This is a genomic window from Paenibacillus sp. GCM10027629 (genome assembly GCF_042676425.1).
GTDB classification, from domain to species: Bacteria; Bacillota; Bacilli; order Paenibacillales; family Paenibacillaceae; genus Paenibacillus_K; species Paenibacillus_K terrigena.
This window is the reverse complement of record NZ_JBHTGZ010000003.1, coordinates 508,513-623,855: the sequence shown is the minus strand read 5'-3', so window position 1 is coordinate 623,855 and position 115,343 is coordinate 508,513. Positions and strand designations below refer to the sequence as shown.

Genomic DNA, 115,343 nt, shown 5'->3' with positions numbered 1-115,343 from the left:
AAAGAGGAAAAAGACGTCCAGCGCATCCTTTATACATATATGGAAAATTGCAGAGCGTACGACCTCTACGATGGGATATCGATCAGCAGTATGTCTCGATTCGATGATATTGTTCAAGGTGAAATATTTAATTATGAATATGTCTACACCCAGCTAGATCAGGAATCCGATTATCCGCATATCTTCATCAAACCTGAAGGTCTTTATTTGACGGCCTATAACAAAGGCGGTTGGGACGCGTTAGACCGAACCTACTCAAAAATCATCACCTATGCGAAGCAAAATAATCTCTCATTAATCGGATATTCTTATGAACAAAGTATTATCGATGAGTCAACAACATCGGATGAAAATGACTATATCACCAAAATTTCCATACAGATATCAACCGAATCTATGACCAACACACAAAAAAGACGTTCAAATCAAAAGTGATTTGAACGTCTTTTTCTGTTGAAGTACGAGCTCCATGACAGAGATTACTTAACCGCACCTGCTACCATACCGCTCGTAATTTGTCGCTGGAATATGAAATAAACAACTAAAACTGGAATGATCGATAAGAGCAAGCCTGCGAACAACGGGCCCCATTCGGTCCGGTACTGCATCTCCGCCTGCATTACAGCAATGCCGATCGGCAGCGTGTACTTTGATGGATCGTTCACGAGGACCGTACCCATCACGTATTCATTCCAGATGTTCAGCACGTTCATAATTCCTACAGAGATTAAGCCTGGTCTCGCTAATGGCAACATGATTCGGAAGAATACCCCGTAGTCTGATGATCCGTCAATTGAAGCGGATTCATCTAACTCTTTAGGCAGCGTCTTGAAGAAACCTACGAGTACGAATACCCCGAAAGATACGTTCATCGCCGTGTAGACCAGAATCAGTCCGAATAACGTATTGCTTAGATGAAGATCAGTTAAAAGGAAAAATAAAGGGATTAACCCTAAAATCAACGGAATCATCATCGAAGCGAGATACAAATTATAAAGCGCCTGACTCCCCTTAAATCGGAAACGTGCAATGACATAAGCCGTGGTCGACGATAACAGCAAAGCTAGCACCGTACTCACAATCGTAACAATAAGCGAGTTCATGAAGTATGTTCCAACATTGTAATTGGTCCATACATTCGCGAAGTTCTCCCATAGCAAGGGCCATTCCGGTAGGCTCCAAGGCATCTTGAGTAAGAACTGCTGATTATCTTTGAGCGAGCCAAATACAGACCATACCAAAGGATACAATACGCAGAGCGCCCATAGAATCATGATCACATAGATGATTGCGCTAAGGATTGAAGAACCGAGCGTTTTTTTGTGCATAGGCGTCCTCCTAAAAGTTTTTCCAAAGGAAAAACTCACATCGTAAGCATAAGCTTAGTTTTCTCAGAGCGAAAACTCACATCGTAAGCATAAGCCGAGTTTTCGCAGAGCGAAAACTCACTTCGTAAGCATTAACTCCAATCATTTAACTCATCTCATGCGTGTCGCGGCGCATAATGCGCTGCAGAGCCAGTGTCGTAATCAGCGAAAGTATCAGGATTAGTGCGCCAATTGCCGATGCATAGCCCATATGGAACTGTCTGAAGCCCATCTGATACAAATAGGAACCCATAACTTGAGTCGCATTATCCGGACCGCCTTCTGTCATAATCCAGACAATAACGAAAGAACCATTCAAAGTCGTCATGACCACCCACAGAATGGACACTTTGATCTGTTCCCACGTTAGCGGCATTGTAATCCGCGTGAATTGCTGCCATTGGGAAGCACCATCCAAGTTCGCCGCCTCGTATAACTCAGTGGGAATGTTCAGAATGGATGCGACTATCAGAACCATAACAAATCCTACCCCTGCCCAAATCGCTGGCGGCAGCAAGGACCACATCGCATACGCTTCATCCCCAAGATAAGAAATCTCAACTTTATTCTCTGTAAATAAAGACAAGAATGAGTTCAGAAATCCGATACTCGGGTTATAAATATAATTCCACAGAACACCGATGACGACGACCGATAAGATATTCGGAATAAAGAATACTTGACGGAAGAAGCCCGCACCCTTCAAGCGCAATCTTGTTACAGCCACCGCAAAAAAGGTCCCTAAGCCAACGATTCCAATCACCTTCCAGAAGACGAGAAAGTAATCGTTATAGATTGCATGCCCTATGATCGGGTCATTCAGCATTTCCTTATAATTATCAAATCCAATGAAATCTTTGGTCTCCGAACCACCAGACCAGTCAAAGAAACTGACATATAAGCCTTGAATAATCGGATAGATCATAAATAAACAGAAGAACAATAGTGTAGGTACTGTGAATACGAAGATAAACAGCTTACGCTTTGTTTTCCAATTCATCCCCTTACCTGCTGCGGGCTTTCCCACGGCTTGGCCAATCGATGGAGCTTGATTCACGGTTATCACCCCATAGGTCTACTCTTAGTTAATAAACGTCATGAGGGGACTGCCCTCATGACGTTTGATGGATATTACTTCTTACCGCGGGATTTCTCTGCTGCAGCTTCCATCCGGTCCATCCACTCTTCTGGAGTGATTTTGCCGTTTGCAAGAGCTTGTGTAGAATCTTGTTTCACTTTATCTACGTCAGCATTCAATTCGATGTAAGGAGCAACGATCGTGTCTGGGGAGTTATAGAAGCTGCTCGCTTGTTTGGACAAGCTGCTAACATCTTTGGATTGGCTCAAGTCAGCTTTGATATTATCCAATGCGCCTGTAAGCTCAGCCCAACGTACTGCATATTTCTCTGTTAAGATAAATTGCATGAACGCTTTTGCTGCTTCAGGATTTTTTGCTTTCTTCGCAACACCGATTGTCGATGTGTATGGAATCGCTACAAATTTACCGCCAGCTGGTTGCGTAACCGATGGTATGAATCCGAACTCAAAACCTGCTGGTACGTCTTTTTTCATTTCGTTCTCTACCCATAGACCGTTCGGGATGAACGCATCTTTGTGCTGCAAGAACAAGGATTGGGAATCGGTGTGGTTAATCGCTGCCGAAGCAGGGTCGATGTATTTCGCGTCAACCAACTGCTTCACTTGATCCAATGCTTTCTTAACCGCATCGGATTTGAACACGCCTGCTTCAAGCGCCTGCATTTTGTCGAAGATGGACGTATCATAATTGTTATTCACGAGGATAGCTGTATCCACTAGACCACCGTTGATATAGTATGGATATTTACCCGTGTGAATGAACGGATACATTTTCTTGGATTCTTGAATTTGCTTGGATACAGCTAAGAACTCATCCCAGTTCTTCGGCTCATTCCAGCCATTTTTCTTAAATTCGGCTTTATCATAGAAAATGCCCCATGTTCCGAATACGAATGGAATTGGTGCAACTTTACCATCATATTTCACCGGTTGCATGATCAACAGATCCTTAATCAACTTGCCGTCTTCATTCTTTGCTGTCTCTAACCAATCCGTTAGGTCAAGCAACTGATCATCTTTCACCATTTGTGTCGCATTGGATCCTGCACCATCAATATATACGAAGTCTGGTGGACTTCCTTGAATCCAACGCGGTTTCATTTGATCGTTAATTTTCGGTCCTGCCGACTCTTTAATTTTTAACTTCGGATATTTCTTAGCGAACTCCGCAATGGCTTCTTTCCAGAACGCATCGCCATAGCCCCCGACAAAATATTGAAGCTCGAAGTCCCCTTCTAATTCAGGGCCAGCTGCCTCCGTTGTTGGTTCTGTTTTTGTTTCGGTAGTCGGTTCTGTCTTGGTCTCCGTCTTGGTCTCAGTCGTTGTCGTCGGCTCCGTTTTGGTCTCTTCCTTCTTCGCGCCGCATCCTGCTGCTAGCATGAGTAATAGTGCCGTGATGAGAAGTAATGTAATTGATTTGCCCCATTTCTTTTGCACTCGATAACCCCTCTCTTTTGCTAGTAATTACAAAATAATACAATCCAATCCGCACAAAAAAGGGCATACGTATAGAAGCATCTGACTTATCTGCTTCATAACGAATGCCCTTTATAGGTAACATGTTATGGTTGTAAATATTTTGTTATAAAAAATATATATCTTAGTTCATAAATTTGTCAATACAAAAATTTCTAATTAAGTCATTCGTTGCATTGACAAGTTAAATCATATTTAATCTTCGATCGTGGATAGATCACCTGTCGGCAAGTTCAACTCCCACGCCTTCAATACCCGACGCATAATTTTACCCGAACGCGTCTTCGGCAATTTATCCTTGAATTCGATCTCACGCGGTGCTGCATGCGCCGAAAGACCTTCTTTGACAAATTTCGCGATATCCGCCTTCAGCTCTTCCGATGGTTCGAAGCCTTCACGAAGCGAGATGAACGCCTTGATCACCTCACCACGCATTGGATCCGGCTTGCCGATAACCCCAGCCTCTGCGACCGCAGGATGTTCGACCAGCTTGCTCTCCACTTCGAAAGGCCCTACACGTTCCCCTGACGTATTAATCACGTCGTCGACGCGTCCTTGGAACCAGAAGTATCCGTCCTCATCCATATAGGCCGAATCCCCTGAGACATACCAGCCCTCAAGCCGGAAATACTCCGAATATTTCGCTGGGTTATTCCAGATCTGACGCATCATCGATGGCCATGGCGTCTTGATCGCCAAATTCCCCATACGATACGGAGGAAGCACATTCCCGCTATCATCAATAATCGCAGCGCCCACACCTGGAATTGGACGTCCCATCGAACCCGGCTTGATCGTCATCCCTGGATAGTTACAGATAAGCTGTCCACCGGTCTCGGTCATCCACCACGTATCATGAATCCGTTGGTTATACACTTTCATGCCCCAACGAACAACCTCGGGATTAAGCGGCTCACCAACCGACAGGACATGACGCAAGCTTGATAAATCAAATTGCGAAATGATGTCATCGCCTGCACCCATTAACATCCGGAACGCCGTCGGCGCACTGTACCAAACCGTAATTTTATATTTCTGAATCGTATTGTACCAATCCTGTGGACTGAAGCGGCCACCACGAATGACATTCGTCGCGCCATTCAACCATGGTGCAAAAATCCCGTAAGATGTTCCCGTTACCCACCCTGGGTCAGCGGTACACCAATATATATCATCGGCTTGGAGATCAAGCACGACTTTACCCGTGAAATAATGCTGCATCATCGCATTCTGTACATGGAATACACCCTTCGGTCTACCCGTAGAACCAGAGGTATAGTGAATAATCAGGCCGTCTTCACGTCCTAGCCATTCGATCTCTGCCTCATCCGAAGCCTCTGCCATTTCAGCATAGAAATCAATTTCGCCTTCCCCTGCTTGAACATCTGATCCTACCAGAATCACATGCTTCAGATCAGGTAGCTGCTCTCTTGGAACGCGTCCCAGAAGTGCTGGTGTCGTCACAACAGCTACCGCGCCGCTATCTTCGAGACGATCTTTGACTGCCGTCTCCATAAAGGCTTCGAACAGCGGCCCCACCACAGCGCCAACTTTGAGCGAACCAAGCAAACTGAAATACAGTTCAGGTGTACGCGGCATAAAGATAAACACGCGCTCCCCACGTTGAATTCCGTACTTACGGAGCACATTCGCGAATTGATTCGATTTCGTTTTCATATCTGCGAATGTATACTGCTCATCGCGCGTTGCATCGCTATAATAGAGCGCAACTTTGTCACCGAGACCTTGCTCGACGTGACGGTCGATTGCCTCATATGCCATATTTACTTGTCCTGTCGTGTACCAGGAGAAGTTCTTCTCGATCTCTTCCCACTTAAATTGACTGTACATGTCTTCATACTTGCCCATGTTCGATGTTGATGCTACAGCCTCGATAATTTCACCTTGCACGTTTCCCATTGTTTCATCCTCCCATAATATCTCAGTAAGAATAAATATAGTTTCTCTGCAATGTTAGCGACAGCGCTTACAAGTCTCATAAAATATGAGATGCGCTATACTCTGAGTACCAAAGGCTGCTAACTTGCGAGATGAACGATGTTACAACGTATGCAGTTCGTGATGTCAAGAAGATAAATTTGTATAATTTATGGCAAATCTCATTATAGCATACCTCTGTTCATTCGCCTATTCCTTTTCAAAGATTCGTTTCCATGATATAAGTGAGAGGAGATGAGGAAAGGAGTTGAATCCGTGGAACATCGGAAGATCTATCATGCACATATTCAGCAGCATCAAGAGCTGGTGCTTATTATTGAAGGCCCCGTTCGCCCTGAAGTGCTGCGAACGCTGGATATGCACCCGGATCTTGACGCCTTCCGAAGGCCGAAGGATCAACACGAAGCGCTGATCGAAATTGCGGATTTACCGGAAGGACGCATCATTATCGCACGGCATGAGAATACCATTGTGGGCTATGTCACGTTCCATTATGCTGATGAGATGGAGCGCTGGTCTCAGGGGAACATGCAGGATTTAGTCGAGCTTGGCGCCGTTGAAGTCGCGAATGATTACCGCTCTTATGGACTAGGCAAAAAGATGATTCAGACCGCATTTGAAGAAGATCAGATGGAAAATTATATTGTGTTCACAACCGAGTATTATTGGCACTGGGATCTGGAAGGCAGCAAACTCATTGTATGGGATTACCGCAAAATGATGGAGAAATTGATGGAATCTGTCGGCATGATCTGGTATGCGACTGACGATCCAGAAATTTGTTCCCATCCTGCCAACTGTCTCATGGTCCGTATCGGCAAAGACGTACCACTTCTCTCCGAGCAGCAGTTCGATCGTGTACGGTTTCAACAACGATTTATGTACTAATTCGCTAGTGGGCAAAGGTAGGAGGTACCACAATCGCATGTTAATCAATGCTATGTTCATCCATCATGAAGATGAATTAAAGTATCGTTTCAATGATGATCATCCGTTTAACCAGCAACGACTGGAACTCACCTATGACCTGCTGACCGAAATTAAAGCGCTCTCGCCAGAGCATATTATCGTACCGCGAACCGCAACGGAGGACGAGCTGCTCACGATTCATCAACCCGCATATCTTCATTCCGTCAAGGGATTAAGCAGTCCCAATCCCGAGCCGATGTGGCTTGCGCAAGCTAACCTCTTCGGGTTCACAAGCGAAGATACACCCTTTTTCCCGCTAATGCATGAAGTAACCTCAACCATCGTCGGAGGATCGATTACAGCGGTTGACCACGTCATGTCCGGTAAAAGCAGGCATACACTGCATCTGGGGGGCGGTCTGCATCATGCTCTATCGAACCGCGGTTCAGGCTTCTGTGTCTATAATGATGCTTCGGTTGCCATTGCTTATCTGCGTGAACATTATAATGCACGCGTCCTCTATATCGATACGGATGTACATCATGGGGACGGGGTGCAATGGTCGTTCTATACCGATCCGAATGTCTGTACATACTCAATTCATGAGACAGGCAAATATTTATTCCCTGGTACAGGCTTTGTTACGGAACGCGGCGAGTCCGATGGTTATGGAACGTGCTTCAATATTCCGCTGGAACCCTATACCGAAGATGAGTCGTGGCTCGATTGCTTCCGGGAGTCTATTTCGCGTGTAACCGCCATGTTCAAGCCTGACATCATTGTCAGCCAACATGGATGCGATGCGCATGCCTATGACCCCCTCTCGCATCAACACTGCAGCATGCGAATTTATCAGGAAATGCCTGCAATCATCCATCGATTGGCGCATCAATACTGCGACGGACGCTGGACGGCATTCGGCGGCGGTGGTTACGACATTTGGCGCGTTGTCCCACGGGCATGGAGTCTCTTATGGTTAGAAATGATCGACCATCCTCTCCTATCCCAATTACAGCAGGATCCATTGATGCCCCTACCAGAAAGTTGGGTGGCACGATGGCAGCAAAAAGCCCCGGTCCCGATTCCAACAACCTGGTTAGATGACCTAACCAAATGGGAACCGATGCCGAGGCGTTCGGAAATTTCAATTCAAAATCGTAAGACAAATGAGATCGCGCTGCAATATATCCCATAAATCGACATATGCACACCTATCCATCCTTACAGATGACTTAGAATATCATCAATGATCTGATACGAATGCTTCGCAGCTTGAATCGTAAATTCAGCGAAATTCACATGGGCTGAACCATCAGCCCGATCTGACATCGAGCGAATGACGACGAACGGAATGCGGTGCATATCGCACACTTGAGCCACGGCGGCGCCTTCCATCTCCGTACAAGCGCCGTCCATGGTCTCATACAGCTCTTGCACAAGCTCTCGGCTTGCCACGAATTGATCCCCGGATAATACCGCCCCTAGACGATACCGCCCTTGGAACAACCGCTCACATGCCTCTCTTGCCTTCTCGACCAAATCAGACGCAGCTTCGAATGTCGAACGCTCTTGATACGGAATAACGCCTCGCTCAAATCCAAGTGCTCGAACGTCCATATCATGCTGCTTGCATACGGTCGATACAACAATATCTCCGATATTCAGATCCGGGTGCAGCGCACCCGCAACCCCTGTAAACAAAATACTATCCACACCAAAGGTATCAATTAAAATTTGCGTCGTTACTGCAGCATTGACTTTACCAACGCCGGACTTACAGAGAACGACCTCTTTCCCATGAAAGACACCTTCATAAAATGTAATGCCTGCACGTTCCGAACGCTTACTCTGCTGCAAGTCGCCCAGCAGCAATTCGATCTCTTCGTTCATCGCGCCAATCAGGCCAATTTTGTGATAAGACATCGTTATGTTCCCCGTTCTATATCAATTCTTAGAGGTTGTTCAAAAAGCCAACTTTTGATCACGAAGTGTTGCAAGCAGTAGATTCGACATCGAATCTTGCGTTCATCCTCGAAGTCCGGTACTCATTTAGGTTTACCTAAACTCCGTTCCTCCTTCTTCGGATTCACCCAACCTGAGCATATGCTTACGATGTTAGTTTTCTTCGAAAACTCTTAGGTGCTGAAAAGCCGACTTTTTGAACTCGCATTTATTTGTTCACATGTGATACGGACAAGCGAAGAATCGTCTCATGCGGTAAAATAACGTTCGCATTATCGACATTCTCCTTCTTCATCAACTTCGTTAACAAACGCATCGCAACCGCACCAATATCATACATCGGCTGTGCAACCGTCGTTAACAAAGGACGAACCATCGAAGCCATCCGAATATTGTCAACGCTGATAACAGAGAAATCGTCAGGGACTTTAAGTCCTGAGTCTTGAATGCTATGTATAGCACCAATGGCCATTTCGTCTGTCGCAGCAAAAATCGCTGTCGGTTTGGTACGCAATCCAAGGAAATATTTCATCGCTTCAACACCAGACTCGTAACGATAGTTCCCGATGCGAACCAGATCCTCTTGATACGTAATTCCTGCATTCTCGAGCGCGCGCTTATACCCTTGGAACCGGGCAAATCCATTCGCTGGATCTTGCAACGTACCGCTAATCATGGCAATCTCACGATGTCCGTGACGAATCAATGTGTTCACAGCATCAAATGCTGCACCTTCATGATCAATATCAACGGATGGAATGACACCCTGCTCGTCCTTCGTTGCACAAAGAACGATCGGCACAGCCGCTGTCTGGAACGCTTGAATGTGCTCCTCTGTAATGGCTCCACCCATGAATAACAAGCCATCGACTTGTTTCTCTAGAAGCGTGTTAATAACGCGAATTTCCTTTTCCTTCTTTTTATCCGCATTACACAAAATAATATTATAGTGATACATGTTCGCGATATCTTCGATGCCGCGCGCAATTTCAGCAAAAATCGAATTCGAAATATCTGGAATGACTACGCCAACGGTTGTCGTCTTCTTGCTCGCAAGACCTCTTGCTACCGCGTTCGGACGATATCCTAAGCGTTCAATTGCCTCATATACTTTCTTACGTGTCTGTGGTTTAACGTTTGGGTTATTATTCACAACCCGTGATACCGTTGCCATCGATACGCCTGCTTCTCTTGCTACATCATAAATAGTTACAGTCACGTTCCTTCTCTCCAAACATTAATATTTTTCGTTCATATCCTACATATTAATGTAATGATACGACATATTCATACTTTGCGCAACGTGACCACGCTTTTAATCATGAATTCATGTTCATTCGGTAAGGGTTTGCAGTAAATTTTTTGAGTTGTTTCAATCTTTTCTGAATATCTTCCATCCATTCTTCATCGTTCATCGTCTTTGCCAGCAAATACACATCGAGCAGCTGATTGACACGTTCTTCACGCATTCGCTCAAACTCTGTGATATTTACGTACTTTCTTCCTTTCGAGAACATTTCGAAGAATACGTTTACAAGCTCATTAAATTCTTGAAATAATAACGTCTGCTTCCCTGTCGAAGTCTTGCCGTACTTGGCAATAAGATCCGTAAGATCTTTCTTCACATCTACATAGACTTCACTCTTGGCGCAACTCGAACACGTAAAGACGGGTACACTCTGAATCTCTGTCTGTTTTGCAAAAATGACCATTCTTAGTAACAAATTCATAACATGTCCACATTCACATTGCTTGTGCACATTGACCACCCCATTATAGTAAGTTATAAATTGCTTCGAATTGTTCGCAAAAAATAAAGACTATTATTCGACTATATTCGCAGATTCGTTCGGATTTGACTAGATGTAATTAATGACTTTTACGGAAATTAGATGGTTATTCTGGAAAAACGCCATGATATTTATCACACGCTTTGTTATACTGTTAAATACATATGCATGACAAATGGTTAAAAGACTCGTACTACAGCGTAATTAGGAGGTAAAACATGCGGTTATCAGGAAAAAAAGTTATCGCACTCGTCGACGAAGAATTTGAGGATTTGGAGCTATGGTATCCGATCTATCGGGTTCGTGAAGAAGGGGCGATCGTTCATTTGGTCGGACCTGAAAAAGGTAAAAAATATATTGGTAAATACGGCGTGCCTGCAGAAGCGGAATTTGCTTTTGACGAGGTGAATAGCGCCGATTATGACGGCATTCTCGTTCCTGGTGGATGGGCGCCGGACAAGCTGCGTCGTTATGAGAAAGTCATTACTCTCGTTCGTGAGATGGATGCAGCTGGTAAGCCGATCGGTCAAATCTGTCACGCGGGCTGGGTACTAATCTCGGCCAAAATCCTGCAAGGACGCACCGTCACCTCTACTCCAGGGATTCGTGATGATATGGAGAACGCAGGCTCCACTTGGGTGGATGAAGCTGTTGTTGTAGACGGACATATCGTCTCTGCGCGTCGTCCGCCAGATTTGCCGCCTTATGGTAAAGCTTTCTGTGATTTGCTCGCAGGAGTGTAAAGCTCAAGTTCACAAAAAAGAGGCCGTCGATTACTCGACAGCCTCTTTTCTCCTATTACAGATGAACCATATACCCGCGTGCCTCATAAATCTCCAGACGCAGCCTTACGATTTATTCCGCGTAAAATCATTTAGCAACTGCTCAATCTCACGATTCGTACGACACGAGAATAAGCGATCCTTTAATTCCACGCATTCCATCTCGCACATTTCAAGCACACGGCTCTTCAAGTGCAGAATCGAATGAGCCGACATGCTCAGATCGTGAACACCTAGAGCTACCCATAGCGCTAAGGCGCGTTCGTCTCCTGCCAATTCACCGCATACACTGACCGTGATCCCTTTGGCTTTCGCTGCATCGACGGTCATCTTCAGCATCCGCAGGATGGACGGATGGAACGGATTGTACATATGGGCAATCTTTTCATTCATCCGGTCGACTGCCAGCACATATTGCACTAGATCATTCGTCCCAATCGAGAAGAAATCCACCTCTTCTGCAAGGAGATCAGCGATCATGACTGCTGCAGGAACCTCCACCATAATGCCAATCTGAATATGCGAATTATACGGAATTCCTTCCTCATCCAGCTCACGCTTAGCTTCCTCCAACACACCATTCGCTTCACGAACCTCATCCAACGAAGAAATCATTGGATACATGATTTTCACATTCCCGAAATGACTCGCCCGCAGAATCGCACGTAGCTGGGTCTTGAATAATCCCTTCCGGTCTAGACAAATACGAATCGCTCGATAACCAAGGAATGGATTGTCCTCCTCCGGCAGCGCGAAATAATCTAAATGTTTATCTCCGCCAATATCCAACGTCCGGATCACGACCGTATTCGGCGATACCTTCTCAGCCACCTCGCGGTACACATCGAATTGCTCTTCTTCTTCCGGAAAATGCTGCCGATCCATATACAGGAACTCGGTTCGGAACAGCCCTACCCCCGAAGCTCCGTTCGACAGCGCGACGTTCAGTTCTTTTAGTGAGCTGATATTCGCAGCAAGACGCATTTCAATCCCGTCAAGCGTCACTGCCGGTACCGAAGCAAGCTGACGCAGCCTGTTCTTCTTCTCCATCTGCTCATCGCGAATCTGTGTATAGCGCTGAAGGATTTCTTCATCCGGATTAACGTAGACCGTACCTTCCCCGCCATCCACCACGAGCATATCACCTGTCTGAATCGGATCATCAAGCTTGCCTTCTAATCCGAGGACAAAAGGAATCCCGAGTGCACGCGCCATAATCGCGGAATGGGATGTGCGTCCGCCTTGTAATGTAGCAATTCCGAGCACGTAATTTTGATTCAAATTCGCGAGCTGTGAAGGCGACAATTCCTTCGCTACGAGCAGATACGGGTTTGTATCCGAGGGCAGCGTAATCTCAGGTGCGCCTAATAAATGCTTCAAGAGACGATTGCCAACATCCTTAATGTCTAGCGCACGTTCCTTCATATATTCGTCATCAAGTAAATCAAACATTTTGACAAAATGATCGATCGCTTCCTTTACCGCTACTTCCGCCGCCTTGTATTGACGTTCGATAATCGCTTGAATTTCACTCATAAACACAGGATCCTCAAGAATTGCGATATGTGCGTCAAAAATAGACGACTGATCCGGTCCCACCACTTCCCGGAACTCATTTTTCAAAAACTCGATCTCATTCTTGGAGGTACGAACCCCTTCATACAGTCTCTCAAATTCTTTCGCTAAATCGATGGAATCTATCCGCTGATCAGGCAAATCCCATTCCCATGTCGGGAGTACAAAGGCTTTTCCAATTGCGATTCCTGATGAAGCGCCGATACCCTGTATCATTCTGCATTCCCTCCAACATTCCTATCATTTAATACAACCGACATCACAGATGCTTGACCCTTCTTCACAGCTTTATACGGTGCAAAACTCCAAGACTGTACAATCTCCGAGTTCGTAATCACCATCGGTGTCACAATCGATGTCGCATGCTGCTTCACATAATCCAAATCGAACTTCATCAACGGTTGACCGGCTTCCACCTGGTCCCCTTCTTTCACGAGCACGGTCATGCCATATCCATTCAAACTTGAAGTATCAATCCCAAGATGGATCAATACATTCAGACCTTCTGATGTGACAATACCAATCGCGTGCTGCGTCGGGTAGATCGTCATAATCTCACCGGCAAGCGGCGCGACCATTTCACCCTTATCCGGAATAAAGGCAACCCCATTCCCTACAAGCTTCTTCGCAAAAATCTGATCCGGTACTTCGTCCAGCGGGATCATCTTGCCTTGCATCGGCGCATGGAAGAGCACTTGATTCAGGTCTTTATTGACGACCTTCATAATCTCAGCTCGGATCACGTCCGAATAGGTACCAAATACGACTTGTACGGCCCCTCCGCCTAAGCGGATCATACCTGCAGAGCCTAGAAGTCTCAGCGCCCTTCGATCGATCAATCGATCATTCACAACCGATAACCTAAGCCGCGTCACGCAAGCTTCCATCCGAATAATGTTGTCCTTGCCACCAAGCGCTTGGAGAATGAGCGGCGCACGATACGGCAGACTCCCTGCCCAGTCATCCACTTCAGAGCCCTCTTCACGACCCGGTGTCGGAATCCGATACTTATAGATAGCGAAGCGGAACAGATTATAGTAGATTAAACCAAGCGCGATCCCGATCGGGATCAGAAGCCACTGATTTGTCCCTAAATGGCTATTAATAACAAAATCAATCGCTCCAGCTGAGAATGAAACCCCAAGATGTATATTCAAATAACTGCATATCCACATCGTTAATCCAGAGATGATCGCATGAACAACGAATAAATACGGTGCGACGAATAGAAATGCGAATTCAATCGGCTCCGTAATCCCAGTTAAGAAGCAGACAAAGGCAGACATCAAGAACATTTTCTGCACCTTCGGTTTGAGATCCTCACGTGCCTCTTGAATGATCGCAAATGCAATGGCTGGGATGGCGAACATCGTCAGTGGGTAGAGTCCCGTCATAAATTGACCTGCTGTCGGGTCACCGGCAAAGAAACGCGGCAAATCCCCATACACCATTTGACCGCCCGCTGTCTCGAAAGTGCCCACATGAAAGAAGAAAACATTATTCAAGATATGATGCAGGCCAACTACGACAAGTACACGCTGCAGTACACCAAATAAAAACACGCCGAAGCCGCCTAAGGACAACAGGAAATTGCCTAGGGCAATAACCCCTTGCTGCAAAGGTTCTGAGATGAGGACCATCACCGAGGCGAATACCAGCATCACAAAGCTCATCACAAGCAGAACAAACCGCGGCCCCCCGAAAAATTGAATATACTCTGGGAGCTGAACGGTTTTATATCGATTCGTTATGTAGCCTGCAAGTATCCCTATCAAAATACCAACGAGAATACTCGGCTGGGATTCTGTAGCACCAAAATACGATGTCACTTGCTGTTCGATGAAAATCCCGAGCAGTGCCGCTAACGCCGCGGTACCATCGTTATTCCCGAGTCCAAGAGCGACACCCACTGCAAAAATATAAGGCAAATACATGAAAATTGTATTCCCAGCAACGTTCAGGACATGACCGATCGACCCAAGGCCGATCGGTTCCCAAGGCATGCTGCCGAGAAACAACATCAAGGCTGCAACAGGTAGCACAACGGTAGGAAGCATAATCGCTCGCCCGAACTGCTGCAACGCTCCGAGCCCATTCATGCGCTAACCTCCCTTCAAGCTACGGTCCCGATTCCGTTATTATTTGCCGCCGGGTAACAACACCGAGTCAGCGACTTTAATACAGACGTCCATAATGACCTTCAGGCCGCCCCCTGCAGCAATATTCGCTGCGCTAATATTGATAATCCCTTGTTGGAGCCAGAGCGTCTTTGCACCGATTGCTACAGCTTCTTCAGCAACTGGTTCACAGAATTCGCTCCTACGGAATACGTTTACGATATCCACCTTTTCCGGGATATCTTTCAAAGATGAATAACAGGGTTCACCTAAGATCTTCGTGCCTGCCACGACAGGGTTCACCGGAATGATCCGGTAACCTCTACGCTGCATGGCTTCAGCTACCATGTAGGAAGTTCGATCAGGCTTTTCTGATAATCCAACAACGGCTATGACATTCGAACTGCGTAGTATTTCACGAATTTCTTCTTGAGACGGGTTCTGATACGCCATTATTCCAAGCACCTCCGGTAATTAAATCAGTTATTAATTCCTATACCCACTCGATTTGTGCGCCGATAGATTGCATATGATCGAAGAAAATAGGATACGATTTCGCCACGTGATGCGCATCCTTGATCCGAAGCGGTACCTTGGCACGCAATCCAACGACAGACAACGCCATAATGACGCGATGGTCATAATGCGCATTAATCTCAACGCCGCCTTCAACACCCTCAGGTCTGCCATGAACGATGATCTCTGCTTGGCGCTCTTCAACATTCGCCCCCGCTTTGCGAAGCTCATTCAAATAATCGGTGATTCGATCACATTCCTTATAGCGTAGATTCTCTACGTTATAGAACCTTGATGTACCTTCGGCGAATACGGCTGCTGCGACCATCGCAAGCACCGCATCCGTTGCGGCATCCCCGTCGAACTCAAGTGCTTTTAACTGCTGATTCCCCTGCACATGAACAATTCCGTTCTCATGCGTAAGCGGCACTTCCATCATGCGGAGGACATCCACAATCGCACGTTCGCCCTGTTTACTATTCTCTGCCAAACGATGAATTTTTACATTGGAATTCGTCACAGCTGCAGCGGCAAGTACGGCGGCAGATCCTGGATAATCCCCTTGTACGATATATTCCTTCGCTAGATATTGCTGACGACCAGGCACTTTATAATGCATCAAATCATCGCTCGCATGAATGACAATGCCAGCTTGTTCCAACACTTCTAAAGTCTGACCAACAACAACCTTTGATTTCAGATCATGCAAGACTTCGATTTCACTGTCTTCTTCCAACATCGGTGTCAGGAACAACAATGCGCTTAGGAATTGCGAGCTAACATTCCCGGATACGGTAATTTTACCGCCTTTCGGATTTCCACCGCGAATCGTAATCGGAAGTTTGCCCTCTTGGTGATCGACTTCAACACCCATTTGCTGCAGCGAATCAATAAGATCATTATGCGGGCGTTTGCCGAGTGAATCCGGGTACGTATTGACAAATGTCACTTCTGGACATAATGCAGCAATAGCCATCAAGAAGCGCAATACTGCGCCAGCATTGCCAACATTCAGTTCACTCACATTCGCAGGACGATTACCAAAGCCAGTTATAACAATCTTGGTCTCATCCTCCTCAATGACAGCACCTAAATCACGAATACAACGACGCATCGCATCACTGTCTTCACTATGAGCTGGGAAATGAATTGTACTCGTCCCGTTCGCAAGAGCTGCAACGAGCAAATAACGCGTCGTATAGTTTTTGGAAGATAGGGCTTGAATCTCTCCTTCAAGCCTCGAAGTTGGGGTTACAATCACGTCCACCTTGATTCACTCCTTCAATAATGTATGTTAAAATAAGGTTCAGATATCATGAAAAGTAATGGGGGACTACCTAATGAACATTGTACAAATTCAACCCGAGGAAGTAAAAGCAAGACTTGAACGCGGTGAATCATTAAATCTGATAGATGTGCGTGAGCCCGAAGAGGTCGCTCAAGGCATGATTGCTGGTGCAGTGCACATCCCACTCGGTCAAATCCCTGATCGCATCGATGAAATTAAGCAGACGGGAGAAATTATTATGATCTGCCGCAGTGGATACCGAAGCGAGAGAGCTTGCGAGTATCTCACTGAACTTGGCCTTGAAGGGCTCAAGAATATGGAAGGCGGCATGCTTGCTTGGAGCCAGCTCTAAGCTTCGAATACCTTATCGATGATGGGCGAGAATGATCCCCACGATCGTATCCACAGACAAATCTGTTGTATCTATCGTCAAATCTGCAAATCGATACGCATCCTTGCGCTGTTCTAGCAGCGTATGTACACGTTCTTCCACACTTCCTTGCAATAACGGTCGATTCGGATCCTGCGACACGCGAGCAATAATGCTGTCTGCATCGGCCGTTAGCGCAATGACTTGTCCACCGGCAAGCATCGCAGTCCGATTCTCTTCACGTAGTACGGAGCCGCCACCTGTCGATACAACAAGACCGTCGCTATGCAATATTTCCTGAATCGCCTCTTGTTCCAATTGACGAAAAATATCCTCACCACGTGAAGCAAATAATTCAGGTATTGAACTTCCTGCCTTCGATTCGATATATGAATCCGTATCAACGAACTTATAGTTCATCATTTCAGCTAGCATTTTCCCTACCGATGACTTCCCAGTACCCATAAAGCCGATAAGAATAAGATTGCGTTTTTTGACATTTTCCAACAGTTTTTCACCTCTAACGCCGAATCTTCTGTGAGCGAAACCTCCCATATCATACCACACTTACGGAAAGATTACATTTGAAACCCAGAAAAGAATGTATAATAACCTTACAAAATGGTGCTTTGTCTTCGAGGTAATTCAGGTACTTTACGGGACCCCCGGAAATTATTAAATTCTAAACGTATAAAAAAGGGTTTTTAATCGTAAAGATGTTAATAGCCTTTTTTTTCCTAATTTTGAGATAGGAGTGAGCCTTCCCATGCAGCTGGAGACATCGAACAAACACAACGTAACGCAACGACTAGATCGAATCTTTGATCCTAATCACTCATTATGCAAGGATGACATTATTTATGTGCTGGAGTTCATTAAAAAAAGGGTGGCTGATAAAGATCCACGATTATTGGATCTATCACAACCACGCCTTTTAGAGAATTTCCAATATTTCGCTGAAGCTGCCACGCTGCTTATTCATCGCCGCACAGGACATGATCAGGAAATCAACCGACTCCGCCAGCTCTTAATGGAAGCCGTACACGGACTGTATCCTCAAGATCGAGAGAGTCGGTCCGAGATTAATCCATCCAGTTGAAGTGGAAAGTACCTTCCATATCAACACGTTTGAACGTGTGCGCACCAAAGTAGTCGCGTTGTGCTTGCAACAGGTTCGCTGGAAGTCTTTCTGTACGATAACTGTCGTAGTATGCTAGTGCGCTGGACATGCCTGGTACCGGAACGCCGTTTGCTACAGCTGCCGATACGACTTGTCTCCATGCATCCTGGTAGTTCTCAACGATATCCTTGAAGTACGAATCAAGAAGCAAGTTCGGAAGATTTGCATCGCGATCGTACGCATCTTTGATGTTCTGTAGGAAACGGGAACGAATAATGCATCCGCCACGGAAGATCATCGCAATGTTGCCGTATTTCAAATCCCAGCCATATTCATCAGAAGCCGCACGCATTTGAGCGAAGCCTTGTGCATACGATACGATTTTACTTGTGAATAATGCTTTGCGAACAGATTCGATAAACGCAGCGCGATCGCCGTCGAATGCCGATACTTTCGGACCATTAAGCACTTTGGAAGCTTGAACGCGTTCTTCTTTCATTGCAGACAAGAAACGGGAGAATACGGATTCCGTAATCATGGAGAGCGGAACGCCGAGATCAAGCGCGCTTTGGCTTGTCCATTTCCCTGTACCTTTTTGGCCTGCAGAGTCAAGAATCACATCTACCATAGGCTTTTTCGTTTCTGGATCATATTTGGAGAAGATATCTGCCGTAATCTCGATCAGATAGCTATCAAGTTCACCTTTGTTCCACTCTGTAAAGATTTCATGCAATTCTTCAGCGCTAACGTGAAGAACGTTCTTGAGAAGATCATATGCTTCACAGATCAATTGCATATCACCATACTCGATGCCGTTGTGCACCATTTTCACATAGTGTCCAGCACCGTCTGGTCCGATATACGTACAGCAAGGGTCGCCATTTACTTTCGCGGAGATCGCTGTAAGAATTGGCTCTACCAATTGATAAGCACTTTCTTGTCCGCCTGGCATAATCGAAGGACCTTTCAACGCGCCTTCCTCACCACCGGATACGCCTGTACCAATGAAGCGGAAACCTTTATCTTCCAATTCTTTGCTGCGACGAACGGTGTCAGGGAAGTAAGCATTTCCTCCATCAATGATGATGTCCCCTTGATCCAAATGTGGAAGAAGTTGTTCGATCGTAGCATCGGTTGCTTTACCTGCTTGTACCATGATCAGAATCTTACGAGGAGTTTCTAGCGATTGTACAAACTCTTCAACGGAATAGGTACCGAATAAGTTCTTGCCTTGCGCCTCTTGTACAAGATCGTCTGTTTTCTCTCTCGAACGATTGTACACGGAGACCGTGAATCCTCTGCTCTCAATGTTTAGCGCGAGGTTTTTCCCCATAACCGCCAAACCAATTACCCCGATTTGCTGTTTCGACATTTGGTTTTCCACCCTTTACCTTTTGTATATGTAGATTTTCTCAATATACCTATTTTACTCTTTTTATATGCAGAAGTGAACCCCTAACTCCATCCTCACACCAAAAACACCCCAACAGCCGTGAGGTGTCTGGATAGCATACAACCCCTACTAGCATTCAAGTTGCAGCATTTCACTGCGCAGGACAAGCAATTTTTCTTTGCACTGCTGTACACATTCATCATCTTCCCGCTCCAACGCTTCATACAAATTTGATAGCTCATAATCAAGCTCCATACGCAATACGCCGATTCGTTCTTCCGCGCGTGTCGATTGGAATGCACGAATCATTTCCTCTGTGGTGACGAGTGGCCGCTTCTGGAAAATAACCCGGTGATCCACACCCGATACTTCGACGAGCAGAATTAACTCCCCAAACAAAATACTCTCGATCAAAATTTGTCGATCCTTAAACCGCTTCACAACCGCATGCCCGCGAGTATCTCCGATCAGGCGCTCCATAAACTCTGACAGCTTCTCATCTTTAATCGTGTAGTTGCCTACAATTTTGTACCGATTCTGAATCCGCTGGAACCGTAGTTTGACCAATTTACGACCTGTACGCACGGAAATGATAAATAATGATTCATTCTCACTCCAATATAAGGAGTAGCCTTCATGAATCAAATCGCGAATCAAATTCTGGATTGTTCTTCGATCGAACCGCAGCTCCAAGTTGCAATATTCCACTTCGTAACTCTTGTTCATGGCAATTCCTCCCTTCATGTGATTGAATCCTCCAGCAAGTCTAGTCTCCATCAGAAAATGTTGACAACTTATGGTTTTACCATATCTTATACGTTATTTTATGTTTCGGTAACTTGGTTTATTGACTATTTTCAAGCCTGATTCTTCATAAAACGAAGAAAAAGCCCCCAAAGGGACTTTCTCAAATGATGTTTATAATGCTCTCTGGGCCGGTCTAAGAATCGATGCTCCGATCGATAGCAGCAGAACCGCGAACAGCAGCAGAATCCCTAGATTCGAGGCTACAGCCATGAGATGCTCCCCATCAGAAAGCTTCATCGCCGCGTCAATCGCCCATTTTTGAGGAACGAAATTAGCAATCTTCTGCATGAAATCCGGCATAATCGCGAGCGGCCAGAAGCAGCCCCCAAGCATGCATGTAGGTGTTACTAGAATATTGTTCACTTGCCCCAAACTCTTCGTATCCCGAACTGTTCCAGCTATCGCACTAGTCATTCCTATCGCTGCGAGCAAGAAACATTCGAGCACAAGGAATAGCGCCAATAATGGAATGCCATTGTAATCATACCCGATCACATAACGCGTGAAGAGCAAGATGACACTAATCTGAATCGAACCGATCGCCGCATTTCCAAGGAAATTCCCTAATGTTATCTCCCAAGCGCGAACCGGAGCACTATATACCCGCTGCATCGTTCGATTTACCCGGTCTTCCATAATAATATGGATACCGCCGCTGCTCATCATTAAGAGGAACATGAGCATGATCCCGATAATCGTATTAAAGTAAGGATTCAAATTATAGTGCCCTGGATCTACGTTCGTCTTAATCGCAGACTGTTCTTGCTGTGTTAGCAGGCGTTCGAGCAACGCTTGATGATCTTGCCCTATCGCAGCATCTGCTGCTCTCGTCTGAACGATAGCCTGCTGCACGCGAGAGATCTCAGCATCGCTATATTGGCGAAGCATGACGGTTGACTTGGTCTGCGTTAGTTCGAATAGCTCTACGTCAGGCAGCTTGCCTTCCCATAGGACTGCTGAGAAATCTCGTGGAATCACGAGAGCCCCACTCGCTTGATGCGCAATGATCTGACGCTTCACCTCCTCCATGCTGTCAACCGGTTCGACCGTGAAGCCCTGTTTGCCTTGCAATCCAGTCACCACATGCTTCCCGAGCTGACCTTGATCCGCATTGTAGTAGATAACTCGGATATTCTCAGCACCCATGGATGCGGTAATTCCAATGATGGCAGAGATGACAGCAACGGGGATGATAATCCGACTGAGTAATGCTTTTCGACTGCCGAGCATACGACGAATGAAGAATCCAGCTATGATTAGGCTATTATTCATAAATGCTCCCTACCCTTCTTGAGAATCGTACTGCCAGAAGAAGCAGCACACCGGCGATGCCCATCAATACGAATAATAAATGCCACGCCGTATTTACATCCACACCCATCATGAATCGAAAAACAGACCCATTTGCCCAATAATTCAAGGTGAACTTCCCTGCACTCTCTAGCTCTCCACCTACGAATACAACCATGCCGCCGCTTAGAAAGGTCATTACGAATACAATGGTTGAATATATCGATTCCACTGCTTTACTGCTCTTCAGAATGCCTGCTAAAGCCGCGGCTAGACTAATCGATGCAATAACCGTGAAGAATACCGTCAGACCAACCCCTAAGAGGTGCTCTCCCCAATCCACGCCATATACGATCCCCGTGAATCCAATAATAATAGCACCTTGCATGATCGACAGGATCGTTGCACCGAGTAATTTGCCCAAGATCACGTGAGAGACAGCTACTGGCGCGGCAATCATCCGTTGGAGCGTCTTGTTCTCTCGTTCCCGCAGCAAGCTAATCGCTGATGACATCCCCCCGAACAACAAGAACATAATGAGCATTGTGCAAGAATAATACTGGAAGGAGCTCGCTTCGTAGAGATTATCCTGCAGCTTGCCGATCTTCACCGCATTTATCGACTCCGCCTTCTGGTTAGAACTATTGGTCGGTGTTCCGTTCACGCCAAGGACTATGGCTGCAGCTTGCGATTGCGTCGTCTGATCTGTAAAAGCTTGCAGCATCATACGTGCCATATCATTCTTGCTCGTGCTCGGTCCTGCGACGTACGTCCACCCTGCTGTACGGCCACCCATGATCTCTGTGGAGAATGTAGCTGGAATGATAAGTCCGCCATCCACTTCACGTGCTTGAATACGATTCTTCAATTCCATCTCGGAATCCACATTCGTTACTTCTAGAATCTCTTGCGTCTTCGTTGATTGGAAGAATTGATGTAAGATCGACTTCATCATGCCTGTATCTTGGTTATATACCGCAAGTTTCACTTGCTCAGGTGTGTATTCATTCGCAGAGAATTGACTCGACAGCGCCGATCCTAATACGAAGATCAATAACAGAGGTAAGACGAACAAGATAAGAAGAACGCTTCGCATCCGTGAAATTTGAAGCAATTCCAGTTTCATGACATGTAGTATGTTACGCATATGATCCTCCCCTCCTAGTCACGCAAGGTACGTCCTGTTAATGATAAGAACAGCGTCTCCAAATTCGGTTCTTCACGCTTGAAAGATATCGGCTTAATCTGATGATTTGACAGAATGAATAGAATATCTTGAAATACCGTATCCGTTGGCTTCAGCATCATCTCTAGTTCATTCCCCAGAACCTCAACACTCAGAATATGCGGGTGCTGGCGAAGTTCAACGAGAACGGAATCTCGCAATGTATCCACGGTAATAAACATTTTCTCATCACGTCCAAGTTGTTCAAGCAGTTCTTCCTTCGTACCGCATGCAATCAGTTTGCCGTGGTCCATAATCCCGACCCGAGTACTGATCGCTTCAACCTCTTCCATATAATGACTCGTGTATATAATCGTAGATCCCATGGCATTGAGCTTCCGAATCGACTCCATGATGTGATTACGAGACTGTGGATCAATCCCTACAGTCGGTTCATCCATAATGATAAGCTCTGGATGATGCATGATGGCACAAGCGATATTCAATCTGCGCTTCATCCCACCCGAGTAGGCCCCCGGCTTATCTCCCGCACGATCTTTCAGCCCGACGAAATCGAGTGCTTCGTCTACCCGCTCACGCAGCAGCTTGCCGCTAAGACCATACAATCGGCCAAAGAATGTCACGTTCTCGCGTGCCGTTAAGGTCTCATAAATCGCTAAGTCTTGCGGCACTAGTCCGATCTTCTTTTTGATATCTATCGTATGCTTGTGGACTGATCGTCCATCGATAAGAATTTCACCTTGATCATAAGGCAAGAGGCCAGTCAGCATATGGATCGTCGTGCTCTTGCCCGCACCGTTCGGTCCTAATAAGCCGAATATTTCACCCTTCTCGATTTTGAGGCTTAAATGGTTCACCGTCACCTTCGTATCATAACGTTTCAACACTTGTTTCAATTCAACAAAACTCATCACCTTATATCCCCTTCCGTTCCATCTCCGTTATGTGGTATGTACTCATTGTAGGAGATATTTCTCGGTCACACACGTCCGATTCGTCATGAAGTTGAGGTGACTAAAGTCATCTCATGACCATGATGGCTTGGTATGGTATACTATTTTCATGATTTTGGACGAAGGGTGTGCCAATATGTTTGCCATTTTATCCTGGATGCGCCATCTCCTCCTCGTCATTCCGGCCATCGGAACGATCTGGTGGGGAGATATCGGATCCCCCGCTGTGTATGTCGCATTCACCCTCATGACGCTGCTGCTAGCTCGTGTGCGATTACTGAAGCTGCAACCATTTGCGTTTATCCTATTCGCAGCAGAAACGGCGCTCTGCACCTATATCAGTCTTCACTACCAAGGCATCACGTTCTTAATGCTGTTATCTCCGTTAGTCGCGTTGTTCGAGCAATCGACACCATGGAAAGATCTGAATCACCAGATCGCTGGTTGTCTTCTCCTGCTAATTGGGTATAACATCACACTAATCCATCAGTCTAGCATGATGGTGTTCGTCGCCAATGTGACATTCCTGCTTACCGCCCTGCTGCTGATCGGCATTCGCATGACTTCGGTTCAGAAGAATGAGGCGGAAACGCTGTACGATCAACTAAGCTTAAGCCATCTGGAGCTCAGCGATGCCCGAACACGACTTGTCCAATACGCGAAGCAGGTGGAGCAATTCGCTCAGCTCGAGGAACGGAATCGGATCTCGAAAGACATCCATGACGATCTTGGACATCGACTTATTCGGCAGAAGATGATGACGGAAGCCATTCTACAGATCTACAAGACGAAGCCCGATCAAGCGATCGCCATGCTCGAACAGGTTCGCGATCAAATGAGCGATTCCATGGAGACGCTTCGCCGGACCGTACGACGTATTGCGCCGCCAATTCAAGATTCCCAGCAATATTCGCTGGATCACTTGATTCAATCGACCCGTGAAACCTTCGGAATTGCCATGGAATACCACGTGGAAGGTCTGCCTTACGCGCTCTATCCTAGCATCGAATATGTACTCTACCGCAATGCGCAAGAAGCCATCACGAATGCGCTTCGCCATGGGGGAGCAACCGAGGTTCACATTCTATTACGTTACGAACCCGATCAGATCCACATGCGGATCAGCAATAATGGGAGCGTGCCAGATTCGGAGCAAATACGGAAAGGAATAGGCATGCGGGGCATGGAAGAACGTGTTCATCTAATCGGAGGACAGCTCCATTGGATTTGCGACGATCACTTCAGCATCATCACGCGTCTGCCGCATTATCCTAAAGAAAGTACCTTATCGGAAGGAGCAACACTATGATTCGAATCCTCCTCGTGGATGACGATGCATTCATCCGTGAGAGCTTGAAGATGATCCTTGATTTACAGCAGGATATTGAGGTCGTCGGTACCTGCGCGAATGGAAATGAGGCACTCGCCTTCATTCAGTCGCATCCCGAAGTCGAACTCGTGCTAATGGATATTCGGATGCCCGAATGCGATGGTGTGCAAGGAACGAAGCTAATCAAGGCACATGCGCCTCATATTGCCGTCCTCATCTTAACGACATTCGATGATGATGATTATATTGTGGAGGCAATTCGCAACGGTGCGGGTGGGTATCTGCTCAAGAACATCCCTCCAGAACGGATTATGGAAGGCATTCGAACTGTACATCGCGGCGACTTGCTCATTCATCCGGATATTGCGAGGAAGCTCGCGACCCTCGTCAGTGAACCTAGACCGAACCCAGCTTCATTGGATCGCAGCGCGAAGCTTGCCCAACACCAGCTATCGAAAGCAGAGCAACAGATCGTGGAACTCATCGCTGCGGGTAAATCCAATAAAGAAATTGCGCAGACGCTCTTCCTTAGCGAAGGTACGGTGAAAAATTATATTTCCGACATCCTTAGCAAATTATCATTAAGAGATCGAACGCAAATTGCAATCTTTTACCTTACATAGGAGGCCTAACCTCATCATGACAAACAATACACAAGCTATGAATACGAATTTTGTTGCAGCGGACTTCGATGTCTTCGCTATTCCTGGGCTAGAAGCGCGTATGAGCGCTTTAATCGAGCGAGTTCGTCCGAAGCTCACGGAGCTTGGCAACCAACTTGCACCCCACCTTACGGCACTCTGCGGAGAAGAGATGTTTCCCCACGTCGCGAAGCATGCAAGACGCACCATCAACCCGCCTAATGATACATGGGTCGCATGGGCGAATAACAAACGCGGCTACAAAGCTCATCCGCATTTTCAAGTCGGCATGTTCGAGTCGCATCTCTTCATTATTTTTGCTGTCATCTATGAGAGTGATAATAAGAAGGTATTCGCGAAGCATCTATCCGAACATCTGCAAGACGTACGTGCAGCAGTCCCGGCGAACTTCTTCTGGTCTCTCGATCATATGAAGCCAGAAGGAACATCGCATGCAGACATGAATGAGGAGGCTTTCGAGACTATCATTCATAAGTTGCAGCACATTCAGAAATCAGAAGTACTCTGCGGCCTACGTATTGATCGCGATAATCCGCTGCTTGCCGACGGAGAGAAGCTGCTCTCGACGATTGAGCATACCTTTGAGCAGTTATTGCCGCTATATCGACTCGCATTCTAATCTTCGCAGTGAATATGAAAAGGCAGCACAGTGACCTCTATCGGACACCGTACTGCCTTATATTTTTGTCGTCAAGCCATCACTTTTGAACGTGGTCTCGAAGTCATATACCAATGAATCCCGAATAATGCGGCTAACACCAAACTGCTGCCGTAGAACGGCGCATGCGTACCTAGAATATCCCACAATCTACCCGATATAATCGGACCAACAACCATCCCTGATCCTTCAATCGTAAGGAAAAATCCCCAGACGGCCCCTCGCTCAGACTTCGGAATTACGGAAGCAATATAAGCATTCCAAGCGGGAACGATCAGTGCGTAACCAATGCCAATGAGACAGACCAAGAGATAGACAAGGAACATCGAGCGTGCAGTCGCGAAGAAGAATAACGTAACGGCCGTTAATCCAAATCCGATGTGCAAGAACCATTTCGTCCCAATCTTATCCACCCATCTTCCCATCGGAATAAGCGCCAGCACGGTAATCCCTCCGCCAATCATCAGCAGGACACTGTACTGTCCTGGCGTGAGGCCAATGACCGTTCGGGCATATAGAGTAATCACCGGTGTAAGTAAGCCGATCGAGAAGGTCTGCAGAAAAAGAGCGACGAAAAATTGCCAGCTTACGTGCAGATTGCGCCGCACCTCTTGCAAGGTCTCTCGTATTTTACCAGACAGATTCTGAACAGACAGCCTCGCGTTGGACTTCAAATTCGGCATGTCCTCTTGCGCATGCAGCTCCTCTGTTTGCTGTCTTCCCGGCAAAAAAAGAGCAACAATCGTGACGACAGCCATACAGAGTAACAAGACTCGAAAAGCAGGTGCATACGACTTAGTAACAAACAAATTAATGACAACAGGTCCCGCTCCGGTTCCACTGAGCCAAGCGAAATAGACAATGCTAAGCACCGTCCCCTGCGCCTTCTCTCCCGCTACCTGTGTCGTGCCTGTAATAACGCATGGCCAGAGCGGAGACGTCCCGATCCCGAGCAATAAGCAGGCGAATACGATTAGAAATAAATTCGAGGTAAAAGCGATGAGCCCCACGGATATGAAGGTGATGATCAATCCCACTAGCATGCTGATTCGGTAGCCTACTCGTTCTGTAATCCAACCTAACGGACTGCGGAATATGTTATCACCGATATATTGAAGCGAGAAGGCCCAGCCAATCGCAAAGGCTGAGAGTCCAAGGACCGTCCCCATATAAATGGGAAGGATCGTGACGAGCAATGCTCCCTTCACAAATTCCACAAGAAATAGAATGACTAGCAATTCAATGACAAATGGGGAGAACAAATGCTCCAGCTTCCCCTTCATCTTCGCCCTTTCCATATCCAACCAACTCCTCCTTCAACTTCGTCTTCCTTTTCAAGTCCGCAGGCACACCTATTTCTTTAGTGTGGCCCAAGATGATGGAAAAATTGCACATTGTCCATGAAATCTTCCAAATATCCACTAATAAATTGCTTGCATTCCCCCACGTTTTTGTTATACTTCTCCTTGTTTGTTTATTAATTCGAGAAAGTTGGGATGAAAGAATGGATCATTCACGTACACCTTTGTTCACTGCTCTTCGGCAGCATGCTGCGAGCAATCCCGTTCAGTTTCACATCCCAGGCCATAAAAAAGGAGCCGGCTCTGATCAAGAATTCCGTGAATTTATCGGCGATAACGCCTTTTCTATAGACTTGATTAATATTGCTCCCCTAGATGACCTGCATCAGCCGACTGGCGTAATTGAAGAGGCACAGAAGCTTGCTGCTGACGCCTTCGGTTCGGACTATACCTTGTTCTCTGTCCAAGGAACAAGCGGCGCGATCATGACGATGATCATGTCAGTCTGTTCGCCAGGCGATAAGATTATCGTCCCACGCAACGTTCACAAATCGATTATGTCCGCCATCATCTTCTCTGGCGCTCGTCCGGTCTTTATCTCTCCGGCACGTGACGAGAATCTCGGAATCGATCATGGTATCACGACGCGGTCCGTTCGCCGGGCATTGACGAAACACCCGGATGCCAAGGCTGTTCTGGTCATTAACCCGACGTATTACGGCATCTGTGCCGACTTGAAAGAAATCGTTGATCTAGCGCATTCCTTCCACGTACCTGTTCTTGTCGATGAGGCACATGGTGTACTAATTCATTTCCATGAGGATCTGCCAATGTCTGCGATGCAAGCAGGCGCTGATATGGCAGCGACAAGCGTGCACAAGCTGGGCGGCTCTATGACGCAGAGTTCGGTGCTTAATGTGAATACGAAGAACGGCTATATTAATCAGCAGCGTGTACAGACGATTATCAGTATGTTGACGACGACGTCGACATCCTATATCCTGCTCGCTTCATTAGATACATCCCGTCGCAATCTAGCTCTTAACGGACATGCGATTGCAGAAGAAGCTATTCGACTCGCGCAGTATGCCCGTACAGTAATCAATTCGATACCTGGCCTCTATTGCTTCGGTGATGAGATCCTAGGCGACGAAGCGACGTATAACTACGATCCGACGAAAGTCACGATCCACGTTCGCCATCTTGGCATGACTGGCTATGAAGCGGAGAACTGGCTGCGCGAGCATTACAATCTCGAAGTAGAGCTCAGTGATATGTACAACATTCTGTGTCTGGTAACACCAGGGGACAGACAGGAAACGGTAGATACGCTCCTCCGAGCGCTTCGTGAAATGTCAGAAGCCTTCTACAACATGAATGAAGTGAAAGAAGTGGTCGTGAAGATCCCTGAGATCCCGCACCTCTCCTTGACACCGCGTGAAGCGTTCTACGCAGATACGGAAGTGATTCCATTCAAGGAATCCGCAGGACGTATCATCGCGGAATTCATCTACGTCTATCCGCCAGGCATCCCGATTCTATTGCCAGGTGAAGTGATCTCGCAAGAGAACATTAATTACATCATGGATCATGTCGAAGTCGGGTTACCGGTCAAAGGACCAGAAGACCGCAGTATTAAGAACGTGAAAGTTATTGTCGAGACAGAAGCGATTTTCTAATCAATAAAAAAGGACCACCCTTGAGTTCAGATTGAACTCAAGGGTGGTCCTTTCGTTATATGGCGCAAATGATGCCGAATGTCAAATTATCGCGGTTCATAAATCACACTCTGATCCTGAAGTGCTTCGATGACATGCTCCATCATCTCCACACTCGCAGCTATATTGTGCTCATCAAGCTTCTTGATACGTTCACGATACGTGAGCTTAGCGTTATGGTCTTTGATGCGCAGTCGAATTTCCGCACTGGGATACTCAATGAGCCTGTCGTGAAGCTGTTCGTGCTTCAGTACAGACCGGAGTATGCTAGGGTGGGTTGAACTGCCCTTAAACAGCTTAGCCAGTGCAGCATTAGGCATCGTTGTCGGCCTTAATCGCTGCAGCCAGAAACCGATCCGCTTCGCTGAAAACAAAGAGAATTCCAGCTTACGACGTGGTCGATAGGTGTATACGATTTCTAACGTATCGGACGAACCTGCATTATTCCCCGATTCGATAATGATCACCTGCATCTCCCCTGCCCCTTTGCGGGCGTTGACCATCACATGCTGCGGTGTGTAGTTGAAGCCTTTCAAGGAGGAGGCATGATAGGTTCCATGACTGGTATGCGCATATTGACGGAGAACCCCCGTACTCTTCGGCTCCCACCACTTCTTACGAACGAAGTCCTTCTTCGAATTACTCGTCATCCGAATCCTCCTCCTTCCTGTGCCTCTTCACCACGGGGAGACGTCCCGCCTCTCTTAGTGCTTCACGCAGCAAATATTCCATATGACCATTTACGCTTCGAAATTCATCCGCTGCCCAGCGCTCCAAAGCCTCGTATATGGTCGGATCAAGGCGTAGAGGAAAACTCTTCTTCTTACCTGCCATGGTAACGGATTACTCCTTTAGTACAGCGAGCTCGTATTGATCACCGGCTGGGCAGACCGATCCGACACAACCGCGACGAGTAAATTGTTAATCATCGCAGCTTTACGCTCTTCATCCAGCTCCACAGCACCATCCGCCTCTAAGCGCTGAATTGCCATTTGAACCATGGTTACAGCACCCTCAACGATTTTCTCACGTGCAGCGATGATTGCTGATGCCTGCTGGCGCTGCAACATTGCACTTGCGATTTCCGTTGAATAGGCAAGGTGCGTTAGTCGAGATTCAATCACGTTAACCCCTGCAATGGCAAGACGATTCTGAAGTTCTGTGCTGAGCTCCATCGCGATCTCTTCCGCGTTGCTGCGCAGCGAGAAGCCTGCTCCATCCGCACCGTCATAAGGATATTTACTCGCAACATGGCGTAACGCTGTCTCACTCTGAATTTCGACGAACGTCTCATATTCATCCACTTCGAACAGCGCTTTCGCCGAATCCAACACGGAGAATACGACAACAGCTGCGATCTCAATCGGATTCCCTTCCACATCGTTAACCTTTAACTTAGCGCTATTAAAATTGCGAACACGCAAGGATACTTTCTTGTGAGATGAGAAAGGAACCGTCATATAGAAACCACTCTGACGAATGACACCTAAATATTGACCGAAAAAGGTAATGACATTCGCTTGATTCGGCTGCACGATCGTTAGCCCTGTCAACAAGATGACGGCGATCACTTCAAGCACGACCCCTAATGCAATCAAAAGACCATTCGAAGCACTGCCACCCGCAATAAGGACATACACACCTGCCCCGATGGCCACAAGCGCCAGCAGTAATCCCCAAAAGCCATTCACGTTAGCACTCTTCTTCTCCTGAAACATACAACTCACTCCTTAATATCTCTAAGATATCTTTATGATATCACTTTTAACTAATATTGTAAATTAATATTTATATCCGATAGTCGTCACAACACAAAAAACCTAGCTTCGACCATCAGATGGTAGAAGCTAGGTTCTCTGGATTTACCTATACGTGCGCCATTATTCGCTTGGTGTCGTCTTCTTCAAATACGCTCTCCACGTAATACACCATTTCTCTGGGTCATCAAAGCTCGAATCCTCGATACGGTGCACCGTACTGCGCGTTGGCGCGTTCTTCACAATCTCGGGATTACTGTACGCTTCGTCCGAGATCTGTTGGAGGGCATTAATGTATTCATCCAAATCCTCTTTCGAATAAGATTCGGTAGGCTCCAGCGTGAATGGCTGCGGCACGACATAGGGATGATGACTAGTCCAGTAGTGAAGACCGAAGTCACACATCCGGCGGGTTACGTCCTCTGTCGTTACGCCTGTCTCCTGCGTCATTTGCTCCCAGCTATAACGAACCTGCTCTAAGCGGTTCCCTTTCACGTATGGAGCTGATGCACCGCGGATTTTAAGGATTTTGTGATACAAGTAATTATTATTCAGCACGGCTGTATGTGCCACCTGACGCAAGCCTTCGGCGCCTAGGCTGCGAACCCATGCATAGGAGCGAAGCACCGTCTGTGCGACCCCGTGGAAGCTGCGGACTTTACCAATGCTTAAGTCGCCGACTTCCTTCAGATCATAGCTCGTGCCATCGTATTCCACGATCGGCCCCGGTAGGAACGGAATAAGTGTATCCACAACACCGAGCGCGCCCGTCGCCGGCCCACCGCACATATGCGGTGCTGCAAACGTCTTATGCAAATTGAAAAAGCACATATCGAAGCCCGCTTCCTTCGCGCGTGTTACGCCGAGAAGTCCGTTCGCATTCGCCTGATCGTAGTAGCAAATCCCTCCCGCTTCATGAACAAGGTCAGTGAACTCTTTGATCCGTGGATTATAGATGCCTGTATCCTCTGGATTCGCTACGACGAAGCCTGCTGTGCGGCTCGAGATCACTTTCTTCAGCTCTTCAATGTTCGGGAAGCCATCCGCATCCGGATACAATGTAATGATCTTATAGCCTTTCACGACCGCTGTTGCCGCTTGAGACGGATGCGAGAAGATCGTCGTAATGATCTCGTTACGCTGTTCGCCTTCGCCCCTGGAATCATGATAAGCGCGCACGATCGAAGCCATAGCGAGCAAAGCTTGTGTTCCACTGCTTGGTTGGAATGTGAATTTATCCATCCCGGAGATTTCTCGCATCGCGAGATCCAGCTTGTAGAAGACTTCCAGAATCCCTTGCGAATTGCTTACATCTTGTAACGGATGTAGATCCATGATTTTCGGCGTCCGAATCATCATCTCATTCACTCGCGGGATGTATTTCATCGTACATGTCCCTTGGCCGATCTCCACATTGAAGTCGGAGCCCATCGTCTCTTGGGATAGTCTAAGATAGTGACGAAGCACTTTCGCCTGACCAATCTCCGGAAGGGCTGGAGGCGTCGTGCGTTTCATTCCATCCGGAATGCGAGAAATGCCATCACCTACGGTAGATTCAATCGCCGCTTCTGCTTGCGGAACCTCAACACCGCGTTCACCCGGCTTATGAAGCTCGAATATGATCGGCTCATCCCATTTCGCTTGATGGAAATTTCTCACCTTATGATCTCTAACGATCCGTTTCATACCGATTCCACCTCTTCCTTCACGACGCACGCTCTCTGAATGGCTGCAGCAAGCGTCTCTAATTCTTCCTTCGCATGTACTTCCGTCACACAATACAATGCACATTGACCGAGTTCAGGGAAATCTTCGGATAGATCTTTACCGCCTTGAATACCATCAGCTAGCAATTGACGATGAATCTCACGAACCGTCTTGCCTGTACCGTTGAAGTCAACGACGAACTCTTTGAAGAAGGTCGATTGCAGGCGAATCTCTACGCCATCGATTCCTGCGAGCAGTTCGGCCGCATATTGCGATTTCTGCATGATTGTCTGACCGAGCTCTTGCATCCCGTAAGGGCCGAGCAATGCAAGGTAGACCCCCGCAGTAATCCCCCATAGTGCCGTCTGTGTACCGACGGACTCTTTGCCCTTCTCACGATGTGCGAAGGACGTACGATCATAGGCAACGTCCCCGAATCCATATTCGCCTTCTACTATCGTCGGTGCAATCCCGAACAGACGGGACGGGTATTCCATAACGAATTTCTCTTCATCACGTGTTGCAATAAATCCAGCCTGACCGCCGCCATAGTTCATATGCATCCCTAATGGCTGAAGATCACCACAGATAATATCTGCGCCGTATTGACTTGGCGGCTTCAAGACGCCGAGCGAGCTCGGATCAACACCGACGACGCATAACGCGCCAGCCGCATGGGCGATGTCCGCGATCGCTTGACCTTGCGACTCGATCGTACCGAGGAACGTCGGGTTCTCGAAGTAGACCGCCGCCGTATTCCCATTGACTTTGGACTTCAAGTCTTCCAGATCGAGCTCCCCTGATGGGTCGTTAAAATCAACAAGCTGATAGGATAATTGCGGTGTAATATAATTCGCGATAATCATGAGCTTATCACGATCGATGGTCGCAGGAAGCAAGACTTCCGTGCGTCCCGTAATCCGAGACGCCATGCGCAGCGATGTCGATGCGGCTTGCGCCCAGTCGAACGTCGGTACATTCACAACATCCATATCGACGAGCTCTGCCACCAAGCTCTGGTATTCGAATAGAGATTGGAAACGGCCCTTATCTTCATAAGGCTCGCCTGCGTAGGCCGTTACAAATTCCGAGCGCTGATTAATCTCATCACATACCGCAGGGATGAAATGCTGCCAGCATCCCGCACCAAGGAAGTTGATCGTCTCATTCGCACTCTTGTTCTTCTGGAGCAGCTTATCGATCTCCCGCTTTAATTCGAACTCGGATAATGCAGGAGGCATATCCATTAAGCGATCCATTTTGATGGCATCGGGAATAATATCATATAAGTCCTCAATCCGTTCGACACCGATCTCATCGAGCATCTGACGCTGTACCTCAGGAATCATATTCGGAATATAGGGATGTACACTTGCTTTTCTACGCGTTTCCATGCGATCACCTCATTCGTTATTTGTTATGCTAAGCCGCCGCCATCAACGACAACAACACTGCCTGTTACCCAACTGGACAGATCACTTGCTAAGAATAATACGGTACCTGCAATATCGCGCGGTGTGCCTAGACGTTCTAGCGGGCGTCCGGATGCCGAAGATACGAGGAATGATTTCTCCTCTTTGCCTAGCTGCTTTGCTTCATCGCGAAGGAGCGGCGTATCCGTATCGCCTGGGCATACACAGTTCACGCGGATATTTTGCGGACCGTGGTCAATCGCCATGGCTTTCGTCAGGTTAACGACGCCCGCTTTGGCTGCGCAGTAAGCCGCAGCTTGATCGCCGCCCTTCAGTCCCCAACCGGAACCGGTATTCACGATACTTCCGCCACCACCCGCAGCCATGACCGGAATGGCATATTTGGACAGAAGGTATGCACCTTTCAGCGACACGTCCATCACTAGATCCCAATCCTGCTCTTCAAGTTCGACCACCGTCTTCCGGCGAATAACACCTGCATTGTTAAATAGAATATCGATACGTCCGAAGTCACTCTTGATCTGGTCAACCACTTGCTGGCAATCTGCACCGGAAGTCACGTTACAGCGATAGAACTTCGCTTGACCTCCATTCTCACGAATTCTCGCCGCCGCTTGCTCACCGAACTGTTCATTAATATCCAGCAGCATGACATTCGCACCAAACTCCGCGAGCATCTCCGCTGTTGCGAATCCAATACCGGAAGCTCCTCCTGTGACGACAGCAACTCTTGAATCCAGGCGTAAAATATTAGCAGTATTATTCATGTTCGTTGAACCCCTTTCGCAAAGTAGATGGTGAAATCATTTGATTCGAATATGGCTTCAGAATCATACCGAATTGGAATGCTTCTGGACGAAGCTCGTACGGCGGCAATTGCGGCTGACCGCAGCTATTGCTGCCTAGACCATTCTGGCGGTAATCGAGATGCAGCGTAATGGTCTCACGCGGCTTGAGGTCCGTCGTATGCTTCGCTTGCTCCAGATCTTCATTCGTGTAGCGGTGCGCGCTGAACTCGAGGAGCTGCGGCAAACCTGCTGCGAACAACCCGATGCCACGCTTATTCGTGAGCGACGCCCATGCCACATCGGTACGGTTCCCGTTGTCTTGCGGGTAAATATAATTCGTGAATAAATCATCCACTGTCGATTTATAGAACCCGAACAGATTCGCTTGCTTACTGTCCGAATACGACTCTCCAGGTCCTCTGCCTTCCCAAGCGACTTGATCCATCGCGCCTGGTATGCGCAGTTCAAGCCCGATGCGCGGAAGCATCTTCGGCGGCGTGCCGATTGGTGAACCTTGAACATTCATTTGCACATGTCCATCACCGGATACGCTGTAGACATACGTGACGTGGAAACCCCAGTCGCTTACGATCGGTGCCACACGTGCTTGTACTTCAATACGAAGCGATGAAGGACTCAGTGCTTCCCACTTCACATGGTCGATGCGGTGCGTCATCTTGTGCACATAAGCCTTGCGCCAATCTTGCACAACGTACATATCGTTATCGATCGGTGCGCGCCAGAAGGAGAGCAGCGGCCCCATTTCGTCCTCGATCATCGCATGTCCTTCATACTGCCAAGACGTTATTTTTCCGCGTACGAGATCGAATCCAAGCTCGAAATTGTAACCCTTCACGGCGAGACGCTGACCCGCCTGTTCCACTTGAATAGGTTCATGATAGTTGGTCGTTACCGCAGCCGCCTCTGTTAACACTGGTAATTCGAATTGTGCAGTCGCGAACTCATGGCCTTTCTTCGCCCATGCGCAGTCGGCATGCAATGCATAGCGAATTGTCAGATACCCCGTCGTGTCCACGCGTGAAGTCAGAGCTTTCACATCGTAAGGTATTGTAATAACCGCTTTCTCGCCCGGCTGTACGTTCGGCAATAACTGCGAACCGCTCTGACGTACTTCGCCTTCGATCTGAATCGACCAGTTCAGCTCTAAATGATCAAGTCCAATAAAGTCATAACGGTTCTCAATTACGAGCAGCCCTTGCTCCGCATTCACCATTTCGGTAAAGATGGGCTCAATGATTTTCTTATATTCCAAAAGCCCTGGCGAAGGCGTACGGTCCGGGAACACTAACCCGTCGATACAGAAGTTCGAATTGTTCGGATCATCGCCGAAATCGCCGCCGTAGGCATAGTACACTTCACCTTTGTCATTGATCTGCTGAATCCCATGATCGATCCACTCCCAGATGAATCCGCCTTGCAGGCCCTTATACTTGCGGAATACGTCGTCATATTCCTTCAATCCACCCGGTCCATTGCCCATCGCATGCGCGTACTCACAAATGATACGAGGCTTGCGAATGTCCTCTGAGACTTCGAGATCTGCTTCACAGAGGGTGGACAGCTTCTCGCAGGTCGAGTACATCGTACTCATCACGTCGACGGACTTCCCTTCGCGATCTTCTTCGTAATGAATGATGCGTGTCGGGTCATTCGCTCTGCACCAAGCTGCCATTGCTTCGAAGTTGCAGCCGTAGCCAGACTCATTCCCCATCGACCACATAATGATGCTCGGATGGTTCTTATCCCGCTCCACCATGCGTTCCATCCGTTCAACGTAGACCTCTCTCCAAGCCGGATCATCACTGATCTTGCTAATGTTACCGAGCGGCTCGAAGCCATGCGTTTCGAGGTCGGCCTCATCCATGACATACAGTCCATACACATCGCATAGATCGTAGAAATAAGGGTCATTCGGATAATGCGAAGTCCGAACGGCATTAATGTTATGCTGCTTCATCATGATCACGTCTTGAAGCATCGTCTCTCGCGGCGTATAACGACCAAGTTCCGGATGATGATCGTGGCGATTTACCCCTTTGAGCTGAATCGCAATGCCGTTCACGAGGAAGTTGCCTTTCTTGATCACAATGGTACGGAAGCCGACGCGATAAGGAATGCATTCGATGCATTCGCCTTGCTCATTTTCCAAGCAGATCAATACATGATATAAATTCGGCGACTCCGCGGACCATAGCAATGGATTTGCCACTTCGAGCTGAACCTGAATGTCCATCTCTCCACCAGCAGGAATCACAACTTGCTCTACGCGGGCCGTGCCCAACTCGGTCTGCAGTAGCGCGTCCCATAACACACAGCGGAGTTGATAGCCCGACGCAACTTGACCGGTTAAGTTCGCAAGATTCGTTTCTACATGCAGCGTACCTTGCCCATGATCCTCCGTCACGTCCGTGCGAATCGTAAAATCGCGAACCTGCACTTCAGGACGCGCCCAAAGGCTCACATCCCGGAAAATCCCGCTCATATACCACATGTCCTGATCCTCAACATAAGTCCCGTCGGACCACTGATAGACCTTAACCGATAGTTGGTTATGGCCTGATTGGACATATTTGGTTATATCAAACTCGGATGGGATCCGGCTGCCTTGGCTGTAGCCTACTTCTTCACCGTTCACCCACAGATGGAAAGCACTATCTACACCTTCAAACCGAAGGATTATTTGTCTGCCATCCCAAGCTTTGGGCACATAGAAGTCTCTGCGATAGCATCCTGTCGGATTTTCCGATGGCACACGCGGCGGATCTACCGGGATCGGATACAATAAATCCGTATAATGTGGCTTGCCATACCCTTGCAGCTGCCAATGTCCCGGTACTGCAATCGCGTCCCATCCGGTTACATCGTAATCCGCCCGATAGAACTCAGGTGCAAGCTGCGGCGCTTCAGCGAAATAGAACTTCCACATCCCGTTTAATTGTTGGTACCAAGGGGACTGGCCCCGCTCATACGATAATGCAGTTGTCGCATCGGCATACGAGTGGAAATACGTGCGGCTCTTCATTCGATTTCGTTCTAATACCTCTAAGTTCTCCCAATCATTCAGCTGTACCGTGTTGTTGTTCATCACAGCGCGTCTTCCTCCTTATGTCAGTTCATTTATGACGTTCTTTTTACTGGATCGATATTGACTCGGGGATAGCCCCGTAACACGTTTGAACCATTTGCTAAAATAATTCGCATCGATCATGCCCAGATGATCTGATATCTCACTCACGCTCATCAGTGTGGTAAGCAGCATATACTCTGCTTTGTGAAGCTTCATTTTGCTCTGGAAGTCAATAATGTTCTCGCCGACAACCCGCTTGAATAAGGTACTGAAATGACTGCGGCTGAAGCCGACCGTATCCGCGAGTTCAGCAACAGACATGCTGTTACTCTCATCCCCCAGAATCAACTGCACAGCATGCATAATGGGCTCTGGCCATGAATCATTCCATACGTCGTATTTCCTCCACAGCTCATCCTGGCGATACAACTGCATAATGCTGCGAACCCACTCTTCATGTGATTGAATGGGGCCTTGAGCCTGCCAAGTTAACTTCTTATTCAAGCTCTTCGCGGACTTGAGCCGGAACAAGACCAAGTCATCGGCCTCTGCCCTACACAAGAATAGATAGCGCCCCTTCCCGCATGGGATCCGTTCGTTCGGTTGCCCTACGGCTTGTTCCATCCCCAACCAGTCAATCTGATCCAGGATCTGCTCAGAATCGGTCCGAATCAAATACATTCGGCAGCCTTCCTTCATCCATGCCCAATCGGTTTGGAACCACCTTAGCAGGTGTTCATCAATATCAGAGGTGAAGCCGCCAAGCCACGAATAAATCTGTGCCTGGCGATCTTTGGCCTCGTTCGACAGCTCCAGGTTCTCTTGACTGCGCTGCCGGAATTGCTGCTCGAACTGCTGCAGATAATATCCGAGCTCTTCCTCATCCATCGCTGTCTTGAGGACGTAACCCGATGCGCCGATGCGAAACCCCTGCTGCGCATACGAGAAATCCTCGTGACAGCTCAGCAGGAGAATCTGGGTCTCGCTCGCAGCTTGTTTCACTCTTCTAGCGAGTTCGAGCCCGTTTAACTTCGGCATCACAATATCTGTGATCAAGACATCTGGCTTATATTGTAAGAAAGCTTCCCAACCTTTAAGTCCATTGGGTGCGTCCGCGACGACTTCCATCCCGTACCGCCCCCAATCCACTGTAGCCCGAAGTCCTTGGCGGACGATTAATTCATCATCGACGATGAGTACCTTCATGTTCCGAATAGTCAAGTGACAACGCCTCCTCACCCGTAAGTGCAGTACATTATCCTTTTAACGTGCCTTCTGTCAGCCCGGCGATAATCTGCTTCTGGAATATAAAAATCGCGAGCAGCATCGGCACAACGCTGATGACTGAGCCTGACATGATCAAGTTATACGGCGTCCGAACACCCGATTGCAGTGCACGAATGGCGACCGCGAGGGTCAGGTTCTCTTGGGACCGCAGAATGATAGTCGGCCACAAGAAGTTGTTCCACTCTTCCACGAAGAAGATAATCCCGAGACTTGCGAACGCAGGTATCAAAATCGGAGCGACAATACGGAAGTAAATCCGCGCCTCGGAGCATCCGTCGATCCGGGAAGCTTCAAGCAATTCATTCTCAATCGTCATGCAATACTGCCGCATATAGAAAATACCGAATGCGCTCGTGAGCCGCGGTAGAATCACGCCCCACAGTTGATCAATCATTCCAAGATCGCGGTAAATGACGAAGAGTGGTACCAAGCTCGATTCCATTGGAATCATGAGCGAGGCGAGTACGAGACCGAATAACAATCCTTTGCCCCGGAAATTGTATTTCGCGAAGGCGAACCCTGCCATCGAGCAGAAGAACAACCCGCCGACGGTACCCGTAATCGCAGTGAACAAGCTGTTCAGAATGACGCGTCCGAAGTTTTTCTCCGTGAACAATTGCGTGAAGTTCTCGAAATGCAGCTTCGTAGGAATCCAAATCGGCGGATTCGCGAAGATTTCACTCTTTTCCTTGAACGATGAACTAATCATCCATGCGAACGGGAACAGAAACGCTGCTGCAATCCCAAGGAATACTACCAACATGACGATGGACAATGCTCTCGTCTGAATTCTCATGATCCATCGCCTCCTAATCATGCTCCCGGAACAGTCTAAGCTGTACCAAGGAGAGAATCATCATCAGAATGAAGAAGAAGATGGAGATCGTCGAGGCATACCCCATATTCAAGTTCTTGAAGCTTTCGTTGTAGATCAGGACCACCGGCGTCGTGGTCGCCATGTTCGGCCCCCCGCCAGTCAGGATGAACGGCTCCGTGAAGAGCGAGAACGTCCCCAGTGTCGAGAGAATCGTACAGAAAGCGAGTAGTCGCCGCATCAGCGGAAGCGTAATATGCCAGAAGGATTGAATGCCGTTCGCCCCGTCGACCTTGGCCGCTTCATATAGCGATTTCGAAATGCTCTGTATGCCGCCGAGCAGCAGGATCATGTTGTATCCGGTCCAGCGGAATATTACCAGAATGGCAACCGATACCCGTGCCCACCATGGCGTCTCCAAGAACCGAATCGGCTCATCGAGAAGTCCCAGCGACATCAATATTTGATTGAGAATTCCTTGGTCAGCGTTAAAGATCAGCAAGAACACAAAGGAGATCGCGACGACGGAAGTAATATTCGGAATGAAAAATACCGTTCTGAAAAATCCTTTCCACTTCATCCATGAGGTGCTAAGACATGCGGCGAAGATAAGTGCAAGCGCCAACATGATGGGTACATAGAGCAGGAAGATGAGAACACTATTCACAATGGACTGCCAGAAGTCACCGCTCTTCAGCAAAGTGGCGTAATTCGCAAGACCGACAAAGGTCTTCGTCTCCTGCCCATGCCATTCGGTAAAGCTGAGATACACAGAATACGAAAATGGTAAGAATACAAAAATGATGAAGCAAATGACGAACGGAGCAATAAACCAATAAGGCGCTGATTTGAATTGCCACTTCCAATACAAATTCTGCATGAGACTCTCCCCCAAGATGTCAAGCCTTCGTCATCATCCCTCGTGCACTGATGAAGTCTGAATCTGAAGGCTTCCATCCCGTTACTTATGAAGTTCCTTGCACGTGTCTTTATTTACGCCCAGTTTTCTGTCTCAGTTGATCCGCCGTCTTCTTGAATACTTCTTCAACGGATTTCTTATCGAGGAAAATCTCTGCGAACGCATTGCGAATCAATTCATTCGCTAGCGGGTAATCCTTCGTATAGGTAATCGGCGTTGCATTCTTCACCGCATCCACATAGAGCGAGCGTACAGGTTGATCGTTGAAGTAAGGTACTTTCTCTTGGAACACAGGGTCTTGATATGTCGTCTCAAGGGATGGGAACAAGCCGCCTTCCATCATCTTGAGCTGCGAAGCATCGTTACCTAACATAAATTCGATGAACTTCCATGCTTCTTCTGGGTGCTTCGAATTTTTGTTGATTGCAAGGTTCGATCCGCCGTCGATTGCACTGCTGTACTTGTCATCTGCGGACCATTTCGGCATTGGCGCAACGGACCATTTGCCTGCACCTTTCGGATCAATCAAGCTTGGAAGCAATCCGTCATACCACGAAGCGCCTACAATCGTCGCTTGTTTGTTCTGTTGGAAGGAGCTGTACCATGCATCGCTCCAAGGCTCCACCTCGTTCACATAGCCTGCGTTCATCATGTCGACGAAATATTGTCCAATCTTAATGAATTCGGGGCTATCCACTTGAACCGAGCCATCTTTACCGAAGAACCATTGATCATGCTGCCAGAGCATTTCTTGGAAAATTGTCCCGTCCGTTTTGGTCTTGGAATCCGCCATGATCGCGACGCCTGTCTTTTCTTTGAGCTGCTTCGCAAATCGCTTGTAGTCGTCCCACGTCTTGAGCTGTTCCGCAACTTCCTTCGGATCGGAAGGCAACCCCGCTTGCTTGAATAAATCATTACGATAGAACATCACGACGGGACCACTATCCCAAGGCATCGCATAAGCTTTGCCGTCTTTCATCGCATCTGCCCATTTATACGCATTCATCTTGTCTTTATAAGGCGCGACCTTGTCGCTGATATCGAGCAGCCCGCCCGTCTCGATCATTTGAGACAATCGATGCGATTCCAGGTTGACGATATCCGGCACCTTATCCGCGGAGCTCGCTGCGATCAGGAAGTTCTGATAGACATCCGCTTGTGCAAGGACATGCAGATCCACATCGATATTCGGGTATTTCTCCTTGAACGCCGGCATGTTGAGATCAATGACATTCTTGGCATCTTCCCAAATCCATACGACAATTTTCGTCTTCTCCCCCGCGTCACCGCCAGCAGCAGATTCTTCTGCTTTCTTCTCTCCAGAACCGCCAGAACAGCCAGTCAACGCGATACTAACCAATAGAACCATGCTTAGAAGCGTCGAAAATATTCGTTTTTTTGGTTTCAAAGCTCGTTCCCCCTTAGGCGCTGTCGTTTATTTGTCCTCATTATATAAGGACTGTAAGCGCTTTAACACGGAATTTTGTTAGCTATAACCTGCCAATTTGTTCGATTGGAGTTCACGAAGTTGCTACAATTCGTGGCCAACGAATCGTTATTCGCGTTCCATGGTGTTCTTCTGAAGTAATCAACATCCCATATTGGCGGCCAAAATGAAGCTTGAACTTCTGATCCACATTAAAACACCCGAGCCCTCCACCTCCGAGAGCGCGCGGCTGATTCTCTCGCAACAGCATCTTCAGTCGTGTCTCCTCAATTCCTTGCCCATCGTCTTCGAGCACGAGTACGAGATCCTCCCCATCCGGTGTGATCTGAAGCGTAATGTTCCCTTGCCCATCTTCAAATCCATGGAAAAAAGTGTTCTCCAGCAGGGGCTGCAGCGTCATTCGCGGGATCAAGCAATCGAACAACGCCTCATCACAATCAAATGTGAAGCTAAAAGCATGTCCATAACGAACCTCTTGAATCTTCAAGTAATTGTCCACTGTATTCATTTCCCGTTGAATAGATATGAGCTCCTCCGTAATGACGAGATTTCCTTCTAATACTTTGGTCAGATGATAGATCATCCCTCGAATATCCTCATCACCCTTCATCTTCGCCTGCCATTGGATCATATTTAACGTATTAAGAAGTAGATGCGGGTTGATCTGATAGTGATAGGCCCTTAGCTCTGCTTCTTTCTTCAGCTGCTCCTTCTGCTTCACTTCTTCAATTAACTCCTGGATCTGCTCCACCATCTTATTGAAGCTGCCGCCAAGACGCCCTAACTCATCTTCCGTCTCCGGTTCGATACGGGAATGGAATTTGCCAATTCCGACGAGCTGCATGTTGTTCTTGAGCGAGATGATTCGCCGTGTAATGCGTGCAGAGAAAAGATAGGATACGAGCAAGGAGAGCAGCAGCGCAAACCCAATCAGTGCAATCGTGAAATACCGAATCGTCAGTGTCTCTTGAAAAACAGGCTCAAATGGCGTTCTCACCTCAATCGTCCAGTGATTCGATTCCAGCTGTTGCTTCCAGACCAGATCATCCTTATGATTCTCTCGATTCTGTGCCGTCTGATAGATCACGCGCCCGCTTCGATCGGTTATGGTCAGGAAGGAATGTAGATTATGTTCAATCAGGTCAAAAGAATCCATCAGCTTTGATGCATCCATCTCGATGACAATCTTGCTGTTCTTCAGCGATCCATATTGTCCTTGCAGCGGGAAGACTAATCCGATCACTTGTTTCGGAAGATTGAGGTTCCTAGCCAGGTACGGGCTTGTCCCATGGATCCCCGTCCAATACGCGCCTTTATAGTCTTCTGGGATCTCCTTCCACCATTTCTGATTGATCAGCTGTTCCACATCAATTTGAGGCGAACCATAATAATAACCGGATGGTGTAACCACATAGATCCCTGTCGTATCTAGAGTTTTGTGGGAATCCAAGAGACGATTGAAATTCTCCTGTGCCAGAAAATGACTATAAGACGTCGGCTCTTCTCCATCCAATACGTTACTAATCGGATCCAGCAGGTACGAATAAATGAACCGTGTTGTTGCCTGCATCTGTCCTGAATAGGCATCCACTTGGGCCTGAAGCTGGGTGATCGTGGATTGTCCGTACTGTACCATCTGGGATTCCACCACTTCGGAAGATTTGGAGAAAGACAAGTATCCCAAGATAAGCAGCGGAATCGTCGCCACCATCACGAAGAATATGAACAATTTCATCCGCAGACTACGTCTTGGATAATAAATAAAGCTTCGAACATGCTGCATCCATGCCATTCGAATGATCTCCTCTCAAAATGAAATCTATGATCCAATGAATAGATCACAAATTGCAAGCGCTTACAACAATCCGTATTATTTTGAATCTTCATATCTAAAATTGGTGCTACTATTGTACTATGATCCTCAGGCAAGCTGTCAATGGCTCTGCTGGAGCAAAATAAAGAGGCCATGACCATAAGGGTCATGACCGGAGCATTCATGCTATACGCATGCAATTGTTTACGCCAGCGGAATCAATGCCAGCTTCTCATACATCGGCTTCTGATGCATATGTGTCTTGTAAACAACGAGATGATCGACACTCCATGCGATCTCCTCCATCGGTTGGAGGATGTGGGTCCCCTCGATATCGAACCCTGCTTGTCCCGTATATTTACGCGCGACCGTAATATGAGGCCGATAAGGCCGATCTTCAGGTATAAACCCTAGCGGCCCTGTCACCTTGAGCACAGACGCCACGACATTCTCCAGCGCCGGGATGTCCCCGCGAACCCCCGCCCATAATACACGAGGTGCGCTAGCAGTTCCGAAGGTGCCTGTCCCGCTCAATTCCAGCGAGAACGGCTCCACTTCGCGAACAGCTTCCTTCAGCGCTGGGATCAGCTGATCCAGCACCTTCTGACTTGTATCGCCGAGAAATTGTACCGTAATATGATAGTCTTCGGGATGAACCCATTTCGCAAAAGATAGAATCTGTTCGGCCTCCGCTTGCCAGCGCTCCAGCTCCATACTTGCCGCTTCTCCAAGACCTACAGCGATGAACAATCGTCCTGCTTCACTTTTTTCCGACACGTCCATTATTCCCATCACCTCCACTAATCAGTGTGCACAAGTCTTTGCGACTTTATCGTTCGTTTCAAGCTATAGCACTGAAAACTGAAAAAACCGGGACGATTCTACGCTGAACGTAGAATGCCCCGGCCTCATTGTAATCGCTTAATATTGATCAGACACACCAACGACAGGAATCCGCGATCTCAGCAACACAGCTAAATCCTCGCCAACCTTACGATCCGTAATATGGAACATCTTCTGAATATAATCGACATTGTTAAGATCCTCGGTACCGATCACGGCTGATCTACCTGTCTGCATACAGACGACAAGAGGCTTCCCGAAGAAGTGATTCGTGTAAATGATTGAGAAATCATACCTCGCATTTTCTGAAATACATCCAATGAAATTGACGTTGGTTTGCTCTGCTTCATCATAGAGATGTTCGAACATCCTAGATTCCTCCTCTCGTTTGAACCGAAAGTTACATTACAGAATATTCAGACTATTTAAACAATTCTATCATGAGTTCGGCTTGGCATGCAATCCCCTTTTTCCCTGATTGTAGAAATGATTGTCAAGAAGAACCTCGAAATGCTATGATGTTGTTGTGACAAATGGGATAAGATGGAACCGGATCACCCGGGAGACAATAAGGACTTGAGGTGGTATAACGATGAGTCAAAGCGCTTACATAACATTCGTTGAAGGATCTACCGTGACGGAGATGTCCCTGGAGGACGTGAAGCAATCACTCCTTCACTACAAAGAACAGACGGCACTAACGGGCAAGCAGCTTGATTGGGATTATGCAGAAGCTGCCTTTCCGTATACGATTGAGACGCGGCCTGGGGAAGAGAAGCAATGGTTTTATTTGAAAGGCGCTCTTCCCCGCTACAAATATATCCTATTCGGTGTAGGATCTCGTGTCGAAGATGACCAAGAACGCCACTATATTCAGGTCGTTCTTCCCGAAGAAGCCACGCATGGCGACAAAGCGAAAGCCAACGAACTCTGCAAGTACATTGCGCGATCGAATAAAGCTCAGCTTCGTATGTTCAACGGCAGAACGTTTTATTTCAATCCACGCAAATAATGATAACGGTCAAGCATAAACGCCTTCGGCGTCTTTCCAAAGGACGTAAAGCGTTTAAGCGAGAAATATAAGAACAGTTTATCTGTGAAACTTATAAATTCTTATATTATGGAAAAACCCGCCAAGCATCTGCTTGACGGGTTTTGTTGTTTGAATTAGCCTTCGTTCGCTGCAACAAGCTCTTCATAAGCTTTCTGAACGCGATCCCATTCTGCTTCATCTTCAATATTATAAAGGACCATTTCCTCGTCCTCTTCTTCCATACGAAGAATGACGCCATCCGCTTCTGGATTGCTGCGTTCAAGCAACAAAGCATATACACTATCGTCACAGTTAAAAGTTTCAACGAGGACCATTTCCACTTCTTTACCGTTCTCATCCGTTAATGTTAGTACAAATTCTTCATGGTCGTGGTCATGACTGTGGTCGTGACCGCATCCGCAGTTGTCGTGATCGTGATTATGATCGCTCATCTGTAAACCCTCTTTTCAGTTATTATGTACACCTCGTATCGTAACATGTTCCTGGACAAGGGTCAAACATCGAATTCTCAATCCTTTACCCTATCAATAAGCGATTAGATCGCAGTAATTTCTTTCTCAGCAACGCGTGTGTATTCCCCGCCCGAAGGCTTGACAAAGAATGCAATCGTATACTTTCCTGCTGCCTTAAAGTCGTATGTAAGTTCTTGTGTTTGGAACATGAAATATTCCTTGCGTTCCTTCAGATCCAGTTCCTGAATATCTTTCACTTTGCCAGCAGGATCAATAATGGATACCTTAACCGCATCTGCTGCCACCTTCAAATTATCTACCGAACATAGCACATTGAACTTGAATTCCCCGCGCTTCACGACTCCAAAAATATCTTTACCTGAGAACGTGAGCATATGGACATTCGGCTTATTTACCGTAACTTTCTTCGCAGAATCATCCCACTCGACGATCGCGTTCAGCTTTTCGCCGGCTTGGCTTACCGAAAGGTATGTCTTTCCATCTATCATGATAGCGCCATCGCTTACTTCTTCTCCGTTAAATACCATCTTAATCTTCTGTGTTATGGCATCTGCAAAAATAACCGAACCGCCCATCAGCGATAGTGCAAGTGCTACAACCATTACTCTTCTAGCCTTCATCAATTATAGACCTCCAATATTGTGACAGTTGATTGTATATACTCCAATTAAAGGCCAGAGTTGCGGTCTAGAATAGAATAATTTATTGTTGATTATTGCGGTTGCCCGGGAAATGAAGAGAAAAGGTTTGCTTCCCCATTTCCCGCTCGCATTATTTCGAAATTAATGTTCTTGTCAGAATACAAGGTACCCCCTTGCCGACTGACCCTTCTTTACGCATATGTTCCATGTACCGAATCCCTCTCGCGCACTGCTGCTTACAGACTTCACAACGGTCCGAGGTCACAATTCGCATCGTGTACTGCGCACGCTCGGATGTTTTTTTCTTCTTCTTGACGGATTTCCCTTTGGCCAACGGAATCAACTCTTTTCATACAAAGTTCTTCATTCCTCCATCATATGAAAAGGGAGCGTTCCATGTTCGCCCCGGCTGGTTCAAAAAGAAAACGATCTGCATGGGAAATATCCCACACAGATCGTCTATTTGCTGCTTATAAAATCGAAATTTTCCGTTTCCATTTATCGAAACTTTAAAAATTCTATTGGAAGGTCGGCAAATTGTCTAAGTTATTCGATGGGTCGCCATCAGCATCACCACGAATATACATTTCGCCATCGCGCCCTTTAAAGGCGTTAACACCAGCAATCTCTCCATTTTTAACGGCTTGCAGTGCTTCTTGGTATTCCAGAACGCGCCCGGATGAAGTTTTGAATTGACGAATATCACCGTCTCCATTTTTCTGAACAGCTACAATTGTCTCACGTTGATTCGCTTCCATGGTTACATCCGCTCCTCGATCTATAGTCGTCGTGTGTTCGAGGATAGTATAACCTTACAGCGATTTTTTCATACGAACATGTAGAATGCCGGCGTCATAGAACGGTTCTTGCGATATGACTTCATAGCCAAGCTTCGCGTAGAATATCTCTGCTTGACACTGCGCATCTAAAATGGCGTCACTCAGACCCAAATCCTTGGCAATTTGTTCGAGAGCTAACAGCAATACACGTCCATATCCGTGTCCTCGATACGCTTTCTTCACCGCAATACGCTGCATTTTCGCCATATGATCTTGATAGATGGTTAGTCGGCCTGTTGCCACCGCTTGTCCTTCATGCTCGAGCAATACATGATAAGCCTTGCCAGCGAGTGTATCGTATTCATCAATCTCCAAATCTTCAGGCACCTGCTGCTCCTGAACAAAGACTTCTAATCTGATGGAGAGACACTTATTGAGTTCTTCTTCTGTCTTGACTTGAATAATTTGCGCTGCCATGTCTTCACCTCTACCCTGGATATCGAACTTCCTTAAATTTGTAACATTCCTGATTATACAAAAGAATGTTTTTGATGTATAGTTGGGGGGTATAAAGCTCGAATGATTGAATGTGAAGGGAGGTCATCACCATGACAGCTGCAATTATTGGATCGATTATTATTATTGCTCTGATCACATGGGTCACCTTGTGGGTAACGCGTAAAGCCTATTCGAGAAAGTGGGAAGAAGAGTAGGATCGCGTGTAGGACACTTACTTATCAATCTCTGTAAGTCGTCTTAGCCAGACAAATTGTTCATCATATTTCATGCTATCTCTACTTATGAAGATTGCGAGCAACCAGATGACTCCGACAACTAACATCGAGAAACATAATAACCACCCGATAAATACGCCAACTTCGTTCATTCGCACCCTCCTCTTAACCTAGAATCACTACTTATGACAATTTTATGAATGATCGGTGCGAATTAGTCCGACGACCTCGTGCTTTATCCGTTTTTGGAAAGGAGTCCCACCATGTCTTTTGTTTTACCGCAAGATTGGAACCAGCAGCTGCATGAAGAATTAGAGCAGCCTTACATGCAGGAGCTGAGTGAGTGGCTGGATGCAGAATATCAGCATGATACCATTTACCCGCCAAGGGAATACCTATTTGAAGCGTTCCGATTAACGTCCTTCGCGAATACCAAGGTTGTTATTCTGGGGCAGGATCCCTATCACGGGCCCGAGCAGGCGCATGGACTGAGCTTCTCCGTTCGACCTGGGGTACGGATCCCACCTTCGCTTCGAAATATCTATAAAGAATTGCAAGCAGACCTGTCTTGCTCCATCCCTGATCATGGAACCTTAACGGATTGGGCGGCGCAAGGCATTTTGCTGTTAAATACCGTACTTACGGTTCGTGCCGGACTCCCTGCATCGCATCAAGGGCAAGGCTGGGAGCGGTTCACTGATGCCGTACTGCATGCACTTCAGCAGCGCAAAGAGCCACTCGTCTTCATTCTGTGGGGTAACCATGCGATTCAAAAGGCCGAAACCATCAACTCTGAGCGCCACTGCATTATTACGTCAGCACACCCGAGTCCGCTTGCGGCGCGCAAAGGATTTTTCGGTAGTCGTCCATTCTCTCGCACGAATGAATTTCTTATACAACAAGGGCTAACACCAATCGATTGGAATCTTGATTATCTTGATATATTTGCTACTATTAAAGAAGATAACTCTAAGATTCGGTCATAAGGGAGCTAGTACGATGAAAAATTTAGTAGGAAAACAAGTTATGGTCTATTATGGTCAACGGATGCAGCTTACCGCTCAAGGGACCCTAAGTGAGTGGAACGAACAGGAAGAGATGATTACCCTCGCTCCCGAAGGCATTCGAATTCCGATCGCACAAATCGCGAAAGTCGAGCTGTTGGAACCTGTGGAAGCGCGGTCTGAACTTGCGCAAGATCCTGCTTATCGCTCAGGTAATGTTCGCTTTGTCATGCACGATCCCGTTCAATTCGATAATGCGATCTACTTTCAATCCCCCGTGTCCATTTGGCATAAAGATCGACTCATCTGTCATGAGAATCGCATCATCCATCATACGGAGCATGAAGTTACGATTCAAGGCGGTACCGTTTTCCGCAAAGATGAATGTCAGTTTATCGTCAAATCCATGATCGGCATTCAACACTCGTCTAGAAATGAATAAGGAATCGCTCAAATCCAAGAGCGCAATCATAGCAAAAAGGTAGCCGAATTCGGCTACCTTTTGTTGTAGGAGAGGTTTGTTCCAGTAATCAAATCATACATGCACAACTTACGATTACCAAAAGGATGAAAAGCACTAAAATCGTACCTGTGCTAGTAAAAAAACCAAATCCTCTTTCTTCTACTACTCCCATACTCCTCCCCCTCTCTGAAGAAGAATTATTAATCACGAGACATTGTATGTTGATTGCTGCTCGAATGTATGGGCAAGTATATAGATCGAATTTGTTTTTATAGGTTAATCCCTCCCACTCGAAATGACATACCTTGTTACTAGAGGAATTGCTTTATGTTAAAGGAGGGCGTAAACAAATGCCGCAATATCACATTATCGTTGATCTATCGGATCGAATGCTGTATGTATTAGATGGAGATCGCGTGGTACGCGGATTTCCTGTAGGTGTCGGGAAGATGGTCACCCAAACGCCAAGCGGGGAATTCGAGATCATTAACAAGGTCCCGAATCCAGGAGGACCGTTCGGAGCCTTTTGGATGGGATTATCAAAGCCCCATTATGGCATTCACGGTACGAATGATCCATCATCCATTGGCCATGAAGTCTCGCATGGGTGTATTCGCATGTATAATGAGGATGTCTTGCAGCTGGCTTCAATGGTTCCAATCGGTACACCTGTCACGATTCGGCCCTAGGGCATTCGCCCATTCTTTTCCGGGCGAGTGTCCCGAGTGTTGAGAATAGCATACGTTATTCTATACTCAACAATCAGGAGGATGAATCAATATGACCTATGTTCCAACGACGTATCAAGATCCTAACTACGCCGGGTACTACCCTTATCCATATCCTTGCGATCAATATCCATACTGTCCAACGCCGTATCCTTACTCCTACTATCCGAGCTATACACCGCTCTTCTTCCCCATCTTTATTGGCGGATTCCATGATGGCTTCCACAATGGGTTCCATGATGGATTCCACGACGGTCATCACGAGGGTCATCACGAAGGTCATCACGAGGGTCATCACGGCGGCGGACATGAAGGCCACCGAGAGCCATTCTATGGTCAACAGCCGGGATTCCATGCCAATCAACAGAACGAAGTTGTTCGAGTCAACCATAAGAAAAAGTAATATGCAAGACAAAACGCCTCCCCAGTGCGGGGAGGCGTTTTTACAAGCCCAAAATTGTTACCGCTATGCTAATTGCATGGAAATAACAGTTCTGCTGCATACCATGTTCTTAAAACCAAGTCATAATAAAAGGAGCTACGCCAAGTGTAATAAAGGCGGTTGCCATCATCGAAATCCCCGCGACAGAACCTGCAACAGCATCATATTCAAGTGCCTTGCTAATTCCACAGGCATGCGCACTTGTTCCGAACAAAGCGCCTCGAGCGACCGAGCTATGAATCCTAAAATATTTGACGATCATCGGCCCAATAATCATACCTAACAGCCCCGTAACTAATGTAGCCACCGCAGTCACTGTCGGAATCCCACCGATCATATCCGATACGGAGACTGCTATTGGGGTTGTTGTTGAACGCGGTGCAACCGAATCCGTAATTTCCTTGGTGAGACCTAACATCTTCGCGATACCCGCCGAAGTAATAATGGCAATAATCGCCCCGGCACCTACACTAACGATAATCGCCGTTACATTCTTTTTCAGTACATCAACATGTTTGTAGAGCATAACCGCAAGAGCAATCGTTGCCGGCTTGACCATCTCGGACAACCAGCCTGCGCCTTCATTATAGGATTGGAAGGATACGCCGCTAAATTGAATCAATAGGATCACAATAACAGGCACGATCAGGACGGGCGTTAAGTATACTTTCGGGAAAGCCTTATATAGACGTTTGGAAGCAAAGTAAATTGCCACGGTAATGAATAACCAGAAAATCGATTCTAACATTCGCTGTTCCCTTCTTTCTTAGCTGCAAACCGTTGACTGATAAGTCCTGTACAGATCATCACGGCTAATGTACTGAGAAAAATTGTAATCGTCAGACGAAGCCCGCTCTCCACTACCAAGCTTTTGTAATTAATAATCCCGACGGCCGCAGGGATAAAGAATAACAGCATCTCGGCAAGCAGCCAATTGGACCCTTGTTCGATCCAATCCATTCGAATCACTTTGAATTTCAATAGAATGAATAATACGGCGATCCCAATAATCGTACCTGGTATAGGAGAATGAATCCATGCTGCAAAAGCATCCGATATTTTGGCTACGATAATAAAAAATAGAACTTGGATGACGGTTCTAAGTAGTGTTCTCATGGATGAATCCATCCCCTCTCTGTATTCAGTATACAGATTCCATTTTCATAGGTAAAATGAATATATATTATGGTTTTCATTCCATCTAGCTATGAAGAGAGGTCTATCCCTATGGATATACGGCACTTACAGTACATTACAGAAATCGTGCGCTGCAATAGCTTCACGAAAGCGGCAGAATCCTTACATATCACGCAGCCGACAATTAGCAAGTCCATCATTAACCTGGAGCAAGAATTGAATACGGAAATCTTCGTTCGTGAGGGCAAACAAATCAAATTAACGGATGCGGGCGACGCGATCATGAACTATGCAGAACCCATTCTGCATCTATTCGACCAGCTGATGGCTGAAATTAATGACTTGACCTACCTTAATAAAGGAAATATTCGCATTGGGATTCCGCCAATGGCAGGTTCGAGTTATTTTCCAATGGTAATCAAGCAATTTCAAGCCACCTATCCAGGGATCACGATTCACATGGTGGAGGATGGCGCCAAACGCATCGAAGAACGAATTGAAGAAGGCGATATTGACGTGGGGGCTGTACTGCGGCCGATCGATCATGAAATGTTCGATTCATTTCCAATCGTCGAGGATCGCTTGAAAGTCATCATGCATCCATCGCACCCACTGGCAGAACGTAAGCACATTGAACTGCAAGAACTATCCCAAGATCGATTTATTCTATTTAGCCACCAGTTCGCGCTCCATGAACGGATCATTCATGAATGCCGTGCCGTGGGATTCGAACCACAAATCGTGAGTGAGAGCTCGCACTGGGATTTTATTGGTGAAATGGTGGGGGCGGATATCGGAATTGCCATGCTGCCGGATACGATCTGCCGACTGCTCTCCCCAGAGAAGGTTCGTGCGGTTACATTAATCAATCCAATCATACCTTGGCAGCTATCGATGGCTTGGCGTCGGGTGGGTTACCTGTCGCGGGCATCTCGTGCATGGATTGCTTTTACGAGAGAATATTTCGGTATCCTTTCTTGAGACGCAAAAAAGAGCGGCCCAATGAAATTTATCAGCTGGACTGCTCTTTACTCTTTTTTGCAAGAGTTTTCCGAGGTACATAATACATCATATTCTCTTCGTTCGGGCATCCTAATTCAATCATTTGACGAGACAAGGAGCAACGTGATGAAACATGATGATCTAGACCAAGTAACCGATCCAAAAGTATTATATGATCTCGGTCTTGCGGACAAAACGCTCATGAAGACCGAGCAACTCATTCAAAATATTGATCATGCTTATGACAACAAGCCTTACAGCACGATCATGAACACCGAAACGGAAGGAGAGGTCAATTGACCTCTAATCATTGGCTATTAACCACAAGTATCGTCTTCCAGAATTAGATGACTGCCACGTTCTACAATGACATAATCCGCATGTCGTATGAACCAGTGCTCGGTTTCCTTATGCTCTGACACCTCAACCCCGAATTCCCCATCCGCCGGTTCAAAGTCATACCAGCTTGTAACCAATACCTCTTGACCCATCTCGAATGGGTGGTCGTTCGTGTTGCCCGTAATCTTCACTTTATCTCCTGGCTCTGCATGTCCGATATGCTGTTCTTTCATTTCAAATCCTCCATTATCTTCATTAAACACTCTGGGATGCTGTGCTGTGTTACTGCTCTTCACTAACGACTACTGAATCTCGAATCTGTTCGAATGAAATGGGTTGATAGTCCCAGTGTTCAACACTTACGTTGAAATAACTCTTCCCCTCATACTTCTGGCCATGGATATGTCCGTGCACATTCACAAAAGGCATATGTCTGTTCATATACATCGGCTCATGCGTGAGGAAGAAAAACTGCTGGTAAATGATCGGATGCTCGCTTACTTCATTAAATCCTACATCTAGCCACCACGTACGCGAACGCCCTCGATCATGATTGCCTAGGATCAGATGCTTATAACCGTTCAGCTGACTGACAATGTCTCGGGTCCGCTCACGATTCCAGAAGGAGAAGTCTCCGAGATGAAAAACTTTATCTTCTTGCTTCACGACAGCATTCCAACGCTCTATCATATACGGATCCATTTCCTCAACGCTCTGAAAGGGTCTCGATTCAAAATCAATAATGCCGCGATGACCAAAATGATGGTCGGATGTAAAGAAAACCTGTTGCATGAAGTCACGTCCCTTCGCGAATCCTTCTTTCTCTATAGAGTCTAACATGTTTTGGATTTCTGTCAAAATAAGAGAAACGATTACAATCGGCCTTGCCGAATCCTGGTTGCTCTTAATTTCTTGTTCTTATTCATGGGACATCCCCTTAGGCATCCGTATATTTTACAAGCTTACCGGGTTCGAATGTTTTCTCAATCATGTTCAATAAGTGTCTGCACAGGGCTTCCGTTGAGAGTAATTGTCCTGTTTGATGTGCATGTTTAAAATATTTAGCCATCTCAAATTCTTGAGCGTTCTTCTCCCTTGCTAGCATCTGCATCTCGGTATCGACCATGCCGGGGTCTACAGCAATAATTTCTACAGGGAATTGGCTTCTACCTTGCTCTAAGCCGACACATTGCGAGAACATATTCAAGCCCGCCTTGGCCGTGCAATACACACTCATATCCGGTGCGGGATAGGAGCCTGAACCGGATGATATATTGATGATTTTACGCCGGATTCGTACGTTCTCCGATAAATTGATAAAACAAGAGGTTAGCAGCATCGGTGCGATGAGACTGATCTGGAGGTTTTTATTGATCTCACCTAGCGTACATTGCTCGATCGGCTTGAGCGGCTCTGCCATAGCTGCGTTGTTCACGAGACAAATCATATCCGCATGATGGAGATCGATTTGGTTGAACACCGTATCCATCAGGTTCTCAATCCCCGTGATATCACTTAAATCATAATGAATATGTGTATAATTTTGAAACTCCGTTAGACTAGAATCCCCTCTGGATATACCGTGGACCTTGTGGTCTTGCTCCAGCAGCATTTTGGCTAACTGTTCACCAATTCCTCTTGAAGTCCCTGTAATAATGAAATGATTCCGACGCATTGCATCTCCTCCAATAGTTATCAAATATCTATGATATGAGCTCACGTTCAACCGTTCACGAATGTGATTTAGTTAGATGACCAGATCTTCTCATTATAGTAATTCAGCGTCGCTTAAATACTGCACCGCGTTCACCCTTTATTATTCTATTCTGTTGCTTCCATCTCAAGACGGAGATATGTATTTTACAGAAACTCTAACATCCTTTTATTCGCATCGATTGGATTTCCTTCGAGACATATGCGCTTTTTCAATCTTCAACTGATTCATAAATTCGATTCACTCCTGCCATTTACCTTCTTCTCCATGTCAACTACACGGACATCAGAAATGTAAAAAAGCCACCGATGAAGGTTCATTCGGCAGCCTGAATTTATTTAGTAGGACAATGATCAACTCAATCGGCTGCGTAGCCTACGATATCGCAAGCTCCTTATTTACTGCCCTATCCTGCACTATATTTATGAATGAGCTCCCTGAACACTGGCTTGACATCCCCATGAAATAATCCTCCATGATAGCAGATAATCTGCTCAATGTCGTAGTTAAGCAACAGCTGAACGGAGTTGACAGCCTCTTCTAGATTCAGGGTATAGCTAGGATTAGCGATATTGAATGTGCCATCTTCAATCACGACGGCATCTGATGCAATCAGAGTTTTGCTCTCTGGCAAATATAACGATATATGCCCAGGCATATGGCCAGGGGTATGGACGATCTCTATACCGCCGCACCAAGGAAACTTGTCTCCATGAGATACCGAACGGTCAACGGCAGCTGGCTCGTAGGACTGTAAGAAGCGAATAAATTGTTCAGCACCCGGTTTTTCTTCGGCCTGCAAATCATTATACGTTGATTCAGCCTGTTCAAGTCGCAACGACTTTTGTCTTCCTTCAATATACGGTATTTCAAGCTCATGTGCGATGATTTCGATATGTGGATACAGCTGCTTAAGAGAAGCAAGTGATCCATAATGGTCCATATCGTGATGGGTTACAATCAATTTTGTAATTGACTCCAGCTTGACGCCGTTCCGGTTAGCCGCTTCTTCAAGAAGAGATATAAAATTAGGATATCCACAGTCGACGAGAATGGTATCGTGTTCATCCTGTAGCAGAACCGGGGTGATGACCTGTTTATGTCCGTTAAACTCAAATTCAATATTAAGTAACTGATAATTAATCATAACAACACCTCCATCCCAAGCAACATTTATATAAGTAATTCGAACTCAGACATCAAATGCTACGACAACCAGTTAAAGAAAGGTTAACGCTAAAAATTAAATATTGCAAACAATTATGAATAACTAGGAACAATCACCCAAACCAAGAGAGAGCTGCCTTCATAACATATCGAGTACTAAAAGTTAGGGAGGTGCTTACATGTCCGGTTTAGTTGGTGGAGCTTTTACAAACACTAGTACAATTCTTGTATTGTTCATCTTATTAGTTATCGTCGCATGCAGTTGTATGGGTGGCTTCGGATTCGGTATTTAATAACTAACAATGCCCCTTAAGAATGCCCCTTAAGTACTTTTAGTGTCTATTGTCGTCAATGGAGATAAGCATCGAGAGCTAGTCCAAACCCTTGGATCCATTATAAAAGCCCTACGCAATAAGCTGCTCCCGGCATGATGCCGGAGGCAGCTTATTTACCTATGACCCGCTGCTAAATGAGAATATCCCAAGAAATCGTCATTGTATCGCGTTTCATGTCTCCAAATAAGGAAGGCGAAAATTGTACAATCCAATTTTCGCCCCTGCCTTACATTATTCTATCCCTTCAAACCGCTTAATCTCATTCATTCGATTGCAGTGTAAGCCGGAATCGGTATTTCATATCATCTTCGAACCACATCATGAAATTCGTTCCCCACACGTTGTTGTGCAAATTAAAATGAAACCCGCGGTCCAACGGAACGAACGTGTTGTCGAATTCCAGAATTCTTCTCTCACCTGGGCATACGATGGGCGCATCCAATGTTTCGATGACCGCGGTACCGTCCGCCCCCCCATAGTACAATCCTGTTAGAACCCCATGCAAATTCCTGTTGCCGTTCTTGACGACAGACAACGGCGAAACGCGACGCCCGAGCTTATCCATTTCCCAGATGTTCGGATTGTCGACGAGCGGCGCAAAAGAGAACCAAGTCGCCTCTGGCAAGCGGGATGCCTGCTTGTCTTGCCAATTCAGCTCAACCTCAATATGTGGACCGCTGCGCTGGAATTTATACATAACGTTCAGCTTCCGAGGAGCTCCATGATGCATACACACATCGCCCGCTAGCTGTAAATCGATACTTACAACGTCGTATTCCGACTGTCTATCCAGAATAATCTTGCAGGCTCTCGCCTTAAACAACTTATGCTCTGGCTTAGGATCGACATATTCGATCCCCGGCTTGCCTAAGTCGTTATCAGCCCAGCCGTGATGTCTAGGCAAATTGGTCACATATTCTTGGAAATAGCGATCATAGCTTTCTTTACTGAACGTTTCATATCGGAATTTGCCCAGCTCATGCTCTTCATCGGCCCATACTTTCCCGCTCTTGTCAATCAAGGAACAGATCGATCCATCCGAAGCGAAGGCGACCCGGAAAGCTCCAAGCTCATAGTATTCACCGATCTGTAGAGACTCAGGTTGGTCGAACGCCAAACCGTCGATCGAAGGGTTAAGCTGTTCGAGCACTCTTGCCGCTTCCTCAGCCAAAGCTTCAGGTAAGGCAGCAAGAGCCTGGTTTAAGTAGTCGCGTTGTTCTTGCCACGAGCTCTCATAATAGCTGAAGCGGCGATCTGGAGCTGCTTGGGTACGGAGGTAATCGAATTTCTTCCACTTCGCGTCGTCAATTACGTCCCGCTTCCTCGCGGCAGCTAGATCGGATGGCGAATAGTTCGTAAAATCAACAAGATACACGGATGAATTCATTCCCCAAGTATGCTCCGGAATAAGCATCATATAGTCACAGAATCGGTCATATGCTTCGCTTTGTACATCAAGCGTACCTGAATCCAACCACTTGTCGCGCAGACGCAGCAGCTCACGGTAACGCGCGATTTTCCATGGGTCAGAGGCGGCGCCATGGATCCATGAATCACCGATTTCTTCGGTGATCATCGGCAAACGATGCTTCACCTCATGCAGCTTCTCTGCGTACGCATCCATGGTTGACGCTACAATGTCGGCACCTGGATAATCACGCTGCAGCTGATCGTAGAGCGCTTTCACTTCTTCCAATTTAGGAGGACCAAAATTATCATGCGTATGAGCAAAGTACAACGCATCCTCCATACCTTCCAGATGAAAAGGCTTACCATAAGCATCGGCATAATTCACTATAATTTCAGAACCATCCGCTGCCCGCCATACAAACATTTTCGGTACACTCGGATTTTTGGATACATCGTTAACGCCGATATGTAAATATTGAATGCCGCTTTTCGCCAGCAGCGGAACCATCGAGATCGTATGGCCCGGAACATCCGTCATTTTGGCAGCAATGGTAGTACGGCCAAACGTTTTATCCAAATTTTGAGATAACGATAACCCATACTCAAAAAGGCGTTCATCCATGAGCTCGGTATGTGTCGTGAAAGGCAAGCCGTGCCATACGATTCTGCCTTGGCGAATCCCTTCCTCCATACGGGCCCGCATCGGCTCTGATGCTGTCTGCAAAAATTGCTTGATCAGCCATGAGCCTGTCGTCCATACGAATTTGACGGGTCCTCCCTCTTGAGCGAGCTTCTCCGATAAATCCAGAGCTTGCGGGATAAAACTGTTCATATAACGATCAACGACATCTTGAGCCATATGCGTATAACCGATATCTAGATGGGTTTTGAATACGACATGGACTCTCTTAATTGAACTCACTTTAGCTTCTCCTCCAATGCCTCATGTTGTCAGTCCGACACACATCGTGTGGATATGCCATTCACTTGTGCAACGGACATATTTTCCTATCTAACCCACATACTACTCTTTCACGCTTCCTACGACAATGCCTTTAACAAAAAACTTTTGAAGAAACGGGTAAACTAGTAAAATAGGCAATGAACCAATAATGATCTGTGCCGCTTTCGTCGTCCGGTCCGAAATTTCGGACATATGCTTCGCCTGCAGCATACTGATTTTGGCAAAGTCGGGTTTAATAATAATCGTCTGTAAATACGTAGCTAGCGGATATTTATCCGGCGTCTTCATAATGAGCAGTCCGTCAAACCAGGAGTTCCACTGTCCGACAAACGTAAACAGTATGATCGTCGCGAGTGAAGGCATCGAGATCGGCACAAGAATACGCCACAGCGTCGTCCAGTGGGATGCTCCATCGATGAAAGCAGACTCCTCCAGCTCTTTTGGCAAGCCCCGAAAGAAATTAAGCAGCAACACCGCATTAAACACTTGAACCGCACCCGGCAGCACAAGCCCCCAGATCGAGTTCATCAAGCCCATCATCTGAATCGTCATAAACCACGGAATCAACCCGCCGCCGAACAAGATCGTAAAGATGAAGAACCATGCATAAGCCGTTCGGAAGCGGAAATCTTTCACTTCCTTAGACAGCGGATAAGCTAGCAATATCGTTAGGAACATACTGAGCGATACGCCTAGAACGGATCTTTCAATCGAAATGACAAACGACTTTAAGAACTGAGAGTTCTGCAAAATAAACGAATACGAAGAGAGTGTAAAATTGACCGGCCACAGCTTAACCAGCCCGGCTGATGCGGCAGTACTGGTGCTAAATGATAGGGCGAGTACATGCACCATCGGAGCAAGACATAGTAAGGATAGAAAAATAAGAAACACATAGTTGCACAAACTGAACAGCCGATATGTGAATGACGGACGATGAAACATAGCAATGTCCCCCTAAAATATACGGTAGTTGGATAGACGATACGCGAGCCAATACGAAATGCTTATTAACAATAAAGATACGACGGATTTGAACAGCCCAATTGCAGTCGCGACGCTATATTGCGCATTGACGACACCGGTCCGGTACACAAGTGTATCCAATACATCTCCTGTTTCGTAAACGGTCGCATTGTAAAGGGTAAAAATTTGATCGAAGCCCGCATTCAGCACATTACCCAAACTCAACGTCAACATTAATATGATAATGGGGAAAATGCTCGGAAGTGTAATGTGTCTTGTCTGCTGCCAGCGTGTAGCGCCATCAATGAGAGCCGCCTCATATAATATTGGGCTTACGCTCGTTATGGCTGCTAAGTATACGATCGTACTGAATCCGAATTCCTTCCATATATCCGAAATAATAAGCACAGGACGGAACCAGTGGTTGCTGCCTAAGAAGAAGATGGGCTCTACGCCCAGATATCCCAGCAGTTGATTAACAATGCCTGTTTCAGGAGACAAAATATCGATTAATATGCCGCCCAAAATAATCCAGGACAAAAAATGCGGTAAATAAATCAGTGTCTGAATCCCGCGTTTGATTAACGCAATACGAATCTCATTCAAAAGTAGTGCAATGATAATCGGCACGATAAGTCCAGTACATATTTTCAATGAGGCGATAATGACTGTGTTTTTGATCGCCTGCACGGTATCCGGAAGCATAAAAATGTAAGTGAAATTGTCGAAACCGACCCATTTTGAATTAAAAAAACCCATTAGACCGTTGCCGCGAATACGAGTGAATTTTTGGAACGCAATCACGATGCCAACCATCGGGATATAGCTAAAAATGATAGCCAAAATGAAGCTAGGCAAGATCATTGCATGCAGCGGAAGCTCCCTGATCCACCTTTTACGCATACCGGTACCTCCTCTTATCCCCATGAAGTAAAGAGATAGGGGAGTGAAAGCCTCCCCTGTCACTTTCTAAATTCAGCTTGCTATTGTTGCTTTGCGTACCATTCGTTGACTTCTGCAGTAATTTGATCGCCGCCAAGCTTTTTCCATTGCTCTACAAATTTATCGAACTCGTTGATGGAAGCAGCGCCCATAATGATTTTGGTAAATGTTTCGTTTTGCAATTTATCCAGCACACCTTGTCTTTCGACCATCGTCGGTGTACTAGCACCCAGATAAGCCGTCGTCAGTAATGTATCCTTATAGCCGGCCAGCACTTCGAACGAGGATTCTGTTGGACCAGCTTGGCGGTAGGTTGCCCATTGCGAGTCGTCACCTTTTTTGAATGCGGTTATTTTATCAAAAAGTGCCTTTTGTTCCGGGTTCAGCTTTGACACATCGCCAGTTTCAACTGCCCCTTTCACGGCAAGGTAGTTATCTGGAACGTCTTTATTCGGCGCAAACACTTGGAATAGCGGATACTGGAACAACTCCGTACCTTTTGGTGACACCGCGTATTTCTCCCAGTCAGCTGTCTTGCCATAGGCACGCTCCAGCCATAAGTTCAGCATCTTGACAATAACTTCCGGATGCTCATAACCGACTTTAGCCACTTCATATTCATAGACAGGGAATCCTACGCCCGGAATCGCTGGCTTATCGTCTGCAGACACGATCGGGTACGGCTTCCATTCCATTCCTGGATTTTGCTTTCTAGCATCGTTAAACGGCCAGTAGGAATACCAGTTGGCGCCATAATAAATACCCACTTTGTTCTGTGAGATGGATTCAATCACTTTCCCGCCGTCTTTAACAGCAAATTCCTTATCAAGAAAACCTGCTTTATAGAGTTCTTGCAGCTTAGCAAGCGCTGATTTCATTTCTGGACCGATGTTGCCGTTCATCAGCTTCCCTGAAGCATCTTTAATCCAAATGCCCGGATAAGCGTGGAATCCGTTATAGAAGCCCGTTAAGCCCGAAAGCTCTTTGCTGATGGCCAAGCCGAAGGTGTCGGCCTTTTTGTTTCCGTCCGGATCCTGCGTCATGAACGCTTCGGAGATTTTTAGCAATTCATCCATCGTTTTAGGCGGCTGCAATTTCAATTTATCCAGCCAATCGGTACGGATCCACAAAATATCAGCGTTCGTAATGTTGCCGCCAAATTTCGGAATCGCCATTAATTTGCCGTTGAACGTTGCTGACTTTAGCGCTAGTCCGCCATCTTGATTTGCCAGCTCCTTCAACGCAGGTGAAGCATATTTTTCCCATACCTCTGTTAAGTCCTGAACTTGTTCGCCTTCTACCAACTGGTTCATCTGCTTTGTATTTGCACCGAATACATCCGGGATGTCATTGGATGCAATCGAAATGTCCAATTTGTTGCTGTCGCCGCTCGGGTCACCCAGCCAGTCATACACGAGCTTCACGCCGAGAGCGCTTTCATATTCCCTTGTCCAAACATTGTTTTCGTTCGTATCGCCATTCTCAAAGCGATCGGCCGGCAGTGCCATACGCACCGAATGAACCTCAATGGGCGGATCGTATTTGCCGATCGGATCGTAATTTACTTCAGGGCTTGTGTTATCTGCCGGAGCGTTTGTCGCTTGACTATCTGCAGGCTGCTGCGAAGCCTCGTTGACTTTCTCATCTCCACCGCACGCCGACACCATCAGCGACAATCCCACCAAGCAAGCGGTTAAAAGTGTACCCAACTTCTTCCTTTCCATTTCATAACCCCCTACGACTTTGAGATTTTTGTTCTACGAGTTGATTATAAGTGGGCAATGTGGTTGCAATCTATTCGCCTATCTTTACTTTGGGGTCGCATTTCTAGACATGACAACACTGTCACGATATTCCTGCGGCGTCTTCTGAAGCGCTTTGCGGAAAAAACGGTAAAATGATTGCTCAGACAAAAAACCGACCGAAATCGAAACCTCATGAATTTTCAATCGGTTTTCTTCCAGCAGTTCCTTCGCTTTGTGCAGTCGAGCCGTCATAATGTAGTCCGACAAGCCTTCATTCGTGACCTTCTTGTACAATCGAGACAAATAGGAAGGGTTATGGCCGACGACATCGCCGATTCGATTAAGTGTCAAGTCTCCTGCCAAGTTCTGCTGGACATATCGCTGCACCTTCCGAATTACGTCATGTTCCTGATTGCCTTGTCCGGAAAGCTTATGTTCAAATAGCACCTCAGCTAGATGATAAAAATAATCGACAACTTCCTTCCAGTTGTGTTGACAGTCGAGTGCTGTCATTTTCCCCAAATTGATTCTGCTTCCGATTTCACTCTGAATTTCCCAACGGTTAATATATGATAAAAAAATCGATACGAGCGTATAATAGACTTCGGTTTTAATGGAATTCATCGCATCGACTCCTTCGGTTATCACTTTCATAATATCCGCATATTCTGCAATGAATTGGTCTCTCTGCCCATTCTCGAGCACCGTCTGAAGTAAGTTAAGCTTTTTCAACTGCTTTCTTCGTTCGTGGTTCGATGGAGCGCCCGAAGCAGCTTGGACAGATTGCTCCAGAAGAAGCAGCTGCTGCCCTAACCCAAGACCCCGATTTAGCTGCTGCTGCAAACGATCAAACTGTTCAGCAATGTGATCCCATTCCTGGAACGTTACTCCAATGGCGATAGATAGATTCAGTTTTAACAAGGCGCTGCATGCGTCCTGAATCATCTCCGCTGCGCCCTTAAGGAATACGAGACAATGCTTACGAAGCTCAATAAGCTTGTCGGCAGTTAAGGCTTCCTTTGGCTCTGTGGGCTGAATCAGCCAAAGCACCTTCGTTTTTTTCTCAAAATCAAACGAAATCAACTGTACCTTAGCCGATAAATATTCCTCCGCGATATTCTGAATGGCAAATAGATAGAGAGATTTATCGAAGGAACGAACGTCTTCATTCCAATTGTCTACCCTGCCGATCATAACGACGACAGGCTTGGCCGGCTCGAGCTCGATGTTAACCTCCTGGAAGCTCCGGCTGAGAGCGTCGTACGTTAATGAATCCCCTTGAACAAGCTCCCACAGCAGCTCCTTCTGCAATCGAGGAGCAATCTGCTGCATCTGCTGTTTAGATTTCGCAATAAACTCCTCTGCCGCGACCGCTTCAGATAAAGCCGTTATTGCTTTTTGCACGGCTTGAACGATGGCCTCGTCGCCCTCTGTTTTTAGCAAATAATCCACGCTGCCGTTGCGAATCGCTTCGTGAATATATTCAAAATCGCTATATCCCGTCAAAAAAATCACTTTGCATCTCGGCCAGCATTTTATAATTTCCCGATGCAGCTCGATTCCGCTCATGCCCGGCATGCGAATATCCGTCAGGACGATATCGATTTTGATCGTTTGCATGCAGCGAAGAGCATCTGCCGAAGAGTAGGCGCTTAGCACCTCCAATTCGGGGATTGCCTTTCTATCAAACAAATCGACAATAGTCTCGACGATCAAAGCTTCATTGTCAACAATGAGCAATCTATTCAACCTGATCAACTCCCCTAGTAGATAAATGCAGCACAACCAGCAAGCCCCCCGCTGCCCCACGGTCGACAGTCAGGCCATACGATTCACCATATCTTAACTTTAGACGGCGGTGCACGTTCAGTAATCCGGTAGATTCCTTTCCGAGAACATGAGAGCGTAGATTATGCTGCAGCTCAGCAAGCCCCTCTTCCGAAATGTTCTCTCCATTGTCCTCCACTTTGATCCGTAAAGCTTCGTCTGCAGCCTCAAACCGGACCGTCAGGGTGCCATCCGCCACTTTGTCTTCCAGTCCGTGTACATAGGCATTTTCAATGATGGGCTGCAAAATGAGCCGTGGGACCGGAAGCTTGTGAAACAGATCAGGAAGCTCCTCCCATTCCACGGTGATCTGCCTGGAAAAGCGCAGCGATTGAATTTCGGTATAGGCCTTCGAGTGGCTCACTTCTTGTTCGAGCGAAACCGTCTCGGCACTAGTCCGGGTAATGAATTTAAAATAATCTCCGAGGTGCTGTACAAGCCGTTCTGCCGTTTGAACATCGTGCATCTGAACGAGTCCCTGCAAAATAAAAAAGCTGTTATACAGAAAATGCGGATTAATCTGCGATTGCAGCTGCTTCAGCTCCGCTTCCTGAGAGCGGATGTGCTCCTCATACACTTCACCGATCAGCTTATTCAATTGACTAACCATCGCGTTGAACTGCCCGTACAAATATTTGAACTCGTCGCTGTAATGATGATCAATTTCTACTTGCAAGTCCCCTTTCTCTACCTTTCGGAACGAAGTGACGAGACGTTTGAGAGGCCGGTGGATCAACTGGAAAATCCAATAAGAAAACGCAACAACGACAACGGTAGAAAGAATGGACAGCAGCCACAAAAGTTTGCGGTATTTGTCCAGCGGTCCAAGCACGTTATCCTCCGGAATATAAACAGCCAAATACGTGCTTAGCAGCTTGGAATATTCGAATGTGATCAAATAGTCCATGCCGTTGATATTTAGGCTACCTTGATAGCTCGTTCTGCCGTTGATCGCTGGATTATCAAAGAACTTCCTCAGCTCAGGCAATATAAAATCGCTTTTCCCGTCCGAAAATGACCATTTCTGCTTTAAATTGATAAACGATGCGCCAGCACCAGCCTTGTCGACAATTTGATTAAGCGTGTCTTGGAGCTTCTTCGAAGATAAATCGACTCCTAGCGCAATCGTGAGAGGGAGCTTCTGGAAGGGATCGGGATACACCTCACTCAGAAAAAGACTCTTCTTCCAATAGGTGATCTTCGAGCCTGAGCTGCCGGACATTTTCAAAGCATACAGCTCATCTTCGGGAATGTGATTGTCGTAGCTGTTAGCAAAGATGCCTCTATCCAACGAGGGGATATACACCTTTACGTTTTGAACATATAAGCTTGATGTTTTCAGCAGATTCAGCTTCTCTTTCACGTTGAGAATGGTCTGTATTCTTGTGTAATCGTCCAATTCTGCGGCAATCGTCCGAATTTTCTGGAAATCGTCGTTGAATATAAGCTCCTTATTGATCCGGATAATCCGCTCCATTTCATTTTCAAAAGAGCTTATATAAAAATGAACTTTTGAAGCCACGGATTGTGACAGTTCTTCGCGGGTGTTGTTCTCCGCTGATTGAATAATGTAGATGCTGATGCCGTATATAGGAATCATAACGATGAGAAACGATAACAGCAGCTTCGTAAAAATACCCACATGAAACACCTTGAATACGTTCATACATTCCCCCCGAAATGATATAGATGAGAAATAACGTAGGTTTGTCGTCATGTTGCGGACTGAGAATAACTACTATGAGAGTTTTGAAGCGGAAAGAGAAGGAAATCAGTAGGCAAATGTAAGATGATAAGCACAATTCGATAAGAGGAGGTAAACCCAAGGAAGTAAAATCACCTTGTATATTCTTCAGAAGAAGTCTATTTTCCTTTAACTGATAAACAAAAAAACAGTTGGGCATGGAGGTTATTCCTGCTCAACTGCTTTTCGAGTTCTCATGTTACGCTTGCTCTGAGACCACACCTCGGATTTAGAACTTGTTCAAGACCGTCCATGCTCCATCGGTGTAGATTAATCTTAGATTCAGTAATTGGTTATTGTAATTATCATCAACATAGCCGTCAGATAATGTCAATATATACTCTGAGTCGATCCCCGTAACTTGAACTACATATTGATTTAATTCACTATCATAATAAACTTTTACATGCCTCATTAGGTCATCCGTACTTGTATCATAATTCATATCTTTGAACTCTACTTTTTTCAACGTTCTTTCTGAAATACCTGGGTAGTACAAACTGCCAAGACCATCCTGAACCTCTTCGAGTAAATCGCCTTCATGATGAGGGTAGAGCTTCTCTAATTCACTTACATCCTTGGATCCATACGCTTCCGCTTGGGTCTTCAAGAACAATCGAACAAAATCAAGCACCTCTTGTACGGTCTTATCTTGAAGCTTCGGTGTAATATTGTAATCTGCAGATAAATCTTCAATCGTTACAGCCTCGCTCCTGGATTCTCCCCAAGGAAATTTAGCAACCCCTTGAATCTTCTGCGATCCATCGTTGAACGCGGGGTAAAAATAATCAGATGATTCCTCTCTGTCCTTATAACTTTTCTGAAAAAAAGGAGTAGGCTGATCATTCAAATATACCTGTACTTCCATTAGATCGCTATAAATCTTCACACTCTCACCTGTAACATAATCAGAGTATTCTGTATCGGATTCCAGACCGAATAAGCTAACCGTTTCACTTTTCGTAACATCTCTTTTCGCATAGTCAAATATGGTTTTAAACTCAACCTGATACTCACCCGGGAGGAGCGGCCCTACTTTAGTCGAATGATTGTCCTTGCTAACCTTCAGGATCTCTTCCCCATCCACCACGATGGTTCCGTTATCATTTTCCAGCGTGATCTTCAAATATTGCGGACGAACGCCAATCTTGAACGTATCCGATAAGAACCCGGACTCTTTCTTGAGATACAATTCACCTGCTTTTAACACTTCATCTGGCGACATGTGGTCGAGCAATCCGGTGTTTACATATTCCGCTTCTTCCAACAACGCCTGTTGTGCAGTAAAAATCTGAAGCGTTGCTTCATAATACTTCGGTTCTTCCTTCGCATATTGGATCAGCCGGCGCAGACGATCCTCCGTCACTTTCATTGCTTGGTCATCAACGGATAGCAGCTTTTGTAATGCCTGGGTATCTTCTGCCGCAATGGCGTTTTGGAACTTCCGGATCACCTCAGATGCCTGTTTATCTCCCTTAGAAGCTGACAAAAGTACAAATATCAAGACTACAGCAATGACGATGACTGCGACAATAATGAATACAGGCTTCTTTTTAAATCTCTGTCCAATCGTTTGTGTATGCGGTTCATTGTTGGATGATGGATTCATGATTTCCCTCCAATAAATAAAATAGAGACAGATTATGATTCTGTCTCACATATAATGATGATAGCTAAATATTTGATTTATAGAGCATTTTGCTTTTATTCAATAAAATACATCTTGCCATCGACTTCAAGGGATACCGAAGATTGAGCTAGATCTTCCTTCAGCTGCTTCGCATAAGCTACCACTTGATCTAACGATTTTTTATCCAATGTTTCAGCAAATGAGTACACAATCGTCACATTTTCCTTGATCAATTTTTTATCTTTATCGACCCAAGCCCCTTCACCATCGATCGCCGTAGCACCACCGAACCATTCAGAGAATTTCGCAAGTGCTTGATCGACGAACTTTTGCTGTGCTTCTTCTGTAATCTGAATATTGCCTTTCACCGTGGATGGAACGTAAATTTTGACTTCGTGACTGAGGCTAAACTGTCCATCAAGAGCACTGCCTGTAATCCCGGTCGCTGCAGCTCCCTCCGCACTGTAGGACTGCTGTACCGGTACGAAAACCAATGTCAACAGGACTACAATTGCTACAGTAATAATCCAGTTCCTTTTCTTCATCCTTTATGTCTCCTTTACTTTTTTACTCACCGAACGGTTACCCTAGTCAAAATCCCTTCGTCCAATTCAGATACCAACCAGTCGGTATATACTGGAAATTATTATATAAAAGGAATGTGGTATAATCAATAGGACGACAGAATTATAAAAAGGGGAAATTTGGATGGGCCATCAGGAGCAATCACAGCAGACAATCGAAAAGTTAATGAAGTCCGGAGTAGAGCTATTCTCACGCCAAGGGTACTCCAATACAAGCATAGACCAAATTGTAAAACATGCCGGCTACTCCAAGGGAGGCTTCTATGCTCACTTCCCTAGTAAAGAGGAATTTTTACTTAAAATTATTAAGGACGGGATTGATTTTTTCTTTGATGATTTGAAGGCTGCACTGGAACAGAAAGATCGAAATTTGCTTGCCAAATTCAAGGACTATTCACTGCGTTTAGTTAAAGAATCCTATAAGCAAGGATCCTCACTGCTGCTAATCCATGGATGCATGAACTCGAATGAACTGCCCATGGTCAAAGAAAGACTCATTCAGCAGATGGAGGAATGGCGACAATTCCTTACACATTTTTATCAAGTGATGAAGGATGAAGGAATTGTGGGCAGCCCGTTGGATGCGAGGATTCTTGCCACAGCATCCATGGCCCTATTTAATGGAATAAATCTGCAGCACTTCGTTGACGATCGGATTCGACTGGAGGACATGCTGCTGGTCCTCCTGGATCTGCTTCAAATCCAGGAATCGAATTAAATATAACATCAAATAAAAATATTATATTTAACACATGAGTTGACGGTATGGAATTAAGGCTTACTCTCTCTATCCTCAAGGCTTTTCACCAATACAGGAATCATCTTTTCAGCTGCCTAAAATTATTCAGGTTCCGTTACTCATGTCAAAATGCTACAATTAGGAAGGTATTGACTTCTAATTTTTCTATAATTTTCTCTCAAGGAGGTAGACTCGAATGTCAAATAAAGAGTCGCTAACACGTGGATCGTTAATTTGGGAAGGGAGAAAACGCACAATCTTCGGCTTGCCGCTTTCATTTACAAAATACTTTGTGTACGAGAAAAGATTGGTCACAAGAAAAGGATTCATTTCATTGGTAGAGGATGAATTGGATTTTTATAAAGTACTAGATAAGAGTCTAGTGTTACCATTCTGGCAGCGTGTATTCGGTTGCGGTTCGATTCACCTCAATGTTGCCGATGTGGATACGCCAATCAAAATACTTGAATCGGTTAAAGCTCCACGAGAAGTGTACGATCACATCGATACTATCGTAACGGAACTGACAAAGAATAACTCGGTGCGTACAGCCGCCAGCATCCTTGGTTCGATATCGCAAGAAGACTTCATTCGTTAGATGTTCTTATATGCAATAATCTACGAATTATAAAACTCCAGAAATGCAATAAACCCTTACTCCGTAAGGGTTTATCTTGTACCAGGCTGTTCAATCCAAATAAATATTAATAAAAACAAAAGAGCCCTTATATATCAAGGACTCTCAGGTTTGATCTCGTATGATCTGTAGTGGGCTCGAACCACTGACCCCTACCCTGTCAAGATAGTGCTCTCCCAGCTGAGCTAACAGATCATGTTATGAAGACAAATACTATAGTACCAAATTCTAATTGCGATGTCAATCTAAATCTTAAATCTAGAAATCTCTGAAACTTATGTATGATAGATCAAGGATTACTATGGTGGGCCCTGAGGGACTCGAACCCCCGACCAATCGGTTATGAGCCGACCGCTCTAACCAACTGAGCTAAGGGCCCTTAATCAATTCATCATCATAAGAATTTGGTTGCGGGGGCAGGATTTGAACCTGCGGCCTTCGGGTTATGAGCCCGACGAGCTACCGAGCTGCTCCACCCCGCGTCATTTATTCAATAGCGACAAAAATAAATATACACTATATATACGAGTAAAGTCAAGAAAAATTTAACGTTCTAAACAATTATCACCTTAGGTGATAAATCGTACTCCATAACGACCCTTACGCGAGCGAAAAATCTCGATTTCCTGCGGATCTGCATAGCCATAAATCCATGCGTCATTCTCGATACGCTTCAGGATGCAGCTCGCTTGAAATTTGGTATTGTACAACTTGCCCCAGTAGATCCATTTCATATTGACTCAGCTCCTGTCTTATCATGATGTCTTCTTTATGCCTATAGAATACCCCATAACATGAAAAAAAAGCCTTAAACTTCATACGAAGTTTAAGGCTCTCCTTACTTAACCTGCTGGGACGCCTTCTACCGTGCCACCGTTCATGACTTCCCCACCGCCACCAATAGGCTTACCTGGGTTCTTCTTCATCTCGACAAGCAACTTGTCGCCTTCTTTTTGCCACTCTTTCAAGCCCTCTGCAGAAGATTTCTTGCCATCAAGTACCGTCTGGAAGATCTCTCTTCCTTTTTCTTGCACTTGATAAATGTTAGGGTACTTGTTATACAGATCCATCTCTTGGTTGTTCGGTGTGACAGGCTTGAGCGTATAGAAAGCTGCAATGTTATAGTTCAAACCATCTTTTGGTTGAATATATTTCTTACGGGATACAATCTCATAGCTGCTGCGCGATTTCAATTTTGCCCATTCTTCACTATTTAAGAACTTGATGAAATCCCAAGCATCTTTATCATTTTGAGCTTTGGCATTAATACCCATCAAGTTGTTCAGATAGATATTACCGCCAATGCCCGGTGCTTCAGGATGCGTTGGAAGGGTTACAACATCCCAATCCACTTTCTCGAAGTTCTTAATTTTTGACGCATTTTTATTCGCATCCAAAATATCATTTACATAGCTGTAGTCTGCAATCGTCATTGCTGTTTTGCCAGACAAGAAGCTATCGCTTGCAAGTGGATTATAACGTCCATTAGACGAATCATCCTGTTGTAGGTCTTTTTGTGTTGGAATAACTTTCTCGGATACCAGCTTCGCAAATGTGCTCCAAGCCTTCTCCCAAGCTGGTGTATCAACCGTCATCTTGTCGCCCTTATCATCGAACATACGAAGCTGCAAGGCAGAGAGATACGTTCCTGTCATATCATAGAATGGATCTCCTGACCAACGATTCAATTGAAGTCCGAACTTCTTGTTCGCACCATCACCCGATTTCAAACGGCGTGCTAGCGTAAAGACATCTTCCCAGCTCATGCCGTCTTTAGGCGGCTCAATATTGTTCTGTGTGAAGAATTTCTTATTATAGAATAAGGCCGATGAACCAAACGTAGGTGCAAGACCATAAATATTGTTGTCGCCTAAATCTTTAATTCCTTCCATAACAGTCGGAACAATATCTGTAGTATCAAATTTATCTTGTTGGATCATTGGATCCAGCTGTTTCAACATATTCTCACGAACGAGCTTCTTGTACACATTCGTGTCCATAATCATCACGTCAGGAGCATTTGGACCAGAGAGCAGCTTCTTCGTCTCTTCAAATGGATCTGGTTGCTTCTGATCTGGCTTAGGCTCTTCATAACGATAGTTGCTATTGTCAATCGCCGATACGAATTCAATCTTCACATTCGGATGCGTATATTCATAGATATCTGTGTATTGCTGGCGAAGATAAGAATCGTCGCCTCCGTAACTATAGATCGTACCAATACGTAATACTTTCTCTTGTCCGGCTTCCTCGCCTTCACCCTTGCTGCATGCCGCAAGAACAGGAGCGAATAATGACAAACTTAACGTAACCATTAACAGCTTCTTACTCCACTTTGTCTTCATCCTAAATTATCCCTCCAATGATTTGGGTGACCGAATAATAATCTGATCCCCATCAAACTCCATTGATGCTTTATCTTTAATTTGCAGAGCTTGTAGGTACTCTTTAGGCACCTGCAAACGTCCAACCCGGTCAACAACCACGTACGCCTCATGAACCTGCTGAAGCGCGCCATGGCCCTTCATTAGCGCCTCTTCATCTTGATCCAAGTTTGGATTCCTTTTGATGAACTCAGTACTTGTCAGACCATCCCGAATGGCTACTACACGATCGACTTTCTCAGCGAGCGATAGATCATGGGTTACGATAACGATCGTAACGCCCAACTCTTGATTCAATCTCCGGAAAATCCCCATAATGCTATCCGAGGTCTGCGTATCCACAGAACCTGTCGGTTCATCGGCCAGCAGAAGCCGTGGACGATTCGAGAGCGAGATCGCAATCGCCACACGCTGCTGTTCCCCCCCGGAGAGCTGATGCAGCTTGTTATACATTCGGTCTTTCAGACCGACCCATTCGAGCAATTGCTTCGCATAGGCGCGGTCTACCTTCCCGCTGAGCATCATCGGCATCTCTACATTCTCAATCGCTGTTAGATAGGGGAGCAAGTTCCGCGCATTGTTCTGCCAGATGAACCCGACCGTATTGCGTTTATACTCTACGAGCTGATCATCCGTAATCTTGAGCAAATCCCATTCGCCGACACGAACTTGGCCCGCTGAAGGGCGATCCAGCCCACCGAGAATATTGAGCATCGTCGATTTCCCGCTGCCGCTATTCCCGATGATCGCCATCATCTCGCCTTCCTTCACGGATATATTCAAGCCTTGGAGCGCAACGACTTCCAGATCATCCGTCTTAAAAATTTTGACAAGTCCTTCGCAATGAATCATCGTTTAACGCTCCTCTCCCATTTTGACGGCTTGATGCACGCGTAATCGACGAATATGCATGAACAAGAGTGCAGCCCCAGTTAGCATCATGACGCCGACTACAATGTACAACTGCGTCGTATCCTTATTCTCGAATACAATTCGGAATGGAGGCACCTGCATATTCACATTTTCCGTCGTCTGCAGGAATGGCAAGAACAGAATACTGGATAACTTACCGATTAATACCCCGAGCACAATGGACAGTCCTGCTGTGAAAATCTGCTCTAAGAGCAGCATCCCCGTCAGCTGCTTCCTTGATAGTCCCATCGCACGCAGTACGCCGAACTGAACGACACGTCCCGATAGGTTGAAGAACCAAAATAATAAATACCCGATTAATGAAATAATGACTGATACGAGGAACCCGAGACTTAGAATTCCAAATACGCCGCCGCGCTGTGGATGCTTATTCTGCTTCACAAGTTCTGTCCGTACATCATCAATCGTCGCAAGCTCGATGTTGTTCTTCGCTAATTCATCGATGAGCGGCGCAACGAGTGCCTTCGGCTCCATTTTCAACCACACTTTGTACGGAATGAGCGGTACTTGGTCATAGATATAGTCCAGATTCGTAATGAAGAACGGCGTCTGCTTCGGATATTGCGTCGGCCAATACGGCAGAACGCCTACAACCACAAATTCTACGGGCTGATTCTGAAGCGAGATATTAACGACATCGCCCGGTTTGATCTGATACTTTTTCGCTACATTTGTAGGTATGATTACCGCATTCTCATAAGAGCCAAGCAGGTTCAAATAATTGAACGGATGAACAGGGAACAAGTCATTGCGGAACCATGCGACTTTGGAGAAATCCACATTATCGATTCCGAGAATATTCCCGTTGCCGATCGATGTCCCCGACACGCTTACGCTGCCCTTGGTCTCCAGCACACGAGTCGCCGCCTCGACTCCCTTCAAATGCTTGAATACTTCGAATGGAGGTTCATTATAAATGATCTTACTTGGCTTCTGGCCTTGCCCGCCTCCAGGCTGACCGCCTTTTCCACCGCCATTCTTCTGATCATCCGGATTCACTTCCGAATAACCTTCCCACACCGCTTGCATAATCACGTCTGCACCGTATTTATACAAAGTGCGTTCTGTCGAGTTCGTATCGATCGTACGTGCTGCGGATGCATTATACACCCCAAGCCCGAGCGTTAGAATCAACAAGATCATGAGCGGGTAATACGAGGTCGCTGAACGGGAGAGCTGTGTGATCGTCAAGTACAACGGTACCGGGAGCACTTTCTTCGCAATCCATGTCACGAACCGTAAGATCCATGGGAATAAACGCAAGAAGAACAAACCAAAAGCAAAAATCGATAACGCCGGAACGAAGAACAGGAACGGATTCACTTGTAATTGGTCCGTCGTCATCCCGGTCTGGAAGGTTAATAGCTGTCTTTGATTAAACATGTAATAGCCATACCCTGCGATCGCTAACAAAACAATATCTAGATACCAACGCTGCCAGAAAGGCTTCTGATCCGACCGTGCCAGCTTCTGCTTATAACTTACAATCGATGCTCTGGCAAATACAACCGCCGGGATAACACTCGCGATAATCGCGATCAATACAGCAACTGCACCGTATATTATCGCCTGCGAGTTCAGTCCGACAGGAATGGATTGCCGATCTACGAAAGTTAAGAATCCATTCGCAGAACCGATACTCTTCGCCATGAACCATCCGACGAAAGGCCCGATAATCAGCGCGATGATTCCGAGGAATACCCCTTCGATGAGATACATCATTGAAATCTGCCTTGTGCCCGCCCCGCGGCTTCGCAATACCGCAATATCGCTGCGCTGCTTATCCAGTGCCTGCCTAGCATTCATCGCAATGAAGTAGAAGACCATTGCGATCATTGGCGCCGCTAGCGTGAAGAGCAAGGTCTGAAGCTGCAGACTTTGCACCTTAAATTCATCCAACACATCGGCAAAGGACATTTCCATCTTCGTATCTTTCAGATGTTGGTAGAGTTCAATTTTGAGACGATCGAGCGTATTGCCAAGCGGCGTCAGCTGACTCGTCTTCACTTCCCGCAGATCAAATGCATAGTACCAGCTTGCTTGATTTAACGGGACCTTGGATTCTTTGAGAATATAATCATTAAATACCTTGTCACTGATAAAGAACGTGTTCATGAGGCTTTCTTGCCCTTGATACCAGTAAGCATCTGTATCATCCTTGGCCTTCACCGTACCGACAATCTTCACCTTCAGTACGAGATCCAGACCGCTATAGACGGGATATTCGAATACATCGCCAACATGTAGATCGTTCCGGTACATCGCCTCATCGAGAATTACCGCTTCAACGGTATCCCCATCATGTGAATCGGAATACATCTTACCTAGCGCAATCTCCGTCTTGTCTTGAAGACCCGTGAGCGATCCTAATCCCATTGTACGGACACGGCTCGTATCTACCTTCGTTGAATCAACGGGTGATATTTCCGTTGCCCGGATTCCTTTGTTGCTGACATAGACTTGATGCGGGAACCCAATCTCAATTGGAACCTGCTCACGAATAAAATCATCAACGGACTTCAGTGAATTGATATCCGTCTTCGTACCGCCTGGTGCTTGATATCTTAACAATAGCGATCCGGCAGGCAGACCGTCGCTCTTCTCTTGGAGTGACTTCGCCACAACGCGCTTGAGCGAACCGTCCGCATACATCGGAATACTCACCGTGAAGGATACGGCAACAACAAGACCTAGCAGCGTGCTTAGCGTCATCCAACGGGTGTTCCACATTTTGCGGAACAAGAATCGAAGCAGTGGAATACCCATTAGCGACCCACTACTTTCTGTCCTGGGGTAAGGCCTTTCACGATTTCCACATCCGTTGTTGACTGTTGTCCGACTTCGACGTCGACTTCCCGCTTCCCATTCTCATCCACAACTTGGACATACGTCCGGGAACCGATGGAACGCAGTGCAGATTGCGGAATGGTCACGACGTTATCTCGACGCAGCGTAATGACAGCAATACTTAGCGGTGTGCCTCGAGTTAACCCTTTTGGCATATTATCCAGCTGTACGAGAAGGAAGTCTTCCAGCTTCTCTGGCTTCTGGCCTCCGCCTGGTCCACCATTGCCTGAATCTTCTTTAGCTTGAGGCAACTGCTTCACTTTACCTTTGAGCGTCTTGCCAACCGTATTAATATCTACGTTCACTTCCATGCCGACAGCAACTTGCTTCAAGTCATCTTTCGTAACAGATGCTGCTACAGCAAGACGTGATGTATCTGCGATGATCGCAATCGGGTCATAAGCCTTAACCAACGAACCCTTCTCTGCGTTCAATGAGACGATCGTTCCGCTGAACGGAGCGACCAGTGTCCCTTTTGCAATTTCATTCTCGAGGTCCGTAATCGCTTGGCGACTCTCTTCGAATACGATCGAAGCCTGTTCGAATTCGACCGGATCCATCTGATCTTTCTGACGAAGCGTTTCTTTCATATTGATCTCGTCTTTACGGAACGCGAGTTTCTTCTTCCGAAGATCCTTCTGCATATCCTCCATATCTAATACGACGAGCACTTGACCTTGTGTCACTTTGTCTCCGTTCTTCACAAGGACATTCTTGATACGTTTGCCATCTGCTGTGAAGAACATCGTCTCTTCTTGCTGAGACATCAATCTGCCGCTTGCTGTTACCTTGGTTTCAATCGTCCCCTTGGTTACTTCATACTCCGGTTTTTGGGAGATCTTCGGCGGTGTAATGGTCGGCAATACTTCCTCTGCATCTTCCTTCGGAAGTAAAGAACAGCCTGCCGTCATCATCATTGCTCCACATAGGGACACAAGTAGAATCTGGCGCAGCCTCCTCCCTGATTTAGATGAATTTCCCGTCAACCATTTCATAGACATGGTCCGCAACCTCCAAAATTGTAGGATCGTGTGTCGTCATACATATTGACACTTGTTCAGTTCGAATAATGTTTCTAAATACGGCCATAATCTGTGCTCCCATCTGGGAGTCTAGCTCCGCCGTCGGCTCATCGGCGAGTAAGAGACGCGGACGGTGTGCAATCGCCTTCGCAATCGCAACACGCTGCTGTTCTCCCCCCGATAGCTCAAATGGGCGGTGATGCATACGACTGGACAGCCCAACAAGATCGAGACAATGCTCGACGCGGCTCTTCCATTCATTCTTCGGCACATTCGCCATACGAAGCGACAGCTCTACATTCTCCCAAGCAGATAGCAATGGCATGAGTGCAAACGCCTGAAAGATAAAGCCGATATCCATTCGACGCGCTAGTGTACGCTTATCATCATCCCATTTATGGAATGGGTTTCCGCGGAAAAAAACTTCGCCCGACGAAGGCTGGTCTAGCCCTCCTAGAATGTTGAGCAGCGTTGTTTTCCCCGAACCCGATCTTCCTTTAAGCATGACAAGTTGTCCTGGTAGCACTTCCATCTGGATGCCTTTCAGGACATGCAATTGCTGATTCCCTACAGGAAAAAAGCGTTCCACTTGATTCACGACGAGAATAGGCTCCGTATCTAGCAATCTAGCAGGCGGTTCCTCAGATCGTTCTACTATTTCTTCCACATGTTCTATGTAATCTGATGCAGTGTCCGTTGTTATGTCCGGTGTATCTACAGATCGTTTTCGGAACCAAGCCATAATATTGCCCGCTCCCCCTTTGACTATTATTGACCCAAGGATGGATTACTCCTGAATTATAAACGATATCACCTAGCAAAAAGTTACAAATCAATTAACTTATTTTCATAATTATAGACAAAAGTTTAATGTTTTTTCCATAAAGTAGAAAGTGAAAAAACGGCGCGGAGCACGTCCTATATACTACGTTGTTCGGTAACAACGACAAAAAGAGCCAAAATAACTACAAGCTACATAGTCATTTGGCTCTTCATTTAAGAGTCGAATCTTATTTACCGAACGAAGTCGGATCTTCACGCCATGCTTTTAATGTCGCTAGATCTTCCGCTTGTACATAGCCAAGCTCTACCGCCACATCCATGAGTGCCGTATAGTTGGACAATGTCTGAAGTGGAATGCCCGCTTCTTCGAAAGCTGTTGTCGCTTTATCCAATTGATAGCTGAAAATCGCGAGGACGCCAAGCGGCGTTGCGCCTGCTTCCTTCACAGCAACCGCTGCTTTGAGCGAACTTCCGCCGGTAGAGATCAAGTCCTCGATTACTACAACCTTCTGACCTGGCTTGATCACACCTTCGATCAAGTTCTCTTTGCCGTGACCTTTCGCTTTGTCACGAATATATGCCATCGGCAGGTTCAACTTCTGTGCTACCCATGCTGCATGTGGAATCCCAGCTGTTGCCGTTCCTGCAATGACTTCTGCATCCGGATACTGCGCACGAATGATGGCTGCGAATCCATCGGCAATCGTCTCACGGATTTCCGGGAAGGACATCGTCAAGCGATTGTCGCAGTAGATTGGCGATTTGATACCTGAAGTCCAAGTGAACGGCTGATTCGGCCGCAAAGCCACCGCCTCAATGGTTAGTAGATGCTTTGCAATTTGTGCAGGGATTTGTTCCAAAGTAATCACGTTCAAATCAGCTCCTCAATAATGTTCTCAATCGCTTCTCTAGGGTTCGCAGCTGTCGTAATCGGACGACCGATAACAACAAAATCTGTCCCTTGTTCAAAAGCTTGCTTCGGTGTCATGACACGCGTCTGATCACCAAGCGCACTGCCCGCAGGACGAATGCCAGGGGTAATCGTCTTGAAGTCGCTGCCGCAAGCTTCCTTGATCATTTCCACTTCTAGCGGTGAAGCCACGACTCCGTCAAGGCCCGCTTGCTTCGTGAATTTGGCATAACTAACAACGGAATCTGCGACCGATCCCGCGATGCCAATCTCCTTGTTCAGCATGTCTTGGCTTGTACTAGTAAGCTGTGTCACGGCGATGACGATAGGCTTGTCTAGAGTAGGGTTCTCTTCTAATGCTTCATTCACACCCTGCATAGCCGCAGCCATCATCTCTACGCCGCCTGCTGCGTGGACATTAATCATGTCCACGCCAAGCTTCGTAATACTGTTCGCACCGCTCTTTACCGTGTTCGGAATATCGTGCAATTTCAAATCTAGGAATACTTTGTAGCCTAGTTCCTTCAGCTCGCGCACGAATGCAGGACCTTCAGCATAATAGAGCTGCATGCCCACCTTCATATAACAAGGAATACCCTGTAATTGTTGTAATAGCTCACGCCCCTCTGCCGCTTTCGGATAATCGAGCGCGACCATAATGCGACCTGCTACTTCATCTCGATGACTCATCGTTTACGGCTCTCCTCCTTGTTTTTATTTCGATCATTCATCTTCGAACTGCTGATCAAGGCTGATCCTATTGACCGTGGAATGCTGGCATGCTGCGAGTTGAGAAATTGATTGACTCGAGCATCTCTAGCAATGCGCTCACCGTATCTAGCGATGTCATACATACCACACCGTTCTCAACCGCTTCGCGGCGAATCCGGAATCCATCACGTTCAGGGGTCTTCCCTTTCGTCAATGTATTGACAACAAAGTGCGCCTGTCCATTACGAATCATATCCAGGATGTTCGGTGTGCCTTCGCTTAGCTTGTTCACGTTCGTTACGATCATGCCAGCATTTTCAAGCGCTGCTGCCGTTCCGCCTGTTGCAATGATTTTGTAGCCCATATTGTAGAAGCCGCGTAGAATCTCAACCGCTTCATCTTTATCCTTATCCGCCACCGTTGCGATGATCGCACCTGTTGGCGGGATTCGCATGCCAGATCCCACAAGACCTTTGTACAATGCTTTTGCATAATTCACATCGCGGCCCATAACTTCCCCTGTCGACTTCATTTCCGGTCCAAGGGTCGGTTCAACGCGGCGCAATTTCGCGAAGGAGAATACCGGTACTTTTACCGATACATAGTCATCTTCCGGCCATAATCCATCGACATAACCAAGATCCGCAAGCTTCGTTCCGAGAATCGCCTTGGTTGCGAGATTCGCCATTGGGATGCTCGTTACTTTGCTTAGGAACGGTACCGTACGGGATGAGCGCGGATTCACCTCGATCACATACACTTGATCTTTGAAGATGACGAACTGGATGTTGACCAATCCGATCGTTTTCAGCTCTTTGGCAATCTTGATTGTAATATCAATCACTTGTTGTTTCAAGTGTGGCGCTAAATGTTGTGGAGGATACACCGCAATCGAGTCACCGGAGTGAACCCCTGCACGTTCGATGTGCTCCATAATCCCCGGAATCAATACCGTCTCGCCGTCACAGATGGCGTCAACTTCCACTTCTTTACCTAACATATAGCGGTCGATCAAGACCGGATGGTCTGGGTTGATCTTTACCGCTTGCTCCATGTAGCCTAGCAATTCTTCATCGGAGTATACGATTTCCATCGCACGGCCACCAAGGACGTAAGATGGACGTACGAGTACCGGATAACCAAGGCCTTGTGCTGTGCCAACCGCTTCGTCTACCGAAGTAACTGTGCTGCCTTGCGGTTGTGCAATATTTAAGCGGGACAGAAGGGCTTCGAATTTCTTACGATCTTCCGCCTCATCAATGCTCTCTAAGCTTGTTCCGAGGATGCGCACGCCAGCTTTCGATAGCGGTGCTGCCAAGTTGATTGCCGTCTGACCACCGAATTGTACGATAACGCCAATCGGTTTCTCTTGCTCGATCACGTTCATAACATCTTCGAAGAACAACGGCTCGAAGTAGAGTCGGTCAGATGTGTTAAAGTCTGTCGATACTGTCTCTGGGTTATTATTGATGATGACAGCTTCGTAACCTGCGCTTTGGATCGCCCATACCGCATGTACTGTCGAGTAGTCAAACTCAATCCCTTGACCAATCCGGATTGGACCTGATCCAAGTACGACGATCTTCTCTTTCGGCGTCTCGATCACTTCGTTCTCTGTCTCATACGTTGAATAGTAGTAAGGTGTTGTCGCTTCGAACTCTGCTGCGCACGTATCAACCATTTTGTATACAGGCTTCAAGTTGTGCTCAAGACGGAAGCTGCGTACATCTGCTTCTTGCGTCATCGACAGCTCAGGGTTCGCGTTGCGTCTGATCTCTGCGATCGAACGGTCTGTTAAGCCTTTGCGTTTCGCTTCATACAAAGTCTCGTAGCTAAGGTTCGTCTCTTGTGCGATCAACGCCTCGAACTTCACGATACCTTCGATTTTATCAAGGAACCACCAGTCGATTTTCGTTAAGTCTTGGATTTGCTGCAGCGTGTAGCCTCTGCGGAAAGCTTCTGCCACCAAGAACATACGCTCATCGTCCGGCTTCTCAAGACGTAGGTTCAGCGTTGCTTCATCCAGCGTCTCAGCATCCTTCAAGTAGATGCGGTTCACACCGATCTCCAGGGAACGAACAGCTTTGTGAATCGATTCTTCGAATGTCCGGCCAATCGCCATGACTTCGCCAGTTGCTTTCATTTGCGTGCCGAGTTTACGGTTCGCGGAAATAAATTTATCGAACGGCCAACGTGGAATTTTCGTTACGATGTAGTCCAGTGTTGGCTCGAAGCATGCATAAGTTTGGCCCGTAACCGGGTTAATAAGTTCATCTAATGTATAACCTACTGCGATTTTCGCTGCCATCTTCGCAATCGGGTAGCCCGTAGCTTTGGAAGCGAGTGCCGAAGAGCGGCTGACACGCGGATTCACTTCAATGACATAGTATTGGAAGCTATGCGGGTCTAGCGCGAACTGCACGTTACATCCGCCTTCAATATTCAATGCGCGGATGATCTTAAGCGATGCGGAACGCAGCATTTGATATTCACGGTCAGACAAGGTTTGGCTTGGCGCAACGACAATACTATCGCCGGTATGTACGCCAACCGGGTCGAAGTTCTCCATGTTACATACGACGATACAGTTGTCGTTCGCATCACGCATAACCTCGTATTCGACTTCTTTCATTCCTGCAATACTTTTCTCGATGAGACATTGGTTGATAGGGCTGTAACGAATCCCTGAAGCAACCGTCTCAAGCAGTTCTTCTTCATTCGCACAAATCCCGCCGCCTGTACCGCCGAGTGTATAAGCAGGACGAACGATGATCGGGTAGCCGATTTCATTTGCGAAATCAACAGCTTCTTGCACTGAAGTTACGATTACACTCTCAGGCACAGGCTGCTCTAGTTCACGCATTAAATCGCGGAACAAGTCACGATCTTCCGCTTTCTCGATCGCAGTAAGCTGTGTACCTAGCAATTTCACGTTTTCGCGCTCAAGTACACCAGCCTTCGCAAGTTCAACGGCCATGTTCAGACCTGTCTGTCCGCCAAGCGTTGGAAGCAATCCATCTGGACGCTCTTGACGAATAATCTGCGTTACGAATTCAAGCGTAATCGGCTCGATGTATACTTTATCAGCCATGTTCGTATCTGTCATGATGGTCGCTGGGTTGCTGTTGATCAAGACAACTTCGAGACCTTCTTCTTTAAGTGCTTGACAAGCTTGTGTACCAGCATAGTCGAACTCTGCTGCTTGCCCGATCACAATCGGACCGGAACCAATGACGAGAATCTTCTTCAGTTCAGTATTTTTAGGCATATTATAGATCTCCTTTCATGGCAGCGACGATTTCAGCTTGACGAGGTGCCTTTGGATTTGCAGCTTTATGTTCACGAATCATCTCGATGAATTGATCGAACAAGTAGCTGTTATCATAAGGTCCTGGTGCAGCTTCCGGATGGTATTGAACCGTGAATACTGGGTATTTCTTATGTTTTAATCCTTCAATGGACTTATCGTTGTTATTGATGTGTGTCACTTCGAGCTCTGTACCGATAATGGAGTCCTCAAGCACCGTATAGCCGTGATTCTGCGAAGTAATGAAGCAGCGGTTCGATGCAAGCTCTTTAACCGGATGGTTACCACCACGGTGACCGAACTTAAGTCGTGTCGTATCTGCTCCGCAAGCGAGTGCGAACAATTGATGTCCTAAGCAAATGCCGAAGATTGGGTACTCACCGAGCAATTCCTTAATCGTTGCAACGGCATGCGGTACATCTTTCGGATCCCCAGGGCCGTTAGACAATTGAATACCGTCTGGTTTCAGTCTGCGAATTTCTTCTGCTGTTGTATCGTGAGGCACAACCACCACGTCACATCCGCGTTTCGTTAACTCGCGTAAGATCCCGCTCTTCGCGCCATAGTCGATCAATACGATACGCTCGCCGTCCCCAGGGCTGCTAAAGGAACCTTTGGTCGAAGTGCGTGCCACTTGGTCGCGCATCATCTCAGACACGCCTAGCATTTCTTTCAACTCTTCTACAGGCATATTACCTGTTGTCAGAATTCCTTTCATCGTTCCGTGATTACGTAGGATACGTGTCAACATCCGTGTATCAATCTCGCTGATCCCCACAATACCGTACTCTTTCAATAAAGAATCTAACGTATATTGTGCACGCCAGTTACTAGGTACCGGCTCATGACGGCGTACGACGAAGCCATGAATGTATGGACGGATGGACTCGAAATCGTCACGTGTAATCCCGTAGTTTCCGATCAATGGATGTGTCATAGTAACGATTTGTCCACAGTAGGATGGGTCAGAAATAACCTCTTGGTACCCTGTAATCCCTGTATTAAATACAACCTCACCTGTCGACTGTCCCTCAGCACCAAATGCTTTCCCAGTAAACAGTGTGCCGTCTTCTAACAACAATCTTGCTTGCATTCGTAACACAACCCTTCGAGTAAAATAAAACCTAACATGATAATTATACTTTATTTTGCATACTTATGCATAGCTGCATACGAGCTATATTTGTGAAAAATTTATTATTCTGCTGACCAGACCAGCTTGCCATCGACGATTGTCGCTACAGGCCAACCCTTTAATTGCCAATCTGTGAATGGCGTATTGCGTCCTTTGGATAAGAATGTCTCTGGATTTACGGCTTGCTCAGACTCTAAATCTACGATCGTAATATCTGCGATGGCGCCAATTTCAAGTTTCCCTGTCTCAAGTCCGAATACTCGTGCTGGATCCGCAGTCATACGTTTTACGAGGAAGTCTAATGTCCATTTGCCTGTTGCTACGAAGTTCGTATATAGCAGTGGGAAAGCTGTCTCAAATCCTACGATACCGAATGGTGCGAGCTGCATCCCTTTAGCTTTCTCTTCTTGGCTATGTGGTGCATGATCCGTAACGATCATGTCGATTGTTCCATCTTCCAGCGCTTCGATACAAGCTTGTACATCACGCGGAGAACGAAGCGGCGGGTTCATCTTCCAGTTCGCATCCATACTCGGAATATCTTCTTCCGATAACAAGAGGTGATGCGGGCATACCTCAGCGGTTACTTTCACACCGAACTGCTTCGCTTGGCGAATCAAGCGAATCGATTGCTCTGTACTCACGTGGCAGACATGGTAGTGTACGCCTGTTGCTTCAGCTAGTAAGCAGTCGCGACCAACATGAATCGCCTCGGATTCATTCGGAATGCCATTTAGACCATGCTTCTTTGCAAAAGTTCCTTCATTCACTGCCGCGCCAACCACAAGAGATTCATCTTCACAGTGCGCGATGACCGGCATATTCATGGAAGCCGCTAAGGCCATCGCATCCTTCATCATTTGTGCGTTCTGTACGCCGACACCATCATCTGTAAATCCGATGGCACCCGCTTCTTTGAGTGCTGCGAAGTCTGTTAACTCGCGACCTAATTCATTCTTCGTGATCGCTGCATAAGGTAGTACGCGGACGATACCTTCTGTCGCAGCTTTATCGAGGACCAATTTGATCGTCTCAGGTGTATCGATGACTGGGCGTGTATTTGGCATGCATGCGATTGTCGTGTACCCGCCTTTTGCTGCGGAACGTGTTCCCGTCGCAATCGTTTCTTTATGTTCAAATCCTGGCTCTCTTAAATGCACATGCATGTCGATAAATCCAGGGGCAACCAGTTTGCCCGCTGCATCGATGACTTCACCGCTTACTTTAACCTCTGATCCTGCATCTATGATTCCAGTTACCCGGTTATCTTCAATCGTAATATCCTTTAGTTCCAATTCTCCTGCTGCATTCAATACGTTAGCGTTCTTAATGATCAATCCCATCTGTCAACCGTCCCCTCTGTTTCTATTTAAATGCCCGTTCCATAACCGCCATGCGAATCGGTACGCCGTTCGACATTTGCGGGAAGATCCGTGAAGTCTCACATTCTACAAGTTCATCATCAATTTCAACGTTACGATTTACTGGTGCTGGGTGCATAATGATGGCATGCTGTTTCATGAGGGCTGCGCGCTCGACCGTCAATCCATACTGTTCACGGTAGTCATCCGCGAACTTCATCATGCGGTTCGTGTGACGCTCAAGTTGTACGCGAAGCATCATGACCACATCTGCTTGCAGCGCTTCTTCCATCGATACATACGTTGCATGCTCAGCAAGTTCAGGTGCTTGCATGCTTTCAGGTGCGCAGAAGTTCACTGTAGCTCCGAATTTCTTCAATGCCCACAGATTCGAGCGTGCTACACGGCTGTGTTGAATGTCTCCGATGATCGATACATTCAAACCTTGTAGGCTACCGAATTGCTTGCGCATCGTGTACAAGTCGAGTAATGCTTGTGTTGGATGCTCGTTGTTGCCGTCCCCTGCATTAATGAGCGGGATGTTCAATTTCGCAGCCAATTGCGGGAGAACACCGATCGGCTTCAAGCGAATGACGCCTGCATCAATGCCCATCGACTCTAGGGTCCGTACCGTATCGTAGATAGATTCGCCTTTCTCCATGCTCGATGCCGCTGCTGCGAAGTTCAACACTTGTGCGCCAAGACGTTTCTCAGCCATTTCGAAGGAAAAGCGTGTTCTCGTACTATTCTCAAAAAACATATTTGCAACAAAGTGATCTTTCAACACGGGGTTCAGTTTGTTAGGCTGGGCTTCCCAATATGCCGCCCGGTCTAGAATGGATTCAATTTCGTTCTTGCTTAAGTCATGTAATCCCAACAAACTGCGTTCTTTAATGCTCGATGCTGTTAATGTCATTCGAATGACCCCCTATGTTGAATGATGGATACTTGGTCTAGTCCGTCATATTCTTGCAATGAAACACTGATTTCTTCCATTTTGGATGTCGGTACGTTCTTACCTACGAAATCCGCTCGAATCGGAAGTTCGCGATGTCCACGATCTGCGAGGACTGCGAGTTGTATCGATTGCGGTCTTCCTTTGTCCATGATCGAATCCATGGCTGCCCGAATCGTGCGTCCGGTGTACAGCACATCATCGAACAGGATGATCTTTTTGTTATGAATCGGGAATGCTTGCGGAGGTTCTTGGAACTTCGATTCGCTTGCCTTCGTGTTCGCCTCGCCATCTTCATTCAAGAGATCGTCGCGATAAGAAGTAACATCGAGCTCACCAATCGAGATTGTCGTACCTTCGATCTCACTGATTCGTTCCGCAATCCTTCTTGCGAGGAACACGCCCCGTGTCCGAATTCCGACGAGTACACAATTCTCAATGCCTTTGTTCTTCTCCAGAATCTCATGGGCGATCCGAGTTAATGCCCGTCTGATCGCTGTCTCATCCATAATGACAATTTCCTCTGCATTCGTCATTTCGCTGCCTCCTTCATCGCTTAGCACCCCAACAAAAAAACTCCTTGCCCGAAAGCAAGGAGTTGTCGTTAGTCGTTCTCATATAAAAGCATGTTCTACCGACCCGTCTGTTCATACGCGGAACAGGACGGACGATTCAGTAGAATCATCCTTCTTAGACGTTTACCTTGCCAGCCTCACGGGACTGATTTAAAGGTGCTATTCATTTAACAAGAATTATCCCACTTTACTATTCACTTGTCAACATGGTTGTCGAAAAATCATCTTTTGATCACGCAGTAATTCAAGAAGCCGCCTCGACATCGAACCTTGCGTTCACCCTCGAACTCCGGTACTCATGTAGGTTTTGCCTACATTCCGTGTCCTCATTCTTCGGCTTCTCACAATCTTCTCGGTGCTGAAAAGCTGATTTTTCGACTTTTATCTAAATTAAAACTCAAACTCAACATCCGTTAAGCGGCGCTTAATTTCTTCAATTACGCGCTTCTCGTCCTCGATGCCATTCGCAATGAACGTAACCGAGAAACGTACGAAGTGTCCTGCATCCGTCCAAGGTACAGTGGAGATTAGCTTTTCACGGATAAGGTACTGTGAGAAGTCTTCCGCTGTCTCGAATTGCTGTCCGCCTTTAATGCCTTTAGGCATCTCTACATACAAGAAGAAGGAGCCTTTTGGCTTGCTTGCTGTGAATCCGATCTCATTCAATGCTGCAACGAGCAGATCATGACGACGCGAATACTTCGCAGCAATCTCTTCTGTTAATTGCGGGTTATCTAACCCGTATGCCGCCGCTTTTTGAATCGCGATAAATTGACCGGAATCATTGTTATCTTTTACATCACTAAATGCTTTTACAATCAATGGATTCCCTGCAACGAACCCAATCCGCCAGCCTGTCATGTTATACGATTTCGAGAGGGAATGAAGCTCCACGCCTACATCCTTCGCACCTGGAACAGATAAGAAGCTTAGCGGCTTCAATCCATCATAGGTCAAAGCTGCATACGGCGCATCATGTACGACAACAACATCGTTTTTCTTCGCCCACTCGACCACTTCAGTAAAGAATTCAACCGTAGCGCTCGCGCCCGTTGGATTGTTCGGATAGTTCAAATATAGGAGCTTTGCACGACGCGCGATGTCTTCCGGAATTTCATTTAGTTTCGGCAAGAAGTTGTTCTCTTTCAATAACGGTACAGTGTAGACCTCACCGCCTAAATATTTCGTGTGTGTACCTAAAATCGGATATCCCGGCACAGTCATAATCGTGATGTCACCTGGATTAATGAAGCATGAAGGCAGCATAGCGAGCGCTGGTTTTGATCCAATCGAGTGTACGATATCCGTCTCAGGATGAATGCCGTCCACTTGGAATACATTCTTCAAATAACGAGCCGCTGCCTCTTTGAACTCCGCGATCCCGTTATCCGCATAACCACGGTTTTCTGGCTTGGCCGCTTCTTCCGCGAGTTTCGCCACGATACCTGCTGGCGCCATTTCGTCCGGTTCTCCTACGCCCATGTCAATGAGTTCAACATCTGGAAATGCTTTTCTTGCTGCGGCCTTAGCACGCTTGATCTTCTCGAATTTATAAATTGCTGTATCTTTACCATAGTTTTCACCGCCAATACGGCTTGCGAAGCTCTTCTGGATATACGTTTCTTGATATTGTTCAATCGTCATCATCTTACCTCTCCTTTAAAAGAAAAACTCGTATCTTATCATATACCTCACTCCTGACTAATAATGAAGAAAATCCATCCCAAAAGGAATGGATTTTTCTTCTGAACATTTGTACTTTCTCGTTAACGCGTGCGAAGCCGATCCAGCAAATGCTCCATATCTGCTGGTAAAATCGCTTCAAATTCCAAGTATTTCTCTGTCATTGGATGAACGAACCCAAGAACTGCTGCATGCAAGGCTTGTCCGTCCATTTGCATTCCTTTACTGCGACCATACATTGGATCCCCAACAAGCGGATGACCGATAAATTTCATATGCACACGGATTTGATGCGTACGACCGGTCTCGAGCTTCAATTCAACCATCGTATAGTCCCCGAACCGTTCAAGCACGAGAAAATGCGTTACGGCATGCTTGCTGTTCTTATCCGTCACGGTGTACATCTTGCGATCTCCCGCATCCCGTCCAATCGGTGCATCGATCGTCCCATGATCATGCGCAATATTCCCATGCACAATGGCAATATATTTGCGTGTCACGGAATGATCTTTAAGCTGAGCAGCTAATGAAGCATGCGCTTGATCGTGCTTGGCGGCCATCAGCAGACCTGAAGTATCCTTATCAATCCGATGCACGATACCCGGACGCAGCTCACCGTTAATCCCGGATAGATCCTTGCAGTGATACATTAATGCATTCACGACCGTCCCTGAGGAATGCCCTGGCGCAGGATGAACAACCATACCGCGGGGTTTGTTGATAACGACCACATCATGGTCTTCATATGCAATATCTAATGGAATGTCCTCCGGCACAATATCCACCGGCGATACCTCTGGGATTGTTAAGGTAATACGATCTCCTTCAGCCAACTTATAATTCGATTTGACAACCCGACCATTGACAAGTGCATGTCCATCCTGAATCCAGAGCTGGATCTGCGAACGAGACACATTGTCTTCTATAGACTCGGTAATATACTTATCAATACGTTCCTTATGATCTTCAGCGGTTACTGTCCATTCCTGAACGTCAGCCTCTGAACCCATTTGCTCTTGCTGTTCACTCATTGCTGTTCCTCACTTTGTATCGGAAGTTCTTTTTCTTTGTCTTTGCTAAAGAATAAGGAATCGATCAAGACTAGAATAACCCCAATCACGATACCCGAATCTGCAATATTGAAAATTGGGAACGAATAGCTACCAAAGTTAAATAATAAGAAATCGACGACTTCCCCATGCAGAGCACGATCCCAAAAGTTGCCGATCGCTCCTCCAAGAATCATACCTAGACCCGTTAATAGTGCTACACTGCCCGTTTTTCGAACGTGGCGCATATACCAGACAATCGCGCAGACGACTACTGTGGTAATAATTAGGAAGAACCAGCGCTGCTCCTGCAATATCCCGAATGCCGCACCGCGATTCCGATGTGATGTAATGAGAAAGAAGTTCCCAATAACACTAATCTCTTCCCCAATTGTTAATTTCGTAGCAATGATCCATTTCGTTACTTGGTCTAGAATTAGCACAATAAGTCCGATTAGATAATAAATCACTTTGTAAGTCACACTCCGATCTGATCTATAGACAACGAGTCACCGCGAATCGGCTTCCCTTGTCCTTCGTTATTGTAGCATAGCGTAAAAGTAATCGTCCAATATCCCCGCACAATAATTACCGCCGTTAAAAAACCCGCTTCCCGCACAACCTAACCTCATCATAGCTAAGCTGAGCAAGGGATCACTTCTCACTAAGGAGCTGGTATTACCGATGTCACAGAAATCGCACTTATCTTCTTCCCAATTCAGATCACTTCAACAAGCCCTTCACAGGATGAAGAAGGATCTTGAACAACGACTCGATCAGAGCAGCCACCTCGGATTAGCCGAGTCCATGCGAGACAACACAGGCGAACTGTCCACCAACGATAACCACCCTGCAGACCTTGGTACCGAAATGTTCGAACGCGGCAAAGACATTGCCCTACTTGAAAATGAAGAACGACGGTTAGCTCGTGTGAATATGGCGCTTGAACAGATGGAGCAAGGCGATTATGGCATATGCCATGAATGCGGCAAACCAATCCCTTTTGACCGGTTACAGGCCATCCCTTATACCCTCTATTGTGTCCAGCATTCGCCAGAACAAGCCTTATCTGAGAATCGCCCGATCGAAGAGCAATTCCTCAATCCGCCATTCGGACGAACTAGTCTCGATGACCAAGAAGATCAGAATGGATTTGACGGCGAGGATGCTTGGCAAATTGTCGAGAGCTGGGGAACCTCCAATACACCGGCGATGGCGGAAGGCAACAATGTTGATGATTATGATGAGATGGCGATTGAAGCTTCGGATGAATTGGATGGCTTCGTCGAATCTTACGAAAGCTTCATTGCAACCGATATATTTGGTCAAAATGTATCCGTCGTTCGTAACAAGCAGTATCATAAGTACCTTGAAGAACACGAAGGTGAGCCGTTATTAGAACCGGATATTGTCGTTACCGAGGATTAATCATTTACGCACCTGTTAGTGCTAATACGTTTTTCCTTCGAGTTGTCGCTGTACAACACGAACCAAATCAGCGATATAGTCACCAACAATCGGTAAATTCAAAAGGTTCAACCACTGCAAGATATAGACGATCGTTGCTGCGAAGACGGAAAATCCAATCGCAATCCCGACCCCTTTCGCGATTCCCGAGAGAACATTCAGCCAAATTAACCGCCATGGCTTGAGCAGCAGCTCTGTATATTCCGCTATACGCGCCTGTTCCATGCTCTGTGCAATCGCATCGATTTGCAAATGCATCTTCTCCAGTATTTTTTCCAAGTGATTTAATTCTTGCTCATCGTTCTGGACACGTGACAACCGTCTCACACTCCATAAAGAAAATAAAAAACGAGCTCAAGCGCTAGCAGAATGTTCAATCGCTAACTTGAGCTCGCCTTTGTTTCATGCTTGCTATTTCATTATGCCCGGAAAACCGGTAATTATTTCTCGATGTGAATTCCTATGGATTTCTCACCAAGTTCCACGTTCTCCATACCGCTAACTTCTCCGAATTGAACTTCTTCCACCAACACATTCTCACGAAGAACATGTTCGAATGCGGTAATGGCAGCCTGGAGCTCCTCATCAACACGTAACGTTAGATTTACGCGCTTCTCGATTGGTAGATCAAGCTTCTTCCGCGTATCTTGGATCGCACGAACGACCTCGCGTACCCAGCCTTCTTGCTCCAATTCTGGTGTAATATCCGTGTTAAGTGCGACGGTGATTTGATAGCCTGAAGCCGATGCAAAGCCTTCTTTGGCTTGTTTCTCAATCAGCAGCTCTTCACTCGTAATATCAAGCGTATCGCCCTCTGCTGAGACGAATGCCAACTTGCCTTGCTCGACAATGTCACGCGCAGCTGCTACGTCCAATCCCTTCAGGTACCCCTGGATTGCTCCAACATTCTTACCGTACTTCTTACCCGCTACTTTCAAGTTCAGCTTCAAGTTGAAGTCAACGAAGCCGTTATCACTTGTCTCGATGCGGATTTCTTTGACGTTGATCTCATCCTTGATGATCGCTTCGTAGCCCGCAAGGTCAAATGCACGATCCATCGATACGATCAATTCGGACAGCGGTTGACGCGTCTTAATGCTCGTCTCGTTACGAACGTTACGCGCAAGCTCCACAATTTGACGTGCCGTCTCCATATCTTGCTCCAGCTGTGCATCGATCAACGCAGGATTCGCTTGCGGATAATCATCCAAATGCACGCTTTCCTTCGTACCGCCAAGGTTGCCGTATACTTCTTCCGCAACGAGCGGCGCATACGGTGCGATGAGTAAGGACAGGTTCAAGAGTACGTTACGAAGCGTTTGATACGCTGAAATTTTATCTTCTGTCATTTCGCTGCCCCAGAAGCGGTCACGCGAACGACGGATATACCAGTTACTCATCTCATCCACGAAAGTCTCGATCGCTTTCGCAGGGTTCAAGAAGTCATTCACTTCAAGCCCTTTGCTAACGAGCTGCATTAAGCTGTTCAGACGGGACAAGATCCAGCGATCCAACTTGTTCTGCGACGGACGCTCAGGGTGTGCTGCAGGATCATATTGATCAATATTGGCATAGAGCGCCAAGAATGCATGTGTATTCACGATGGTGTCGATCACTTTGGATTTCGCTTCAGCCACGATTTGCTTCGAGAAGCGTTTCGTGTTCCAAGGCGCACTATCGGATAGTAACGCCCAACGGAATGCATCTGTTCCGAATTCGTCGATGATTTCCCATGGGTCGATAACGTTCCCTTTACTCTTCGACATCTTCTGACCGTTCTCATCTAGGATATGACCCGTCGAGATGACCGCTTTGTAAGGTGCTTTCCCGTTATACAACGTGGATACAGCCAGCAAACTGTAGAACCAACCGCGTGTCTGGTCGACCCCTTCACAGATCATATCTGCAGGATACTGCTCTTCGAATTCCTTCTCATTCTCGAATGGATGGTGATGCTGTGCGAACGGCATCGATCCACTATCGAACCATACGTCGATCACTTCGGAAGTCCGTTCCATCACGCCGCCTTCACAATGTGGACAATGCAATTTCACTTCATCGACGTAAGGCTTATGCAATTCAAGATCTTCAGCAATCGGGGATACCGATTTCGCTCGCAGGTCTGCATGACTGTTCGGTGCATATTCGCCATGGCATGAATTACATACCCATACGTTAAGCGGCGTACCCCAGTAACGATTCCGGCTGATGTTCCAATCCACGAGGTCCTCAAGGAATTTACCAAAACGTCCTTCACGGATATGACCAGGGTACCAGTCTACACCATTGTTGTTCGCGATCAACTGATCCTTCACCGCTGTCGTCTGAATGAACCAGCTCTCCATCGCATAGTAAAGGAGTGGCGATTTACAACGCCAGCAGAATGGATAGCTATGCTCATATTTCTCTTTGGAGTAGAGCAATCCGCGTTCCGACAACATTTTAACGATATCAATATCGCAATCCTTCACGAAACGTCCTGCAAAATCCGTCACCTCATCCGTATAGCGACCCGATGCATTCACCACATTCAGCATGCTGATATTGTTCTGACGGGATACACGATAGTCATCTTCCCCGTGTGCTGGTGCGATATGAACAATCCCTGTACCGCTCGTATCACTAACGAAATCTCCAGCGATCACGAAATGACCGTTCTCAACACTAACATAAGGCATTGGCGGCGTATATTTGAGGCCAACCAAGTCGGAACCAAGGACGGTTGCTACGATTTCGTATTCACCCTTGATCGCTTTCTCTACCAAGTTCTTCGCAACGATGAGTACTTCGTCGTCCTGCTTCACCTTGACATATTCCATCTCCGGATTCACAGCAAGTGCTACGTTCGAAGGCAATGTCCAAGGTGTCGTCGTCCAAGCGAGAATTGCTTCCTCTTGATCCTTCAATCTGAATTTCACCGTTGCCGATAGATCTTTCACATCTTCATAGCCTTGCGCCACTTCATGAGAGCTCAGCGTCGTCTGACAGCATGGGCAATACGGGCTCACGCGATGTCCGCGGTAGAGAAGTCCTTTATTGTGAATCGTGGACAAAATATTCCACACACTCTCAATATAATTGTTCTCAAGCGTAATGTACGGATGGTCGAGATCAGTCCAGTATGCAATCCCTTCCGTTAATTCACGCCATTGCTTCTCATACTCGAATACACTCGCTTTACATTTCTTCACGAATTCTTCGATACCGTAGTTCTCAATCTCTTGCTTACCGGAGATGCCAAGCTGCTTCTCTACACCAAGTTCAACCGGCAACCCATGTGTATCCCAACCTGCTTTACGAACAACACGGTAACCTGACATCGTCTTATAGCGGCCAATAAAGTCTTTGATTACGCGACCCAATACGTGTCCAATATGCGGCTTACCATTCGCCGTCGGAGGTCCTTCGTAGAATACAAAGTTCGGCTTACCCGAACGGTTCTCGATTGATTTTTTAAATGTCTGCTCTTCGTTCCATTTGCCAAGTACACGCAGTTCACGTGCGCGGGCCTTTTCTTTGACGTCAATTTTACGCATGGCTTACAACCCTTTCTTCGTTACAGATAATAAAAATAAACACCAAAAAACCTCATCCCCAAAAAGGGACGAGGTTCGCTCGCGTTACCACCCTTGTTCCGTCTGTGAGCGCTGTGAATCAGCATACATCAGAACGGCACCTTCGTCATGCAATACCCGAATTACTCGGACCACTGCAGGTTCCTGTTAACGGTGGAAAGACCGGCTCAGCTTACTTTTGTATACGGTTCAGCTTCGCTTCTCCGGGATGATCTTCCGTCAATCCTGTCCGTTGGCTTGCACCGACCGCCAACTCTCTGGTGAACGTGGATCTGACCTACTGTTCCCATCAACGAATTTATCAAGGAAGTTCAAAAATTGTCTTTTGATCACGAAGGATCCCAAGAAGCTTTCTCGGCATCGAATCTTGTGTTCACCCTCGAAGTCCGGTACTCATGTAGGTTTTGCCTACATTCCGTTTCCTCCTTCTTCAGGTTCTCACAACCTTCTCGGTGCTGAAAAGCCAATTTTGAACTCTTATTTGTATTTTAATATTACAAGATAATATATCCTCTTTGCTCCGAATTGTCAAACCCATCATCGAAGCCATTCATCAAGGCATATATCTTAATAGACTTCGTTCGCCTCCCGCTCACGCTCAACAAGGAGATTATCTTGGTTCCGGTTCTCTAACGCTTCCCATCCGTCTTGGCTAAGCAATTCCAATTGTGCTTCCACTAACGTACGGAAACGTGCACGATAAATGGACGCTTGCTTCTTAAGCTCGTCCACCTCCAGTGCAATACGACGCGACTTCACTAAGGATTCGTTCACAATGCGATCCGCGTTCTTCTCAGCTTCCTTAAGAATCAGCTGCGCTTCCTTCTTCGAATTATGCTTCACTTCATCTGCCGCTTCCTGTGCGACGATGATTGTCTTACTCAGTGTCTCTTCGATATTCGAGAAGTGATCTAATTTCTCTTGCAGGGAGAAAATTTGGTTCTGCAGTTCTTTATTCTCACGAATGATGGACTCATAGTCCTTAATTACTTGATCAAGGAATTCATTCACTTGATCTTCGTCATATCCGCGCAGTCTGCGGCCAAACTCTTTATTATGTATGTCTAACGGGGTTAACGGCATCCTCTCTGCACCTCCTATAAAGTCAACAAACCTTGTTTCTATTGCCTATTCATTTCGACAAGAACTCTAAAATTCCTGCAATCGATCTACACGAATTTACCGATTTTCACACGATTCCTGCCTTTTTTCGTTATGCCATCGATCTCAAGAACTTTAAAACGCCCTAAGCCCTGCATAGAAACAACGTCCCCCACTTTAAGCGGCTTCGACGGATCCTCCTCAACCTTCCAATTGACACGACAACGGCCCGCCTTAATGGGCACCACAATCTTCGTACGACTGATCCGAAAGGCATCACTCGCAATCCCATCTAGGCGCAAAGAAGCCACCGTCAAGTTCATCTCCTCCAATCGTGAAGTGCTTGTCTGCAGACTTTCGATCGGAAAAATTTCGGTCTGAACTTGAATCCGGTGAACTTGGCGAAGTTGTATATTGATATAATTACTAATCTCCTCTTCCACTATACAATGACAGCCGGATGGGAGTACATGAATATCCCCGATCTTATCCCGCTTCATACCGAGTCCTAGAATAGAGCCCATATAATCGCCATGATCGAGTTCGATGAATTTCTGGTCACCAGAAGTCACGGAGAGTACGGCCAGTCCCATCTTCTCGCTCTCCAAATGCCGATAATCCGGAGCGATGAAGGCGCGGCGTCTCTCTGCCTCAGGGTATCCCCCATCAAATCTTACGGCAACATCCGGATGCCGATTCACCAAGGTCTGGACGATAAAAGCTTGTCTTGGATCTAGAAAATCGGTGAGCTTGGCCTCATGATATTCCCCTGCATTGGTAACCCACTCCCATGCCCGGTCTACAAAAGGCCTCTCATCCGGATGAAAATGATTGTAAATGTCACTCATAGAAGGTTCACCCTGGGATAATGAAATGAACGACTGCAATGATACCCTGAATGACAAATTGCAGAACGAACAACGCAACAACCGGTGAAATGTCTAGCATGCCTCCGATTGGCGGAATAATTTTACGAAACGGGTTCAAATACGGCTCGACCAGCTTCGCAAGCAAATTCCCGACAAAGCTCTCGCGCGCATTCGGCACCCAAGAGAGTAGTACATACACGATGATCATGTATAAATAAATCTGTCCAATCATGGAAATGTAGTAATCAATTTGCCCCAAAATCAGTCACCTCTTTTAGCTATAGTCTTGTTCCTCGGATAAGATTTCGGAGATTGCGCCTTGAATTTCAACGGTGTCCGGTGTGCACATAAAGATATTGATGCCAAGCTTCGAGATGTTCCCATTCAAAGCATAGACCGTCCCGCTCAAGAAATCGATAATACGCATCGCCTGATCTTTACGAATCCGCTGCAAGTTCACAACGACAGAACGGCGAGAACGCAGATGGTCTGCAATTTCTTGCGCTTCGTCATACGAACGTGGCTCATAGAGCACCACCTTGGCATTTTTCTGCGAGTGGATGCTGACCACATTACTTGCTTTTACATTTTTACGTGATTCAAAGCTCGGGGTTTCAACTTCTTGTTCTTCTTCGTGCGTTATCTTCTCCCGTTCGACCACTTCTTCTTCCTCTTGCAGTCCCAGAAAATTCATAAATCGATTCATAACGCCCATTACACTTCCTCCTTATCCCCTACTAAAATAGAGCCGAGTCGAATCCAAGTTGCTCCCTCTTCAATTGCCACCTCAAAATCATTGGACATACCCATGGAAAGGTGTTGAATGGGGTCTTCTGTGATTGCAAGCTGGTTAAGCTCATCCCGTAGAGTTCGCAATCCGCGAAAGACCGGTCGTGTCTGTTCTGCTTCATACTCGAATGGCGCCATCGTCATCAGTCCGGCAATATGAATTCGAGGGTATGCTTGCATTTCCTTAATGAATGGAACCAGCTGCTCCGGCTCAAGTCCATATTTCGATGTCTCTCCGGAGACATTCACTTGGACGAAGCAATTCACATCCATCTGTAGCGCTTCCGCTTTGTTATTCAATTCCTTTGCAAGCGACAGCCTGTCCAATGAATGAATATAAGCGAACTTGCCTATGACATCCTTCACTTTGTTCGTCTGCAAATGACCGATAAAATGCCAGGTTCCTTGATTCCCTAACGCATTCCACTTTTCTTCAGCATTCTGCCAACGGTTCTCACCAATATGCTCTAATCCATGCTTCAGCACGGATTCTGTCATCGCGAGTGAAACATATTTCGTTACTGCAATGATATGTACATCTTCACGAAGTCTGCCACTACGCCGACATGCTTCATTCACGCGCTGCTCCACGAGCTCGATTCGCTCTTGCAATGCCATGCGAAGATCACTCCTTTTCTATTGCGATCCAGCTGATCATTCGACCTGTTCTCCCTTGATCGCGTCGATGTGAGAAGAAATCCTCCTCTTGACAACTTGTACACCACGTAGAACATTCGATATTTGTCGGTAAAATTCCTGCTTTTATCATAATCTGTCGATTAAATTGTTTCAAGTCAAGCATGAACTTCCCGTTCGGCTTTGCAATATAAATTGGAGGGTCTTGATCTGTCAGCGAGAACGTATGCGCAAAATCCTCTACATGCTGCATGACATGCTCATCCACCTCATAGCAGCAGGCGCCGATTGAAGGTCCAATCGCAGTACGTATATTGCTCGGGATTGAGCCGTAAGCTTCCCCCATCTTCTCAATCGTCTTCCCGGCGATCTCTAATACCGTCCCTTTCCAGCCTGCATGGGCTAGCCCCACTGCACGCACTACAGGATCCCAGAAGTATAAAGGAACGCAATCGGCGTAAAAAGAGGTCAGCCACACGCCGGGTACATTTGTAATCAATGCATCCGTATCTTGGATAGCCGACGCTCTTGTCATACGTCCTAGTCCTTGATGTTCCGCTTTGACTTCAAACACATGATTGCTATGCACTTGTTCACCGCAAGTCCACGCCTCGAATGGAAGCTGCAGCACATCCGCAATCGCTTCCCGATTCCGAATGACATCTTCATCCCGGTCATGAACGTGAAAGGCACAATTTAAGGAGTCATACGGGCCGCTGCTGACACCGCCATTTTTCGAAGAAAAACCTGCTGTAATATCTGATCCCTTCGATACCCAAGGTTCCAGCATAAATAGAGCAGGTGCTGATGGTCTAGTCTGTTGTACGAATGGTTCCATTATTCATTCACCTCAACCCTAGTGTACCATATGCCGGCGCTACTTTTCACTAACTAGAGGTTGTTCAAAATGTCGTCTTTTGATCACGAAGTATTTCATGAAGCGTATTCGACATCGAATCTTGCGATCATCCTCGAAGAGCATATGCTTACGACGTATGTTCCCTTCGGAAACATTTCAGGTACTCATTTAGGTTTTGCCTAAACTCCGTTCCTCCTTAAAGTTTTTCGAAGAAAAACTCGCTACGGAAGCATAATCCGAGGATTCTCGCAACCTGGGCATATGCTTACGATGTCAGTTTTCTGCGAAAACGCTCAGGTGCTGAAAACCCGACTTTTTGAACACGCACTAACTAGGGTACGATCTTGTCTCTCGCATCATCGGGTCTAGCCTCTCGTATCGGTCTGAAGCCGGCTCATATTCGTCCTGCTTGGTGACCCGTGTCTCCTCCATTTTGACAAGGACAACATCCGCGCCGATCTTCACAATATTTCGCCAAGGGATTACGAGGTCGTTGCCACCGCCAAATAGACCAAGAAATTTATTATAGTTCGGCACGACAATCGAGTTGATGCGCCCTTGACGCAAATCCAGCTCGAGATCTGAGATTTGCCCGAGCTTCTTCCCGTCCACAATATTAATAACATCCTTCGTCTGAAAATCCGATATCTTCACCCGTCATCACCACTAATCTTTTAATTTTAGGGTTCGAATCCATATATCCTAAATATATGTGGAAAAGACGTAAAATGTCCTGATCCTTAAAAGAAAACCGTGGCTGCACACAAACTTCAAAAAAAGCCCTAACGAATTCACGTTAGGACTTTGCATGCAACAAGAGATTCACGATTTGACATGCTTCTGCATCTGATTAATGGCCGATTTCTCAAGTCTCGATACCTGTGCCTGGGATATGCCAATCTCCTCTGCCACTTCCATCTGAGTCTTCCCTTCGAAAAACCGCATAGATAAGATCATTTTCTCACGATCGTTCAGTTTGCGCATCGCTTCACGAAGTGCAATCTCTTCAATCCAAGATACATCCTTATTCTTATCATCACTGATCTGGTCCATCACATAAATCGGGTCTCCGCCATCATGATAGATCGGCTCGAATAGCGATACCGGATCTTGAATGGCATCAAGAGCGAATACAACATCCTCTTTCGGGACGTTCAGCGCCTCTGAGATTTCGAAGATCGTCGGTTCACGCGCGTTCTTATTCGTTAAGCTGTCGCGAACCTGAAGCGCTTTATACGCAATATCGCGAAGCGAGCGTGAGACACGGATCGGGTTATTATCCCGAAGATAACGCCGAATCTCACCAATAATCATCGGCACGGCATACGTAGAGAATTTAACATTCTGACCAAGATCGAAATTATCGATCGCTTTCATCAGACCGATGCAGCCGACCTGGAACAGATCGTCAACAAATTCCCCACGATTGTTAAATCGTTGAATGACACTTAGCACGAGCCTTAGATTGCCATTCACTAATTTCTCTCTTGCTGCTCGTTCATTTTGTTGTTGTAAGGCGACGAATAATTCGCGCATTTCCGCGTTCGTTAGAACTGGCAGTTTTGCAGTATCCACACCACAAATCTCGACTTTATTTCGGGTCATCGTGTACAACCTCCCAAGGAGAAACATTAATGTACATTATCTCCGTGGGCTGTTTTTTTATTCCTTTTTCAGGATGCATTTCGACACGTCTTCGACCCAATTCGACGTCTACTCCGCGCCCGATATAGGTTACACCATCTTATTAAATTCTTTTCGCAGCCGTTTAATAATTCGCTTCTCCAGCCGTGAAATGTAAGACTGGGAGATGCCGAGCATATCCGCAACATCCTTCTGCGTCTTCTCTTCCCCATCGGTCAATCCGAACCGCAGCTCCATGATGACACGTTCACGATCCGATAGTTTATCCAATGCTTTATGTAAAAGTTTACGGTCCACCTGTTCCTCGATATTCCGGTAAATCGTGTCATTCTCTGTCCCTAGGACATCGGAGAGCAGGAGCTCGTTCCCATCCCAATCGATATTAAGCGGTTCGTCAAAAGATACCTCGGTACGGATCTTGCTATTACGACGTAAATACATCAGAATCTCATTCTCTATACACCGTGATGCATAAGTCGCTAGCTTAATCTTCTTGTCAGGATCGAACGTATTGACGGCTTTGATGAGACCAATCGCACCGATCGATACCAAATCTTCAATGTTGATACCTGTATTCTCGAACTTGCGCGCGATATATACAACAAGTCGCAGATTGCGTTCGATCAGCATCGCCCGGATCGCCGTATCACCTGATGACAGTCTCGTAAGCAAATATTCTTCTTCCTCACGCGTAAGTGGTGGAGGAAGGGCCTCGCTGCCGCCAATATAATAAATCTCTTCGCTCTTCAACCCTAGCAAAAAAAGAAACCGGTAATAGTTCAATTGCATTGTCAATTTCAGTTTTAAGAGCATTCCGTCTCCTCCTAGACATTAATGATGAAATAGCGCGCTATGCAAAATCGCCTGATAACTGCCATCCGACGACAGCTTACCGCCATCAAGCCCGATCAATACCTTCGTACATTCTGTGGTGGTTCCCCCATGGGTAAGGACGACTTTATCTGGTTTAACCGCGATCATCCACTGTGTACTACCACGATTCACCCCGCGATAAGGTACCATTCGGAGTCGATCTTGCCATGGAACAGATGCGTCTTGCATTTCCATAATCCATTGATCTGCAGAGAGATCACGAAGCCGATCAATCCATCCTTCGGGAAAAGCATTAAACCAAAGTCCTGCCTCCATCACAATGACAGGGCTTCGCGTTAATGGATCGGTAAGTTGATTCCCCGTATCAATGAGTCCGACACAGCTTGACTGATCTTGATCGATCCAGACCTCCACTTGTGCGAGAAATTGCGTCATAGCCTCTTTGTTCGCGCGGCTGCGTATCACCATACGGTATAAGAGGAACGTCATGACAAGTCCAATTGCAATAATCCAAAACCCAATCTTCAAGTTAAATTGAAATCCACCGGAGTGCGAGAACCAGATGCCATTTAACACATCGCCAGAATTCTGCATCAAGTAATGGAGCCCTAGTATGCCTCCTGCTGCCACAAAATTTATGACATAGAATGCAGCCATATTGCGTAAGTAGTTTTGTAGGCTGATAAAACCAAAAGCAATCCAGAGCATTCCCAAAGACATCATGAATTTAATCAGAAACGTAAACAAGAAAGATAATGCAGGTGCGAACATCATCACGACATAAGAGGCACCTAGAATTGACGCTGCGATCAAGCGCCAGATTCGTGGTTTTAATTTCCTCATCCAGGCCGTTGTCCATAATAATGCTCCATCAATGAGCAAATTCATGAGAAAAATGAGATCAAGATATACAACCAGTCGCTTCACCGCCTCACCCTATCCATCGAACTTGGCAACGGATGAAACTAGTATATTAAACCTCATATTCAAAGTCTGTCTAAACATGGGGAAGCTGTGCATCTTTTTTTGTCGAAGAAACAAACCGAGGGATAATCATAGGTCATGAAAAAAAGCCCATCTCACAGAATTTGGATTCTGTAAAATGGGCTCTAATAGAAGAAATTAATCATTATGACGAGGACGATTGCGTAGGAAAGTCGGAATATCCAATTGATCGCCTGCCGGCTGATTGCCAAATGGACGCAATTGACTTGCAGAACGAGTCTCTGGAGCCTCTTCCGGTTGTGCAGCAGTCACAGGTCTGCGACCAGGGATGTTAACCGGTTTAGATTCGAACCCTGTTGCGATGACTGTTACTTTGATATCGTCTTTCATGTCTTCTTCAATCCTCGCACCGAAAATCATATTTACTTCTGGATCGGATGCCGAGATAACAATTTCAGCCGCTTCATTGACTTCATACAAGGATAAATTCATACCGCCAGTGATGTTCATGATGACACCACGAGCACCTTCGATCGAGGTCTCGAGAAGTGGACTCATAATCGCTTTGCGCGCAGCTTCGGCCGCGCGGTTCTCTCCATTCGCAACGCCAATCCCCATCAATGCAGAGCCGCGTTCCGTCATGATCGTCTTCACGTCTGCAAAGTCAAGGTTGATTAACGCTGGTTCAGCGATCAAGTCAGAAATACCTTGTACCGCTTGACGCAATACGTTATCGACTTCACGGAATGCTTCAAGCATTGGTGTCTTCTTATCCACCATCTCCAATAGGCGATCGTTCGGAATGACAATAAGTGTGTCTACTTTTTCTTTCAGTGCTTCTATACCGAGCTCTGCTTGCGTGGAACGTTTGCGGCCTTCGAACGAGAAAGGACGTGTTACGACCCCAACAGTTAATGCACCGCATTCTCTAGCGATTTCAGCAATGACTGGAGCAGCGCCCGTACCTGTTCCGCCACCCATACCCGCAGTAACGAACACCATGTCTGCACCGCGCAGTGTATTCATAATCGCTTCACGGGATTCTTCAGCAGCTTTCTTCCCCACATCAGGGTTCGCACCTGCTCCAAGTCCACGTGTTAATTTATCACCAATTTGCAAACGATGCTCGGATTTTGCCAAATGAAGCGCTTGAGCATCGGTATTTACAGTAATAAATTCTACGCCCTTGACGCCATTATCAATCATTCGGTTGACTGCGTTACTACCGCCGCCACCCACGCCAATGACCTTTATTTGGGCTAACGAGTCCATCTCAAAATCAAATTCCAACATAATCTTCATCTCCCCCTCATTGCGCTAGACTGCCCAGGATATCTTCATGCCTGACATCTTATATGAAATCCTCAAAAAATTTCTTCATACGATCAAAAATTCCCGGCTTTTCTTCCTCACTCTTCGGCGCTTTGGGACGATTCGCAGCTTTCTTCGCAGGCGAAGCATTACGCATTCTAACCGTACGAATAACACTATGGATAATACCAACACCGCTCGTGTAGCCAGGGTCACGCACACCGATAAAATCAGGAACCGCAATGCGGACAGTCGCTTTCAGTTCCGCTTGGGCAACTGTTAACACGCCTGACATACATACCGTTCCACCTGTTAAGATATATCCGCCTGGCATCTCGCTATATCCTAATCTCTTAACCTCTTGACGCACCATTTGGAAGATTTCCTGAACGCGAGGTTCAATAATCGCCGCTAGATCTAATTGGGAGAATTCTTTCTCGACATTACTGCCAATCCGAATGACTTTGAAGACTTGATCCTCAGCTGCATCCGGGCCATAAGCGCATCCGAACTTCAGCTTCACGCGCTCCGCTTGGTCAGTCAATGTACGAAGCCCGTAGGCAATATCATTGGTGACGAATTCGCCGCCAATTGGCAAAGTCGAAGTTGCGATCATCGCCCCATTCTGGAATACGGCAATGGTCGTCGCGCCTGCACCGATATCGACAAGAATGGATCCCATCGTCTTCTCGTCCTTGGACAATGCTAACTGCCCAGCTGCTAGTGACATAAGCACTAGATCTTTTACTTTCAAGCCTGCTTTTTCAACACATCGAAGTAAGTTATGTATCGCTGTCTTCGCGCCCGTAATGATCGTTGCTTCAACTTCCAGGCGTACGCCAATCATGCCGCGTGGGTCTTGAATACCTTCAAGCCCGTCAACAACATATTGTTTGGCAACCACGTCAATAATCTCTCGCTCAGGTGGGAGAGCAATCACTTCCGCAGCTTTTAACACCCGTTCAATATCTTCATCACCGATCTCACGATCTTCATTTGACACCGCAACTACGCCATGACTCGATTGAAGCCCAATATGATTTCCTGAAATTCCGACAAAAACTTCCGATATTTGAATGCCAACCATACGTTCTGCATGATCGACAGCATTGCGAATCGACTGTACCGTCTGGTCAATATCTACAATTGCTCCTTTTCGAATACCTTCCGAGTCGGCAGATCCAACTCCAATAATATTAAAGGTTCCATTGTTCATTTCACCGATAATAGCTCGAACTTTGGATGTACCGATGTCCAAACTAACAATGATGTCACCGTTGCTCAATCTGTGGCACCTCCTATTTCTACCTAAGTATAATAGTAATATTGTATGACACTCTGTACATATTCAACAAATTTTATGTATTCCCTCTTTTTTCTACAATTTTTTTATTGGTAAATGTTTACCAAAATTAAAAAAAGGAGGACAAACCTATAACTACCATTCTAACATTTTTTCACATTATTGAGTAGTCTCTTTTTCCGGCTCAATGTCCGACGTTACGCGGTCAAACGGCTTATACGTATCTGCTGCTAGCATCGTAATTTGACCCGGTTGCTGTGTCTCGATCACTTTATTCAAATACTCAACCTTATCCTTTAATAAGGAAATGGATGTAGTAATTTCGAACTGTGAACGGGTATACATCTTGATGCGATCCGGGTAAGCTTTCGTGGGGTCGGGGATAATCTCAGAAATATCGGTGAGCAGCTCATCAGGGATAAGCGCTAACTGTTTACACAGTTGTGCAAGAAGCGGATCCTCCGACTTCCACTGGGTTAGAATTGGCTTCTCTACGAGGATATGATCCTTCTGCAGCAAGACATTCGTCCCATTAGAAAGTATACCTGCAATCTGCCCGTTTTCTTGTGATATTTGATACGCTACCGTTGGAAATTCTTGAACATCGATATGGATGACACCCGGGAATTGAAGTTCAATCTTTACGTCTTCAACGGCCTTTAGTTCTCGAATCCGATCGCGGATCGTTCCCTTGCTTGTCCCAAAAAACTGATCTCCCACATGAAGTCCGCTTTTCAGGATCAGCTCTTCTTTTGCTACCATATCGTTACCTGTGATCTGAATCTCTGAAATCTTGCTCACGGACGAACGAAAGAATAGAACAGCTAGAATGACGACAAAAAGAAGTAGCAGAATAAGAAGCAGCTTTCTGCTGGTGTTCTTCTTTACTTTTTTCTCTTTTAATACGGGGAGCTGCTTAACCATTTCTATACCACCTATAAAAGCCTCGATCCCCTCCAGCACTCGCGAAGGGGATGAAGGCGGTTAATTTGCAAAGTCAAGCTGCCTTGCTACTTGCGATTCACGATATATCGTTGCCCCAAGACTTGAGAACAATCGTTCAATCTGATCATAGCCGCGGTCGATATGATGCACTTGTTCGATAATTGTCTTCCCTTGCGCAGCCAATCCAGCGATGACAAGCGCTGCCCCTGCCCGTAAATCCGTTGCTTCAACCGTTGCTCCGAACAATCGGTTTACACCCCGGATAAAAGCAGAATTCAAATCTGTTCGGATGTCCGCACCCATCCGTGTCAGCTCGTCGACATGTTTGAATCGACCTTCGAAAATCGTCTCTTTCATAATGCTAAATCCGTCCGACAACGACAGCAGTACCATAATCTGAGATTGTAAATCGGTTGGAAATGCCGGATAAGGCGAAGTCACGATACGTTCAACAGCGATAGGTCTCGCCTTACTGCTTACTTGTATTATATCATCGTCTACTGCCACTTCAACACCGGCACGCCTTAATACATGGATTAGAGATGTTAAATGCGATGCATTTACATGCGTTAGCGTGACATTGCCTCTGGTGGCTGCTGCAGCGATCATAAACGTCCCCGCGACAATGCGATCCGGGATCACCTCGTATGAACAAGGTGTCAGTTCCTCAACCCCCACAATTGTGATCGTATCTGTTCCCGCTCCGACAATTCGGGCGCCTAACCGATTCAAGAAATTCTGCAAATCCCCAATTTCCGGTTCTCTTGCCGCATTCGTTATGACTGTCGTGCCCTTGGCTAAGACAGCCGCCATCATAATATTCTCCGTCGCGCCAACGCTAGGGAAGTCTAAATGGATATTCGCGCCTATCAGTTGTTCCGCCCTGCAAATAATGCGTTGATCCGTCTGCAATATTTGAGCACCGAGCTCCATAAGTCCACAGAGATGCAGATCAATCTTACGCTCGCCGATCGCACAGCCCCCAGGCTGATATATCTGCACTTCCCCAAAACGAGCCAGCAGCGGACCCATCAAAAATATGGAAGACCGCATTTGCTTCATTAAGGATTCCGGAACATGCGAGGAATTCGCTTCGGTTGTATCAATAACGACGGTATCGTTGATATGCTGCGTCTCACAACCAATATCCTCTAAGATTTGCAGCATGACCTGAATATCCAGCAGTTTCGGAACATTATGAAGCTGTATTCTTCCACGCGTCAGAAGGCTTGCTGCAAGAATCGGCAATGCGGCATTTTTCGCTCCATGGATACGAATGGTTCCTGATAGGGGTCTCCCTCCCTCAATCACCAATTTGTCCAATGTATCACCTCCGAGTTTACCGCTCACCCACGACCAACACTTCCGGCACTAACGAAATCCCATACTTCGACTGGATCGTCTGCCTTATCTCCTCGATTAGGGTGAGAACATCTCTAGCTGTCGCTTGCCCGGTATTCACAATGAAATTGGCGTGTAACGTCGAGACTTCAGCGCCTCCAACACGATAACCTTTCAAGCCCGCTTCTTGAATCAGTCTCGCAGAGAAATCATTCGGCGGATTTCGAAATACGCTGCCACAGCATGGCAACTGATAAGGCTGTGTTTTTCTTCGACGTTCTTTATACGATGCCATAGCGGCCGCGATTTCTTTCCGATCTCCATGCTCGAGCTGGAAGGTTGCTTCAAGAACAATTCCCTTCACCTCTTGTAAGATGGAGTGTCGATAAGCAAATTGCATCTCCGAAGTGGTATACCGTACCAATTCCCCGGTCTCCAGTACAATCTCAGCTTCCTTTAATATACGTGACACATCTGATCCATGAGCTCCAGCATTCATGTATACAGCACCGCCAACCGTTCCTGGAATGCCCCCTGCGAATTCCAAGCCCGCTAAGCCTTCTTTTCCCGCCTTAATGCTGAGTGTGATAAAAGAATAAGCGCCGCCGACACGAACCTCATCACCGGTAAATTGGATGTGATCCATTCCTTCACCTAACTTGATCACAACACCTCGGATGCCTTTGTCGGTCACGAGCATATTGGATCCTTTACCAATAGGGGTCCAAGGAATCCCATGCTTATGCAGCAGCTTGACCGTTTTCACCAGTTGTTCTTTTCCGCCCGGTATGATGAGGACATCTGCAGGCCCTCCGATTTTCCAAGTCGTATAATTCGCTAACGGCTCATTATAGAGCACCTTACCGACGTTCGCGGAAGTTAATTCTGTTATAAACGGCTGCATCTAATGAACCCTCCTTCTATGCATCTCAATAAGAGAAGCGTCATCAGGCATGAATACGACTCCAAATCGGTGTGAATAAACCGGAACTCATGAATGTCTGTCACGATTATAGAGTATCTTATGTCAGACTGAGGGGGAGTGTGACAATCGCCTAAGTTCTTCTCTTGTGTGCAAATTCTCGTTGTATTTATTTATTGTTCTGCGCTAAACGCTGCAATTCACGAACAATGATTTCTGCTGAATCCGGTTGGCCAAGGGAACGCGCACCTTGCGACATTTGCTCGAACCGAATTTTATCTCTCATAATAGCTTCTACGCGAGCGAACAATCGCTCACCATCTAAATCCTTCTCTAAAATCACTTCTGCCGCATTCGCCCGCTCCAAGGAACGCGCGTTAGCTTCTTGATGATTATTCGTTACATTCGGTGAAGGAATGAGTATGGATGGGATCCCTAATGCTGTCAGCTCCGCAAGAGACGATGCACCAGATCGGCCGATGACAAGTGATGTCGCAGCCAGTACGTCCGGCATGTTATGAATGTAAGGCAACACCTGTAAATTCTTCGGCATAGGACTCACCGCTTGCTCGATGCGCTCCTTCGTGCTTGCATAATAACTCTCTCCAGTTACATAGACGAAATGCACATCTGATAGACGTGCAAGCGCAGGTGCCATCTGAACCATTGCATCATTGATCGCTCTCGCCCCACGGCTCCCACCGACAACCATCACAACTCGCCGGCCTTCAGGGATCCCTAGCACGTCATAACCTTTGCGGCGATTGGCCTTAAAGACTGCCGTTGCACGCGGATTACCCGTGTATAGAACATGTTTGCCTTTACCGAAATGCTCCTTGGATTCTGGGAAGCTTAGTGCCACCGTATCTGTGTAGCGGCTCAAAAATTTATTCGTAAGTCCAGGAATGGCATTCTGTTCATGGATCAGCGTTGGAATGCCCAGCTTCGAAGCCGCGTATACGACCGGTCCACATACGTATCCACCCGTTCCAATCACAACGTCTGGTTTAAATTGCTGGAGCAATTTCTTCGAACGATTAACCCCTTGGATGAACCGTAATACTGTCCTGACGTTATCAAGTGATAACTTCCGGCGGAATCCTGTAATTTCAATGGATTCGAATGGTATATTTTCTTTCGGAACTAACGTGCTCTCAAGCCCCTTCGTTGTCCCTATGTATAAAATTTTCGTATCTGGATGTTCTGCTTGACATTGTCTCGCAATCGCAACAGCCGGATAGATATGCCCTCCGGTGCCGCCGCCGCTGAGTACAACTCGCATGACACTCACCTCGCGTAACGGGATATATTGAGTAAAATGCCTAACGCGGTCAGCATTAACGTCAGAGAAGAACCCCCATAGCTGATTAAAGGCAATGTAATGCCCGTAACCGGCATCAGTCCAATAACTACACCAATGTTAATAATGACTTGCACAGCGAACATACCAACGATGCCAACCGCAAGGAAACTTCCGAACGGATCAGATATCGTCATCGCTACGCGCATCCCGCGCCAGACTAAAATAAGAAATAATAATAAGACTGTCATCCCGCCAATAAACCCAAGTTCCTCCGCCAGGATCGAGAAAATAAAATCCGTCTGCGGCTCCGGTACGTAGCTGTACTTCTGGCGGCTCATGCCGAGTCCGAGTCCAACGAATCCTCCTGGCCCAATCGCATACAGCGATTGAATGATCTGGTACCCAGCTCCAAGCGGATCACTCCATGGGTCTAGGAAGGATGTAATTCGGGCAAGCCGATACGGCGCAGCCAAGACAAGACCAACAAACCCCACAACCCCCACCATCGCTAGAGAAACCAGATGCCGAATTTGCGCACCTGCCGAATAAATAACAATAAGCGAGGCTCCGACCATCACCGTACCCGTACCAAGATCGGGTTGTAACATAATAAGTCCAAATGCGAGCCCCATAATGGCAAGCGGCGGAAGCAAACCTCGTACAAACGACTCAAGTTCCTTCTGACGATCTGCGAGCAGCTTCGATAGGAACAGGATCATTGCTAGCTTCATAAACTCAGAGGGCTGGATTCCAAAGGAGCTTATTCCAAGCCAGCTTCGAGCACCTCCCCGTACAGCCCCAATCCCCGGGATTAACACAATGACGAGCAATGCGAAGCAGATGAGCAATGCCACCTTCGCATACTTCTTCCAAACCCAATAGTCTGTGTTCATCGTAAAATACATCGCGATTAATCCAAGTACGGCAAATAGCAACTGGCGCTTCACAAAATAGAACGAGTCGCCGTGCGCGTGGAATCCCACAACAGCTCCGGCACTGTACACCATCACCATTCCGATGCCGAGCAATGCGAGGATCGAGAAGATCAGCCAAATATCTGGCGCGGAACGAGTTTTTGACATGGCAGGCACACCCTTACATTTAAATGTGAGGGCTTGAACATGCCCCCCTATTAAAGATTATGCACGGCCTCTTTAAAAATTCGTCCACGCTGTTCATAGGAAGCAAACATGTCCCAGCTAGCGCATGCCGGGGAGAGGAGCACGATGTCTCCAGGTCTAGCAAGCTGAGCAGCTTGCACCACGGCGTTGCGCAGCGTCTCCGCCGCATCTTCCACAGTATCGACGGTTTTAATATCCAATATCCCCGCTTCTTCCGCAACACGCGCTAACTTCTCACGTGTCTCGCCAAGAGTAACAATTCCACGGACATGTGATTGAAGGGCTGGCATCAGATCCTGAAAATCGAGCCCACGATCTAGCCCCCCTGCGATCAGAATTATATCTTCTTGGAACGCTTGCAGCGCCGTGATTGTTGCAATCGTATTCGTTGCTTTGGAATTATTGTAATAGGTAACATCATTCTTCTTCCCGACAAATTCCAAGCGGTGCTCCACACCGTGGAAATCGGCAAGCGGGACTCTCAGTTCCGAAGGACTCACTCCCGCTGCGATGCTAATTGCTGAAGCTGCTAACGCATTATCAACATTGTATCTTGCTGGAATTCCGATGTGGTCCACTTCGATAATGGTATGCACCTGCGCATCTTGATCTCGGTAGACGACATGACGTGCCACGCCTTCGCTCGCATCGGCATCTGAATCATTCGAATATGGCGGTTCAACGTATACGCCGAATTCAAGGCGCTCCTTGCCTGAGAAAGGCAGCACCTTCGCAGAGACTTCAGCAGCAAGTCCACGGCAGATCGGATCATCCATATTTAACACGGCAAAGTCAGAATTTATCTGATTCGCGAATATCTTCGTTTTGGATGCAATGTAATCGTCCATTGAACCATGATAGTCCAGATGGGTCTCTGCGACATTCAGAAGACATGCGATATGCGGATGGAACGCACTCGTACCTTTCAATTGAAAGCTGCTTAACTCTACAACCATGCGATTCTCGGCCGTTGCCTTCGCGACAGCTTGGACAAGCGGTGTACCGATGTTTCCAGCGACGATCGGGTGCTTCCCTGCGTGTTCTAATATTTTACCCACCCAAGTGGTGGTTGTTGTTTTCCCATTTGAGCCGGTAATCCCAATGATCGGCGCAGCACATATGTAAGAGGCAACTTCAATCTCCGTCACAATCTCGATACCGAGTTGCAACGCTTGCTGTAGTGGCTTAACGCTATAGGGAATCCCTGGATTTTTGACAACGAGGGCCACACCTGGATGAATAAGCTCGTCCGGATGTCCTCCACAAATAACAGAAATGCCCAAAGCTTCTAGTTCGTCAGCTTCGGGACTCTGGTCTCGGTCTTTCTTATCATTGACGATCACATTCGCGCCCCATGAGGCGAGAACTTTCGCGACTTGTAAGCCGCTTTTGGCAAGACCAAGAACTACGACGTCTTGGCCTCGATATGCTTCCGGTAACAACATTGCTCTACAACCCCTTGTTGATATAAAGTCCAAGCCCTGCAAGCAGCAGGCCTACGATCCAGAACGTAATGACGACACGCCATTCCGACCAGCCCGACAATTCAAAGTGATGGTGGATCGGACTCATCTTGAAAATCCGCTTACCTCTTAGTTTGAAGGAACCGACTTGAAGAATAACGGACAACATCTCAATGACGAATATGCCTCCGATAATAATAAACAACAGTTCGGTTTTCGTCAAAATCGCAATCGCCGCAATCGCGCCTCCGATGCCCAAGGAGCCGGAATCGCCCATAAATACTTTGGCAGGATGCGCATTGTATACGAGGAAGCCAAGAACAGCTCCAATCATCGCTGCGGCCGCTATCGCAGACGCATGTCCTTCGACTTGCATCGCAATAACCGCAAAAGCGCCGAATGCGATTGCGCTAACACCCGACAACAAGCCGTCTAATCCGTCGGTGAAGTTAACCGCATTACTGATCGCTAGCATCATTAACGTAATAAATACATAGTAGAACCATCCGAAATCCCATGCCACCGAGGTGCCTGGAATCGCAATGACCGTACTATGATTGTTCGAAATTAAAAGCGCACATACAATGACAGCGAAGAGCAGTTGTCCGAACAACTTCTGCATTGCTGTTAAACCGAGTGATCTTTTGAACACAATTTTAATATAGTCATCAAGGAATCCAACAAGCCCAAATCCTAGTGTTGCCACAAGCAGAACAATAAAGTCCGTATTCATCACGGAAAACTTCAAGAAGCTAAGTGTAAAAGCAAGTAGAATAATAATGCCGCCCATCGTCGGCGTACCTGCTTTTTTCAAATGCCCTTGGGGACCATCCTGCCGAATTTGCTGACCGAATTTCAACCTTCTTAATAGCGGAATACATAATGGTCCTGCAATAACCGCTAACAGAAAAGAAACCCCGATCGTAAGTAATACCAATTTAAAGTCCACTACCGTCACACTCCTAAAATACGATCAAAACCGCACATCCTTGCGATAACAACCATTCATGAATCAGAAATTACAACTATTATAACGCGGTATCTCTTAGCGATCGTACCACTTCTTCCAGTCTCATCCCTCTAGAACCTTTAACCAGGACAAGATCACGCGGTGTTAATACAGATACAAGCTCTTGCACGAGCTCTTCCTTGTCTTGAAATGCTTTTACCCGCTCCGCAGGCATATAAGCAGATGCAGCAGATGCAATTTCCGCAGCAAGTGGTCCATAGGTATACAAGTAATCTATTTTCATTCTTTCGAATTCATGACCAATCAGACGATGCAAATTCACTTCTTCCGGACCTAATTCGAGCATATCCCCCAGCACGACCGTTTTCTGACGGAAACCGCTCATGAGATCGAACAGTTCTAACGCTGCACGAACAGCTGTCGGGCTTGCATTGTACGCATCATTAATGATCGTTAGGCCTGTTACTCCTTCAATCACTTCGGTGCGCATCCCTGTAACTACCAGATTCCGTAGCTGCGCATCCATTTCCTCTTCAGGAACGTCAAAATATCTCGCGACAGCCATCGCAGCCAGTGCATTGGACACATTATGCTGACCAAGCAGCGGAATGAAGTAGCTCGCCTGATCCGAAGTAGACGTTGTGAAAATCGTCCCTCGCGCGTTCAGCATAATACCTGTTGCATAGATGTCATTATCTTGTTCAAAGCCAAAACGAACCTGCGACATCTTCTTCGGCTGTACGGTCGAAGCTTCCTTCAGCACTTGAGCGATTAATGGTTCATCACCATTCGAGACGAGCAGACCGCCTTCACGCAAAGAGCTAACAATTTCGAGCTTCGCTCTAGCAATCTCTTCACGAGAGCCGAGTTGGAGAAGATGTGCATCACCGATGTTCGTAATGACTGCAACCTCAGGACATGCGATTGACGATAACAGTTCAATCTCACCGCGACCACTCATTCCCATCTCAAGCACGATAATGTCCGTATCTGCGTCCATTTGTAGTATCGTTAGCGGTAAGCCGATATGGTTATTGTAATTTCCATTCGTCTTATGAACCTTATACCTCGCGCTGAGCACAGCAGCAATCATATCCTTCGTCGTTGTCTTGCCATTACTGCCGGTTACACCGACAACACGCACAGCCGATTCCCGAAGCACGCTCGCAGCCAGTCGCTGCAACGCGAGCAATGGATCATCGACAAGAATCAATGCCCCATTTACTTCAGGCTGCTCGCGATGTTCAGGCCAGAATGCTGCCTGTGCGCCTTGCGCAAGCGCAGCGCCGACAAAATCATGCCCATCAAAGCGTTCCCCCGCAAAGGGGACAAACAAACAGCCCTCATGGAGTTTACGGGTATCGATCTCGACGGCGTGAACCTGTAAATTTTCATATTGGATATCCGACAGTCTCCCGCCGCATGCATTTGCAATCTCGCGTAGTGTTCTTGTAATCACATTAATGGCCCCTTATCGCTTCTTTAGCAACTTCTCGATCATCAAAGTCGAAAGATTCTTGACCGATGATCTGATAGGTTTCATGCCCTTTCCCCGCAATCAATACTA

Annotated in this window: 114 protein-coding genes, 3 tRNA genes and 1 other annotated feature (2 of these 118 only partly in view); of the genes, 21 read left to right on the top strand and 96 right to left on the bottom strand. The window is 46.6% G+C overall.

Translation table 11 applies throughout. The annotated features are described in order from the left end of the window. A protein-coding gene (locus ACFQZR_RS03350; protein ID WP_379342848.1) for a MerR family transcriptional regulator crosses the window boundary here: on the top strand, window positions 1–435 show its 3' portion. Its footprint begins 432 nt before the window's first position; only the last 435 of its 867 coding nucleotides appear in the window; its start codon lies beyond the left edge, outside the window; its stop codon occupies window positions 433–435. 44 nt (window positions 436–479) lie between these two features. On the opposite strand, the gene ACFQZR_RS03345 is transcribed toward ACFQZR_RS03350, so the two are convergent. The 4 genes from ACFQZR_RS03345 to acsA all read right to left on the bottom strand — a co-directional run bounded on the left by ACFQZR_RS03345 (window position 480) and on the right by acsA (window position 5,861). Next, entirely contained in the window at window positions 480–1,328 is an 849-nt protein-coding gene (locus ACFQZR_RS03345; protein WP_379342846.1) for a carbohydrate ABC transporter permease, read from the bottom strand. Between the two features lie 145 nt (window positions 1,329–1,473). Continuing rightward, window positions 1,474–2,367 carry a carbohydrate ABC transporter permease gene (locus ACFQZR_RS03340; RefSeq protein WP_379343785.1) on the bottom strand — a complete coding sequence of 298 codons (894 nt, stop codon included), beginning with the start codon at window positions 2,365–2,367 and terminating at the stop codon, window positions 1,474–1,476. 131 nt (window positions 2,368–2,498) lie between these two features. Then, window positions 2,499–3,902 carry an extracellular solute-binding protein gene (locus ACFQZR_RS03335; protein ID WP_379342844.1) on the bottom strand — a complete coding sequence of 468 codons (1,404 nt, stop codon included), beginning with the start codon at window positions 3,900–3,902 and terminating at the stop codon, window positions 2,499–2,501. Window positions 3,903–4,136: 234 nt separating this feature from the next. Next, window positions 4,137–5,861, bottom strand: a complete 1,725-nt coding sequence (gene acsA / locus ACFQZR_RS03330; protein ID WP_379342842.1) for an acetate--CoA ligase — start codon at window positions 5,859–5,861, stop codon at window positions 4,137–4,139. 294 nt (window positions 5,862–6,155) lie between these two features. Between acsA and ACFQZR_RS03325 the strand changes: the two genes are divergently transcribed. Further along, on the top strand, window positions 6,156–6,788 hold the full coding sequence (locus ACFQZR_RS03325) for a GNAT family N-acetyltransferase (protein ID WP_379342839.1): 633 nt from the start codon (window positions 6,156–6,158) through the stop codon (window positions 6,786–6,788). A 37-nt stretch (window positions 6,789–6,825) separates the two neighbouring features. Further along, the gene (locus ACFQZR_RS03320) at window positions 6,826–8,004 is read left to right on the top strand and encodes an acetoin utilization protein AcuC (protein WP_379342837.1); all 1,179 of its coding nucleotides are present in this window, start codon (window positions 6,826–6,828) and stop codon (window positions 8,002–8,004) included. Window positions 8,005–8,030: 26 nt separating this feature from the next. On the opposite strand, the gene ACFQZR_RS03315 is transcribed toward ACFQZR_RS03320, so the two are convergent. The 3 genes from ACFQZR_RS03315 to ACFQZR_RS03305 form a co-directional block, all read right to left on the bottom strand. Continuing rightward, window positions 8,031–8,732: a 5'-methylthioadenosine/adenosylhomocysteine nucleosidase gene (locus tag ACFQZR_RS03315; protein WP_379342835.1), complete on the bottom strand. Its 702-nt coding sequence runs from the start codon at window positions 8,730–8,732 to the stop codon at window positions 8,031–8,033. Between the two features lie 247 nt (window positions 8,733–8,979). After that, window positions 8,980–9,990: a catabolite control protein A gene (gene ccpA / locus ACFQZR_RS03310; protein WP_018756587.1), complete on the bottom strand. Its 1,011-nt coding sequence runs from the start codon at window positions 9,988–9,990 to the stop codon at window positions 8,980–8,982. Window positions 9,991–10,090: 100 nt separating this feature from the next. Beyond that, window positions 10,091–10,501 carry a hypothetical protein gene (locus ACFQZR_RS03305; RefSeq protein ID WP_379342832.1) on the bottom strand — a complete coding sequence of 137 codons (411 nt, stop codon included), beginning with the start codon at window positions 10,499–10,501 and terminating at the stop codon, window positions 10,091–10,093. 278 nt (window positions 10,502–10,779) lie between these two features. Here ACFQZR_RS03305 and ACFQZR_RS03300 point away from each other — a divergent pair, with 278 nt between their 5' ends. Then, window positions 10,780–11,304 carry a type 1 glutamine amidotransferase domain-containing protein gene (locus ACFQZR_RS03300; protein WP_379342830.1) on the top strand — a complete coding sequence of 175 codons (525 nt, stop codon included), beginning with the start codon at window positions 10,780–10,782 and terminating at the stop codon, window positions 11,302–11,304. Window positions 11,305–11,409: 105 nt separating this feature from the next. Here ACFQZR_RS03300 and ptsP read toward each other — a convergent pair whose 3' ends face one another. From ptsP to aroA, 4 genes are read right to left on the bottom strand one after another with little or no spacing between them, the layout of a single operon-like run. Next, entirely contained in the window at window positions 11,410–13,134 is a 1,725-nt protein-coding gene (gene ptsP / locus ACFQZR_RS03295; RefSeq protein WP_379342828.1) for a phosphoenolpyruvate--protein phosphotransferase, read from the bottom strand. Beyond that, complete coding sequence (locus ACFQZR_RS03290; RefSeq protein WP_379342826.1) at window positions 13,131–15,017, bottom strand: glucose PTS transporter subunit IIA; 1,887 nt, start codon at window positions 15,015–15,017, stop codon at window positions 13,131–13,133. Before ACFQZR_RS03290 ends, ptsP begins: the two co-directional genes overlap by 4 nt. Window positions 15,018–15,056: 39 nt before the next feature. Further along, window positions 15,057–15,488 carry a CoA-binding protein gene (locus tag ACFQZR_RS03285; protein ID WP_379342824.1) on the bottom strand — a complete coding sequence of 144 codons (432 nt, stop codon included), beginning with the start codon at window positions 15,486–15,488 and terminating at the stop codon, window positions 15,057–15,059. 40 nt (window positions 15,489–15,528) lie between these two features. Beyond that, on the bottom strand, window positions 15,529–16,818 hold the full coding sequence (aroA, locus tag ACFQZR_RS03280) for a 3-phosphoshikimate 1-carboxyvinyltransferase (RefSeq protein WP_379342822.1): 1,290 nt from the start codon (window positions 16,816–16,818) through the stop codon (window positions 15,529–15,531). Between the two features lie 73 nt (window positions 16,819–16,891). Between aroA and ACFQZR_RS03275 the strand changes: the two genes are divergently transcribed. After that, complete coding sequence (locus ACFQZR_RS03275) at window positions 16,892–17,191, top strand: rhodanese-like domain-containing protein (protein ID WP_379342820.1); 300 nt, start codon at window positions 16,892–16,894, stop codon at window positions 17,189–17,191. Between the two features lie 12 nt (window positions 17,192–17,203). On the opposite strand, the gene ACFQZR_RS03270 is transcribed toward ACFQZR_RS03275, so the two are convergent. Next, complete coding sequence (locus ACFQZR_RS03270; protein WP_379342818.1) at window positions 17,204–17,716, bottom strand: shikimate kinase; 513 nt, start codon at window positions 17,714–17,716, stop codon at window positions 17,204–17,206. 259 nt (window positions 17,717–17,975) lie between these two features. Here ACFQZR_RS03270 and ACFQZR_RS03265 point away from each other — a divergent pair, with 259 nt between their 5' ends. After that, window positions 17,976–18,308 carry a hypothetical protein gene (locus ACFQZR_RS03265; RefSeq protein ID WP_379342816.1) on the top strand — a complete coding sequence of 111 codons (333 nt, stop codon included), beginning with the start codon at window positions 17,976–17,978 and terminating at the stop codon, window positions 18,306–18,308. Here the strand turns inward: ACFQZR_RS03265 and gndA are convergent. The 5 genes from gndA to ACFQZR_RS03240 form a co-directional block, all read right to left on the bottom strand. Then, window positions 18,292–19,701, bottom strand: a complete 1,410-nt coding sequence (gndA, locus tag ACFQZR_RS03260) for an NADP-dependent phosphogluconate dehydrogenase (RefSeq protein WP_018756597.1) — start codon at window positions 19,699–19,701, stop codon at window positions 18,292–18,294. The two genes, ACFQZR_RS03265 and gndA, sit on opposite strands and share 17 nt — an antisense overlap. 150 nt (window positions 19,702–19,851) lie before the next feature. Next, the gene (locus ACFQZR_RS03255) at window positions 19,852–20,448 is read right to left on the bottom strand and encodes a hypothetical protein (RefSeq protein WP_379342813.1); all 597 of its coding nucleotides are present in this window, start codon (window positions 20,446–20,448) and stop codon (window positions 19,852–19,854) included. A 192-nt stretch (window positions 20,449–20,640) separates the two neighbouring features. Continuing rightward, entirely contained in the window at window positions 20,641–21,801 is a 1,161-nt protein-coding gene (locus ACFQZR_RS03250) for an ABC transporter permease (RefSeq protein WP_379342811.1), read from the bottom strand. Next, a complete protein-coding gene (locus tag ACFQZR_RS03245) occupies window positions 21,794–22,966 on the bottom strand; it encodes an ABC transporter permease (RefSeq protein WP_379342809.1) in 1,173 nt (390 codons plus the stop codon). Before ACFQZR_RS03245 ends, ACFQZR_RS03250 begins: the two co-directional genes overlap by 8 nt. A 14-nt stretch (window positions 22,967–22,980) precedes the next feature. Beyond that, window positions 22,981–23,916: an ABC transporter ATP-binding protein gene (locus ACFQZR_RS03240; RefSeq protein WP_379342806.1), complete on the bottom strand. Its 936-nt coding sequence runs from the start codon at window positions 23,914–23,916 to the stop codon at window positions 22,981–22,983. Window positions 23,917–24,115: 199 nt separating this feature from the next. Here ACFQZR_RS03240 and ACFQZR_RS03235 point away from each other — a divergent pair, with 199 nt between their 5' ends. Genes ACFQZR_RS03235 through ACFQZR_RS03225 form a run of 3 tightly spaced genes read left to right on the top strand, consistent with a single transcriptional unit; the run spans window position 24,116 to window position 26,569 of the window. Then, on the top strand, window positions 24,116–25,267 hold the full coding sequence (locus ACFQZR_RS03235; protein WP_379342804.1) for a sensor histidine kinase: 1,152 nt from the start codon (window positions 24,116–24,118) through the stop codon (window positions 25,265–25,267). Continuing rightward, window positions 25,264–25,911: a response regulator transcription factor gene (locus ACFQZR_RS03230; protein ID WP_379342802.1), complete on the top strand. Its 648-nt coding sequence runs from the start codon at window positions 25,264–25,266 to the stop codon at window positions 25,909–25,911. The genes ACFQZR_RS03235 and ACFQZR_RS03230 overlap by 4 nt, the downstream gene beginning before the upstream one ends. Before the next feature lie 16 nt (window positions 25,912–25,927). Further along, entirely contained in the window at window positions 25,928–26,569 is a 642-nt protein-coding gene (locus tag ACFQZR_RS03225; RefSeq protein ID WP_379342800.1) for a DUF1054 domain-containing protein, read from the top strand. A gap of 71 nt (window positions 26,570–26,640) precedes the next feature. Here the strand turns inward: ACFQZR_RS03225 and ACFQZR_RS03220 are convergent, their stop codons facing one another. Next, complete coding sequence (locus ACFQZR_RS03220; RefSeq protein WP_379343783.1) at window positions 26,641–27,906, bottom strand: MFS transporter; 1,266 nt, start codon at window positions 27,904–27,906, stop codon at window positions 26,641–26,643. A gap of 206 nt (window positions 27,907–28,112) precedes the next feature. Between ACFQZR_RS03220 and ACFQZR_RS03215 the strand changes: the two genes are divergently transcribed. Further along, window positions 28,113–29,588, top strand: coding sequence for an aminotransferase class I/II-fold pyridoxal phosphate-dependent enzyme (locus ACFQZR_RS03215; protein WP_379342798.1), 1,476 nt, complete (start codon window positions 28,113–28,115; stop codon window positions 29,586–29,588). Window positions 29,589–29,674: 86 nt separating this feature from the next. Here the strand turns inward: ACFQZR_RS03215 and ACFQZR_RS03210 are convergent, their stop codons facing one another. The 14 genes from ACFQZR_RS03210 to ACFQZR_RS03145 form a co-directional block, all read right to left on the bottom strand. Beyond that, a complete protein-coding gene (locus ACFQZR_RS03210; protein ID WP_379342796.1) occupies window positions 29,675–30,277 on the bottom strand; it encodes a hypothetical protein in 603 nt (200 codons plus the stop codon). After that, the gene (locus ACFQZR_RS03205) at window positions 30,267–30,461 is read right to left on the bottom strand and encodes a type II toxin-antitoxin system antitoxin (protein WP_018756608.1); all 195 of its coding nucleotides are present in this window, start codon (window positions 30,459–30,461) and stop codon (window positions 30,267–30,269) included. The genes ACFQZR_RS03210 and ACFQZR_RS03205 overlap by 11 nt, the downstream gene beginning before the upstream one ends. 17 nt (window positions 30,462–30,478) lie before the next feature. Then, window positions 30,479–31,345: an SPFH domain-containing protein gene (locus tag ACFQZR_RS03200; RefSeq protein ID WP_379342794.1), complete on the bottom strand. Its 867-nt coding sequence runs from the start codon at window positions 31,343–31,345 to the stop codon at window positions 30,479–30,481. A gap of 162 nt (window positions 31,346–31,507) precedes the next feature. Continuing rightward, a complete protein-coding gene (gene gcvPB, locus ACFQZR_RS03195; protein ID WP_379342792.1) occupies window positions 31,508–33,070 on the bottom strand; it encodes an aminomethyl-transferring glycine dehydrogenase subunit GcvPB in 1,563 nt (520 codons plus the stop codon). Beyond that, window positions 33,067–34,485, bottom strand: coding sequence for an aminomethyl-transferring glycine dehydrogenase subunit GcvPA (gene gcvPA, locus ACFQZR_RS03190; protein WP_379342790.1), 1,419 nt, complete (start codon window positions 34,483–34,485; stop codon window positions 33,067–33,069). The genes gcvPB and gcvPA overlap by 4 nt, the downstream gene beginning before the upstream one ends. 23 nt (window positions 34,486–34,508) lie before the next feature. Next, complete coding sequence (locus ACFQZR_RS03185) at window positions 34,509–35,291, bottom strand: SDR family NAD(P)-dependent oxidoreductase (RefSeq protein ID WP_379342788.1); 783 nt, start codon at window positions 35,289–35,291, stop codon at window positions 34,509–34,511. Beyond that, a complete protein-coding gene (gene ebgA, locus ACFQZR_RS03180) occupies window positions 35,284–38,418 on the bottom strand; it encodes a beta-galactosidase subunit alpha (RefSeq protein ID WP_379343781.1) in 3,135 nt (1,044 codons plus the stop codon). The genes ACFQZR_RS03185 and ebgA overlap by 8 nt, the downstream gene beginning before the upstream one ends. 18 nt (window positions 38,419–38,436) lie before the next feature. After that, on the bottom strand, window positions 38,437–39,621 hold the full coding sequence (locus ACFQZR_RS03175) for a response regulator transcription factor (protein ID WP_379342786.1): 1,185 nt from the start codon (window positions 39,619–39,621) through the stop codon (window positions 38,437–38,439). A 34-nt stretch (window positions 39,622–39,655) separates the two neighbouring features. Next, window positions 39,656–40,483 (bottom strand): carbohydrate ABC transporter permease, encoded by an 828-nt coding sequence (locus tag ACFQZR_RS03170; protein WP_379342783.1) that lies wholly within the window; start codon window positions 40,481–40,483, stop codon window positions 39,656–39,658. 13 nt (window positions 40,484–40,496) lie between these two features. After that, on the bottom strand, window positions 40,497–41,381 hold the full coding sequence (locus tag ACFQZR_RS03165; protein ID WP_379342781.1) for a carbohydrate ABC transporter permease: 885 nt from the start codon (window positions 41,379–41,381) through the stop codon (window positions 40,497–40,499). 109 nt (window positions 41,382–41,490) lie between these two features. Continuing rightward, window positions 41,491–42,828, bottom strand: a complete 1,338-nt coding sequence (locus ACFQZR_RS03160; protein WP_018756617.1) for an ABC transporter substrate-binding protein — start codon at window positions 42,826–42,828, stop codon at window positions 41,491–41,493. Window positions 42,829–42,940: 112 nt separating this feature from the next. After that, window positions 42,941–44,659: a cache domain-containing sensor histidine kinase gene (locus tag ACFQZR_RS03155; protein ID WP_379342777.1), complete on the bottom strand. Its 1,719-nt coding sequence runs from the start codon at window positions 44,657–44,659 to the stop codon at window positions 42,941–42,943. 225 nt (window positions 44,660–44,884) lie between these two features. Continuing rightward, on the bottom strand, window positions 44,885–45,463 hold the full coding sequence (gene thpR, locus ACFQZR_RS03150) for an RNA 2',3'-cyclic phosphodiesterase (protein ID WP_379342774.1): 579 nt from the start codon (window positions 45,461–45,463) through the stop codon (window positions 44,885–44,887). Between the two features lie 138 nt (window positions 45,464–45,601). Beyond that, a complete protein-coding gene (locus tag ACFQZR_RS03145; protein WP_018756620.1) occupies window positions 45,602–45,892 on the bottom strand; it encodes a DUF3055 domain-containing protein in 291 nt (96 codons plus the stop codon). A 223-nt stretch (window positions 45,893–46,115) separates the two neighbouring features. On the opposite strand from ACFQZR_RS03145, the gene ACFQZR_RS03140 reads away from it, so the two are divergent. Further along, on the top strand, window positions 46,116–46,535 hold the full coding sequence (locus ACFQZR_RS03140; protein WP_379342772.1) for a DUF1885 family protein: 420 nt from the start codon (window positions 46,116–46,118) through the stop codon (window positions 46,533–46,535). 155 nt (window positions 46,536–46,690) lie between these two features. On the opposite strand, the gene ACFQZR_RS03135 is transcribed toward ACFQZR_RS03140, so the two are convergent. The 6 genes from ACFQZR_RS03135 to ACFQZR_RS03110 form a co-directional block, all read right to left on the bottom strand. Beyond that, window positions 46,691–47,008: a DUF1292 domain-containing protein gene (locus tag ACFQZR_RS03135; protein ID WP_018756622.1), complete on the bottom strand. Its 318-nt coding sequence runs from the start codon at window positions 47,006–47,008 to the stop codon at window positions 46,691–46,693. 104 nt (window positions 47,009–47,112) lie between these two features. After that, window positions 47,113–47,670, bottom strand: a complete 558-nt coding sequence (locus tag ACFQZR_RS03130; protein ID WP_379342769.1) for a stalk domain-containing protein — start codon at window positions 47,668–47,670, stop codon at window positions 47,113–47,115. A 151-nt stretch (window positions 47,671–47,821) separates the two neighbouring features. Further along, window positions 47,822–48,025, bottom strand: coding sequence for a hypothetical protein (locus tag ACFQZR_RS03125; RefSeq protein ID WP_379342767.1), 204 nt, complete (start codon window positions 48,023–48,025; stop codon window positions 47,822–47,824). Between the two features lie 184 nt (window positions 48,026–48,209). Beyond that, complete coding sequence (locus ACFQZR_RS03120; protein WP_018756625.1) at window positions 48,210–48,449, bottom strand: DUF3892 domain-containing protein; 240 nt, start codon at window positions 48,447–48,449, stop codon at window positions 48,210–48,212. A gap of 54 nt (window positions 48,450–48,503) precedes the next feature. Next, window positions 48,504–48,947 (bottom strand): GNAT family N-acetyltransferase, encoded by a 444-nt coding sequence (locus ACFQZR_RS03115; RefSeq protein WP_379342764.1) that lies wholly within the window; start codon window positions 48,945–48,947, stop codon window positions 48,504–48,506. A 253-nt stretch (window positions 48,948–49,200) separates the two neighbouring features. After that, window positions 49,201–49,356 (bottom strand): hypothetical protein, encoded by a 156-nt coding sequence (locus ACFQZR_RS03110; RefSeq protein WP_379342762.1) that lies wholly within the window; start codon window positions 49,354–49,356, stop codon window positions 49,201–49,203. 111 nt (window positions 49,357–49,467) lie between these two features. Between ACFQZR_RS03110 and ACFQZR_RS03105 the strand changes: the two genes are divergently transcribed. Then, the gene (locus ACFQZR_RS03105; protein WP_379342759.1) at window positions 49,468–50,190 is read left to right on the top strand and encodes a uracil-DNA glycosylase; all 723 of its coding nucleotides are present in this window, start codon (window positions 49,468–49,470) and stop codon (window positions 50,188–50,190) included. A 13-nt stretch (window positions 50,191–50,203) separates the two neighbouring features. Then, window positions 50,204–50,650, top strand: coding sequence for a hypothetical protein (locus tag ACFQZR_RS03100; RefSeq protein ID WP_379342757.1), 447 nt, complete (start codon window positions 50,204–50,206; stop codon window positions 50,648–50,650). An 88-nt stretch (window positions 50,651–50,738) separates the two neighbouring features. On the opposite strand, the gene yjcZ (ACFQZR_RS03095) is transcribed toward ACFQZR_RS03100, so the two are convergent. Further along, complete coding sequence (gene yjcZ / locus ACFQZR_RS03095) at window positions 50,739–50,843, bottom strand: sporulation protein YjcZ (RefSeq protein WP_379342755.1); 105 nt, start codon at window positions 50,841–50,843, stop codon at window positions 50,739–50,741. Window positions 50,844–51,021: 178 nt separating this feature from the next. Here yjcZ (ACFQZR_RS03095) and ACFQZR_RS03090 point away from each other — a divergent pair, with 178 nt between their 5' ends. Next, the gene (locus ACFQZR_RS03090) at window positions 51,022–51,360 is read left to right on the top strand and encodes a L,D-transpeptidase (RefSeq protein WP_379342753.1); all 339 of its coding nucleotides are present in this window, start codon (window positions 51,022–51,024) and stop codon (window positions 51,358–51,360) included. 91 nt (window positions 51,361–51,451) lie between these two features. Then, window positions 51,452–51,802 carry a hypothetical protein gene (locus ACFQZR_RS03085; RefSeq protein WP_379342751.1) on the top strand — a complete coding sequence of 117 codons (351 nt, stop codon included), beginning with the start codon at window positions 51,452–51,454 and terminating at the stop codon, window positions 51,800–51,802. Between the two features lie 109 nt (window positions 51,803–51,911). Here the strand turns inward: ACFQZR_RS03085 and ACFQZR_RS03080 are convergent, their stop codons facing one another. Beyond that, window positions 51,912–52,589, bottom strand: a complete 678-nt coding sequence (locus tag ACFQZR_RS03080; RefSeq protein ID WP_379342749.1) for an LrgB family protein — start codon at window positions 52,587–52,589, stop codon at window positions 51,912–51,914. After that, a complete protein-coding gene (locus ACFQZR_RS03075) occupies window positions 52,583–52,957 on the bottom strand; it encodes a CidA/LrgA family protein (RefSeq protein ID WP_018756634.1) in 375 nt (124 codons plus the stop codon). The genes ACFQZR_RS03080 and ACFQZR_RS03075 overlap by 7 nt, the downstream gene beginning before the upstream one ends. 111 nt (window positions 52,958–53,068) lie before the next feature. Here ACFQZR_RS03075 and ACFQZR_RS03070 point away from each other — a divergent pair, with 111 nt between their 5' ends. Together ACFQZR_RS03070 and ACFQZR_RS03065 are read left to right on the top strand one after the other, a co-directional pair. After that, window positions 53,069–53,959, top strand: coding sequence for a LysR family transcriptional regulator (locus ACFQZR_RS03070; protein WP_379342746.1), 891 nt, complete (start codon window positions 53,069–53,071; stop codon window positions 53,957–53,959). A 147-nt stretch (window positions 53,960–54,106) separates the two neighbouring features. Next, window positions 54,107–54,280, top strand: coding sequence for a hypothetical protein (locus tag ACFQZR_RS03065; protein WP_018756636.1), 174 nt, complete (start codon window positions 54,107–54,109; stop codon window positions 54,278–54,280). Between the two features lie 17 nt (window positions 54,281–54,297). Here ACFQZR_RS03065 and ACFQZR_RS03060 read toward each other — a convergent pair whose 3' ends face one another. The 4 genes from ACFQZR_RS03060 to ACFQZR_RS03045 form a co-directional block, all read right to left on the bottom strand. Next, window positions 54,298–54,552 carry a hypothetical protein gene (locus tag ACFQZR_RS03060; RefSeq protein ID WP_018756637.1) on the bottom strand — a complete coding sequence of 85 codons (255 nt, stop codon included), beginning with the start codon at window positions 54,550–54,552 and terminating at the stop codon, window positions 54,298–54,300. A 49-nt stretch (window positions 54,553–54,601) separates the two neighbouring features. Next, window positions 54,602–55,159: a phosphoesterase gene (locus ACFQZR_RS03055; RefSeq protein ID WP_379342743.1), complete on the bottom strand. Its 558-nt coding sequence runs from the start codon at window positions 55,157–55,159 to the stop codon at window positions 54,602–54,604. A 97-nt stretch (window positions 55,160–55,256) separates the two neighbouring features. Beyond that, window positions 55,257–55,994 (bottom strand): SDR family NAD(P)-dependent oxidoreductase, encoded by a 738-nt coding sequence (locus ACFQZR_RS03050; protein WP_379342741.1) that lies wholly within the window; start codon window positions 55,992–55,994, stop codon window positions 55,257–55,259. 445 nt (window positions 55,995–56,439) lie between these two features. Beyond that, on the bottom strand, window positions 56,440–57,180 hold the full coding sequence (locus ACFQZR_RS03045; protein ID WP_379342739.1) for an MBL fold metallo-hydrolase: 741 nt from the start codon (window positions 57,178–57,180) through the stop codon (window positions 56,440–56,442). A 199-nt stretch (window positions 57,181–57,379) separates the two neighbouring features. On the opposite strand from ACFQZR_RS03045, the gene yjcZ (ACFQZR_RS03040) reads away from it, so the two are divergent. Further along, window positions 57,380–57,493, top strand: coding sequence for a sporulation protein YjcZ (gene yjcZ / locus ACFQZR_RS03040; RefSeq protein ID WP_379342737.1), 114 nt, complete (start codon window positions 57,380–57,382; stop codon window positions 57,491–57,493). 301 nt (window positions 57,494–57,794) lie between these two features. Here the strand turns inward: yjcZ (ACFQZR_RS03040) and ACFQZR_RS03035 are convergent, their stop codons facing one another. The 8 genes from ACFQZR_RS03035 to ACFQZR_RS03000 all read right to left on the bottom strand — a co-directional run bounded on the left by ACFQZR_RS03035 (window position 57,795) and on the right by ACFQZR_RS03000 (window position 69,308). Further along, window positions 57,795–59,867 (bottom strand): DUF5054 domain-containing protein, encoded by a 2,073-nt coding sequence (locus tag ACFQZR_RS03035; RefSeq protein ID WP_379342735.1) that lies wholly within the window; start codon window positions 59,865–59,867, stop codon window positions 57,795–57,797. Between the two features lie 102 nt (window positions 59,868–59,969). After that, window positions 59,970–60,854, bottom strand: coding sequence for a carbohydrate ABC transporter permease (locus ACFQZR_RS03030; RefSeq protein ID WP_379342733.1), 885 nt, complete (start codon window positions 60,852–60,854; stop codon window positions 59,970–59,972). 12 nt (window positions 60,855–60,866) lie between these two features. Further along, window positions 60,867–61,778, bottom strand: a complete 912-nt coding sequence (locus ACFQZR_RS03025; protein WP_379342731.1) for an ABC transporter permease — start codon at window positions 61,776–61,778, stop codon at window positions 60,867–60,869. 80 nt (window positions 61,779–61,858) lie between these two features. Continuing rightward, window positions 61,859–63,541 carry an extracellular solute-binding protein gene (locus ACFQZR_RS03020; protein ID WP_379342729.1) on the bottom strand — a complete coding sequence of 561 codons (1,683 nt, stop codon included), beginning with the start codon at window positions 63,539–63,541 and terminating at the stop codon, window positions 61,859–61,861. 84 nt (window positions 63,542–63,625) lie between these two features. Next, the gene (locus ACFQZR_RS03015; protein ID WP_379342727.1) at window positions 63,626–65,311 is read right to left on the bottom strand and encodes a response regulator transcription factor; all 1,686 of its coding nucleotides are present in this window, start codon (window positions 65,309–65,311) and stop codon (window positions 63,626–63,628) included. Continuing rightward, the gene (locus ACFQZR_RS03010; RefSeq protein ID WP_379342725.1) at window positions 65,304–67,055 is read right to left on the bottom strand and encodes a sensor histidine kinase; all 1,752 of its coding nucleotides are present in this window, start codon (window positions 67,053–67,055) and stop codon (window positions 65,304–65,306) included. Before ACFQZR_RS03010 ends, ACFQZR_RS03015 begins: the two co-directional genes overlap by 8 nt. 307 nt (window positions 67,056–67,362) lie before the next feature. Beyond that, a complete protein-coding gene (locus ACFQZR_RS03005; RefSeq protein ID WP_379342723.1) occupies window positions 67,363–68,742 on the bottom strand; it encodes a TcaA 3rd/4th domain-containing protein in 1,380 nt (459 codons plus the stop codon). 95 nt (window positions 68,743–68,837) lie between these two features. Then, a complete protein-coding gene (locus tag ACFQZR_RS03000; protein ID WP_379342721.1) occupies window positions 68,838–69,308 on the bottom strand; it encodes a DUF3574 domain-containing protein in 471 nt (156 codons plus the stop codon). A 163-nt stretch (window positions 69,309–69,471) separates the two neighbouring features. Here ACFQZR_RS03000 and ACFQZR_RS02995 point away from each other — a divergent pair, with 163 nt between their 5' ends. Beyond that, window positions 69,472–70,065 carry a TetR/AcrR family transcriptional regulator gene (locus ACFQZR_RS02995; protein WP_379342719.1) on the top strand — a complete coding sequence of 198 codons (594 nt, stop codon included), beginning with the start codon at window positions 69,472–69,474 and terminating at the stop codon, window positions 70,063–70,065. 217 nt (window positions 70,066–70,282) lie between these two features. Further along, the gene (locus ACFQZR_RS02990) at window positions 70,283–70,684 is read left to right on the top strand and encodes a PH domain-containing protein (RefSeq protein ID WP_379342717.1); all 402 of its coding nucleotides are present in this window, start codon (window positions 70,283–70,285) and stop codon (window positions 70,682–70,684) included. Window positions 70,685–70,845: 161 nt separating this feature from the next. On the opposite strand, the gene ACFQZR_RS02985 is transcribed toward ACFQZR_RS02990, so the two are convergent. From ACFQZR_RS02985 to ACFQZR_RS02890, 20 genes are all read right to left on the bottom strand, one after another. After that, window positions 70,846–70,918 (bottom strand) — tRNA-Val (locus ACFQZR_RS02985). A gap of 107 nt (window positions 70,919–71,025) precedes the next feature. After that, window positions 71,026–71,102, bottom strand: a tRNA-Ile gene (locus tag ACFQZR_RS02980). Window positions 71,103–71,128: 26 nt separating this feature from the next. After that, window positions 71,129–71,205, bottom strand: a tRNA-Met gene (locus tag ACFQZR_RS02975). A gap of 87 nt (window positions 71,206–71,292) precedes the next feature. After that, a complete protein-coding gene (locus tag ACFQZR_RS02970; protein ID WP_379342715.1) occupies window positions 71,293–71,457 on the bottom strand; it encodes a hypothetical protein in 165 nt (54 codons plus the stop codon). Window positions 71,458–71,565: 108 nt separating this feature from the next. Further along, entirely contained in the window at window positions 71,566–73,068 is a 1,503-nt protein-coding gene (locus tag ACFQZR_RS02965; protein WP_379342713.1) for an ABC transporter substrate-binding protein, read from the bottom strand. 6 nt (window positions 73,069–73,074) lie between these two features. Beyond that, on the bottom strand, window positions 73,075–73,959 hold the full coding sequence (locus ACFQZR_RS02960) for an ABC transporter ATP-binding protein (RefSeq protein WP_379342711.1): 885 nt from the start codon (window positions 73,957–73,959) through the stop codon (window positions 73,075–73,077). Between the two features lie 3 nt (window positions 73,960–73,962). Then, window positions 73,963–76,806, bottom strand: a complete 2,844-nt coding sequence (locus tag ACFQZR_RS02955; protein WP_379342709.1) for an ABC transporter permease — start codon at window positions 76,804–76,806, stop codon at window positions 73,963–73,965. Then, a complete protein-coding gene (locus ACFQZR_RS02950) occupies window positions 76,806–77,888 on the bottom strand; it encodes an efflux RND transporter periplasmic adaptor subunit (protein ID WP_026263890.1) in 1,083 nt (360 codons plus the stop codon). Before ACFQZR_RS02950 ends, ACFQZR_RS02955 begins: the two co-directional genes overlap by 1 nt. Continuing rightward, window positions 77,854–78,651: an ABC transporter ATP-binding protein gene (locus tag ACFQZR_RS02945; protein WP_379342707.1), complete on the bottom strand. Its 798-nt coding sequence runs from the start codon at window positions 78,649–78,651 to the stop codon at window positions 77,854–77,856. The genes ACFQZR_RS02950 and ACFQZR_RS02945 overlap by 35 nt, the downstream gene beginning before the upstream one ends. A 268-nt stretch (window positions 78,652–78,919) precedes the next feature. Next, window positions 78,920–79,561 (bottom strand): orotate phosphoribosyltransferase, encoded by a 642-nt coding sequence (gene pyrE / locus ACFQZR_RS02940; protein WP_152392228.1) that lies wholly within the window; start codon window positions 79,559–79,561, stop codon window positions 78,920–78,922. A gap of 2 nt (window positions 79,562–79,563) precedes the next feature. Next, window positions 79,564–80,292, bottom strand: a complete 729-nt coding sequence (gene pyrF, locus ACFQZR_RS02935) for an orotidine-5'-phosphate decarboxylase (RefSeq protein WP_379342704.1) — start codon at window positions 80,290–80,292, stop codon at window positions 79,564–79,566. A 67-nt stretch (window positions 80,293–80,359) separates the two neighbouring features. Continuing rightward, entirely contained in the window at window positions 80,360–83,581 is a 3,222-nt protein-coding gene (gene carB, locus ACFQZR_RS02930) for a carbamoyl-phosphate synthase large subunit (RefSeq protein WP_379342701.1), read from the bottom strand. A gap of 1 nt (window position 83,582) precedes the next feature. Continuing rightward, on the bottom strand, window positions 83,583–84,713 hold the full coding sequence (locus ACFQZR_RS02925) for a carbamoyl phosphate synthase small subunit (protein ID WP_379342699.1): 1,131 nt from the start codon (window positions 84,711–84,713) through the stop codon (window positions 83,583–83,585). Between the two features lie 104 nt (window positions 84,714–84,817). Beyond that, window positions 84,818–86,098: a dihydroorotase gene (locus tag ACFQZR_RS02920; RefSeq protein WP_379342697.1), complete on the bottom strand. Its 1,281-nt coding sequence runs from the start codon at window positions 86,096–86,098 to the stop codon at window positions 84,818–84,820. 22 nt (window positions 86,099–86,120) lie between these two features. After that, window positions 86,121–87,032 (bottom strand): aspartate carbamoyltransferase catalytic subunit, encoded by a 912-nt coding sequence (locus tag ACFQZR_RS02915; protein WP_379342695.1) that lies wholly within the window; start codon window positions 87,030–87,032, stop codon window positions 86,121–86,123. Further along, the gene (pyrR, locus tag ACFQZR_RS02910) at window positions 87,029–87,607 is read right to left on the bottom strand and encodes a bifunctional pyr operon transcriptional regulator/uracil phosphoribosyltransferase PyrR (RefSeq protein WP_379342693.1); all 579 of its coding nucleotides are present in this window, start codon (window positions 87,605–87,607) and stop codon (window positions 87,029–87,031) included. The genes ACFQZR_RS02915 and pyrR overlap by 4 nt, the downstream gene beginning before the upstream one ends. A 429-nt stretch (window positions 87,608–88,036) precedes the next feature. After that, window positions 88,037–89,290 carry an LL-diaminopimelate aminotransferase gene (locus ACFQZR_RS02905; RefSeq protein WP_379343779.1) on the bottom strand — a complete coding sequence of 418 codons (1,254 nt, stop codon included), beginning with the start codon at window positions 89,288–89,290 and terminating at the stop codon, window positions 88,037–88,039. Window positions 89,291–89,412: 122 nt separating this feature from the next. Beyond that, window positions 89,413–90,360 carry an RluA family pseudouridine synthase gene (locus ACFQZR_RS02900; protein ID WP_379342691.1) on the bottom strand — a complete coding sequence of 316 codons (948 nt, stop codon included), beginning with the start codon at window positions 90,358–90,360 and terminating at the stop codon, window positions 89,413–89,415. Next, entirely contained in the window at window positions 90,357–90,848 is a 492-nt protein-coding gene (gene lspA, locus ACFQZR_RS02895) for a signal peptidase II (protein ID WP_379342689.1), read from the bottom strand. Before lspA ends, ACFQZR_RS02900 begins: the two co-directional genes overlap by 4 nt. Window positions 90,849–90,856: 8 nt before the next feature. After that, window positions 90,857–90,997, bottom strand: a complete 141-nt coding sequence (locus ACFQZR_RS02890) for a hypothetical protein (RefSeq protein ID WP_379342687.1) — start codon at window positions 90,995–90,997, stop codon at window positions 90,857–90,859. 65 nt (window positions 90,998–91,062) lie between these two features. Between ACFQZR_RS02890 and ACFQZR_RS02885 the strand changes: the two genes are divergently transcribed. Continuing rightward, window positions 91,063–91,806 carry a TraR/DksA C4-type zinc finger protein gene (locus tag ACFQZR_RS02885; protein WP_018756660.1) on the top strand — a complete coding sequence of 248 codons (744 nt, stop codon included), beginning with the start codon at window positions 91,063–91,065 and terminating at the stop codon, window positions 91,804–91,806. A 21-nt stretch (window positions 91,807–91,827) separates the two neighbouring features. On the opposite strand, the gene ACFQZR_RS02880 is transcribed toward ACFQZR_RS02885, so the two are convergent. The 23 genes from ACFQZR_RS02880 to ACFQZR_RS02770 form a co-directional block, all read right to left on the bottom strand. Further along, window positions 91,828–92,103, bottom strand: a complete 276-nt coding sequence (locus ACFQZR_RS02880; protein ID WP_245583798.1) for a DUF5665 domain-containing protein — start codon at window positions 92,101–92,103, stop codon at window positions 91,828–91,830. Window positions 92,104–92,285: 182 nt separating this feature from the next. Further along, on the bottom strand, window positions 92,286–95,381 hold the full coding sequence (ileS, locus tag ACFQZR_RS02875; RefSeq protein WP_379342684.1) for an isoleucine--tRNA ligase: 3,096 nt from the start codon (window positions 95,379–95,381) through the stop codon (window positions 92,286–92,288). A gap of 61 nt (window positions 95,382–95,442) precedes the next feature. Next, window positions 95,443–95,722: a binding site (T-box leader), on the bottom strand. Between the two features lie 265 nt (window positions 95,723–95,987). Beyond that, the gene (locus ACFQZR_RS02870) at window positions 95,988–96,503 is read right to left on the bottom strand and encodes a DivIVA domain-containing protein (RefSeq protein ID WP_379342682.1); all 516 of its coding nucleotides are present in this window, start codon (window positions 96,501–96,503) and stop codon (window positions 95,988–95,990) included. An 86-nt stretch (window positions 96,504–96,589) separates the two neighbouring features. Next, window positions 96,590–97,369: a YlmH family RNA-binding protein gene (locus ACFQZR_RS02865; RefSeq protein ID WP_379342680.1), complete on the bottom strand. Its 780-nt coding sequence runs from the start codon at window positions 97,367–97,369 to the stop codon at window positions 96,590–96,592. A 7-nt stretch (window positions 97,370–97,376) separates the two neighbouring features. Continuing rightward, entirely contained in the window at window positions 97,377–97,622 is a 246-nt protein-coding gene (locus ACFQZR_RS02860; protein ID WP_040674986.1) for a YggT family protein, read from the bottom strand. A gap of 42 nt (window positions 97,623–97,664) precedes the next feature. Continuing rightward, complete coding sequence (locus ACFQZR_RS02855) at window positions 97,665–98,105, bottom strand: cell division protein SepF (RefSeq protein WP_379342678.1); 441 nt, start codon at window positions 98,103–98,105, stop codon at window positions 97,665–97,667. Continuing rightward, a complete protein-coding gene (locus tag ACFQZR_RS02850) occupies window positions 98,105–98,797 on the bottom strand; it encodes a YggS family pyridoxal phosphate-dependent enzyme (RefSeq protein WP_379342676.1) in 693 nt (230 codons plus the stop codon). Before ACFQZR_RS02850 ends, ACFQZR_RS02855 begins: the two co-directional genes overlap by 1 nt. 7 nt (window positions 98,798–98,804) lie before the next feature. After that, window positions 98,805–99,653, bottom strand: a complete 849-nt coding sequence (gene pgeF, locus ACFQZR_RS02845; protein ID WP_379342674.1) for a peptidoglycan editing factor PgeF — start codon at window positions 99,651–99,653, stop codon at window positions 98,805–98,807. Window positions 99,654–100,001: 348 nt separating this feature from the next. Continuing rightward, a complete protein-coding gene (locus ACFQZR_RS02840) occupies window positions 100,002–100,328 on the bottom strand; it encodes a YlmC/YmxH family sporulation protein (protein WP_379342672.1) in 327 nt (108 codons plus the stop codon). 168 nt (window positions 100,329–100,496) lie between these two features. Then, window positions 100,497–101,279: an RNA polymerase sporulation sigma factor SigG gene (gene sigG, locus ACFQZR_RS02835; RefSeq protein ID WP_018756670.1), complete on the bottom strand. Its 783-nt coding sequence runs from the start codon at window positions 101,277–101,279 to the stop codon at window positions 100,497–100,499. A 129-nt stretch (window positions 101,280–101,408) separates the two neighbouring features. Further along, on the bottom strand, window positions 101,409–102,131 hold the full coding sequence (sigE, locus tag ACFQZR_RS02830; RefSeq protein WP_018756671.1) for an RNA polymerase sporulation sigma factor SigE: 723 nt from the start codon (window positions 102,129–102,131) through the stop codon (window positions 101,409–101,411). 18 nt (window positions 102,132–102,149) lie between these two features. Beyond that, a complete protein-coding gene (gene spoIIGA / locus ACFQZR_RS02825; RefSeq protein ID WP_379342669.1) occupies window positions 102,150–103,079 on the bottom strand; it encodes a sigma-E processing peptidase SpoIIGA in 930 nt (309 codons plus the stop codon). Window positions 103,080–103,274: 195 nt separating this feature from the next. Further along, window positions 103,275–104,390 carry a cell division protein FtsZ gene (gene ftsZ / locus ACFQZR_RS02820; protein WP_379342667.1) on the bottom strand — a complete coding sequence of 372 codons (1,116 nt, stop codon included), beginning with the start codon at window positions 104,388–104,390 and terminating at the stop codon, window positions 103,275–103,277. Between the two features lie 58 nt (window positions 104,391–104,448). After that, window positions 104,449–105,693 carry a cell division protein FtsA gene (gene ftsA, locus ACFQZR_RS02815; protein ID WP_379342665.1) on the bottom strand — a complete coding sequence of 415 codons (1,245 nt, stop codon included), beginning with the start codon at window positions 105,691–105,693 and terminating at the stop codon, window positions 104,449–104,451. Between the two features lie 177 nt (window positions 105,694–105,870). Further along, window positions 105,871–106,635: a cell division protein FtsQ/DivIB gene (locus tag ACFQZR_RS02810; RefSeq protein WP_379342663.1), complete on the bottom strand. Its 765-nt coding sequence runs from the start codon at window positions 106,633–106,635 to the stop codon at window positions 105,871–105,873. A gap of 60 nt (window positions 106,636–106,695) precedes the next feature. Beyond that, window positions 106,696–107,979 carry a UDP-N-acetylglucosamine 1-carboxyvinyltransferase gene (murA, locus tag ACFQZR_RS02805; protein ID WP_379342661.1) on the bottom strand — a complete coding sequence of 428 codons (1,284 nt, stop codon included), beginning with the start codon at window positions 107,977–107,979 and terminating at the stop codon, window positions 106,696–106,698. Window positions 107,980–107,995: 16 nt separating this feature from the next. Then, window positions 107,996–108,901: a UDP-N-acetylmuramate dehydrogenase gene (gene murB, locus ACFQZR_RS02800; RefSeq protein WP_379342659.1), complete on the bottom strand. Its 906-nt coding sequence runs from the start codon at window positions 108,899–108,901 to the stop codon at window positions 107,996–107,998. Between the two features lie 187 nt (window positions 108,902–109,088). Continuing rightward, window positions 109,089–110,201, bottom strand: coding sequence for an undecaprenyldiphospho-muramoylpentapeptide beta-N-acetylglucosaminyltransferase (gene murG / locus ACFQZR_RS02795; protein WP_379342657.1), 1,113 nt, complete (start codon window positions 110,199–110,201; stop codon window positions 109,089–109,091). A 5-nt stretch (window positions 110,202–110,206) separates the two neighbouring features. After that, window positions 110,207–111,304 carry a stage V sporulation protein E gene (gene spoVE, locus ACFQZR_RS02790; RefSeq protein WP_379342655.1) on the bottom strand — a complete coding sequence of 366 codons (1,098 nt, stop codon included), beginning with the start codon at window positions 111,302–111,304 and terminating at the stop codon, window positions 110,207–110,209. Window positions 111,305–111,354: 50 nt separating this feature from the next. Beyond that, on the bottom strand, window positions 111,355–112,788 hold the full coding sequence (murD, locus tag ACFQZR_RS02785; RefSeq protein ID WP_379342653.1) for a UDP-N-acetylmuramoyl-L-alanine--D-glutamate ligase: 1,434 nt from the start codon (window positions 112,786–112,788) through the stop codon (window positions 111,355–111,357). A gap of 4 nt (window positions 112,789–112,792) precedes the next feature. Next, on the bottom strand, window positions 112,793–113,755 hold the full coding sequence (gene mraY / locus ACFQZR_RS02780; RefSeq protein ID WP_379342651.1) for a phospho-N-acetylmuramoyl-pentapeptide-transferase: 963 nt from the start codon (window positions 113,753–113,755) through the stop codon (window positions 112,793–112,795). A 79-nt stretch (window positions 113,756–113,834) separates the two neighbouring features. Further along, window positions 113,835–115,235: a UDP-N-acetylmuramoyl-tripeptide--D-alanyl-D-alanine ligase gene (locus ACFQZR_RS02775; RefSeq protein ID WP_379342649.1), complete on the bottom strand. Its 1,401-nt coding sequence runs from the start codon at window positions 115,233–115,235 to the stop codon at window positions 113,835–113,837. Between the two features lies 1 nt (window position 115,236). Continuing rightward, a protein-coding gene (locus ACFQZR_RS02770) for a UDP-N-acetylmuramoyl-L-alanyl-D-glutamate--2,6-diaminopimelate ligase (protein ID WP_379342648.1) crosses the window boundary here: on the bottom strand, window positions 115,237–115,343 show its 3' portion. The gene runs 1,375 nt beyond the window's last position; only the last 107 of its 1,482 coding nucleotides appear in the window; its start codon lies off the right edge, out of view; the stop codon is at window positions 115,237–115,239.

What these genes read in the sequence shown, in the direction of transcription:
- ACFQZR_RS02850 (WP_379342676.1), bottom strand. Translation starts at nt 98,797, where the DNA reads ATGGCATTGCAAGAGCGAATCGAGCTCGTGGAGCAGCGCGTGAATGAA.
- ACFQZR_RS03065 (WP_018756636.1), top strand. Translation starts at nt 54,107, where the DNA reads ATGAAACATGATGATCTAGACCAAGTAACCGATCCAAAAGTATTATAT.
- ACFQZR_RS02950 (WP_026263890.1), bottom strand. Translation starts at nt 77,888, where the DNA reads ATGTCTATGAAATGGTTGACGGGAAATTCATCTAAATCAGGGAGGAGG.
- ACFQZR_RS03070 (WP_379342746.1), top strand. Translation starts at nt 53,069, where the DNA reads ATGGATATACGGCACTTACAGTACATTACAGAAATCGTGCGCTGCAAT.
- ftsZ (WP_379342667.1), bottom strand. Translation starts at nt 104,390, where the DNA reads ATGTTGGAATTTGATTTTGAGATGGACTCGTTAGCCCAAATAAAGGTC.
- ACFQZR_RS03165 (WP_379342781.1), bottom strand. Translation starts at nt 41,381, where the DNA reads ATGCAGAATTTGTATTGGAAGTGGCAATTCAAATCAGCGCCTTATTGG.
- ACFQZR_RS03225 (WP_379342800.1), top strand. Translation starts at nt 25,928, where the DNA reads ATGACAAACAATACACAAGCTATGAATACGAATTTTGTTGCAGCGGAC.
- gcvPA (WP_379342790.1), bottom strand. Translation starts at nt 34,485, where the DNA reads ATGGAAACGCGTAGAAAAGCAAGTGTACATCCCTATATTCCGAATATG.
- ACFQZR_RS03020 (WP_379342729.1), bottom strand. Translation starts at nt 63,541, where the DNA reads ATGGAAAGGAAGAAGTTGGGTACACTTTTAACCGCTTGCTTGGTGGGA.
- ACFQZR_RS02900 (WP_379342691.1), bottom strand. Translation starts at nt 90,360, where the DNA reads ATGAGTGAACAGCAAGAGCAAATGGGTTCAGAGGCTGACGTTCAGGAA.
- ACFQZR_RS03000 (WP_379342721.1), bottom strand. Translation starts at nt 69,308, where the DNA reads ATGAAGAAAAGGAACTGGATTATTACTGTAGCAATTGTAGTCCTGTTG.
- ACFQZR_RS02855 (WP_379342678.1), bottom strand. Translation starts at nt 98,105, where the DNA reads ATGGGCGTTATGAATCGATTTATGAATTTTCTGGGACTGCAAGAGGAA.
- ACFQZR_RS03170 (WP_379342783.1), bottom strand. Translation starts at nt 40,483, where the DNA reads ATGAGAATTCAGACGAGAGCATTGTCCATCGTCATGTTGGTAGTATTC.
- ACFQZR_RS03235 (WP_379342804.1), top strand. Translation starts at nt 24,116, where the DNA reads ATGCGCCATCTCCTCCTCGTCATTCCGGCCATCGGAACGATCTGGTGG.
- ACFQZR_RS03085 (WP_379342751.1), top strand. Translation starts at nt 51,452, where the DNA reads ATGACCTATGTTCCAACGACGTATCAAGATCCTAACTACGCCGGGTAC.
- murD (WP_379342653.1), bottom strand. Translation starts at nt 112,788, where the DNA reads ATGTTGTTACCGGAAGCATATCGAGGCCAAGACGTCGTAGTTCTTGGT.
- ACFQZR_RS03340 (WP_379343785.1), bottom strand. Translation starts at nt 2,367, where the DNA reads ATGAATTGGAAAACAAAGCGTAAGCTGTTTATCTTCGTATTCACAGTA.
- acsA (WP_379342842.1), bottom strand. Translation starts at nt 5,861, where the DNA reads ATGGGAAACGTGCAAGGTGAAATTATCGAGGCTGTAGCATCAACATCG.
- gndA (WP_018756597.1), bottom strand. Translation starts at nt 19,701, where the DNA reads ATGTCGAAACAGCAAATCGGGGTAATTGGTTTGGCGGTTATGGGGAAA.
- ileS (WP_379342684.1), bottom strand. Translation starts at nt 95,381, where the DNA reads ATGCGTAAAATTGACGTCAAAGAAAAGGCCCGCGCACGTGAACTGCGT.
- ACFQZR_RS03215 (WP_379342798.1), top strand. Translation starts at nt 28,113, where the DNA reads ATGGATCATTCACGTACACCTTTGTTCACTGCTCTTCGGCAGCATGCT.
- ptsP (WP_379342828.1), bottom strand. Translation starts at nt 13,134, where the DNA reads ATGATACAGGGTATCGGCGCTTCATCAGGAATCGCAATTGGAAAAGCC.
- ACFQZR_RS03245 (WP_379342809.1), bottom strand. Translation starts at nt 22,966, where the DNA reads ATGCGTAACATACTACATGTCATGAAACTGGAATTGCTTCAAATTTCA.
- ACFQZR_RS03155 (WP_379342777.1), bottom strand. Translation starts at nt 44,659, where the DNA reads ATGGCATGGATGCAGCATGTTCGAAGCTTTATTTATTATCCAAGACGT.
- ACFQZR_RS02955 (WP_379342709.1), bottom strand. Translation starts at nt 76,806, where the DNA reads ATGGGTATTCCACTGCTTCGATTCTTGTTCCGCAAAATGTGGAACACC.
- ACFQZR_RS02945 (WP_379342707.1), bottom strand. Translation starts at nt 78,651, where the DNA reads ATGGCTTGGTTCCGAAAACGATCTGTAGATACACCGGACATAACAACG.
- ACFQZR_RS03230 (WP_379342802.1), top strand. Translation starts at nt 25,264, where the DNA reads ATGATTCGAATCCTCCTCGTGGATGACGATGCATTCATCCGTGAGAGC.
- ACFQZR_RS03275 (WP_379342820.1), top strand. Translation starts at nt 16,892, where the DNA reads ATGAACATTGTACAAATTCAACCCGAGGAAGTAAAAGCAAGACTTGAA.
- ACFQZR_RS03060 (WP_018756637.1), bottom strand. Translation starts at nt 54,552, where the DNA reads ATGAAAGAACAGCATATCGGACATGCAGAGCCAGGAGATAAAGTGAAG.
- ACFQZR_RS03255 (WP_379342813.1), bottom strand. Translation starts at nt 20,448, where the DNA reads ATGAACAAGAGTTACGAAGTGGAATATTGCAACTTGGAGCTGCGGTTC.
- ACFQZR_RS03315 (WP_379342835.1), bottom strand. Translation starts at nt 8,732, where the DNA reads ATGTCTTATCACAAAATTGGCCTGATTGGCGCGATGAACGAAGAGATC.
- ACFQZR_RS03025 (WP_379342731.1), bottom strand. Translation starts at nt 61,778, where the DNA reads ATGCGTAAAAGGTGGATCAGGGAGCTTCCGCTGCATGCAATGATCTTG.
- ACFQZR_RS03050 (WP_379342741.1), bottom strand. Translation starts at nt 55,994, where the DNA reads ATGCGTCGGAATCATTTCATTATTACAGGGACTTCAAGAGGAATTGGT.
- ACFQZR_RS03010 (WP_379342725.1), bottom strand. Translation starts at nt 67,055, where the DNA reads ATGAACGTATTCAAGGTGTTTCATGTGGGTATTTTTACGAAGCTGCTG.
- ACFQZR_RS03005 (WP_379342723.1), bottom strand. Translation starts at nt 68,742, where the DNA reads ATGAATCCATCATCCAACAATGAACCGCATACACAAACGATTGGACAG.
- ACFQZR_RS02810 (WP_379342663.1), bottom strand. Translation starts at nt 106,635, where the DNA reads ATGGTTAAGCAGCTCCCCGTATTAAAAGAGAAAAAAGTAAAGAAGAAC.
- ACFQZR_RS03130 (WP_379342769.1), bottom strand. Translation starts at nt 47,670, where the DNA reads ATGAAGGCTAGAAGAGTAATGGTTGTAGCACTTGCACTATCGCTGATG.
- ACFQZR_RS03240 (WP_379342806.1), bottom strand. Translation starts at nt 23,916, where the DNA reads ATGAGTTTTGTTGAATTGAAACAAGTGTTGAAACGTTATGATACGAAG.
- yjcZ (WP_379342737.1), top strand. Translation starts at nt 57,380, where the DNA reads ATGTCCGGTTTAGTTGGTGGAGCTTTTACAAACACTAGTACAATTCTT.
- ACFQZR_RS02970 (WP_379342715.1), bottom strand. Translation starts at nt 71,457, where the DNA reads ATGAAATGGATCTACTGGGGCAAGTTGTACAATACCAAATTTCAAGCG.
- murG (WP_379342657.1), bottom strand. Translation starts at nt 110,201, where the DNA reads ATGCGAGTTGTACTCAGCGGCGGCGGCACCGGAGGGCATATCTATCCG.
- sigE (WP_018756671.1), bottom strand. Translation starts at nt 102,131, where the DNA reads ATGCTCTTAAAACTGAAATTGACAATGCAATTGAACTATTACCGGTTT.
- thpR (WP_379342774.1), bottom strand. Translation starts at nt 45,463, where the DNA reads ATGGACGTGTCGGAAAAAAGTGAAGCAGGACGATTGTTCATCGCTGTA.
- ACFQZR_RS02885 (WP_018756660.1), top strand. Translation starts at nt 91,063, where the DNA reads ATGTCACAGAAATCGCACTTATCTTCTTCCCAATTCAGATCACTTCAA.
- ACFQZR_RS03110 (WP_379342762.1), bottom strand. Translation starts at nt 49,356, where the DNA reads ATGAACGAAGTTGGCGTATTTATCGGGTGGTTATTATGTTTCTCGATG.
- ACFQZR_RS03320 (WP_379342837.1), top strand. Translation starts at nt 6,826, where the DNA reads ATGTTAATCAATGCTATGTTCATCCATCATGAAGATGAATTAAAGTAT.
- ACFQZR_RS03205 (WP_018756608.1), bottom strand. Translation starts at nt 30,461, where the DNA reads ATGGCAGGTAAGAAGAAGAGTTTTCCTCTACGCCTTGATCCGACCATA.
- ACFQZR_RS02860 (WP_040674986.1), bottom strand. Translation starts at nt 97,622, where the DNA reads ATGATTGGACAGATTTATTTATACATGATCATCGTGTATGTACTACTC.
- murB (WP_379342659.1), bottom strand. Translation starts at nt 108,901, where the DNA reads ATGCAGCCGTTTATAACAGAATTAACTTCCGCGAACGTCGGTAAGGTG.
- ACFQZR_RS03305 (WP_379342832.1), bottom strand. Translation starts at nt 10,501, where the DNA reads ATGAATTTGTTACTAAGAATGGTCATTTTTGCAAAACAGACAGAGATT.
- ACFQZR_RS02870 (WP_379342682.1), bottom strand. Translation starts at nt 96,503, where the DNA reads ATGCCGTTAACCCCGTTAGACATACATAATAAAGAGTTTGGCCGCAGA.
- ACFQZR_RS02920 (WP_379342697.1), bottom strand. Translation starts at nt 86,098, where the DNA reads ATGGGATTGATCATTAAGAACGCTAACGTATTGAATGCAGCAGGAGAA.
- ACFQZR_RS03120 (WP_018756625.1), bottom strand. Translation starts at nt 48,449, where the DNA reads ATGGAAGCGAATCAACGTGAGACAATTGTAGCTGTTCAGAAAAATGGA.
- ACFQZR_RS03290 (WP_379342826.1), bottom strand. Translation starts at nt 15,017, where the DNA reads ATGAATGGGCTCGGAGCGTTGCAGCAGTTCGGGCGAGCGATTATGCTT.
- ACFQZR_RS03285 (WP_379342824.1), bottom strand. Translation starts at nt 15,488, where the DNA reads ATGGCGTATCAGAACCCGTCTCAAGAAGAAATTCGTGAAATACTACGC.
- ebgA (WP_379343781.1), bottom strand. Translation starts at nt 38,418, where the DNA reads ATGAACAACAACACGGTACAGCTGAATGATTGGGAGAACTTAGAGGTA.
- ACFQZR_RS03300 (WP_379342830.1), top strand. Translation starts at nt 10,780, where the DNA reads ATGCGGTTATCAGGAAAAAAAGTTATCGCACTCGTCGACGAAGAATTT.
- ACFQZR_RS02995 (WP_379342719.1), top strand. Translation starts at nt 69,472, where the DNA reads ATGGGCCATCAGGAGCAATCACAGCAGACAATCGAAAAGTTAATGAAG.
- ACFQZR_RS03075 (WP_018756634.1), bottom strand. Translation starts at nt 52,957, where the DNA reads ATGAGAACACTACTTAGAACCGTCATCCAAGTTCTATTTTTTATTATC.
- gcvPB (WP_379342792.1), bottom strand. Translation starts at nt 33,070, where the DNA reads ATGAAACGGATCGTTAGAGATCATAAGGTGAGAAATTTCCATCAAGCG.
- ACFQZR_RS03140 (WP_379342772.1), top strand. Translation starts at nt 46,116, where the DNA reads ATGAGTCAAAGCGCTTACATAACATTCGTTGAAGGATCTACCGTGACG.
- pyrF (WP_379342704.1), bottom strand. Translation starts at nt 80,292, where the DNA reads ATGAGTCATCGAGATGAAGTAGCAGGTCGCATTATGGTCGCGCTCGAT.
- ACFQZR_RS02880 (WP_245583798.1), bottom strand. Translation starts at nt 92,103, where the DNA reads ATGCATTTGCAAATCGATGCGATTGCACAGAGCATGGAACAGGCGCGT.
- ACFQZR_RS03220 (WP_379343783.1), bottom strand. Translation starts at nt 27,906, where the DNA reads ATGGAAAGGGCGAAGATGAAGGGGAAGCTGGAGCATTTGTTCTCCCCA.
- pyrR (WP_379342693.1), bottom strand. Translation starts at nt 87,607, where the DNA reads ATGACGAATGCAGAGGAAATTGTCATTATGGATGAGACAGCGATCAGA.
- ACFQZR_RS03345 (WP_379342846.1), bottom strand. Translation starts at nt 1,328, where the DNA reads ATGCACAAAAAAACGCTCGGTTCTTCAATCCTTAGCGCAATCATCTAT.
- ACFQZR_RS02965 (WP_379342713.1), bottom strand. Translation starts at nt 73,068, where the DNA reads ATGAAGACAAAGTGGAGTAAGAAGCTGTTAATGGTTACGTTAAGTTTG.
- sigG (WP_018756670.1), bottom strand. Translation starts at nt 101,279, where the DNA reads ATGACCCGAAATAAAGTCGAGATTTGTGGTGTGGATACTGCAAAACTG.
- ACFQZR_RS02915 (WP_379342695.1), bottom strand. Translation starts at nt 87,032, where the DNA reads ATGACATTAACAGCATCGAGCATTAAAGAACGCAGTTTGTTGGGATTA.
- spoVE (WP_379342655.1), bottom strand. Translation starts at nt 111,304, where the DNA reads ATGTCAAAAACTCGTTCCGCGCCAGATATTTGGCTGATCTTCTCGATC.
- pgeF (WP_379342674.1), bottom strand. Translation starts at nt 99,653, where the DNA reads ATGGAACCATTCGTACAACAGACTAGACCATCAGCACCTGCTCTATTT.
- ACFQZR_RS02865 (WP_379342680.1), bottom strand. Translation starts at nt 97,369, where the DNA reads ATGAGTGACATTTACAATCATTTTCATCCGGATGAGAGGCCTTTTGTA.
- ACFQZR_RS02905 (WP_379343779.1), bottom strand. Translation starts at nt 89,290, where the DNA reads ATGACGATTGAACAATATCAAGAAACGTATATCCAGAAGAGCTTCGCA.
- ACFQZR_RS03265 (WP_379342816.1), top strand. Translation starts at nt 17,976, where the DNA reads ATGCAGCTGGAGACATCGAACAAACACAACGTAACGCAACGACTAGAT.
- ACFQZR_RS02990 (WP_379342717.1), top strand. Translation starts at nt 70,283, where the DNA reads ATGTCAAATAAAGAGTCGCTAACACGTGGATCGTTAATTTGGGAAGGG.
- yjcZ (WP_379342755.1), bottom strand. Translation starts at nt 50,843, where the DNA reads ATGGGAGTAGTAGAAGAAAGAGGATTTGGTTTTTTTACTAGCACAGGT.
- ACFQZR_RS02960 (WP_379342711.1), bottom strand. Translation starts at nt 73,959, where the DNA reads ATGATTCATTGCGAAGGACTTGTCAAAATTTTTAAGACGGATGATCTG.
- ACFQZR_RS03055 (WP_379342743.1), bottom strand. Translation starts at nt 55,159, where the DNA reads ATGTTAGACTCTATAGAGAAAGAAGGATTCGCGAAGGGACGTGACTTC.
- ACFQZR_RS03145 (WP_018756620.1), bottom strand. Translation starts at nt 45,892, where the DNA reads ATGTTCGAACATCTCTATGATGAAGCAGAGCAAACCAACGTCAATTTC.
- ACFQZR_RS03210 (WP_379342796.1), bottom strand. Translation starts at nt 30,277, where the DNA reads ATGACGAGTAATTCGAAGAAGGACTTCGTTCGTAAGAAGTGGTGGGAG.
- carB (WP_379342701.1), bottom strand. Translation starts at nt 83,581, where the DNA reads ATGCCTAAAAATACTGAACTGAAGAAGATTCTCGTCATTGGTTCCGGT.
- ACFQZR_RS03080 (WP_379342749.1), bottom strand. Translation starts at nt 52,589, where the DNA reads ATGTTAGAATCGATTTTCTGGTTATTCATTACCGTGGCAATTTACTTT.
- ACFQZR_RS03105 (WP_379342759.1), top strand. Translation starts at nt 49,468, where the DNA reads ATGTCTTTTGTTTTACCGCAAGATTGGAACCAGCAGCTGCATGAAGAA.
- ACFQZR_RS03250 (WP_379342811.1), bottom strand. Translation starts at nt 21,801, where the DNA reads ATGAATAATAGCCTAATCATAGCTGGATTCTTCATTCGTCGTATGCTC.
- ACFQZR_RS03135 (WP_018756622.1), bottom strand. Translation starts at nt 47,008, where the DNA reads ATGAGCGATCATAATCACGATCACGACAACTGCGGATGCGGTCACGAC.
- ACFQZR_RS03090 (WP_379342753.1), top strand. Translation starts at nt 51,022, where the DNA reads ATGCCGCAATATCACATTATCGTTGATCTATCGGATCGAATGCTGTAT.
- ACFQZR_RS03200 (WP_379342794.1), bottom strand. Translation starts at nt 31,345, where the DNA reads ATGTTTCAGGAGAAGAAGAGTGCTAACGTGAATGGCTTTTGGGGATTA.
- ACFQZR_RS02925 (WP_379342699.1), bottom strand. Translation starts at nt 84,713, where the DNA reads ATGCAAGCAAGATTGTTGTTAGAAGACGGCACACTGTTTACTGGGAAA.
- ACFQZR_RS03100 (WP_379342757.1), top strand. Translation starts at nt 50,204, where the DNA reads ATGAAAAATTTAGTAGGAAAACAAGTTATGGTCTATTATGGTCAACGG.
- ACFQZR_RS03045 (WP_379342739.1), bottom strand. Translation starts at nt 57,180, where the DNA reads ATGATTAATTATCAGTTACTTAATATTGAATTTGAGTTTAACGGACAT.
- ACFQZR_RS03030 (WP_379342733.1), bottom strand. Translation starts at nt 60,854, where the DNA reads ATGTTTCATCGTCCGTCATTCACATATCGGCTGTTCAGTTTGTGCAAC.
- ACFQZR_RS03185 (WP_379342788.1), bottom strand. Translation starts at nt 35,291, where the DNA reads ATGAATAATACTGCTAATATTTTACGCCTGGATTCAAGAGTTGCTGTC.
- ACFQZR_RS03115 (WP_379342764.1), bottom strand. Translation starts at nt 48,947, where the DNA reads ATGGCAGCGCAAATTATTCAAGTCAAGACAGAAGAAGAACTCAATAAG.